We start from the raw sequence: 92169 nt of genomic DNA, 5'->3' as shown, positions 1-92169 counted from the left end.
ACGCCCGGTTACATTCCGAACCCGGAAGCTAAGCCTTTCAGCGCCGATGGTACTGCAGGGGGGACCCTGTGGGAGAGTAGGACACCGCCGAACAAATATTGAGCCTCGGCCCCCAGTTCCAACTGGGGGCCGAGGCTTTTTTGCGTTCTCCCAGCCTTTCGGCTGGGAGCGCTCAGTCCTGCTGGGCTGCCTGCGTCAGCTCGATGTCCAGCGACTCACGGCGAATTCGCTGGTCGATGTAGAGCAGGGTGACCGAGCCGGCGCTGATCGGCAGGGTGAACATCGAACCGATGACCGCACCGATACCGGTGATGATGAGGAACGTCCAACTGGGGTTGCTGTCGGAGTTGTAGAAGGACGAGAAGGACTCGTTCGTGAAGGCCGCTGACAGCAGCGTGAACGGCAACTCGATGATGGCCGACGCGATGTACGTGATGACGACGGTCAGGAGCTCCACCCCGAGGACACGCCACCAGGCGCCGCGAACGAGTTTGGCCGAGCGCTTCATCGCGCCCACGATGCTCTGGTTCTCCAGCATCAGCGCCGGAGGCGCCAGACTCAGCAGAATCCACAGCCAGACCATCAACACCATGCCCGCACAAGCGCCGAGTACGGCCAGTGCCGCGCCGCCGTCCGACGAACCCGCCGCAGCGACAAGGATGCCCGGCAGCACGGTGACGACGAGTACCGCGATGTAGAGGAAGACGAGCAGGAACGAGAGGCCGATGAGCCGGCCCACGCGAGGACGGGCCTCGCGCCAAGCCTCGCCGACCGACACCGTACGGCCGAGCGTCGCGCGGCTGGTGACCATGGTGAGCATGGCCGTGGCGGTGAGCACTCCGAGCGCGGCGATGATCGCGGTGAGTCCCAGTCCGGCGTAAGCGTCGCGTAGCGCGTGCAGGACGTCGTGGGCGCTCGGGTGATCGTTGTTCTCGATCTTCTGGATGCTGCTGTTGTCGGTGAACAGGCCCTCGACAACGACGGCGATGGCTTGCGTGACGAGGGCGACGGCGAAGGTGACGCTGAGGATGGCTCGCCAGTGGCGTCGCAGCGTGGCGATGGAGCCGTTGAGGATCTCACCGACATCCAGAGGACGCAGCGGGATGACGCCGGGTTGAGGAGCGGCCGGCCTGGTCCAGGGGCCCTGCTGCTGCCAGCCGTTGGGCGGGGGAGGGCCGCCCCAGCGTGGTCCGCCCTGTGCGGGAGGCAGCGGAGGGCGGCTGCCCTGCGGTGGTGTCCAGCGGGCCCAACCCGTGGTGTTGGCCGGTGGCTGCTGAGGGGACCAGCCGGGATGCGTATCGGGATGCTGCGGCAGAGCTTGCGGCGGTACAGGTGGTACAGGCCGATCAGCTGTCTGACTCTGCACAGGGCGTTCGGGTGTCGCCGACGGGGCGGGGTCGGGACCGGTGCCGCCGTCCGGCTCGGGGGAGTCGGAGGGTCCGGGCGTCGTAGAGCCCGGAGTGTTGGTCATCGGAGGTTGCCCCTCTTCGTGTTGCTCGGCTGGTTCAAGCCGCCATCGTGCCATGGGCTGACGCCAACACGGTTTGGCAGGGCAGACTGAGAGATATGGGTGATCACATCACGCGACCTGAGAACGGCTTCATTCCCGCGTTGCGATGGGAGGAACCGCCCGAGGGGCCGGTACTGGTACTCCTCGACCAGACCCGACTACCTCAGGAGGAAGTCGAGTTGGCCTGCACGGACGTGCAGGGGCTCGTGGGCGCGATCGGCGCGCTCGTCGTACGGGGAGCCCCCGTGCTGGGGTTGGCCGGAGCGTACGGTGTCGCGCTGGCGGCGGCGCGCGGATACGACGTGGAGGACGCGGCCGAGTCGCTCGCGCAGGCTCGCCCGACAGCGGTCAACCTCGGATACGGAGTGCGTCGGGCGCTTGCCGCCTACCGCAAGGCCGCGCCGGACCAGGCCGCGGCCGCGGCACTGGCGGAGGCGCGGGCGTTGCACGCCGAGGACGCCGCCGCGAGCGACGCGATGGCACGCCATGGCGGGCAGTTGCTGACCGAACTCGTGCCCGGCGGCGGCTACCGGGTTCTGACGCACTGCAACACCGGTGCCTTGGTGTCAGGCGGCCAGGGCACGGCGCTCGGCGTGGTGCTGGCGGCCCACCGGGCCGGGGAACTGCGGCGGTTGTGGGTGGATGAGACCCGGCCGCTGCTCCAGGGGGCGAGGTTGACCGCTTACGAGGCGGCGCGGGCGGGAATGCCGTACACGCTGCTCTCGGACAGCGCCGCGGGCTCGCTGTTCACGGCGGGAGAAGTCGACGCGGTGCTGGTGGGCGCGGACCGGATCGCGGCGGACGGTGCGACGGCGAACAAGGTCGGCACGTATCCCCTTGCGGTGCTGGCGCGCTACCACCACGTGCCGTTCATCGTCGTGGCGCCGACGACGACGGTCGACCTGGATACACCGGACGGAGCGTCGATCGAGGTCGAGCAGCGGTCGAGCAGCGAGGTGACCGACCTGGCGCCTTCCCCGCTGGGCACTCAGGCCTACAATCCCGCTTTCGACGTGACGCCGCCGGAGTTGATCACCGCGATCGTGACGGAGAACGGAGTGGTCTCGCCGGTGACGGCGGAGACGCTGGCAGCCGTGTGCCGGTAAGGTCACCTGGCGGTCGCGGCACAAGTTATCCACAGGCTGTCACAGGGGGACAGCGCAACTGCGTACAACCATGGAGAATGGTTGCGTAGCGTGACCTCGATCACCAAAGGTCACCGGTATCGATATGCAAATGGGATGATGGTCGGTATGAAGGGACGAGTCCTGGTCGTCGACGACGACACCGCGCTGTCAGAGATGCTCGGCATCGTGCTGCGTGGGGAGGGTTTCGAGCCGTCGTTCTGCGCCGACGGCGACAAAGCGCTTGCTGCTTTTCGGGAGGCCAAGCCTGATCTTGTGCTGCTGGACCTGATGCTGCCCGGAAGGGACGGCATCGATGTGTGCCGGCAGATCCGGGCTGAGTCCGGTGTGCCGATCGTGATGCTCACGGCGAAGAGCGACACGGTGGATGTGGTGGTCGGCCTGGAGTCCGGGGCGGACGACTACGTCATCAAGCCGTTCAAGCCCAAGGAGCTGGTGGCGCGGGTGCGGGCGCGGCTGCGGCGTGCCGAGGAGCCGACACCTGAGCAGCTTGCGATCGGGGATCTGCTGATCGATGTCGCCGGGCACTCGGTGAAGCGTGGCGGTCAGCCGATCGCGCTGACTCCGTTGGAGTTCGATCTTCTGGTCGCGCTTGCCCGCAAGCCGTGGCAGGTGTTCACGCGTGAGGTGCTGCTGGAGCAGGTCTGGGGCTATCGCCACGCGGCGGACACACGGCTGGTGAATGTGCACGTGCAGCGGCTGCGGTCGAAGGTGGAGCAGGACCCGGAGCGTCCGGAGATCGTCGTGACCGTTCGCGGTGTCGGCTACAAGGCAGGACCGGGCTGACATGTGCGCGTCGTACGAGCGTGAGCGCTTGGAGAGCCGGCTGGCCGATCCGATGCAGGGGCTGCTGCCGGTGATCCGCTCGTTCGTGCGCTGGGCGCGGCGTCCGCTGCAGCCGGCGGTGCGGCTGTGGCGGCGCAATCTTCAGCTCCGGGTGGTTGCCTTCACGTTGCTGATGTCGGTGGGCGTTGTGCTGCTGCTCGGCTTCGTGGTCATCGGCCAGGTGCAGAACGGGCTGCTCGACGCGAAGGAGAAGGCGGCGACGAACCAGGCGACCGGCGGTTTCTCCATTGCGCAGGACATGGCGGACAAGGGCAGCCAGACCCAGCAGGCGTCCGGCTCCGGTGCTGCGCAGGGCCGGGTCGACTCGGGGACATGGCTGAACAGCCTGGTCCAGCAGTTCGCCAGTGGCGGTAAGGGCGTGTACTGGATCGTCGCGCTCAGCCCTGGGCGGGGCGACGATCCGCCTTTCGCCGGGGGCAACGCGGGCAGCGTGCGCGGACCGCGTGGCTCAGGCAGCGTGCTGCCGGACGAGAGCATCCCGAAGTCGCTGAGCGACGCGGTGCGCAGCCATCCCGGCGCGCTCAAGCAGTACACGATGGTCAAGACCGACGACGGTCACAAGCCGCGGCCGGCGTTGGCGGTGGGTAAGCGGCTGACGGACATCAACGGGAACACCTACCAGCTGTACTACCTGTTCCCGTTCGACCAGGAGGAGAAGACCCTCGGGCTGGTCAAGGGCACGCTGGCCACCGCGGGGATATTCGTGGTGGTGCTGCTCGGCGCGATCGCGTGGCTGGTGACGAGGCAGGTGGTCACGCCGGTGCGGATGGCCGCCGGAATCGCCGAGCGACTGGCGGCCGGGCGGCTCCAGGAGCGGATGCAGGTCACCGGGGAGGACGACATCGCCCGGCTCGGCGAGTCGTTCAACAAGATGGCGCAGAACCTCCAGGTCAAGATTCAGCAGCTGGAGGACCTGTCGCGGATGCAGCGCCGCTTCGTCTCCGATGTGTCGCACGAGCTGCGGACACCGTTGACGACGGTGCGGATGGCGGCCGACGTCATCCACGACGCCCGGACGGACTTCGATCCGGTCACGGCGCGCTCCGCGGAGCTGCTGCAGAACCAGTTGGACCGGTTCGAGTCCCTGCTGTCCGACCTGCTGGAGATCAGCAGGTTCGACGCCGGTGCCGCGGATCTGGCCGCCGAGCCGATAGACCTGCGGGACGTGGTGCGCCAGGTCGTCGATGCCGCCGAGCCTCTCGCGGATCGCAAGGGCACCCGTGTGATCATCCGCGGTGATGCGCAGCCGGTGATCGCGGAGGCCGACGCCCGCCGGGTGGAGCGCGTGCTGCGCAACCTGGTGGTCAACGCGATCGAGCACGGCGAGGGCCGTGACGTGGTGGTCCGGCTGGCGACGGTCGACGGCGCCGTCGCGGTGGCGGTGCGGGATTACGGCGTGGGCTTGAAACCGGGCGAGGCGACTCGGGTGTTCAACCGCTTCTGGCGGGCGGACCCGGCGCGGGCGCGTACCACCGGTGGCACCGGGCTGGGTCTCTCCATCGCGGTGGAGGACGCCCGATTGCACGGCGGGTGGCTGCAGGCGTGGGGTGAGCCGGGTGGCGGTTCGCAGTTCCGTATGACGCTTCCTCGTACCGCGGGGGACAGCCTGCGCGGTTCGCCGATCCCGCTGGAACCGGACGACTCGCGCCGCAACCGGGGGCTGAACTCCTCGGGTCTGCCGGCCAAGGCGGGGACGTCGGTGCCGGTGCCGCGTACGGGCTCGCCGGGTGGTACTTCAGGTGACGGTGTCGTGGTGCGGCAGGCCACTGCGCGTGGACCGCAACTGCCGTCGATGCCGCTGGTGCCCAAGGCGTCGACCCGGCCGCCGGTGGCGGACCCCGCGGCGCTTCCGGGCAGCGGCGCGCGGGTCGTGGAGCGTAGGGAAACCATGCGGGAGGACGACGTCTGATGGGTGTGATGGGGGGCGGCCGGGGGCGGCTGCTGCCGCGAGGGTTGCTGGCGCTGTTCGCGGCGCTGCTGCTGGCTGGCTGCGCCTCGATGCCCAGCAGCGGCGAGGTGCGCAAGGTCAGCGAGGGCCAGCGCGCGGACTCCGACTCGCAGGTGCGGGTCTTCGGCATCGCGCCGAGTCCGGGCGAGAGCGCCTCCGACATCGTCAACGGGTTCCTGGAAGCGACGACCAGCAGCGAGTCGGACTTCGTCACCGCGCAGAAGTACCTCTCCAAGCAGGAGCGGCACCGTTGGAAGCCGAACACGGGGATCACCGTGTTCTCGGGGGAGCTGACCCCTCGCGAGGTGGGCGGCAGCGGTCGCAAGGAGGGATACACCACGGTCACCCTGTCGGCGACGAAGGCGGCCGTGGTGGACACCAAGCACGCCTATCAGCCGGACCACGGCCCGTTCAGCACGTCGTTCCACCTGGTCAAGGAGAACAACCAGTGGAGGATCGACGGCCTTGAGAACGGCCTGGTGCTGTCCGACCTGGACTTCCAGCGGATATACCACTCGGTGAACATGTACTACTTCGCCAAGCTCGGACCGGACGGGCATCCGGCCGGCGGTAGCAGCAACGCGACGCTGGTCGCCGACCCGGTGTACCTGCGTATCCAGAACGACCCGCTGGTGTCGACGGTCTCGGCGCTGCTGGGCGGGCCCACCGACTGGCTGTCGCCTGTCGTCACCACCGCGACACCCGCCGGGACGAAGCTGGAGGACAAGGGCCCGGACCACGGGGTGTCGCTGGACGACTCGCAGCAGCTTCAGGTCCGGCTCGACCACAGCGCTGACGGACTGCGCGGGCAGCGCTGCACCGAGCTGGCCGCGCAGCTCTTCGCCACCGTCCAGGCGCAGGCGTCCGCGCAGTTGGCGTCGGCCGAGGTGGACCACGCGGATGGTTCCACCGCGTGCAAGCTGCCGAGCGGGGAAGCCCTCAGCTACGGCCCCGAGAACCTGGTCGGCGCCAACCCGCGGCCCTACTTCGTCGAAGCCGACAGCCAGCACCGGCTGCTGGAGCTGACCGACGACGGCAAGGGCAGCACACCCAAGGCGACACCGGTGCCCGGCCCGTTCGGCTCCAGCAAGGCGTACCTGGACTCGGTGGCGGTGCGCAGGGACCAGGAGGCGGCCGCAGGGGTGCGCTCCGACGGCCGTGAACTGGTGGTCGCGTCGCTCGTCGCCGGCCAGACCTTCGGCAAACCGGTGGTGACCAGCAAGGTCAAGGACGGGCTGAGCGCACCGAGCTGGGACGGCTTCGACGACTTGTGGGTGGCCGACCGTGATCAGGACGCTCCGAAGCTGATGGTGCTGCCCAACGGCACCGGCGAGCCGATCGAGGTGCCGGTGCCGGACCTCGACGGCCGGATTCAGTCGTTGCGGGTGGCCTCGGACGGGGTGCGGATCGCCCTGGTGGTGCAGCAGGGCAGCGGTACCCGCCTGATGCTCGGCCGGATCGTCCGGGAGGGCACTGCGCAGCACCCGGAGTTCTCGGTCGACAGCCTGCGCTCCCTGACACCCGCAGGAGAACACATGACGTCCGTGTCGTGGGCCGGTGCCAGCAAGCTCGTGGTGCTCGACACCGAGCCCGGCGGAGCCCAGCAGATCGAGTACATCAGCTCGGACGGCTCGGCCGGGTCCCTGCCGCAGGGCGTCAGCGAGGCCACGTCCGTCGCCTCCTCGGAGAACCAGGCGATGCCCCTGCTCGCCTCGTACAACGGCAGGGTCTACGAACTGCCCACCGACTCGAACTGGAAGCAGGTCTCGCCGAAGGGCAGCAATCCCGTCTATCCCGGCTGACCTGTGGGGATCAAGTTATCCACAGCCACGAAAGAGTGACTGGCAGCGGACTTGCCGCAAGGCGCAAAGTTGGGTCATGCGGGGCTGGTGGAGGGAGATCACCGGGTTGGTCCTCCCGGTGGACTGCGCGGGCTGCGGGAGTCCGCGGACGGAGCTGTGCGAGCGGTGCCATGGGCTGCTGGGCGGAGCAGCCACAGCACGGCGCGTACGTCCGTCACCCGAGCCGCCGGGGCTGCCACCGGTCTACGCGGTGGGCCGGTACGGCGACGAGGTGCGGGCTGTCGTCCTCGCGCACAAGGAGCGCGGCGCCCTGGGCCTCGCCCGGCCGCTGGGAGAGGCACTGGCGGGAGCGGTCGTCCGGGCGACCGGTCCCATCGGCGCCTTGCCCGGCCCAGCCGTCCCGCATGCGGTCGGCCACCGCTGGAACCTGCCTGGACGGGCTCCAGCGGCAGCCGACGCCGACCACGGGTCCCGCCTCGGCCTGTGGCCGGTCCTCCACGGCCTGGAGGTGCCTCGCACCGCCCTGCGAGGCACTCCCGGGTCACCGGTACCGGGACCGGCGTCGCAGCGCGGCCCGCTGCTGCTGGTGCCCGTGCCCTCGTCCCGCCGGGCGGTTGCCCAGCGGGGGCACGACGCCACCGCCCGGATCGCCCGGTCGGCGGCCCGCGAGTTGAGGCGGCAGGGCGTGCCGGCCCGGGCGGCGGCTGTGCTGCGGCAGCGGCGACCGGTCGCCGACCAGTCCGAGCTGAGCGCGGACGGGAGGTTGGCGAACCTCTGCGGCGCGGTGGCAGCCGCGGGCAGCGCCGTGCCCCTGCTGTCGGCGGCTCCGGTGGTGCTCGTGGACGACCTCATGACCACCGGGGCGTCACTCGCGGTGGCGGCCGGTGCCGTGGCCGCGGTCGGCGGCTGGGTCGCCGGCGCCGCGGTGATCGCCGGACCGCACGATTCTCGGATCGACTGATTTGCGCATCGATGCAGGTGGCCATGGTGGGGATTCATCCGAACGGAGGTAAGCCTGCGCTGAGGATGCCGAGACGCACACTCCGGGACTATGTTCGGGAGAGAGGGAAGCGAACACCGGGGGTGTTGATCTTCCCTGTGGGGCAGAAGGAGGTGAAAGCCGCAGCTTCGCGGTATCCGGATCAGCCCGGGTGGCGGAGCGGCAGCTAACGCAGCGCCGGCAGGGACTGGCACCCGCGCCGGCCTCATGAAAGGGATTGCCCCTGGTCACGGGGGCGGTCCGGAACGGAGTTCTGCGTGGACATCGTCGTCAAAGGCCGCAAGACCGAGGTGCCCGAGAGGTTCCGGAAGCACGTGGCCGAGAAACTGGACAAGATCCAGAAGCTCGACGGCAAGGTGATCAGCCTCGACGTCGAGGTGTCCAAGGAGCTCAACCCCCGGCAGGCGGACCGCAGCGACCGGGTGGAGATCACGCTGAACACCCGCGGCCCCGTGGTGCGCGCGGAGGCTGCCGCCGCGGACCCGTACGCCGCGCTGGATGTGGCGGTCACGAAGCTGGAAGCCCGGCTGCGGAAGGCCGCGAGCAAGCGGCACACCCGCCGGGGCAACGGCCGTACGCCCGCCGCCGAGGTGGCCGAGAACGTGCCGGGCGCCGCGCGGATCAACGGGGACGGCACGCTCGTCGCCGATCAGTTGGTCGACGGGGAAGTGCCCACGACCCGGTTCGGGCCGCTGGAGGTCCACGGCGAAGGCCCGCTCGTGGTCAGGGAGAAGACCCACGCCGCGGCACCGATGGCGCTGGACCAGGCGCTGTACGAGATGGAGTTGGTCGGGCACGACTTCTACCTGTTCGTCGACAGCGAGACCAAGCAGCCGAGCGTGGTCTACCGACGGCAGGGCTACGACTACGGCGTGATCCATCTCAACGCGGACGAGTCGGGTGCGGCGTCGCCGGCCGGGGCCGGCGACGCGCTGCACCACGGCGTCTGACCTCGCGGGCCTGCGAAGGGCCTGTGGCGAGTAAGGAGCGTCGAATGCCCCCGGGTGCGTCCGGGGGCGTCGGCGCGCCGGGACGTGAAATGCTGGGCCAGTGGTCAACTCTGGTCTGACGGGGAGGAATTGATGCCGGACTTCGAGCACGGGTCGCCCGGCGAACGAGGCCCGGTGCTGTACGGCGAACCGTCTCGTCCGCCCCGTGCGGAGCCGATTCGGGTACTCGTGGTCGACGACCACGCGCTGTTTCGGCGGGGCCTGGAGATCGTGCTCGCGCAGGAGGAGGACATCCAGGTCATCGGCGAGGCCGGAGACGGCGCCGAGGCCGTGGAGAAGGCCGCCGACCTGCTGCCGGACATCGTGCTGATGGACGTCAGGATGCCGCGGCGCGGGGGGATCGAGGCGTGCACCTCGATCAAGGAGGTCGCGCCCAGCGCCAAGATCATCATGCTGACGATAAGCGATGAGGAAGCCGACCTCTACGAGGCGATCAAGGCCGGCGCGACGGGCTACCTGCTGAAGGAGATCTCCACCGACGAGGTGGCGACCGCGATCAGGGCGGTCGCCGACGGGCAGTCGCAGATCAGCCCCTCGATGGCGTCGAAACTGCTCACCGAGTTCAAGTCGATGATCCAGCGCACCGACGAGAAGCGGCTGCTTCCGGCGCCCAAGCTCACCGACCGCGAGTTGGAGGTGCTCAAGCTGGTGGCCACCGGCTTGAACAACCGGGACATCGCCAAGCAGTTGTTCATCAGCGAGAACACCGTGAAGAACCACGTCCGCAACATCCTGGAGAAACTCCAGCTCCACTCCCGCATGGAGGCCGTGGTCTACGCGATGCGGGAGAAGATCCTGGAGATCCGCTAGCCCTGGCCGCGGGCGAGGGCGGCGGTCAGAGGGGCGCGCAGGGACTCGGGCAGGACGCGTTCGGCCCGGGTCCGGATGCAGCCGACCCAGCCGGCGGCCTCGGTGAGGGCGTCCGCAGCGGGCTGGACGGCCTTGGGGCCGTCCAGGGTGACCTGGCGTGCGACCAGGGTCTGTCCCTCCCGGGCAGGGTCCACCCGGCCCACCAGCCGGCCGCCCGCCAGCAGCGGCATCGCGAAGTAGCCGTGCACGCGTTTCGGCTTGGGGGTGTAGGCCTCCAGGCGGTGGGTGAAGCCGAAGATCCGCTCGGTGCGCGGGCGGTCCCAGATCAGGGAGTCGAAGGGCGACAGCAGCGTGGTGCGGTGCCGGCCGCGCGGCGGGGCGGCGAGCGCGGCCGGGTCGGCCCAGGCGGGCTTGCCCCAGCCCTCGACCTCGACCGGGACCAGCCCGGTGGAGTCCAGCACGGCCGCGACCTGCTCGCCCTTGAGGCGGTGGTAGTCCGCAAGATCCGCCCGGGTGGCGACGCCCATGGCCGCACCCGCCTGCGCGACCAGGCGCCGTACGCACTCGGTGTCGTCGATGTCGTCGTGCAGCAGGGTGTCGGGCACGGCACGCTCCGCGAGGTCGTAGACGCGCTTCCAGCCGCGGCGCTGCGTGCAGACCACCTCACCGGTGTCCAGCAGCCACTCCACCGCGATCTTCGTCTCGGACCAGTCCCACCACGGGCCGCCGTTCTTCGCGCCGCCGAGCTCGGTGGAGGTCAGCGGACCGTCGATCTTCAGGCGGTCCAGCACGGCCGCGCAGGAGCGCTCGGCGTCCTCGAGGATGTGCCAGCGGTGGCCGCGGGCGCGGCGGGCCCGGCGGCGGAAGGCGAAGTGCGGCCACTCCTCGATGGGCAGGATGCAGGCGGCGTGCGACCAGTACTCGAAGGCGTGGCCGTCGGACCAGTACGCCTCCTCCACCGCGTCGCGGCCGACCGCGCCCAGGCGCGCGTAGGGGATCAGTTCGTGCGACCTGGCCAGTACCGAGATGGTGTCGAGCTGGACCGCGCCGAGGGACCGCAGCACGCCCCGGGTCCCCGACCGCCGGTCCGGCGCCCCCAGGAGGCCCTGCGCCCGAAGGGCGATCCTGCGGGCTTCGTCGGCGGACAGGGTCAGCTCGGGTGACGGCAGGAGAGTCATGACGGCCAGCGTAGAACCGGCCACTGACAGTCGGCTGTGACCAGCGGATTCACTCGTTCCGGCGACTTCTCCCGCGGCGGTGGGCGGCCGCTACTTCGCGTACGGGAGGTACGGCAGTTGCGACGGGCGGTCCCAGTCCGAAGGGAGCAGGGAACCGCTCCACGCGTCCCGTCGGGTGCCTTCGTGGACGACCCGCGAGCGTACGGTGCCCTCCATGGCGAACCCGAGTCTCAGGGCGACCGCGCGGGAGGCTTCGTTGCCGGCCTCCGCGAACCATTCCAGGCGCTCGACACCCAGGGCGTCGAAGGCCCAGGTGCACACCGCTCGTGCCGCCTCCACCGTGTAGCCCTTGCCGCGCTGGTGCTTCGCCGTCCAGTAGCCCAACTCGCCCTGGCGCTGCGGGGCGGCCAGGTGCTGGAGGCGGACCAGGCCCATCGAGCTGACCAGGGCGCCTTCGTCGCGCGTGAAGACGCCGAAGTTGTACATGGTGTCGTCGCGCCAGCCGTCCGCGCACACGACGTCGATGAAGTGGTCGGCGTGCTCGCGCGAATACGGCGAGGGAACGGATGTCCAGCGCGGAATCTCAGGGTCCTGACAGGCGGCGTACAGGGCGTCGCCGTCACGCGGTTCCAGGGCCCGCAGGAGGAGGCGCTTTGTGGTGAGAACAGATGCTTCCATGGCGGGCGCGCACCTTTCCGGCGGACTTTCCGGCAGGGGTGCCGGGCCCCCGTTGCGGCCGCATATCGGGCGGCGGGAGGACTGCGGCCGAGTATCCCGGACCCCTCGGCGCGGGGGAAAACCGTTTTGCCGCTGCCGGGCCTCCCGGGCCGCTGGTGTCCTCGCTTACGATGGCCGTTGCAGCAGGGCCAGGCAGACAGGACCCGCGCTGTGCCCCGCGCGGGAATTCGCGCCAGGCCCGACCGGCAAGGAGTCAGCCTACGTGTCCGTCATCAGCAAGATCATGCGTGCAGGTGAAGGCAAGATCCTGCGCAAGCTGCACCGCATCGCGGACCAGGTCAATTCCGTCGAAGAGGACTTCGTCGAGCTCACCGACGCCGAGTTGCGGGCACTCACCGACGAATTCAAGCAGCGCTACGAAGACGGGGAGTCGCTGGACGACCTGATGCCCGAGGCGTTCGCCGCGGTCCGCGAGGCGGCCAAGCGCGTCCTCGGCCAGCGCCACTACGACGTGCAGATCATGGGCGGTGCGGCCCTGCACCTCGGCTATGTCGCCGAGATGCGCACCGGCGAGGGCAAGACCCTGGTCGGCACCCTTCCCACGTACCTCAACGCGATCTCCGGCAAGGGCGTTCACCTGATCACGGTCAACGACTACCTCGCCGAGCGCGACTCGGAGTGGATGGGCCGGGTGCACAAGTTCCTCGGCCTGAGCGTCGGCTGCATCCTGGCGAACATGACCCCGGCCGAGCGCCGCGAGCAGTACAACTGCGACATCACCTACGGCACCAACAACGAGTTCGGCTTCGACTACCTGCGCGACAACATGGCGTGGTCGAAGGACGAGTTGGTCCAGCGCGGCCACAACTTCGCGGTGGTCGACGAGGTCGACTCGATCCTGGTGGACGAGGCGCGTACCCCGCTGATCATCTCCGGCCCCGCCGACCAGGCCACGAAGTGGTACAGCGACTTCGCCCGCCTGGTGAAGCGGCTCACCCGCGGCGAGGCGGGCAGCCTCGGCAAGGAGGAGACCGGCGACTACGACGTGGACGAGAAGAAGCGCACCGTCGCCATCCACGAGTCCGGCGTCAGCAAGGTCGAGGACTGGCTGGGCATCGACAACCTCTACGAGTCGGTGAACACCCCGCTCGTCGGTTATCTGAACAACGCCATCAAGGCCAAGGAGCTCTACAAGAACGACAAGGACTACGTCGTCATCGACGGCGAGGTCATGATCGTCGACGAGCACACCGGCCGTATTCTCGCCGGCCGCCGCTACAACGAGGGCATGCACCAGGCGATCGAGGCGAAGGAAGGGGTGGACATCAAGGACGAGAACCAGACGCTCGCCACGATCACCCTGCAGAACTTCTTCCGCCTGTACGACAAGCTCAGCGGGATGACCGGTACGGCGATGACCGAGGCCGCCGAGTTCCACCAGATCTACAAGCTGGGCGTTGTGCCGATCCCGACCAACCGCCCGATGCAGCGGATGGACAAGCCCGACCTGATCTACCGCACGGAGGAGGCGAAGTTCGCCGCCGTCGTGGAGGACATCGTCGAGAAGCACGAGAAGGGCCAGCCGGTCCTGGTCGGCACCGTCTCCGTCGAGAAGTCCGAGTACCTGTCCGCGCAGCTGTCCAAGCGGGGCATCCCGCACGAGGTGCTCAACGCCAAGCAGCACGACCGTGAGGCGACCATCGTCGCCCAGGCCGGGCGCAAGGGCGCGGTCACCGTCGCCACCAACATGGCCGGCCGCGGTACCGACATCAAGCTCGGCGGCAACCCCGACGACCTCGCCGAGGCGGAGCTGCGCCAGCGCGGCCTGGACCCGGTCGAGCACGTCGAGGAGTGGGCCGCGGCCCTGCCCGAGGCGCTGGAGCGCGCCGAGGAGGCGGTCAAGGCCGAGTTCGAGGAGGTCAAGGACCTCGGCGGGCTGTACGTCCTGGGCACCGAGCGGCACGAGTCACGCCGGATCGACAACCAGCTGCGCGGCCGCTCCGGCCGCCAGGGCGACCCGGGTGAGTCCCGCTTCTACCTCTCCCTCGGCGACGACCTGATGCGGCTGTTCAAGGCGCAGATGGTCGAGCGCGTGATGTCCATGGCCAACGTGCCCGACGACGTGCCGATCGAGAACAAGATGGTCACCCGGGCGATCGCGTCCGCCCAGTCGCAGGTCGAGCAGCAGAACTTCGAGATCCGCAAGAACGTCCTGAAGTACGACGAGGTGCTCAACCGCCAGCGCGAGGTGATCTACGGCGAGCGCCGCCGCGTCCTGGAGGGCGAGGACCTCCAGGAGCAGGTGCAGCACTTCATGGACGACACCATCGACGCGTACATCGACGCCGAGACGCGCGAGGGCTTCGCCGAGGACTGGGACCTGGACCGGCTGTGGGGCGCCTTCAAGCAGCTCTACCCGGCGAAGGTCACCGTCGACGAGCTGGAGGAGGCCGCCGGCGACCGCGCGGGCATCACCGCCGAGTTCATCGCCGAGTCGGTCAAGGACGACATCCACGAGCAGTACGCCGAGCGGGAGAAGCAGCTCACCGAGGACATCATGCGCGAGCTGGAGCGGCGCGTGGTGCTGTCGGTGCTCGACCGCAAGTGGCGTGAGCACCTCTACGAGATGGACTACCTCCAGGAGGGCATCGGGCTGCGTGCCATGGCGCAGCGCGACCCGCTGGTGGAATACCAGCGCGAGGGCTTCGACATGTTCACCGCCATGATGGACGGCATCAAGGAGGAGTCCGTCGGCTACCTGTTCAACCTGGAGGTCCAGGTGGAGCAGCAGGTCGAGGAGGTGCCGGTGACGGACGAGGTGCAGGACGCGCCGCCGTCGCTGGTCAAGCAGCCCGAGATCCGCGCGAAGGGCCTGGAAGCGCCCAAGCGGGCGGACCGGCTGCACTTCTCCGCCCCGTCGGTCGACGGTGAGGGCGGCGTCGTGGAGGGCGAGTTCGAGGAGGCGGGCGTCTCCGGGGGCGCTGCCGGCGCCGCCGACGAGGAGGCCGGCACGACCCGCGCGGAGCGCCGCAAGGCCGCCAAGGGCGGTCGCCGCCGCAAGAAGTAGGCAGCGAGGCAAGCAGCGCCGCCGCACGCGGCGGCGTCGTACCACCGGCTCGGGGCCGGGCCGATTCGGCCCGGCCCCGAGCCGTTCGTCCGCGCGGGCCCGCGTCCGCCTGCGTCCGTCCGCTTCCGCACGCGGCGGCGCGGGTGATGCGCAGGTCGATGCGGGTCGGCTCATCGCGCGGCGACGTCGGTGCAGTGCCAGCGGGCACGGCCATAGCCGGGTCCTGAGTCGGCGTTCCCGGGTTCGAGGCGGAAGGCGATCGCCCGGACCACGTCGTCGTCCAGGGCGACCACCGCGGTCACCTCCAGCGCGCCGCCCGCGGTGGGGAAGACCCGGCAGCGGCATACGTACGGGGTACGGCCGCGGGCGCGGCGCCGCCAGTCCGCGCGTTCGGCGTGCAGCTTCCACAGCCGCTGGTAGGCCTCGTCCCTGACCCGGCCGGCGAGGGAGGTCAGTGGCCGGCGGCCGGTGAGGACGTCGAGCAGCCGCTCGGCGAACCACAGGTGCGGCGGTACGGGGCGCGCCGCGGGCCCGGGCCTGGTCGTGGGGCGGCGCGGGTCGGTACGGCGCGGCGGGGCGGTGCCGGCGGCGGGGCGGCGGCCTGGGTGCGGCGGTGCGGGACGCGGCGCCGTGGGATGCGGTGCCGGCGCGGGACGGGCTGCCGGGTGCGGCGCGGTCGGGTGCGGCGCGGTCGGATGGGGCGCCGCGTGAGGTGTCGCGCGGGTGGCCGGGCGGGCCGTGGCGCGGGTGCTCGGTCGGTTCGTGGGCGTCATGCGCATGGCTGTTTCCCCAAAGATCGTTTCCGGTGGTCGATGGGGTGGTTGTAGGCGGCGGCAGGGATCACGGGCAAGCGGCCGGGCGGCCGTCCGGGGGGAATCCGTCGGACGGGAGAGATTCACCTGTGAAGGTGGTGACACCCGTATGCTTCACGCCATGCGCGTCTACATTCCCACCACCCTCGCCGGGCTGGCCGAGGCGTACAAGGCGGGCGAGCTGGGTCCGGCCCCGCTGGACGCCTTCGCGGTCACACCGAGCCTGCGCGAGTGGTACGTCTCCGACGACATCGAGGAACTCGAGTACGCGGCGCTGACCCGAGCCGCTCAGGCGTCGCTGCGGATGCTGGCCGTGCGGCCCGAAGTGCCGCGCAGGCGCGTGGTCGTGGCGGTCGACGTGGCCGACGGCGCGGTGCGTCACGACCCCGACCGCGGCCTCGATCCCGCCGCGCTCGGCGAGGTACGGCTGGCCGGTGCGGTGCGACTCGCCGAGGCGGCCGCGGTGCATGTGGACGCCGACGACGCCGAGTCCGACGTGGCGGCGGCGGCCGACGCGGTGGGCGCGGTGGACGCCGGGGACGAGGACGCACAGTTCACCGTCGACGGTGCCGAGGATCACGAGCTTTTGTGGTATGCGACGCAGGAGATTCCCCACCTGATCGGCTGACCCCGCACGGAAGTTATCCACAGGCCGGAAACGGGCTGTCGCTCTGCGCGAGTAACGTTCCTGGTGTGAACGCGCACCTCGTATGGGACTGGAACGGGACCCTCTTCAACGACATCGAAGCGGTGGTCGGGGCGACCAACGCCTCCTTCGCGGAGCTCGGCCTGCCGCTGATCACCGCCGAGCGGTACCGCGAGCTGTACTGCGTCCCCGTGCCGCTCTTCTACGAGCGGTTGCTCGGCCGGCTGCCCTCGGACGAGGAGTGGGCCGTGCTGGACGCGGGCTTCGAGCGGCATTACCTGCGGCTGGCCGAGCAGTGCGCCCTCGCCGAAGGAGCGGCCGAACTGCTGGCGTCCCGGCAGGCGTCGGGCCTCACCCAGTCGCTGTGCTCGCTCGCCACGCCCCAGCAGCTGCTGCCGTTCGTCACCGCCCACGGCATCAGCGGGCACTTCGTGCGGATCGACGGCCGCAGCGGAGCGGCGATCGAGGGGAAGTCCGGTCAGATGGCCCGGCACCTGGCCGCGCTCGACGGCCTCGACGGCCGCCCCGTCGTGGTCATCGGCGACGCCTTGGACGACGCGGCCGCCGCCGCCCACGTGGGCGCGTTCGCGGTGCTGTACACCGGCGGTTCACACAGCCGTGCGAGCCTGGAGACCGCCGGGGTGCCGATCGCCGACAGCCTCGCCGAGGCCGTCGAGCTGGCCGAGCGAATAGCGAGCTGACCTGGACAGGAGCCCCGGTTTCTGTCCATTCGGGCCAAACGTGTGTGGTGCATTTGTACGAAGACGGCGCATGACAGCCACCCCGGCCGGGACGATAGCCTGGCGGGCGTGATCACTGTTGATCCGTGCTCCGGGGGCATCGCGTGCTGACGGGCACGACGAGCCTCCTTTCCGGCATAGCGTCGTCCCGTAGCGGAAACCCCGCGTCGCGGTACGTCGTGCCATCAACCGACGTCACGCAATGGCGCGCGACAGGAGTCAGAGGACATGCAGACCAAGCTGGACGAAGCCAAGGCGGCGCTTCTCGAACGGGCGGCTCTGGCAGGTGAGAACAGCCCGGCGGGGGGACCCCCCGGCCAGGGGCTCGACGCGCTGGCGCTGACCGCGTTTCTCCAGCGCTACTACCTGCACAGCGCACCCGAGGACCTGATCGACCGCGACCCGGTCGACGTCTACGGTGCCGCGATGTCGCACCACCGCCTGGCGGAGAACCGCCCGCAGGGCACGGCCAACCTCCGGGTGCACACCCCCACGGTGGAGCAGAACGGCTGGCAGTGCAGCCACACCGTGGTCGAGGTCGTCACCGACGACATGCCCTTCCTGGTGGACTCGGTCACCAACGCGCTGACCCAGGCCAACCGGGCGATCCACGTGGTCGTCCACCCGCAGTTCCACGTCCGCCGCGATGTCGCGGGCAAGCTGATCGAGGTCATCGGATACGCCTCGGCGGCCGAGGGCGAGTCGCTGCCGCACGACGTGCTGGTGGAGTCCTGGATTCACGTCGAGATCGACCGGGAGACCGATCGGGACGACATCAAGGAGATCACCGCCGATCTGCGCCGCGTGCTGTCGGATGTGCGCGAGTCCGTCGAGGACTGGACGAAGATGCGGCAGGCCGCGCTCACCATCGCCGACGAACTGGCCGCCTCCCCGCCGCCGCTTCCCGAGCAGGAGACCGGCGAGGCGCGGGAGCTGATGCGCTGGCTCGCCGAGGACCACTTCACCTTCCTCGGCTACCGCGAGTACGAACTCACCACCGACACCGACGGGGCGGGCGACACCGAGGGCGAGGACGTGCTCGTCGCCGTGCCCGGCACCGGCCTGGGCATCCTGCGCTCCGACCCGCAGCACCCGCACAACGACGGCACCCACCCCGGGCACCCCGGCCACCCCACCTCGCCGTCCTTCAGCCGGCTGCCCGCCGACGCCCGCAAGAAGGCCCGCGAGCACCGGCTGCTGATCCTCACCAAGGCCAACAGCCGCTCCACGGTGCACCGCCCGTCGTACCTGGACTACATCGGGGTCAAGAAGTTCGACGCCGAGGGCAATGTGATCGGCGAGCGGCGCTTCCTCGGGCTGTTCTCCTCCAGCGCCTACACCGAGTCCGTGCGCCGGGTGCCCGTGGTGCGCCGCAAGGTCGAGGAGGTCCTCGAAGGCTCCGGATACCAGGCCGGCAGCCACGACGGCCGCGACCTGCTCCAGATCCTGGAGACCTACCCGCGCGACGAGCTGTTCCAGACCGGCGTCGACGAGCTGCGCTCCATCGTCACCAGCGTGCTGTACCTCCAGGAGCGCCGCAAGCTCCGGCTCTACCTGCGCCAGGACGAGTACGGCCGGTACTACTCCGCGCTGGTCTACCTGCCGCGGGACCGCTACACCACCGCGGTGCGGCTGCGCCTGACCCACATCCTCCAGGAGGAACTCGGCGGCCTCAGCGTCGACTTCACCGCCTGGAACACCGAGTCGGTGCTCTCCCGGCTGCACTTCGTGATCCGCGTCAACCCCGGCAGCCGGCTCCCCGAGCTCAACGACTCCGATGTCGAACGGATCGAGAACCGGCTCGCCGCCGCCGCCCGGTCCTGGGCCGACGGCTTCGCCGAGGCGCTCAACGCCGAGTGCGGCGAGGAGCGCGCCGCCGAACTCGGTCGCCGCTACGCGGACGCGTTCCCCGACGGGTACCGCGCCGACTTCGCCCCGCGGGTCGCCGTCGCGGACCTCCAGCACATCGAGAGCCTGGGCGAGGACGACTTCACCCTCTCGCTCTACGAACCGGTCTCCGCCGCCCCCGAGGAGCGCCGTTTCAAGATCTACCGCACCGGCGCCCCGGTGTCGCTGTCCGCGGTGCTCCCGGTGCTGCAGCGGCTCGGCGTCGAGGTGGTCGACGAGCGCCCGTACGAGCTGCGCCGCGTCGACAACTCGCGGGCGTGGGTCTACGACTTCGGGCTGCGCCTCGACCCCGCGCTCGGCGATCTGGGCGACGACGCGCGCGAGCGGTTCCAGGAGGCGTTCGCCGCGACCTGGACCGACCGGGCCGAGAACGACGGCTTCAACTCGCTGGTGCTGCGCGCCGGGCTGGACTGGCGGCAGGCGATGGTGCTGCGCGCCTACGCGAAGTACCTGCGGCAGGCCGGTTCGACCTTCAGCCAGGACTACATGGAGGACACCCTCCGGACGAACGTCCACACCACCCGGCTGCTGGTCAACCTCTTCCAGGCCCGGCTCTCGCCCGACCACCAGAAGGCCGGCAGCGAACTGACCGACGGCATCCTGGAGGAGCTGGAGGGAGCCCTCGACCAGGTCGCCAGCCTCGACGAGGACCGCATCCTGCGTTCCTTCCTCACCCTGATCAAGGCGACGCTGCGCACCAACTACTTCCAGCGCGCGGCGGACGGCAAGCCGCACTCCTACCTGTCGATCAAGTTCGACCCGCAGGCCGTGCCCGACCTGCCCGCGCCGCGCCCCGCCTACGAGATCTGGGTGTACAGCCCGCGGGTCGAGGGCGTGCACCTGCGGTTCGGGAAGGTCGCCCGCGGCGGGCTGCGCTGGTCCGACCGCCGGGAGGACTTCCGCACCGAGGTGCTGGGCCTGGTCAAGGCCCAGATGGTGAAGAACACCGTGATCGTGCCGGTCGGTGCGAAGGGCGGGTTCGTCGGCAAGCGGCTGCCCGACCCGGCGGTCGACCGTGACGCGTGGATGGCGGAGGGCATCGCCTCGTACCGGACGTTCATCTCCGGCCTGCTCGACATCACCGACAACCTGGTCGGCGGCGAGGTGGTGCCGCCGCAGGACGTGGTCCGGCACGACGAGGACGACACGTATCTGGTGGTGGCGGCGGACAAGGGCACCGCGTCCTTCTCCGACATCGCCAACGAGGTCGCCGTCTCCTACGGGTTCTGGCTCGGCGACGCCTTCGCCTCCGGCGGGTCGGTCGGCTACGACCACAAGAAGATGGCCATCACCTCCTCCGGCGCCTGGGAGTCGGTGAAACGGCACTTCCGGGAGACCGGCCACAACACGCAGGAAGAGGACTTCACCGTCGTCGGCATCGGTGACATGTCCGGCGACGTCTTCGGCAACGGCATGCTGCTGTCGGAGCACATCCGGCTGGTGGCCGCCTTCGACCACCGGCACATCTTCCTCGACCCGAACCCGGACGCGGCCACCTCCTACGCCGAGCGGCGCCGGATCTTCGAACTGCCGCGCTCCTCCTGGGCCGACTACGACTCCTCGCTGATCTCGGCCGGCGGCGGCATCTACCCGCGCACGGCCAAGGCGATCCCGGTCAGCGCGGCGGTCCGCGCCGCGCTCGGTATCGAGTCGAAGGCGGCGAAGCTCACCCCCGCCGAGCTGATGAAGGCGATCCTCAAAGCCCCGGTCGACCTGCTGTGGAACGGCGGCATCGGCACCTACGTCAAGGCGTCGACCGAGACGCAGGCGGACGTCGGCGACAAGGCGAACGACGCGATCCGGATCGACGGCACCGACCTGCGGGTCAAGGTGGTCGGTGAGGGCGGCAACCTCGGCTTCACCCAGCTCGGCCGGATCGAGTTCGCCCGTTCCGGCGGCCCCGACGGCACCGGCGGCCGGATCAACACCGACGCGATCGACAACAGCGCCGGCGTGGACGCCTCCGACCACGAGGTCAACATCAAGGTGCTGCTCAACAGCACCGTCGCCGAGGGCGACATGACGGTCAAGCAGCGCAACGCGCTGCTCGCCGAGATGACGCACGACGTCGGCAACCTGGTGCTGCGCAACAACTACGCGCAGAACGTGGCGCTGGCCAACAGCATGGCGCAGGCCGGCAGCCTGCTCCACGCGCACCAGCGGTTCATGCGGCGGCTGGTGCGGGACGGCCGGCTGGACCGGGCGCTGGAGTTCCTGCCCACCGACCGGCAGATCCGGGAGAGGTCCGCGGCCGGTGTGGGCCTGACCCAGCCGGAGATGGCCGTCATCCTCGCCTACGCCAAGATCACCGTGGCCGACGAGCTGATCCAGACCGAGCTGCCCGACGACCCGTATCTGCGGTCCCTGCTGCACGCGTACTTCCCGGTGGCGCTGAGGGAGCGTTTCGCCACGCAGATCGACAACCACGCGCTGCACCGCGAGATCGTCACCACCGTGCTGGTCAACGACACGGTGAACACCGGCGGCACCACCTTCCTGCACCGTTTCCGGGAGGAGATCGGCGCGACCACCGAGGAGATCGTGCGGGCGCACACCGCGGCCCGGGCGATCTTCGACCTCGGCCCGATCTGGGACGCGGTCGAGGCGCTGGACAACACGGTCGCGGCCGATGTGCAGACCCGGATCAGGCTGCACTCGCGGCGGCTGGTGGAGCGCGGCACCCGCTGGCTGCTCAACAACCGGATGCAGCCGCTCCAGATCGCCGAGACCATCGAGTTCTTCGGTGAGGGCGTCACCGCGGTGTGGTCGCGGCTGCCGAAGCTGCTGTGCGGCGCGGATCTGGAGTGGTACGGCACGCTGCACGACGAGTTGACGGCCGCCGGGGTGCCGGACGAGCTGGCGACGCGGGTGGCCGGGTTCTCCTCGGTGTTCCCGGCGCTGGACATCGTGGATGTGGCGCGGCGGGCCGGCAAGGAGCCGCTGGACGTCGCCGAGATCTACTTCGACCTCGCCGACCGGCTGGGGATCACCCAACTGCTGGACCGGATCATCCAGTTGCCGCGGGACGACCGCTGGCAGTCGATGGCGCGGGCGGCGATCCGCGAGGACCTGTTCGCGGCGCACGCGGCGCTCACCGCCGACGTGCTCAGCGCGGGCGAGGCCGGTGCCACCCCGGAGGAGCGCTACCAGGCGTGGGAGGAGCGCAACTCCGGTCTGGTCACCCGGGCCAGGACCACGCTGGAGGAGATCCAGGGTTCGGAGGAGTTCGACCTGGCGAGCCTGTCGGTGGCGATGCGGACCTTCCGTACGCTGCTGCGCACGCACCACTGAGGTCCGACTGAGGTTCGAGGGGGCGGGCACCCGACATCTGGCGCCCGCCCCCGCCTCTGACCCGCCTCCGCCTCTGACCCGCCTCCGCCTCTGACCCGCGCTCGCCCTGCCCCCGCTCCCGCCCCGCGGCCTTACGGGCTCGGCATCTTCCACAAGGTGAGCTTGCCGGTATAGACGGGCGTCTTGTAGTAGTTCTCGCTCGGGGTGGTGCCGGTGATCAGCCACATGGCGAGGTGGCCGGAGGTGGTCACCGTGCAGAGCCGGTCGCCGGTCCTGATCAGCGGGTCGTCGCCGACCAGGTCGCTCGCCTGGACCTGGCCCGGCAGCGGGTTGGCCTCGGCGGCCTCCCGGCAGGCCACGGGGGACGCGCTCGCGGACTTGCCCGTGGGCGTGTCGAAGGTCAGGTAGTCGTCGCCGTAGTTGAGCTCGACCTGGCTGCTGGACAGGCTGTGCTTCGGGTCGACCAGCGGGGTGTCGAGGTCGACGTCGGGGCCGGGGTCGATGGAGTTGGGCGGGCGGACCGTCAGCGAGCGGTCAGCGAAGATCACCTGGTAGCCGCCGTCGCCGGCCGAGCCGCCGCCGGGGGTGGTGGCCGTGTTGGTGGCCGGTGCGGTCGCGGGGCTGCTGGGCGTGCCGGTGGACGGCGAGCCGCCGGAGTGGGTGGCCGGCGCCGAGGTGGCGTGGTCCGGGCCGGCGGAGGAATGGCCGTTGTCGCTGGTGTACCGGGTGATGGCGTAGGTCAGGGTGACCGCGAGGACCAGGGCGAGCGCGCCGCCGCCGATCACCAGCAGCTTGTGGGCACGGCCGCCGGGTGTCGGGACCTGCCGCGTGTCGGGCTCGGGGTCGGTGTTCGGCGGGCCGTAGCCGGCCGGTGGTTGCCCGGCGCCGGGGATGCCCGCACCGGGGGAACCGGGTGCGCCGGCTCCCGGGTGGTTCGGTGGCACGCCCGGGCCCGCTCCGAACCCGGTGGGCGGCGCGAACGGGGGGACCGGGGGCTGTCCGGCTTGGGAGCCGGGCGGTGCGAAGGCCGGCGGGTCCGGCACGGTCGGCCCGGAGACGGGTTCCGGCTGCGGCGGGTTTTTGGCGGCGGCCTCCCGCCGTACGATCTCGGCCGCGACCGGCTGCGGCAGCCAGTCGGTGAAGTCCCGCAGCGAGCGGCCGGCGGCGTGGGCGCACAGTTCGGCCAGTTCGGCGGGGGAGGGCCGCACCGCGGGGTCGGCGGTGAGGCAGCGGGTCAGCACCGGCCGCAGCACGTCGGGGTAACCGGACAGGTCCGGCGGTCGTATGGAGGTGTTGGCGATCTTCGTGGCGAGGGTGATGGCGCCCGCGTCGCCGTAGGGGTGGCGGCCGGTGGCGGCGACGGCGGCGATCAGGCCGAGCGAGAACAGGTCGGCGGCCGGGGTGAGTTCGAGCCCGTTGGCGTGCTCGGGGGACATGTACTGCGGGGTGCCGATGAGACCGCCGCTGCGGGTGAGCTGGGTGGAGTCGGCGGCCCTGGCGATGCCGAAGTCGATCACCCACGGCCCGCCGGCGGCCAGCAGGACGTTGCTGGGCTTGAGGTCGCGGTGGATGATCCCGGCCGCGTGCACGGCGCGCAGCGCCTCCGCGGCGCAGCCGACGAGTTGGAGCACGGTCGGCAGCGGCAGGGCGCCGTACCGGGCCAGCGCCTCGTTGAGCGGCAGCCCCGGCACGAACGTGGTGGCCAGCCATGGCTGGTCGCCGGTGGTGTCGTGGTCGACGACCGGGACCACGTGGTAGCCCTGTACCTGCCGGGCGGCGCGTACCTCCTGCTGGAAGCGGCGGCGGAACTCCTCGTCGCGGGTGTACTCGCGCCGGATCAGCTTCAGCGCGACCGGCTGCCCGCCGCGGGTGTGCGAGAGGTAGACGGTTCCCATGCCGCCCTCGCCGATCCGGGCGACGAGCCGGTAGCCGGCCTGCTCGCGCGGGTCCTGCGGGCCGAGCGGGCGTAACTGGCCGCCCTGGTCCGGGTTTTCCCCGCCGCGCCCGGCCGTACCGCCGCTCGCGCTTGCCCCGCCGTACGCGCCTGCCCCGCCGTACGCGGGTCCGTTGCCGTACATGTGTCCGTCGTCGTGGCCGGCGATGTCGGGCACCCCCCTTGGATAGTCGAAACGGCCTGATGGTACCGAGGGCGCCCTTCCCGCATCGGCCACGTCGTCAACTCGGGTCAGGTTCGGGGCACATCGGTGACGTACGAAGCCGCGGGCGGCGAGGAACGGGAGTCGTGCGGACATGACGGCGCCCGTTCTCCCGCCGGGTGGGCGGGCGAACGGGCGCCGGGTTGGGGCTACTTCACCGCCCCCGCCATCACGCCGGAGACGAACTGCCGCTGGAACGCGAAGAACACGACCAGCGGGACCACCATCGACAGGAAGGCGCCGGGCGCCAGGATGTCGATGTTGTCGCTGAACTGCCGTACCTGTTGCTGGAGGGCGACCGTGATCGGCTGCGAGTCGCTGTTCGCGAAGATCAGCGCGACCAGCATGTCGTTCCACACCCACAGGAACTGGAAGATGCCGAGCGAGGCGATCGCCGGGCCGCCCAGCGGCATGATCACCCGGGCGAACAGCCGGAGTTCGCCGGCGCCGTCCAGCCGGGCGGCCTCCAGCAGTTCGCGCGGGATCTCCGCGAAGAAGTTCCGCAGCAGGAAGATCGCGAACGGCAGCCCGAAGGCGGTGTGGAAGAGCACCACCCCGGAGATGTCGCCGAAGATCCCGATCTTGCCGAAGAGCTTCGCCACCGGGACCAGCGCCACCTGCACCGGCACCACCAGCATCGCCACCACCCCGATGAACCACCAGTCGCGGCCGGGGAACTCCATCCACGCGAAGGCGTAGCCGGCCAGCGACCCGATCACCACGACCAGCAAGGTGGCCGGGACGGTGATCAGCGCGGTGTTCCACAGCGAACTGGTGATCGCGTGGTTGTCCAGCAGGGAACGGTAGTTGGTGACCGTGAGCTGGGTCGGCGAGGTGAAGACCTTCCACCAGCCGGTGGCCGCGATGTCCTGCCGGCTGCGCAGGCTGGACAGCAGCAGCCCGATCGTGGGCATCAGCCAGAACAGCGCCACCACCAGCAGGACCAGCCGGAGCAGCCCGCCACTCGCGGCGCCGGCCAGCCGCGCCCCGATCCCGCGCCGGCCGGCACCCGAAGCCGCCGTGCTCGGAGCCGCCGCGCCCGGAGCGCCCGTCACGGCCGCACCCGTACCCGTACCCGTACCCGCTCCCGCGATCGCGCCCTCATCCGTCGCATCCGCGCTCATCGCCGTCCCTCCCTGCGCAGCCGCCGGATGTTGAAGATCATGACGGGCAGCACCAGCAGCAGCAGGATCACGCCGATCGCGCTGCCCACGCCCAGGTCGTTGCCGCCGCCGAAGGACGACAGATAGAGCTGGAGGGCGAGCACGTTGGCGTTGGACTGGGTGTTGCCGGGCGCGATGATGTAGACGAGGTCGAAGATCTTCAGCACGTTGATCATCAGCGTCACCATCACCACCACCAGCACCGGGGCCAGCAGCGGCACGGTGATCCGGCGGAAGACCTGCCACTCGCCGGCGCCGTCCACCCGGGCCTGCTCCAGCAGTTCGCGTGGCACCCCGGCGAGCCCCGCAGCGATCAGCACCATCGCGAAACCGGCCCACATCCACACATAGGAGCCGATGATCGAGGGGGTGACCAGATCCGGGCCGAGCCAGTTGATGCCGTTGTACTTGCCGGAGAAGTTCGAGGCGGGCAGCCGCAGTTGGGCACCGGCCGCCTTCGCCGGCAGCGCGTAGGTGCCGTCCTTGCCGGACTTGGCCGAGGCGATCACCTTGCCGTCCTTGACCGCCTCCACCTTCACCCCGGACAGCGCCTTCTCGCCCGGGTCGATCACATTGGGCTTGCCGGTGCCGCCGGGCCGGAAGTCCAGCCACACCGTGCCGGTCACCGAACCCGGCTTCGCCGGAGCCGGCTTGGCCTGCTTCGCGTTGGACGGCAGCTCGGTCGGCGGGATGCCGACCAGCGGCAGGTCCGCCGACGTGCCGATGCTCGCGGTCGATGTGGAGGTGAACGACCCGCCGGCGGTCGGCTTCAGGTCGCTGTCCGGCCGCGGACGCGCCCCCGGGTAGGCGGAGTTGCTGGTGAACGTGTCGTGCACGGCCACCACCACGGCGTTCGCCACGCCGCGCGAGGGGTCCTGCTCGTACACCAGCCGGAAGATGATGCCCGCGGCCAGCATCGAGATGGCCATCGGCATGAAGATGATCAGCTTGAAGGCCGTTCCCCAGCGCACCCGTTCGGTGAGCACCGCGAAGACCAGGCCGAGCGCGGTCGCCACGGTGGGCGCCACCACCACCCAGATCGCGTTGTTGCGGACCGCGGTGAGGATGCCGTGGTCGGTGAAGACCGTGCCGAAGTTCTTCAGCCCGACGAACGAGTCGCCGTTGGCGTTGAAGAGGCTGCGGTAGACGGTGTAGCCGATCGGATACGCCACCAGCGCGCCCAGCAGGACCAGCGCGGGCAGCAGGAAGAGCGCGGCGATCCACGGGCGGGTGCCCATGACACTGCGGCGCTTGCCGGGGCGCCGGCCGGAGCCGGGCCCCTCGACGGAGTCCGTGGCGGACCCCCCGACGGGACCCGGACCAGCCGGAACGGGGACGGCACCGGAGATGCCGCCACCCGCTCCGACCGGACCGCCCGCCCCTGGAACAGAGGCGTCAGTCATCCGACCTCAGCTCCCGTACGCCTTGGCCGCGTCGGACTCCAACTTGGCCTGCACGCCGGCCACATCGGACGGCTTGGCGAGGAAGACCTGAAGGTCCTTCCACTCTCCCTGGCCCTTGGTGCCGCCGAAGGCCGCCGGCGCCTGGTCCGACATGTCGAACCGGAAGTCGTCACCGGAGCCGATCAGCGCCTGGGCGATGGTGCGTTCGGTCGCGTCCGGGTACGCCGAGAACGGCAGCGCCTTGTTCGGCGAGAGGTAACCGCCGCTGGACGCCCAGATCTTGGCCGCGTCGGTGGACGCCACATACGTGAGCAGCGCCTGGGCGCCGGCGTTGTCCTTCAGCGCCACACCGACGTCGCCGCCGCTGACCACCGGCGCCTTGCCGTTGCCGACCGCCGGGAACGGGAACACCTTCGCGTCCGTGCCGACCTTCGCCTTGGTGTTGGCGGAGATGAACGACGCGACGAAGTCGGCCTCGTAGACCATGGCGGCCTTCGGCGGGTTGCCGCTGAACACCTGGGTGACCGACTTCGGGAAGTCGTTGGCGAGCGCGGTGGACGTGCCGCCGGCGACCAGGTCCTTGTTCCCGAAGAGCTGGGCGAGCGTGGTCAGCGCGGTCTTCACCGACGGGTCGGTCCACTTGATCTTGTGCGCGGTGAGCGCGTCGTACTTCGCCGGACCGGCCTGCGAGAGGTAGATGTTCTCGAACCAGTCGGTGAGGGTCCAGCCGTCCGCGCCGCCGATCGACACCGCCGGGGTGCCGGACTCGTAGACGGTCTCGGCGGTCTTCAGGAAGTCCGCCCAGGTCTTCGGCACGGTCGCGCCCGCGTTGCTGAAGGCGCTGGAGTTGTACCAGATCAGCGACTTGTTGGCGACCTTGGCGTAGACGCCGTACTGCTTGCCCTTCCAAGCGCCCAGGTCCTGCCAGCCCTTGGAGTAGTTCTTGCTCAACTGCGCCTGCGCGCCCGGGCCGAGCGGTTTGAGCCAGCCCTTGTCGGCGAACTGGTGCAGCACGCCCGGCTGGGCGAGGAACGCGACGTCCGGCGGCTGGCCGCCCTCGATCTTCGTGCCGAGGAAGGTCGACTGGCTGTCACCGGTCGGTACGAAGGTGGACTTCGCGCCGGTGAGCTTGTCGAACTGGTCCAGGACCTTCTGGAACGCCTTCTGTTCGGGGCCGGTCCACACGGCCGCGACTTCGAGCTTCTGGCCGTGCAGGTCGGGCAGTTTCAGTTCGCTTCCGTCGCTCCCGCTCCCCGTGGAGGACGCCGACGACGTGTTCTTGGCATCGTCCTTCTTGCCGCTGCCCCCGCCGCACGCCGCGGTGGTGAGCGCAAGCGCCGACACCGCCACCGCGGCGAGCGCTATGCGCGTAGTGCTCCGTCGTGCGTGCTTGGTGTGTGTGCGCTTTAAGGTACGCATGTCGTCATCCCCTCAGTCCCGTGGCGACTGTCCTACGCCCGTCGCGACAGCGCTCGCAAGGTCTTACGCGGGCTTGCGGGGGTCATTGTGACTATGCCGTGATCTTGGATCAAACCCTTCGGGGGCAGGTACGGACGGACCGTCAGGTCCGGGCGGAAAGCCGTGCGGAACCACTCGGTGAACGTGTCGGCGCGGGCCTCGGCGAACGCCGGAACGGGGCCCTGGCAAGGGATTTGGCCGAAGTTGCGGCGCCGCGCCCGGCCGCGCCGTGTCCGATCCGCACGGCGCCGTGTCCGCGCCGCGCCCCTGCGGCGCTGCCTTCCGCGCCGCGCCGCCTTCCGGGCCCGGCCGCCTCCCCGCCCTAGATCCGCGGCTGGATCAGCGCGGCCGGCGCGGTGGCGGCGGCCGCCTGGCGCGCGCCGCGCGGCGCGGGCTCCTCCGGCGGCGTCTCGGCGGCGCGTTGCAGCGCGCTGGCCAGCAGCGCCAAGTCGGTCGGCCCGTTGCCGAGTTCGCGGACCTGGCGGCGCGCCGGCGGATCACCCATCCGCTCCCACTCCAGCGGCACCACGGTCGGCCGCAGCGTCGCGGTACGCGGGATGCGCGCGCTGACCCGGGCGGCCTGGAACGGCGTCACCGCGCCGCCGGGGCGCCGTAGATAGCCGCGCCCGGGCACGGCGTCGTCCAGCCCGGCCGGGTCCTCGACGTGCACCAGCAGGGCCGCCGACTCCGGGTCCGCGGTCCGCAGCGCTATCCGCAGCCGGGCCCGTTCGTCGGTGTCGGTGCCCGCGGTGCGTTCGGGGCGGCCGGTCGCGGCGAAGAGGTGCACGCCGAGCCGTTCGCCGTCCCGCGCCACCGCTTCCAGCGCCCGTACCACGCTGCCCGCGGACGGCCGTCCGGGACTGCCGAGGCCCGGCGCCACGAGCGCGTCGAAGTCGTCCACGACGACGACCAGGCGCGGGAGTACGGGCACGGGCCGCGCGGCGGCACCCGGCCCGGAGCCGACCGAAGCGGAACCGGCGGAGCCGGCGGAACCAGGAGAACGGGCCGAACCCGCGGCACCGGCCGAACTTGCGGCACCGGCCGAACCGGCGGCCGAACCCCCCGCACCCGTCGCGGAGTCGGCCGAGCCCTGACCTCCCCTGCGCCCGCCCTGATGCGGCACCATCCCCGTCATCGCGCCCCTGCTGTGCCACGCCGCGAAGTCCTCGCCGCCGAGCACCTCGGCCCGCCGCTTCAGCTCCGCGCTCAGCGCCTGCGCGAACTCCCGCATCCGCACCGGGTCCGTGGCCACCAGATGCGTGGAGACGTGCGGCAGGTCGGCGCAGGAGGCCAACCCCTCACCGCGCTCCGCCCCGGCCCCGTCCACCAGTACCAACGCCAGCCGCTCCGGCCGGTCCGCCGCCGCCAGCGCGGCCACCAGCGAACGCAGCAGCTCCGTCTTCCCCGCGCCGGGCGCGCCCCCGACGATCGCGTGCGGCCCCTCGGCCACCAGGTCGACGGCCACCCGGCCGCCCGCCCCCACCCCGATCACCGCGGCCGCACCCCCGGCCGTCCCGGGCGCCTCGCCCCACCGCGCCGCGATCCGGGCGGGCGTCGCGATCGCGAGGTCGAGTTCGTCCAGCAGCCGAACGGTGGCCGGCAGCACATGCCGTGACGGTACGTCCACCGATCCGGCGTCGGCCTCCCGCAGCGGTGCGAGCGCCCGCGCGAAGTGCTCGGCCCACACCGCGGACACCGCGTCCAGCACTATCGTGCCGTCCACCGGCGCCGCCGGGTACGTGCCCGCACCCGCCCCCGCGCCGTACGTCCCCGGGGCCGCCTCCAACCGCAGCGTGGTCGCCACGTCGCCCGACACGTGGGCCACCACGCCGCCCTGGACGGCGGGGCGTTCACCGGTCTCGGCGAGGCACAGCACATGGATGCCGGCCGACGGTCCGGCCGTCGATATGCGGGTCAGGGCGTCGCGCAGGGCCGCGGAACCTGGGTCGCCGTCGAGGACGAGAAGCGTGTACGGGCCGTCGTGGCGGGCCGCGGCGGCGGTGACGGCGGACTCCGGCGCGGTCGCCCACCCGGGCCCGAGCGGGCCGGACTCCAGCCGCCGGACCAGCTCGGAGGTGCGGGCCTCGGCCTGGTCGCGGTCGAAGGCGAGCAGCAGCCGGCAGTCCTGGCCGTGCGCGGGCCGCAGGTGCGGCAGCCAGTTCAGCCAGGACCACTCCTCGGTGCGCTCGTCCGCGCCCCGGGTGCGGTCCGCGCTGACCAGCACCACCTCCAGCACGGCGGGGGAGTGCAGCGCGCACAACTGCGCGAGCACCGCCCTGGCCAGCCCGGCCAGCCGCGGCCGGGGACCGGCCAGGGTCAGCGCCGAGGTGGCGGGGGCCCGCAGGTCCACGGTGTACGGGGCGCCGCGCAGCAGTCCGGTGCCGTCCGGCGCCGGGAGGTCGGCGGTGCCGAGGCGTACGGTCAGCGCGTCCGGGTGGGTGGGAGCGCGCTCCCACAGCCGGCGGCCCGGGCCGAGCGCGGTCAGCAGGACCGCCGCCGGGTCGGGCCAGCGCTCGCGCAGTGCCTCCGCGGCGGCGGGGTCGTCCGCGGCCGTCTCGGGCCCGGCGTCGTCGGGCGCCTGGCGACCGCCGGCCAGCCGCCTGGCCCACGCTCCTATGACCCCGACGACCCCGGCGCGCGGGGGCTCGTCGAGGTCGCGGCGGTTCCGCTCGCCGGTGGCGCGCCGGGAGCTGTCCACGGCGGGTGGCTCGGCGGGCGGCCACGCCGCGCCCCCGAGAGTCTCCGGGCCGCGGTCGTGGGCGCTGTGGCCGCTGTGGTCACTGTGACCGCCAGCGCCGCCGTCACCGGCGAAGCCGCCGTAGCCCCCGTGGCCGTCGCCGTCGGCGCCGCCGGGAACGGCGTCACCGTCCGGCGCCCCCCGGCCGGCACCGGTCGGAGCACCGTGCGGACCGTCGCCGCGGACTTCTTCGTACGGCCCCGGTCCTGCGGTCGGCCGCCCGGCGCGGGCCGAACCCCGGGTCCCCGGCTCCGCGCCGCTCTCCGGCCCGCCGTCCCCGCCGCGCGGCGCCACCCGCAGGTGCCCCTCGCTGTCCACGGCGGTCGACAGCGGCGGGGGAGCGGCCGGGCGGGCCCGGGTGAGGCGGAGCGTGGACTCGCCGATCCGCAGCAGTTCGCCGGGCGGGAACGGCAGCGGGTGGGTGCCGACCGGGCGGCCGGACAGCGTGGTGCCGTTGGTCGAGCCGAGGTCGGCGACGGTGACTGTGCCGTCAGCGCCGACCGCGATCTCGCAGTGCAGCCGTGACACGTCGGGGTCGTCGAGCGGCACGTCCGCGTCGGCGGAGCGGCCGACACCTGCCTGCCCGCCCTGGAGCAAGTGCACGCCGCCCGCGTCGGGACCGCCCACCACATGCAGCGTGGCGAGGTCGGCGGGCGGCCTGCCGTACTGCCCGAAGCGGCCGTACTGGCCGTGGTCGCCTTGTTGCTCGGCAGGGGCGTGCAGGGAGATCAGCGCGCCGTCCACGAGGGGCGGGACGCCGAGGACCGCGGTGGGGGCGAGCCGGCCGGTGCCCGCGTACAGCACCACGGAGCTGCCCGAGGAGCGGCCGCCGGGCTGGGCGGAGCCGGCCGCCGAGGCCAGGGCGCCCGCGACGGTGCTCAGCGCGGTGCCCGCGGGAGCGGTGACGAGCACGTCACAGCCGCGGGCTGCCCGGCCGCTGCCGCGCGGCCCGAGGACGGTCAGCCGGATCTGCATCTCGTCCGCGGTCCCTTCTCCCCGTGGCCCGGGTACGCGCAGGGAAGATGCTCCCCGCCCGCGCCCGCACCTCGACGTACACCTACGCGGTCACGCGCGCAGTGGCTCGACGGACGCGCGTACGCGGTGACTTGACCCCTGCATCCTCCCACCCCTCGGTGACAGTTCGCCCCCGCCCCGACGATCTTGGCTCCCCGGGGTGCGGTTGGTGCGGCCGGGGGCCGCAGGCCCTGCCCCCTGCGGTGGGTGCGCCGGACCATCGGCCGGTGGGTGGCTGGTCGCGCAGTTCCCCGCGCCCCTGGGGGGTGAGCGTTTTCCGCGATGGTGAGCCACAGCGGGGGGCTCGGGGTACGGCGCGGCTTGCTGTGGCGTGCTGGGGCCGCAGGCCCTGCCCCCTGCGGTGGGTGCGCCGGACCATCGGCCGGTGAGTGGCTGGTCGCGCAGTTCTCCCCCAGAGCTTCGCCTGGGAGGTACCCCCACGCGCCCCTGGGGGGTGAGCGTCTTTCGTGGTGGTGAGCCACAGCTGGGGGCGCAACCGTTGGGGCGCGGCGCAGCGTCTACCTGGGAATCCGGCACCCGGCGGCGGCAGGCTCTACGCTGGGCCGGACCGGGAAAGACCATCACGCAGCAGGGAGCGCATGACGTGCGGCCGGTAGGCAGCAAATACCTTCTGGAGGAACCGCTCGGACGCGGCGCCACCGGGACCGTCTGGCGTGCCCGCGTGCGCGAGGACGAGGGCACCCTGGTCGCGGTCAAGGTGCTCAAGGAGGAACTGGCCGGCGACCCGGACGTGGTGATGCGCTTCCTGCGCGAGCGCTCCGCCCTGCTGCGGCTGCGGCACCCGCACATCGTCCGGGTCCGTGACCTCGTGGTCGAGGGCGACCTGCTCGCGCTGGTCATGGACCTGATCGACGGCCCCGACCTGCACCGCTACCTGCGGGAGAACGGCCCGTTCAGCCCGATCGGCACCGCCCTGCTGACCGCGGCCGTCGCGGACGCGCTCGCCGCCAGCCACGCCGACGGCATCGTGCACCGCGACCTCAAGCCCGCCAACGTGCTGCTCGCCACCACCACCGGCGAGGACGGCGCCGAGCGGATGCACCCGATGCTGACCGACTTCGGCATCGCCCGGCTGGCCGACTCCCCGGGGGTGACCCGTACCCAGGAGTTCGTGGGCACCCCGGCCTATGTCGCCCCGGAGTCCGCGCAGGGCCGCCCGCAGACCTCGGCGGTCGACGTGTACGGCGCCGGCGTGCTGATGTACGAGCTGGTCACCGGGCGTGCGCCCTTCCGCGGCGACTCCGCGCTGGAGGTGCTGCACGCCCACATGACCGACCAGGCCGAGCGCCCCGGCAACGTGCCGGAACCGCTGTGGACCGTGATCGAGCGCTGCCTGCGCAAGAACCCCGACCAGCGGCCCAGCGCGGAGAACCTGGCGCGGGGGCTGCGGGTGGTCGCCGCGGGCGTGGGGGTGCACGCCAGCCCGGCGCAGGCCGAGGCGGCACTCGGCGTGGGCGCGCTGCTCGGCCCCGAGGCCGACCCGGCGCTGGTGCCGGGCACCGGTGACCCCGCGGCCGCCGGAGCCTTCGGCGACGCCGAACCCACCCAGGTGCTGCCGGCCGGCAGCTCGGCGTACGACCCGAACGCGACGACCGGAGTGCTCGACGCGGACCGCTACCGCGGGGCCGTGGACGCCGCCGATGCCGCGAACGCCGCTGACGCCGCGGGTGCGGCCGGCGCCGCCGACGGCACCCGTGTCCTGCCCGCCTCCGAGGCGCAGGGTCCGCCGCAGGCCCAGGGCCCGCACCCGTGGGAGTCCCAGCTCAGCGCCGCCCGCCACCGCAACGAGCAGACCGAGGTCCGCCAGGTCCCGCCGGAGATGGACCCGCTCTACCGCCGCCCGGTGCGCAGGGCGCAGCAGCAGCCCCCGCAGCAGTCGCAACCCCCGCAGCAGTACGGCGCCCGGCCGTACCCCCAGCAGGGCAACCCGGGACAGGCCGGCCCGTACGGCTACCCGCAGCAGCAGCCCCAGCAGCAGCGGCCCCAGCCTCAGCAGCAGCGTTACCAGCCGCCGCCGCAGAACTACGAGCCCCAGCGGTACGAACCGCAGCGCCCGCCCGCGCCCGCGGCGCCCGCGCGGGGGCACGAGCCACGCGAGCCGCGGCGCAGCGCGAACCCGATGAAGATCCCGGGCCTGGGCTGCCTGAAGGGCTGCCTGATGGTGATCCTCGTGCTCGTGGTCATCTTCGTCGTGGTCTGGTACACCACGCCGCTGCCCGACTGGGTGAACAGCACCCGCAACCTGTGGGACGCGACGTCGAGTTGGGTCAACACCGCCTGGGACAAGATCTCCGCGATCACCGGCGACTCCGGTGGCGGCTCCGGCAGCAACTGACCGTTCCGGAAGCCCGCCGCACCCCGTCGCGCCGCACCCGTCCCGCCGCACCCCGTCCCGGCTCGGCTCGGCTCGGCCTGACCCGGCCTCACCCTGCCCATCCCGGCCCGACCTTGCCCGTCCCGAGGGTGCCCCGCCGCACCCTCGGGACGGCCCGCATCCACCCGATTCGCCTCCTGGGTTGGGGATTTGTCGACTTCCAGAGGGTGATTTCTCCGGCAGAACACCTCCTCACCGGCCGGGGGCGTCCCGAACAGCCGTCGAGCCGCGTAGCTTTGTCGCCAACACGAGCCATCACGCGGTGCCCCACGGCGTCCCGGTCCCACCCGACGCCCCCGACACTCGGCAACGCGGCGGACCGTCGGAGGAGTCGGAGCAGCCTTGGCCAGGAAGATCGGCAGCCGGTACACCGCCCACCAGGTGCTGGGGCGCGGTTCGGCGGGCACCGTGTGGCTCGGCGAGGGACCCGAAGGCCCGGTCGCCATCAAGCTGCTGCGCGAGGACCTCGCCTCCGACCAGGACCTGGTGGGCCGGTTCGTGCAGGAGCGCACCGCGCTGCTGTCGCTGGACGACCCGCACATCGTCGGCATCCGCGACCTCGTGGTCGACGGCACCGACCTCGCCCTGGTGATGGAACTGGTGCGCGGCACCGATCTGCGCTCCCGGCTGGAGCGCGAGCGCCGCCTGCTGCCCGAGGCGGCCGTCGCGATCGCCTCCGACGTCGCCGACGGCCTGGCCGCCGCCCACGCGGGCGGTGTCGTGCACCGGGACGTCAAGCCCGAGAACGTGCTGCTCGACTCGGCCGCGATCCCCGGCCCCGGCGGCGCGCCGCCCGCGCTGCTCACCGACTTCGGCATCGCCCGCCTCGTGGACACCCCGCGCCGCACCCGCGCGACCCGGATCATCGGCACCCCCGACTACCTCGCCCCCGAGATCATCGAGGGCCTGCCGCCGCGCGCGTCCGTCGACATCTACGCCCTGGCCACCGTGCTCTACGAACTGCTGGCCGGCTTCACGCCGTTCGGCGGCGGCCACCCCGGCGCCGTACTGCGCCGGCACGTCACCGAGACCGTGCAGCCGCTGCCCGGAGTGCCCGAGGAGCTGTGGCAGATCCTCGCGCAGTGCCTGGCCAAGGCGCCCGCGTCCCGGCTGAAGGCGAGCGAACTGGGCGCGCGGCTGCGGGAGTTGCTGCCGGACCTGGCCGGGCTGCCGGCGCTGGACGTGGCCGCGCCCGGCGCGGAGGGCGAGCCGGAGCGGGCCGGCGGGGTGTACGACGACGCGGACGAGCCGGTGGGCAGTGCCGGCTTCGGCGCCGACCCCGACCAGGGCCTGGGCCGGCCCGGCGACGACCCCGGGGGCCGCCCGGCGCGGGACCGCAGGCGCGGCGCCGTGCCGCTGGTGCGCGGGGCCGCCCCGGACTCCAGCCGCGACACCCACACCAGCATCAAGCTGCCCACCGCCGAGGAGCTGGCGGGCTTCGGGGCCGAGGCCGCACGCTCCGGGCGCCCGGGCCGGGCCGGCCAGGCCGACGGCGCGGGCGCCGCGACGGGTCCGGCCGGCAGCGCGGGAGGCGGCGGCGGGAGCGGCGCGGGACGCGGTCGCGCCTCCGCGGCCGACCGCCCGGCCAGCCCCCGGCACCGCTCGGTCTCCGACGCCGTGCGCCAGCGGCGGATCAAGCTCGCGGCAGCCGCCGCGGCCGCGCTCGCCGTCGCCGGGCTCGGCGGCTGGGGCATCGCCTCGGCCGGCTCCCCCGACCACGGCGGCCACCCGGGCCCAGGCGGCACCTCCCGCGACGACAAGGGCCCCTCGACCGACTCAGGCTCCGGCTCCGACACGGCCCACGGCGCCAACGCCGGCCACGGCACCCCGGCCGCCCCCACCGGGGGCGCCGACTCCCCGCAGGGCCGCACCGGCGCCCCGGTCGACCTGCCGAAGTGGTCCGCCTTCCGCGACGCGCCCGCCGCCGGGGTGCGGCTCACCGGCGGCCCGCGCACGCTCGTCGTCGGCGGCGACACGTACGTCTTCGCCCGCGGCACCGACAAGAACGTCTGGTACGTGGTCCGGGACGGCTCGGGCTACGGCGCCTGGCACAGGCTCACCGGTATAAGCGTCGACGCCGACCCGGCCGTGGTGTCCGCCGGGCCCGGGTCGATCGACCTGTTCGCCCTCGGCACCGACGGCCTGCTCTACCGCCGGACCCTGACCGGCGGCTACTGGAAGCCCTGGCTCCAGGTCGACGAGCGCACCCACTTCGACGCGGCGCCCGCGGCCGCCTCCTCCGCGCCCGGCCGGATCGACCTGGTCGGGCGGGTCGGCGGCGACCTCGTCACCGCCTCCCTGGTCGACGGCCGCTGGAACGCCTGGGCGCTGGTCCCGACGGCCGGCCGGATCACGTACGCGCCCGCGCTGGTCTCCTCCGCCCGCGGCACCCTGGACGCGTTCGTCGTACGCAAGGCGGACGGCGCGGTGCTCCGGCTGTCGTTCTCCGACGGCGCGTGGCGGCCCGCCAAGGTGCTCGCCCACCTCACGGGCGACGTGCGCCCGGACGCGCTGGCCACCGGCGGCCACCTCTACGTGTTCGCCGCCGCCGCCATGATCGACGCGGCGAACGCCGCGAGCGCGAGCGGCGCCGAGCCGGCCGGTGATCTGCTGCTGCCGCACGGCGCCTCCGGACCGATCGGCGCGAGCGCCTCCGCCCACACGCTCGACCTCTACGTGGTGACCGCCCAGGGCCGGCTGTCCCGCGCGACGGCCGCCGCATGACCGCCCCGCGACCGAAAACCGCCCATCACCCGACCAGCCGGTAGGCTGGACCCCGTGGCGATCGTCGACGTTTCCGAAGAACTGAAGTCTCTCTCCTCCACCATGGGGTCGATCGAGGCCGTGCTCGACCTCGACCGGATGCGGGGGGACATCGCCGCGCTCGAGGAGCAGGCCGCGGTGCCCTCGCTCTGGGACGACCCGGAGAACGCGCAGAAGGTCACCAGCCGGCTCTCGCACCTCCAGGCGGAGCTGCGCAAGGTCGAGACATTGCGCGGCCGGATCGACGACCTCGCGGTGCTCTTCGAACTCGCCGAGGCCGAGGACGACGCCGACACCCGCACCGAGGCCGAGTCCGAGATGGAGCAGGTCCGCAAGGCGCTGGACGAGATGGAGGTCCGCACCCTGCTCTCCGGCGAGTACGACGCCCGTGAGGCGCTGGTCAACATCCGCGCCGAGGCCGGCGGTGTCGACGCGGCCGACTTCGCCGAGCAGCTCCAGCGGATGTACCTGCGCTGGGCCGAGCGGCACGGCTACCCCACCGAGGTCTACGAGACGTCGTACGCGGAGGAGGCCGGCATCAAGTCGACCACCTTCACCGTCAAGGTCCCCTACGCCTACGGCACCCTCTCCGTCGAGCAGGGCACCCACCGCATGGTCCGCATCTCGCCCTTCGACAACCAGGGCCGCCGGCAGACCTCCTTCGCCGGCGTCGAGGTGCTGCCCGTCGTCGAGCAGTCCGACCACGTCGAGATCGACGAGTCCGAACTGCGCGTCGACGTCTACCGCGCGTCCGGCCCCGGCGGCCAGGGCGTCAACACCACGGACTCCGCGGTCCGCATCACCCACCTGCCGACCGGCATCGTGGTCTCCTGCCAGAACGAGCGCTCGCAGATCCAGAACAAGGCGAGCGCGATGAACGTCCTCCAGGCCAAGCTGCTCGAACGGCGCCGCCAGGAGGAGCAGGCCCTGATGGACTCGCTCGGCAAGAGCGACGGCGGCAACTCCTGGGGCAACCAGATGCGTTCGTACGTCCTGCACCCGTACCAGATGGTGAAGGACCTGCGCACCGAGCACGAGGTCGGCAACCCGCAGGGCGTTCTCGACGGCGACATCGACGGGTTCATCGAGGCGGGCATCCGCTGGCGCAAGTCCCGCGAGAAGGCCGACGCGTAACGGCTTGCGGGCAACGGCAGTTGCGTCTCCCGTGTCACAGTGCTGTACGGAACTGACGGGCACAGGCGGGCAATTCGCCCAAGGTGTGCGTAACGACCTTGACGGTGCTGGGCAAAGTCGCAAGGGTGTTGCGCGGCATGCGCATGTTTATGAGGTGTGAGCGTTTGGGGGCGGGCGCATCCGGGCCCCAGTGGCACCGCACTCCGCATGGCTGCGCATCCCTAAGCAGACATCTGATGGGGGTACTTGAGACATGACCAAGCGCAACACACGGCTGCGCGTCACTCGCATAGCCGCAGCGGCCGTGATCGCGGCCGGCGCCTCCCTGACGGCCGTGGGCGCGGCCCAGGCGGCCTCCCAGCCCAGCAGCACCCCGAGCGTGAAGCCGGCCAGCTCGCTGGATCTCATCGGTGGCATCACCAGCGGCGTGACCAACGGTGGCATCACCAGTGGGGTGACCAACGGTGGCACCACCGGTGGTGACACGACCACTTCGGGTGGCGACACCACGTCCGGTGGCGACACCACCTCGGGTGGGGACACCACGTCCGGCGGCGACACCACGTCGGGTGGGGACACCACCTCGGGCGGCGACACGACCACGATCGGGGGTGACACCACCTCGGGCGGGGACACCACGTCCGGTGGCGACACCACCTCCGGTGGGGACACCACCTCGGGCGGCGACACGACCACGTCCGGTGGTGACACGACCACTTCGGGTGGCGACACCACGTCCGGTGGCGACACCACGTCCGGTGGGGACACCACGACCGGCGGCGACACCACCACCTCGGGCGGCAACACCGGTGGCAACGCCGGCGGTACCGGCTCGACCGGTGGCGGCAACTCCGGTGGCTCCTCCAGCACCGGGGGCAGCTCCAGCAGCGGCGGTTCGTCCACCTCCGGCGGTGGCTCGTCCACCTCGGGCGGCAACGACAACACCTGCACCCTGACCGGCGACAGCGTCGACTGCGGCAACAACGCCAGCACCGACAACCAGCAGGTCCAGCAGGGCAAGACCACCTCGCAGCTCGCCGAGACCGGCTCCAGCGGCACCACCTTCATGATCATCGGTGCCGCGACCCTGATCGCGGGCGGTGTCGGCTTCCGGCTGACCCCGCGCCTGATCAACCGCGGCGGCGGCGACGGCGCCGCGGCCTGACGGTCGCAGCAGCACGAACAGGCGGGCCCGGGGCGCTCAGCGCCCCGGGCCCGCCGGTGTCTGTCTGTCCGTATCCGTGTGCCCGCCGTGCGGGCGCGTGTCACGCGGTGGCGTGCTCCACGACGATCACCACTGCCAGAAGCGCCACCAGGAGTGCTATCAAGGTGGCGGGGGATATCGTCGACCAGCCGCCCTGCTGTTCCATGCGCGCGCGGTTCGCGCGGCAGACCGGACAGCGGCCCTCGCTCACGGGGCCGGCGCAGTTGGCACACACCAGTCGGTCGAACGTCATCGCGCTCTCCTTTTCCGTCCGGTGAACGCCCCCGGTCATGAAATCGTTCCCTGGGCTCGACGCGTCTACTCCGTGCCCGCCCCGTGGCTTCCATTTGTGCCGCGGTGTCCTGACAACGTGCACACTCTCTACTGTGCCAGGTTCCGCCCGGAAGGGCGCCCCGAGGGCGTCATCGCGGGCCCGGAAACGGCGGCCCGCGGAAGGGTCGCGCGGCGGCGGGATCGCGGTGCGGAAGGGGGCGATGACGGGTTTGTCCGAGTGTGCCCTGTGGTCCGGGCCACCAACCGCTCACCGCGACTGCGCGCGCCTCGCCGGGTCGCGTAGTGTCGCCCCCACATCCCCTATCCGGCCCTACCCCAAACCCCGATCCCGCAACCCCTGGTGCCAACGTGATCCGTTTCGACAGCGTCACCAAGACCTACCCCAAGCAGAACCGTCCCGCACTTCGGGATGTCTCGCTGGAGATCGAGAAAGGGGAGTTCGTCTTCCTGGTGGGCTCGTCCGGCTCAGGGAAGTCGACCTTCCTGCGACTCATCCTCCGCGAAGAGCGCACGGACACCGGCATGGTGCACGTCCTGGGCAAGGACCTCAACCGGCTGTCGAACTGGAAGGTCCCGCAGATGCGGCGCCAACTCGGCACCGTCTTCCAGGACTTCCGGCTGCTGCCGAACAAGACCGTGGCCGAGAACGTGGCGTTCGCGCTCGAAGTGATCGGCAAGCCGCGCGGCACCATCCGCAAGACAGTGCCCGAAGTGCTCGACCTGGTGGGTCTGGCCGGCAAGGACGACCGGATGCCCGGCGAGCTGTCCGGCGGTGAGCAGCAGCGGGTGGCGATCGCCCGCGCCTTCGTCAACCGCCCGATGCTGCTGATCGCCGACGAGCCGACCGGAAACCTCGACCCGCAGACGTCGGTGGGCATCATGCGCCTGCTGGACCGGATCAACCGGACCGGCACCACCGTGGTGATGGCCACCCACGACCAGAACATCGTCGACCAGATGCGCAAGCGCGTCATCGAACTCGAGAAGGGGCGACTGGTCCGCGACCAGTCGCGCGGTGTGTACGGCTACCAGCACTGACTGGGCCGGCCCGCTCGCACCAACCCTCCGGAAGGAACCCCGACCCCCATGCGTGTCCAGTTCGTTCTGTCGGAGATCGGCGTCGGTCTCCGCCGGAACCTCACGATGACCCTTGCCGTCGTCATCTCCGTGGCGCTCTCCCTCGCCCTCACCGGCGGTGCCCTGCTCGTGAACAAGCAGGTCGACGCGATGAAGGGCTACTGGTACGACAAGGTCGAGGTCAGCGTCTACCTCTGCAACAAGAACGACGCGGCCACCACGCCCAACTGCGCCGCCGGTCCGGTGACCGACGACCAGAAGGCCCAGATCCTCGCCGACCTGAAGAAGCTGCCGGTCGTCAAGAAGATCTACTACGAGACGGCCGAGGGCGCGTACAAGCACTACAAGGAGCAGTTCAAGTCCAACAAGCAGCTCGCCGACTCCATCACGCCGGACCAGATGGAACAGAGCTACCAGGTCAAGCTGAAGGACCCGACGAAGTTCGAGGTGGTGGCGAGCGCCTTCAACGGGCGCAAGGGCGTGCAGTCGGTGGAGGACCAGCGCAAGGTGCTGCAGAACCTCTTCGACCTGCTCAACGGCATGACCCGGGTCGCGTACGTGGTGCTGGCGTTCATGCTCACCGTGGCGATGCTGCTGATCATCAACACCGTACGGGTGTCCGCGTTCTCCCGGCGCCGGGAGACCGGGATCATGCGGCTGGTGGGCGCGTCGAGCTTCTACATCCAGATGCCGTTCATCATGGAGGCCGCCTTCGCGGGGCTGGTCGGCGCGGGACTCGCGTGCGTGATGCTGCTCGGCGGACGGTACTTCCTGATCGACGCCGGCCTCAGACTCCAGGACAAGATCCCCTTGGTGTCCTTCCTCGGCTGGGGGCCGGTGGTGCAGGTGCTCCCGCTGGTGCTGCTGATCGGCGTGGTGATGCCGGCGTTCGCGGCGTTCATCGCACTGCGTCGCTATCTGAAGGTCTGAGCAACTGAGGGGCTGACGCTCCGGGCGGCCGACGCCCGGAGGTTCGTACGGCGGGGCGTCGGCGCCCCGGGGCCGGGTCCGTTCGCGGGCCCGCGGTCCCGGGGCGCCGCCGTTCGCGGTTGCGGCGGCCCCCGGTCGGGTGTAGCCGCAACTTGCCGTGTGCGTACGGTTTCTGCCCTAGACTTCCGGCCATGTCCGGCCCGTCGTTGTTCGGGACGCCCCGCCGCTGGCGCCGCGGGGCCACCTTGACATTGGTGTGCGGCGCGATGCTGGCCACCGGCGCGGCGGCGAGCAGCCTCACCGGTGTGGACGCACAGGGCCGCAGGAACGGCCACGAGGTCGCCTCGGCCCCGGCCGGCGCCGCACGGACCGCCGGCGGCGCGCCCTCGGGCGGCGCCACGGGCAAGGGTTTCGGTTCCCCCGGCAGCGGCGTGACGGGCAGCGGAGGCACCGACGACGGGCGCGACGGCGGCGGCGTCCCGGCGGCCACGGCGGGCGCGGGCAAGGACCCGGCGGCGGATACCGGCCGCATCAGCCGGGAACCCGAATCCGGCGCCCCGGGCCCCGACGCCGCGCAGCAGCTGGTCAGCCGCAGCGGCGACCGCTGGTCGTCGTTCTACACCGCCCAGGAGTACGCGGGCTTCCAGCAGGCGCTGAACGGGCAGTACGTCGGGACCGGCGTCTCCGTGCGCCGGATCGACGGCGGCCGCATCCAGGTCGCCAAGGTCCAGGCCGGCAGCCCCGCCGACCGGGCCGGGCTGCGCGGCGGCGACGTGCTGGCCGCCATCGGCGACACCCGATGTACCGGCCTGCCCGTCACCGAGGTCGTCGCGGACCTGCGCGGCGACAACGTGCCGGGCAGCCCCGTCACCCTCGACGTGGAACGCGGCGCGCGCGACTGGACGGTCGCGGTGCACCGCGCGACCCTCGCCACCGAGGCGGTCACCGTCACCCGGCAGCAGGACGGCCCGACCGTGATCAAGGTCGACGCCTTCACCAAGGGGGTCGGCGAGCAGGTCGCGGCGGCGGTCAAGGACTCCGACCACGGCGTCCTGCTCGACCTGCGCGGCAACTCCGGCGGCCTGGTCACCGAGGCGGTCGCCACCGCGTCGGCCTTCCTCGACGGCGGCCTGGTCGCCACGTACGACGTGCACGGACAGCAGCAGGCGCTCTACGCGGCGGCCGGCGGCGACACCGCGGTGCCGCTGGTGGTGCTGGTCGACGGCGGCACCATGAGCGCGGCCGAGATGCTCTCCGGCGCGCTCCAGGACCGGGGCCGGGCGGTCGTGATCGGCTCGCGCACCTTCGGCAAGGGCTCGGTGCAGATGCCCACCACCCTCGCGGACGGCTCGGTCGCCGAGCTGACCGTCGGGCACTACCGGCTGCCGGACGGCCGTACCGTCGACGGCAAGGGCATCACCCCTGACGTGGTCGTCTCCGGCGGGCAGGACCCGGTCGCCGCGAGCCGCGAGGTATTCGCTGGCCTCGGTGCCCCCTCCTAGTGGGAGAATGGCCCCGCTATGGCTAAAGAGACGGGTCGCAAGATCATCGCGCAGAACAAGAAGGCGCGGCACGACTACCTCATCCTCGACACCTACGAGGCGGGGCTGGTCCTCACCGGCACCGAGGTGAAGTCGCTGCGGATGGGCCGCGCGTCACTGGTGGACGGCTTCGCCCAGCTGGAGGGCGGCGAGGCGTACCTCTACAACGTGCACATCCCCGAGTACACGCAGGGGACCTGGACGAACCACTCGGCACGCCGCAAGCGGAAGATGCTGCTGCACCGCGCGGAGATCGACAAGCTCGACCAGAAGTCCCAGGAGAGCGGGCACACCGTGATCCCGCTGGCGCTGTACTTCAAGGACGGCCGGGTGAAGGTCGAGATCGCCCTCGCCAAGGGCAAGAAGGAGTACGACAAGCGGCAGACGCTGCGGGAGAAGCAGGACCGGCGCGAGACGGACCGTGCGGTCTCCGCGGCACGGCGCAGGCAGCGCGCCTGATCCGTGGGAATGCGCTGGCCCCGTGGCGCGTTCTGCCACTACACTGGTGAACGCGGGGCCAGCGGAAGCTGGACCGGCACCGAACCGCCGGGTGACCGGCGGTGCACCTTGAAAACACCACATGGGGATGATCGGTTTCGACTGGGGATGTCGAAGCAGGGGAAGCGAGCCGAGGAAGCGGCAATGATCTCGTTAACCATATGCCGAAACCAATAATCGCCAATTCCAAGCGCGATTCCTCCGCCTTCGCTCTCGCTGCCTAATTAGCAGCTAGCGAAGACTCTGCGGAGTGTCAGCCCGGGGGTGTTCCCGACCCGGACCCTGGCATCATTAAGGGGACTCAACCGCCGAGCCCGGCCACGGGGCACGGCGGGAAATCTCACAGTGGCTGGGCCCGTCGGTAGCTTGTCCGCGTGACTGCCGGGGCCGAGAAAAGCACAGCGGACTGCGCTCGGAGAAGCCCTGGTTCCGCACCACAGGACGCGGGTTCGATTCCCGCCATCTCCACGAAGGCGATAGGTGAGGTATGCCCGCGGAATGCGCGGGCCGCCTCGCCTTCGTCGTTTTCCGCGCGGCTTCGCCGCGCCCGCGGGGGCTGTGCCACCCGCACCCCCGAAGGCGGCAGGTGAGGTATCCCGCGGGATGCGTGGGCCGCCTCGCCTTCGTTGTTTTCTGCGCGGCTTCGCCGCGCCTGCGGGGGCTGTGCCACCCGCACCCCCGAAGGCGGCAGGTGAGGTATGCCCGCGGAGTGCGTGGGCCGCCTCGCCTTCGTTGTTTTCTGCGCGGCTTCGCCGCGCCTGCGGGGGCTGTGCCACCCGCACCCCCCAGTACTGCGCGACGAAGCGACGTCGCCCGCGAAGCGGGCCGCGTCGCTTTTTCGTTTTCGGGCCGCCCGGGTCGTATACCGGTGGCGGCCGGACGCGGTGCGCGGGGGAGCGGGTGCGGGGTGGGCGGCGACGGGCGTAACACCCGGGAAATCCGGGCGAACCGCATGCGTCACCCTGGATGGGGAGGATGGTCCTCCCGGGGACAGCAGCGAGGTGGGACAGCGATGGACGCGGACTCCGAACCGAACGGGGCGGCCGGCGGGGTGCCGCCGCTCGCCGGGTTCACCGTCGGGGTGACCGCCGCCCGTCGTGCGGACGAACTGGCCACGCTGCTGGAGCGGCGGGGCGCGGTGGTGCTGCGGGCGCCGAGCCTGCGGATCATGCCGCTCGCCGACGACACGGAACTGCTGGCGACCACCAAGCGGCTGCTGGACGACGCGCCGGACGTCGTGGTCGCCACCACCGCGATCGGCTTCCGCGGCTGGCTGGAGGCGGCCGACGGGTGGGGGCTCGGCGAGGCGCTGCTGCGGCGGCTCGCCGAGGCCCGGGTGTTCACCCGCGGGCCGAAGGTGCGCGGCGCGGTCCGCGCGGCCGGGCTCGCCGAGGCGTGGTCCCCGGCCTCCGAGTCGATGGCCGAGGTGCTGGAGCAGTTGCTGGCCGAGGGCGTCGAAGGGCGGTGCGTCGCCGTCCAGTTGCACGGCGAACCGACGGCCGGGTTCGACGAGGCGCTGCGCTCGGCCGGGGCGCGGGTGGTGGCGGTGCCGGTCTACCGGTGGATGCCGCCGGAGGACCTGGGGCCGGTCGACCGGCTGCTCGACGCGGTGTTCGCGGGCGGGGTCGACGCGGTGAGCTTCACCTCCGCGCCCGCGGTCGCCTCGCTGCTGAAGCGGGCGGAGCAGCGCGGGCGGCTCGACGATCTGCTGCGGGCGTTCCGGGGGGAGGTACTGGCCGCGTGCGTGGGGCCGGTGACGGCCCTTCCGCTCCACGAGCGGGACGTTCCGACTCTGCGGCCCGAGCGGTTCCGGCTCCTGCCGCTCGTGCAGGTGCTCGCGCGTGAACTGCCCGCGCGGGTCCACCCGTTGCCGGTGGCCGGGCACCGCGTCGAGGTGCGCGGGCACGCGGTCCTCGTCGACGGCCTGCTTCGGCCGGTGCCCCCGGCCGGGATGGCGCTGCTGCGGGCGCTGGCCCGCCGGCCGGGGTGGGTGGTCGGCCGCGGTGAGCTGCTGCGGGTGCTGCCCGGGGCCGGGCGCGACGAACACGCCGTCGAGACGGCGGTGGCGCGGCTCCGTACCGCCCTCGGGGAGCCGCGGTTGGTGCAGACCGTGGTGAAGCGGGGGTATCGGTTGGCGCTGGACCCCCCGGGCTGATGCCTCCCGCCGCTCCCGGGACCACCCCCCGGTGGTGGGTACGGCGTCCCCCCGTCACGGTTCTGCCACGTCCCCGACCGCAGCCCAGCGCCCCTTGGGGGTGAGCCTCCTTCCGCGGAGCGGGCCGCACAAACCCAGGGGCGCGGGGAACCGCCGACCGGCCCACCACCGGGGAAGGCCGGTACGAGACGGAACCGTGGCGGCGGGACGGGTAGCGGCTCCACCCCCGGAGGGGCACCCTGGGGTGGGAGGTGCGGGTGGATGCGGTTTGACGGGGGCCGGGTGTGTCTGGATCTGGCGGCCACGAAGGAGCACGGGCAGGCGGAGACCGCGGACGAACTGCGGGACACCGCGCAGCTGAGCCGGTGGCTGTACGGCGCGGGCCTGGTCCCCGCGGCCACCGCGATACCGGTGGAGAGCGGGTGGCTGCCCCACTTCCACGAGCTGCGCGCACTGCTGCGGCGGCTGGTGGCGTGCGAGGTGGACGGCGACGCGCCGACCCCGGACGACATCGCCGCGCTCAACCAGTTCGCGCGCCCCGCGCCCCCCGCACCCGCGGCCGTACCGGAGCCGCGTACCGAGCCCCGTACGGCGACGAACACGGCGACGAACGCGGCGACGAACGCGGCGACGCGGAAGCCGCCGCAGAAGGAGACGGAGCCGGCCGTCGCGCTGTCGAGGCGGCTCGCCGCACCTCCCACCTGGGAATCCCTCGCCTCCGTCGTGGCCCGGGACGCCGTGGACCTGCTCACCGACCCGGCCGCGCGGGACCGGCTGCGCCGCTGCGAGGGCGAGCGCTGCCACCGCGTCTACCTCGACACCTCGCGCGGCCGGCGCCGCCGATGGTGCAGCAGTGAGGTGTGCGGGAACCGGGAGCGGGTCGCCCGGCACCGCCGCCGCACCACCCTCGCCGGCACCCAAGGCTGACCCGGCCGTCGGGGCCGGCCGGCGGGCCCGGCGCGCGTCGGGTCCGCCGCGGGCGCGCGCCCGGGTGGGCACGGGCGCGCAGGTCGCGTACGGTTGCAGGCTGCCCCACGCACGGACGCGCACGGGGCGTCGCACAGCAGAAGGGGGTCCTGCGTGGCCGCGCAGACCGCAGCACCGGGGGTCCGGGACCAGGAGATCGCCGCGGAGCAGGCGCACCTGGACCGGGTGTACAGCCGCTTGGAGGAGAAGATCCACGAGGCGGAGTTCCTGATGAGCGACGCCGCCAAGCGCGGGCAGGTCGGCACGCCCGGCGCGCTGGCCGAACGCGACGCGCAGGTCTTCCGCGCGGGCATCCACCTCAACCGCCTCAACAGCGAGTTCGAGGACTTCCTCTTCGGCCGGATCGACCTGCTGCCCGGCAAGGACGGCAAGAAGGGCGCGGACGGGGCGTACACCTCGATCGAGCCCGCCGACGACGCGATCCGCGCCGACGGTGCCGCGGACATCGCCGAGACCCTGCACATCGGCCGGATCGGCGTGCTCGACGCGGAGTACGCCCCGCTGGTGATCGACTGGCGGGCGCCGGCCGCCGCGCCCTTCTACCGGTCCACGCCGGTCGCGCCCGGCCGGGTGGTGCGCCGCCGGGTGATCCGCTCCAAGGGCCGCCGGGTGCTCGGCGTCGAGGACGACCTGCTGCGCCCGGAGCTGACCACCGGGCTGCCGGTGGTCGGCGACGGCGCGCTGATGGCGGCGCTCGGCCAGGCGCGTACGCACAGCATGCGGGACATCGTCTCCAGCATCCAGGCCGAGCAGGACCTGGTGATCCGGGCCCCCGCCGCGTCCGTGACCGAGGTGTCCGGCGGCCCCGGCACCGGCAAGACCGCGGTGGCCCTGCACCGGGCCGCGTACCTGCTCTACCAGGACCGCCGCCGCTACTCCGGCGGCATCCTGTGCGTGAGCCCCACCCCGCTGCTGGTCGCGTACACCGAGGGCGTCCTGCCCTCGCTCGGCGAGGAGGGCCAGGTCGCGATCCGCGCGGTCGGCTCGCTGGTCGACGGCGTGACGGCGGAGCTGTACGACGACCCGGCGGTGGCCCGGATCAAGGGTTCGCTGCGGATGCTGAAGGTGCTGCGCAACGCGGCCCGCGGCTGCCTGGAGCTGCCGCCGGACCCCACTGCGGGCGGTGGCGCGAGCCCGCAGGGCGGGCGGCTGCGGGTGGTCGCCTTCGGCCGCCGGGTGGAGCTGGAGGCGAACGAGCTGAACGCGGTGCGCCAGCAGGTGCTGGGCGGCACCACCCCGGTCAACCTGCTGCGCCCGCGCGCCAGGCGGCTGCTGCTGGACGCGCTGTGGCGCAAGACCGGCCGCCGGTTCGACGACCCGGACCTCGCCGCGCAGGAGCGCGCGGGCTTCGACGAGGACATCAGCACCGAGCCGGACTTCACGGAGTTCCTGGACGCCTGGTGGCCGGTGCTGGAACCGGTCCGGGTGCTGGCCGCGCTCGCCGACGACAAGCGGCTGTCCCGCTGGGCCCGCCGGGTGCTCAGCCCGCCGGAGGTGCGCCGGGTGGCCAGGTCGCTGCGGCGGGCCGGCACCTCGGTGCACGACGTGGCGCTGCTGGACGAGCTGGACACGCTGCTGGGCTCGCCGCCCCGGGAGAAGCGCCGCGAGGTCGATCCGCTCGACCAGCTCACCGGGCTGGAGGAGTTGATGCCGCAGGCGAGCGCCGAGACCCGCAGGGAGCGGGCGGAGCGGCTGGCGCGGGAGCGTACCGAGTACGCGCACGTGATCGTGGACGAGGCGCAGGACCTCACGCCGATGCAGTGGCGGATGGTCGGCCGGCGCGGCCGCACCGCCACCTGGACGATCGTCGGTGACCCGGCGCAGAGTTCGTGGACGGACGTCGACGAGGCGGCCCGGGCGCGTGACGAGGCGCTGGGCACCCGTCCGCGCCGCCGGTTCACCCTCACCGTCAACTACCGCAACCCCGCGGAGATCGCCGAAGTCGCCTCCACCGTGCTGGCGTTGGCGATGCCCGGCAGCCCGTCGCCGCGCGCGGTCCGCTCCACCGGGATCGCGCCGCGCTACGACGTGGCCGGCGAGGATCTGGGCGCCGACGTGCGGGCCGCCGCACAGCGGCTGCTCGGCGAGGTGGACGGCACCATCGGGGTCGTGGTGGCGATGAACCGCCGCGCGCAGGCCCGGCGTTGGCTGGAAGGGCTCGGCGACCGGGTGGTCGCGCTGGGCAGCCTGGAGGCCAAGGGGCTGGAGTACGACGCGACGGTCGTGGTCGGGCCAGCGGAGATCGCGGAGGAGTCCCCGGCGGGGCTGCGCACCTTGTACGTCGCCCTGACGCGGGCCACGCAGCGGCTCACGGTGCTGGCGGTGCCCGCGGACCTGCCCGACGCGGCAGGCGTGCCGGACCTGTTGCGGGCGGACTGAGCCCGGCCGCGGCGCGCCTCGGGCGGACCGGAACCCGGCCGGGCGGCGCGCGGACCGGGCGGCGCCGGCCCGGACGCACATCGGGCGCCCCCTTCGCCGAAGGGGGCGCCCGAATGACGCTTGCGACACCGACCCGCCATGCTCGCCTCGCGGCAAGTGGGCGCTCGAAGCGCCTAAGGTTGGGCCCGGGGGCTTGGATCGAGCCGGTGCCGTATCCAGGCTAACAAACCCTCCTGCGAACCTCTTCCCGCAGGCCGGAATTGGTCGTCCGTCACCCGCCCGCCACGTGTTCTTCCGCCGCTGTGCACCCCGCACGTGGCCCGCTCCCGTATCGCGGAAGTACGATTCCACTGCTGTGGGCGGGTTTACGCGTACCCGCCGGTAGGTGCGACCATCACGAGAATCCCTCAGGCAGGAACCGGAAGAAGGCAGTCATGGCAACGGCGCCAAGCGTCTCGTACTCGATCACGGTACGGCTGGAGGTCCCCGCCAGCGGGGGCGCGGTCGGCCGGCTCACCACCGCGGTCGAGTCCTCCGGCGGGTCGGTCACGGGCCTGGACGTGACCGCGTCGGGCCACGAGAAGCTGCGCATCGACGTCACCATCGCGGCCAGTTCCACCGACCACGCCGCCGAGATCGTCAGCAAGCTGCGCTCGATCGACGGCGTGACCATCGGCAAGGTCTCCGACCGTACGTTCCTGATGCACCTCGGCGGCAAGATCGAGATGCAGTCCAAGCACCCCATCCGCAACCGTGACGACCTGTCGATGGTCTACACGCCCGGCGTGGCGCGGGTCTGCATGGCCATCGCCGAGAACCCCGAGGACGCCCGCCGGCTGACCATCAAGCGCAACTCGGTCGCCGTGGTCACCGACGGCTCCGCGGTGCTGGGGCTGGGCAACATCGGGCCGAAGGCGGCCTTGCCGGTGATGGAGGGCAAGGCGGCGCTGTTCAAGCGGTTCGCCGGGATCGACGCGTGGCCGCTGTGCCTGGACACCCAGGACACCGACGAGATCGTCGCGATCGTCAAAGCCATCGCGCCGGGCTTCGCGGGCATCAACCTGGAGGACATCTCCGCGCCGCGCTGCTTCGAGATCGAGGCGCGGCTGCGCGAGGCGCTGGACATCCCGGTCTTCCACGACGACCAGCACGGCACCGCGATCGTGGTGCTCGCCGCGCTGACCAACGCGCTGCGCTGCGTCGGCAAGCAGATCGGCGACCTGCGGGTGGTCATGTCGGGCGCGGGCGCGGCCGGCACCGCGATCCTCAAGCTGCTGCTGGCGGCCGGGGTGAAGCACGCGGTGGTCGCCGACATCCACGGCGTGGTGCACGCCGAGCGGGACGACCTGAAGGACGCCGGCCCCGAGACCGCGCTGCGCTGGATCGCCGAGAACACCAACCCCGAGGGCGCCACCGGCACCCTCAAGGACGCCGTGGTGGGCGCCGACGTGTTCATCGGGGTCTCCGCGCCGAACCTGCTGCAAGGCGCGGACATCGCCCGGATGGCCGAGGGCGCCATCGTTTTCGCGCTGGCCAACCCCGACCCCGAGGTGGACCCGGCCGAGGCGCGCGAGACGGCCGCCGTGGTGGCCACCGGCCGCAGCGACTTCCCGAACCAGATCAACAACGTGCTGGTCTTCCCGGGCGTCTTCCGCGGCCTGCTGGACGCGCAGTCCCGCACCGTCAACACCGAGATGATGCTGGCCGCCGCACGTGCGCTGGCCTCGGTCGTCGGCGACGACGAGCTGAACCCGAACTACATCGTGCCCAGCGTCTTCAACGACAAGGTGGCCGGCGCGGTCGCGGACGCGGTCAGGAACGCGGCCAAGGCGGTCACCCCGGAGCGCGGAAACGGATTCCCAGCGTCGACCGTCTGACGACAGCGCGTGATGCTCTCGCCCCAGGGTGCCGCCGCCTGGCCTCTCCCAGCGCTTTTTCCGCGACTCGCGCGGGCAGGCGATTGGCTTTCCCCCCATATATGGGGGCAGGATGCACACCTGGGCGGTGAGGCACACAGCAAAAGCTTCGGCTCGCGCCCCCATGGCAGCAAGAACACGGGAGTACAGATATGAACCGCAGTGAGCTGGTGGCCGCGCTGGCCGACCGCGCCGAGGTGACCCGCAAGGACGCCGACGCCGTGCTGGCCGCGTTCGCCGAGACCGTCGGTGAGATCGTGGCCAAGGGTGACGAGAAGGTCACCATCCCCGGCTTCCTGACCTTCGAGCGCACCCACCGCAGTGCCCGCACCGCCCGCAACCCGCAGACCGGTGAGCCGATCGAGATCCCGGCGGGCTACAGCGTGAAGGTGTCCGCGGGTTCCAAGCTGAAGGAAGCCGCCAAGGGCAAGTGAGCCCGGTGGTGCAGTAGCACCGAAACGCCGAGGGCGGCCGCCTCCCGAGGGAGACGGCCGCCCTCGGCGTCTGCCGGGCCGGCAGGGGCCCGCAGGCGCCGTACCGGCCGGGCCGGGCTCCGTACCGGCGGCATACGGCTCGTACGGCCCGTACGGGGGCGCTGCGGGCCGTACGAAGGCTCGGGTCGGGGCTCCAGCGGCGGGACCGGGGCCCACGGCTCCGGCCACGGCTCGGGTCGTGGCTCTCAGGCCACCTCAGCGGCCCCGCTGTCCGGCAGCGGCGGAAGCTCGATGTCGGCGCCCAGCCCCTGGAGCTTCGCCAGGAAGTTCTCGTAGCCGCGGTTGATCAGGCTGATCCCGTGCACCCGCGAGGTGCCCTGCGCGGCCAGCGCCGCGATCAGGTACGAGAAGCCGCCGCGCAGGTCGGGGATGACCAGGTCGGCGCCCTGGAGCTTGGTCGGCCCCGACACCACCGCGGAGTGCAGGAAGTTGCGCTGCCCGAACCGGCAGGCGCTGCCGCCCAGGCACTCGCGGTAGAGCTGGATGTGCCCGCCCATCTGGTTGAGCGCCTCGGTGAAGCCCAGCCGGGACTCGTAGACCGTCTCGTGCACGATCGACAGCCCCGACGCCTGGGTGAGGGCCACCACCAGCGGCTGCTGCCAGTCGGTCTGGAAGCCCGGGTGCACGTCGGTCTCCAGCGCGATGGCCTTCAGCGGGCCGCCCGGGTGCCAGAAGCGGATGCCCTCGTCGTCGATCTCGAAGGCGCCGCCGACCCGGCGGAAGGTGTTCAGGAAGGTCATCATCGAGCGCTGCTGCGCGCCGCGCACGTAGATGTCGCCCTCGGTGGCCAGCGCCGCGCTCGCCCAGGAGGCGGCCTCCAGCCGGTCCGGGATGGCCCGGTGGACGTAGCCGCCCAGGGAGTCCACGCCGGTGATCCGGATGGTGCGGTCGGTGTCCACCGAGATGATCGCGCCCATCTTCTGCAGCACGCAGATCAGGTCCTCGATCTCCGGCTCCACGGCGGCGTTGGTGAGTTCGGTCACCCCCTCGGCGAGCACCGCGGTCAGCAGCACCTGCTCGGTGGAGCCCACCGACGGGTACGGCAGCCTGATCCGGCAGCCGCGCAGCCGCTGCGGCGCCTCCAGGTACTGGCCGTCGGCGCGCTTCTCGATCGTGGCGCCGAACTTGCGCAGCACGTCGAAGTGGAAGTCGATCGGCCGGCCGCCGATGTCGCAGCCGCCCAGGCCCGGGATGAACGCGTGCCCGAGCCGGTGCAGCAGCGGGCCGCAGAACAGGATCGGGATGCGCGAGGAGCCGGCGTGCGCGTCGATGTCGGCCACGTTGGCGCTCTCCACCCGGCGCGGGTCCAGCACCAGCTCACCGGGCGCGTCGCCGCTCTCCACGGTGACGCCGTGCAACTGGAGCAGGCCGCGCACCACCCGCACGTCGCGGATCTCGGGCACGCCCAGCAGCCGGCTCGGTTCGCTGCCCAGCAGGGCGGCCACCATGGCCTTCGGCACGAGGTTCTTCGCACCTCTGACCTTGATCTCGCCCTCCAGGGGGGTCCCACCATGGACAAGCAGCACATCGGCGATGTCGGTCATGGATCTCGCGATCTTCTTCAGAAGTCGTACGGGCTTCGGCGTGCACGGCCGCGGGTCTTTCGCCGCCGCGCGGGAACCAGAAGAGATGGTAATGCGCTTGACGGGTCCGCCTACCCCGCCGTTGACCCTCCGAACGGGCATCGGTTGGGGGATCATGTGCACCATGACCGAGGTGTCCTCGCTCACCGGACGACTGCTGGTGGCCACGCCGAAGCTCGCGGACCCCAACTTCGACCGGGCGGTGGTGCTCCTCCTCGACCATGACGCGGAGGGGTCGCTCGGCGTCGTCCTGAACCGGCCGACGCCGGTCGGCGTGGGCGACGTCCTGGAGTCGTGGGCGGCGCTCACCGTCGCCCCGCCGGTGATCTTCCAGGGCGGCCCGGTCTCGCTGGATTCCGCGCTCGGCCTGGCCGTCGTCCCCGGCGAGCCCGGTGCGGACGGCGACGAGGCGATCCTGGGCTGGCGCCGGGTGCACGGCGCGATCGGCCTGATCGACCTGGAGGCGCCGCCCGAGCTGCTCGCCGCGGAGCTGGGCTCGCTGCGGATCTTCGCCGGGTACGCGGGCTGGGGACCGGGCCAGCTGGAGAAGGAACTGGCCGACGGCGCCTGGTACGTCGTCGAGTCCGAGCCGGGTGACGTGTCCGCGCCGGACCCGGAGAGGATGTGGCGGGCGGTACTGCGCCGGCAGCGCGGCAAGCTCGCGATGGTGGCCACGTATCCCGACGATCCCTCTCTCAATTAGGCTTGACGGTTATGAGCACTCTTGAGCCCGAGCGCGGGGCGGGCACCGGCACACTGGTCGAGCCGACTCCGCAGCTCTCCCACGGTGACGGCGACCACGAGCGCTACGCGCACTACGTCCAGAAGGACAAGATCATGGCGAGCGCGCTGGAAGGCACGCCCGTCGTCGCGCTCTGCGGCAAGGTCTGGGTCCCCGGCCGGGACCCGAAGAAGTACCCGGTCTGCCCGATGTGCAAGGAGATCTACGAGGGCATGCCGGCCGGTGGCGGCGGCAACGACAAGTCCGGCTCCGGCAAGTCCGGAAGGGGCGGCAACGGCTGACAGCGGCGCGTTCGGTGCGGCGGACGCGCCGGACGACGACGCGAGCAGCGGTGAGCGCGTGCACTCCCTGGTGGGCCAGGGCCGGTTCGCCGAGGCGCACGCGCTGATCAGTGACGCCTTCGTGGAGCGCAACGGCAGCGCGGGGTACCTGCTGCGCGCCTGGGTGCTCGCGCAGGAGCAGCGGCCCGCGGAGGCCCGCGACGCCGTCGACTGGGCGCTGGCGATCGCCTCGCCCGCCGAGGCCGGCGACGTCTTCGTGCTCGCCGGGGTGGTGCTGCTGTCGCTGGACGAGGCGCACGCCGCGCTCACCGTGGCGCTGCGGGCGACCGGGGCGGACCCCGACGGCTGGGAGCCGTCGGTGCTGCTCTCCGACGTCTACCGGCGGCTCGGCCGTATCCCCGACGCGATCGCGGCCGCCCGCCGCGCGGTCACGCTCGCCCCGCGCGAGGCGGAGGCGCAGATCGCGCTGGCCCGCTCGCTGTCCGCGGGGCGCGGCGTGTTCGGGCGGATACCGCGCCGCAACCGCGCGGAGCACCGTGCGGCGGCCGAGCGGGCACTCACGCTCGGCGCGGCACCCGGGCAGCTCGTGGTGCCGCGCGGAGGCGCGGTGCTCGGCGGCGTGGGGCTGGCGGTCTTCCTCGGGGTGCAGCTCTACCGGATCGAGACCGGCGGGACCTGGGAGCTGGTGGCCGCCGGGATCGTCTTCGGGGTCACCTTCGGGTTGATCGGGGTGCTGGCCGCCATGGGGTCCAGGCGGTCCGGGGTGAGCGCGCGCACCCGGTTGCGCGGGGTCCGCGCCACCACCCGTACCGAGATGGTCGGCGACGAATGGCTGTGGCGGATCGCCGCGGTGCACGTCGCGACGGTCCTGCCGCTGCCCGCGCTGCTCACGACCGGGCTCGTCGCCGACCGGGCGTGGCGCGGCGCGCCCTGGCCGCTGTGGTCCGTGGCCCTGCTCTCCGTGGCCGGGCTCGCCGCGGTCTGCGCGGTCCTGCTGAGCGTGCCCTGGTGGTACGGCGAGATGTTCGCCCGCCGCATCCTTCGCTACGCCGGACTGGTCCGGCTCCAACTCACGGCCACGGGGCTCCTGATCGGAGGCACCCTCGCGCTCGCGGTGCGCGGGCGGACCTCCACGGAGGCGTGGGCGCCGGTCGCCCTCGGGCACCTGTTCTGGACGGTCGGAGGGTGGCTGGCCGCGAGCGTCTTCTCCGCCCGCCTGCACGTGTTGCGGCGCCGCGCGCTCTAGCCGTCCCCGGAGAAGTCGCACGTACGAAGGGCGCGGGGCGGCGTATTGGTCTATGCCAATCGGTGGGGCGTATTGCAGGATGGGCCCATGGATCTCATCCCCATGCCGAGCGACGCCACGACGTACTCCGCCGACGACGAAGTCTTCACGCTGCGGCCGGAGACGGTGATCGCGGCCGGGCCGGGTACGGAGGCGGCCGCGCGGTGGCTGCGGGGCACCGTGGGCGCGGCGACGGGGTTGCCGCTTTCCGCGGGGGAGGCGTCGGGCGGGGGAGCCGTGCGGCTGGCGGTGGACGAGACGGTGCCGGGCGGGCCGGAGGGGTACCGCCTGACCGTCGACCCGGTGGGCGGCGTACGGATCACCGGCGCGGGCCCGGCCGGCGTCTTCTGGGGCGCCCAGACGTTCCGCCAACTCCTCGGCCCCGACGCCTTCCGCCGTGCCCCGCTGGCCGAACGCACCTGGACCGTACCGGCCTGCCACCTCGCCGACGCCCCCCGCTTCGGCTGGCGCGGCTTCATGCTGGACGTGGCCCGCCACTTCATGCCGAAGGACGTGGTCTTCCGCTACCTCGACCTGATGGCCGCGCACAAGCTCAACGTGCTGCACCTGCACCTCACCGACGACCAGGGCTGGCGGGTGGAGATCCGCCGCCACCCCCGCCTCACCGAGGTCGGCGCCTGGCGCGAGCGCACCAAGGTCGGCCTGCGCGAGTCCCCGCTGTGGGAGGAGCGCCCGCACGGCGGCTACTACACGCAGGACGACATCCGCGAGATCGTCGGATACGCCGCCGCCCGGCACATCACCGTCGTCCCCGAGGTGGACATCCCCGGCCACTCCCAGGCCGCCATCTCCGCCTACCCCGAACTCGGCAACACCGACGTGCTCGACACCAGCGCCCTGCCGGTGCTCACCAGTTGGGGCGTGAACCCCAACGTGCTCGCCCCGACCGAGGCCGTCCTGCGCTTCTACGAGGAGGTGTTCACCGAACTCCTGGAGCTGTTCCCCGGCACGTTCTTCCACATCGGCGGCGACGAGTGCCCCAAGGAGCAGTGGACCGCCTCGCTCACCGCGAAGGACCGCATCGTCGAACTCGGCCTGCGCGATGAGGACGAACTCCAGAGCCGGCTGATCAGCCACTTCGACCGCTGGCTCGCCGAGCGCGGCCGGCGGCTGATCGGGTGGGACGAGATCATGGAGGGCGGCCTGCCGGAGGGCGCCACGGTCTCCTCCTGGCGCGGGTACCGCGGCGGAATCACCGCCGCCCGGGCCGGACACGACGTAGTGATGTGCCCGGAGAGCCATGTCTATCTCGACTGGCGACAGTCCGACTCGCCCGACGAGCCGGTGCCCATCGGGTACGTCCGCACCCTGGAGGACGTCTACCGGTTCGAGCCGGTCCCGCCGGAGTTGACGCCGCAGGAGGCCGCCCACGTCATCGGCACCCAGGCCAACGTCTGGACCGAGGTGCTCGATTCGGTCCGCGCGGTCGACTACATGGTCTTCCCCCGGCTGGCCGCCTTCGCCGAGGTCGCCTGGTCCGCTCTCGGCGCCCCCGCCGACCGGGACTGGCCGGACTTCCAGGCCCGGATGCGCACCCACTACGCCCGGCTCGACGCTCTCGGCGTCGAATACCGCCCGCCCGGCGGCCCGAAGCCCTGGCAGCGCCGCCCCGGCGTCCTCGGCCGCCCGAAGCCCGGTTCGCCCCCGATCGTGTGACCGAACCGGGAACCCGCCGCCGCGCCGCGCGCCGCGGCGGCACCCTGGACCCGTACCGTCCCAACTGCCTTGAAGGGTGGCAATGCAGACACAGCACCCGATCCGTGTCCAGTCGTACGATCAACCCTGTGAGGGGCGGATCGGTACTTCGTGGACCCTCGCGTCGGGCGCCCCGGAACATGTGCCAGAGTTGCCACGTCCGGGCTGTCAGCACGTACGGTACGGCTACCGCGTGACGTAGGTAGGCCGGGAAGGGGCAGCGTCGTGAGCACGTATGCACGGCAGGAGGCGGCGAACGTCACGCTGCCCTCCTCGCTCGACGAGGCGGTGGCGGCACTGGCCGACATGCCCAGTGCCGTGCCCGTCGCCGGGGGCACCGACCTGATGGCGTCGGTCAACTCCGGCCTGCTGCGCCCGGCCGCGCTCGTCGGCCTCGGCCGGATCAGCGAGATCCGCGGCTGGCAGTACGCCGACGGGGCCGCCCTGCTCGGCGCGGGCCTGACCCACGCCCGCATGGGGCGCCCCGACTTCGCCGCGCTGATCCCCGCGCTGGCCGCCGCCGCCCGCTCCGCGGGCCCCCCGCAGATCCGCAACGCCGGCACCCTCGGCGGCAACATCGCCAGCGCCGCGCCCACCGGCGACGCCCTGCCGGTGCTGGCCGCCCTGGAGGCGAGCGTGATCCTCGCCGGGCCGGACGGCGACCGCGAACTGCCGGTCAGCCACCTGCTCACCGGCATGGACCCGCTGCGCCCCGGCGAGTTGCTCGCCTTCGTCCGTATCCCGCTGCTGCACGCCCCGCAGACGTTCCTCAAGGCCACCGGGCGCACCGGCCCCGGCCGGGCGGTCGCCTCGGTCGCCCTCGTGGTCGACCCCGCCCGGCGCCAGGTGCGCTGCTCGGTCGGCGCCGTCGCGCCCGTGCCGCTGCGGCCGCTGGAGGCCGAGCAGTGGGTGGCGGGCCTGATCGACTGGGACGGCGAGCGCAGCCTCGCCCCGGAGGCGTGCACCGCCTTCGGGGAGTACGTGGCCGCCGCCTGCATCCCCGACCAGCCAGGTGTCGAACTGCCACCCGCCGCCGTCCAGTTGCGCCGTACCGTGGCCGCACTGTCCCGCCGAGCGCTCGGGAGGGCCCTGGCATGACCGACCAGCAGCCGAACGAGCGGGACCAGCGGGACCAGCAGGGCCGGCACGGTCCCGGCACCGCCGGCGCCTGGCAGCCGGTGCCCGGTGGCGGGGACTACGACCCCGACCAGACCATGCACGTCTCCTTCGCCGCCCAACTCCCGCCCGAGCCGCGCCCCGGCGAGGACCCGCTCGGCGCGCACGGCCCGGCCGGCCCCGGCTGGTCCGGCCACCCCGACGAGGAAGCCGGCTACCTGGAGAACGGCGGCTACCAGGTCGGTCAGCCGCTGTACGGGCCCGGCCCGGACGGCGGCTCGGCGTACGACTACCGGCCGCAGGAGCAACCCGGCCCGCACGGCGGGCACTCCGGCCGGCTGCCCGGCAACCCCGAGCGGCCCTACGAGCACGGGGGGCACGGGGGATACGGCGGCGGGCAGGACGTCCCGGCCGGTGCTCCCGGTGGTGCTTCCGGCGGCGGGCACGGCGGCGGGCACGGCGACGGGGGTCCGGCCGACGGCGGTTCGGGCACCGGTGGCTTCGGCGCGGGCGGAACCGGTGGCGCGGGTGGCGTCGGCGGTGCGGGCGGCGACCACGACCCGGTCACCGCCTGGTCGATCCCGGTCATAAGGGAGGAGTCCGAGGCCGAGTCCGGCGAGTACTCCCTCGGTGCCTTCTCACCCTCCTGGGACCAGACGCCCTCACCGGCGCCCACCCAGTCCTTCCCCGCGGGCATGTTCGGCCAGGGTGCCGCTGCCGCCGCCCAGGCGGCGCGGGAGCGGGCCGCGGCCGAGCGGGAGCGCGGCGGCGCCGAGGCGCCGTCGGACCCCGGCAGCAGCCACTGGGAGATGCCGTTCACCGGCCCCGAGGGCGGCGACGCGGTGCCGTGGCTGCCCGCGCACGCCCCGGCGGCGGACGCGGCCTGGTCGGGCATCGTGGACGACCCCGAGGGCCCGCCTCCCGCGCCCCACGCGCCTCACGTCCCTTCCACGGCCGACGGCATCGACACCGGGCAGGACCGGCCCGCGGGCCACGACGTCGCCGCGGGCGGCGAGATCCCCTACGCCGTACCGTCCTTCGACCAGCCCGCCTCCGTCGACCATCCCGCCGCCGTCGACGAGCCGGCCGCCGTCGACGAGCCGGCCGGGTACGGCGAGGAAGTCGGATCGGCCCGGCATGACGGCCCCGACGGCCACGGCGACCTCGCGGACCTCGCCGACCTCGCGGGCCCGGACGACGTGCGGGAGCCCGCGGCAGCACCCGGCGCGGACGGCCCGGATGACGCCGAGGCCACCGAAGTCGCCGAGGCCGTCTCCGAAGCGTCCGGCACCGACGACGCGTCCCCGCACGACGGCCCCGAACTCGGCTCCGACGTCGACCCCGACTTCGGCGCCGGACCCGGCCAGGACGGCCAGGACGGCGCGGACGGCACCCCGCACGGCGACGCCGCGTCCGACGGCGACACCGGCGCCGCCCCGGACGCCGCGGCGGACTTCGGTACCGCGGACGCCGGTTCGGCCGATCCGGACCCGGCGGAGCCCTTCGAATCCCCCGAGCCGACCCGCAGCGAGCACCCGCTCGCCTCCTACATGCTCCGGGTCAACGGCACCGACCGGCCCGTCACCGACGCCTGGCTCGGCGAGTCCCTGCTGTACGTCCTGCGCGAGCGGCTGGGCCTGGCCGGCGCCAAGGACGGCTGCGAGCAGGGCGAGTGCGGCGCCTGCTCCGTCCAGGTCGACGGGCGGCTGGTGGCGTCCTGCCTGGTGCCCGCGGCGACCGCGGCCGGCAGCGAGGTGCGCACCGTCGAGGGCCTGACCGTCGACGGCCGGCCCTCCGACGTCCAGTGCGCGCTGGCCGACAGCGGCGCGGTGCAGTGCGGCTTCTGCATCCCCGGCATGGCGATGACCGTCCACGACCTGCTCGAAGGCAACCACAAGCCCACCGACCTGGACGTCCGCCAGGCGCTCAGCGGCAACCTCTGCCGCTGCTCGGGCTACCGCGGCGTCCTCGACGCCGTCCGCTCGGTCGTCGCCGCGCGCGACACCGGCCGCGACCCCGACGACCCCGCGGCCGCGGGACCCGACGACCCCGCCCGCGTCCCCCACCAGGGCGGCTCCGCGGGCTCGGGAGGTGCCCAGTGAGCAGCAGCATCGTCGAGGGCCCCGGAGCGGTGGCCGAGACGCTGGCCGGCCAGGGCGGCGAACCGCACGGCATCGGCGCGCCGGTGCCCTCCGCCGAGGCGCTGCCGAAGGCGCAGGGCACCTACCCGTACGCCGCCGACCTGTGGGCCGAGGGGCTGCTGTGGGCGGCGGTGCTGCGCTCGCCGTACCCGCACGCGCGGATCACCCGGATCGACACCTCCGACGCGGTCGCGATGCCCGGCGTACGCGCCGTCGTCACCCACGAGGACGTGCCCGGCGACGCCATGCACGGCCGCAAGGTCGCCGACCGGCCGGTCTTCGCCCACGACGTCGTACGCCACCACGGCGAGCCCATCGCCGCGGTCGCCGCCGACCACCCCGACACCGCCCGGCTCGCCGCCGCCGCGATCCTCGTCGAGTACGACGTGCTGGAGCCGGTCACCGACCCGGAGAAGGCGTTCGCGGCGGAACCGCTGCACCCCGACGGCAACCTGATCCGGCACATCCCGCTGCGCTTCGGTGACCCGGAGGCGGTCGGCGAGGTCGTGGTGGAGGGCCTGTACCGGGTCGGCCGCCAGGACCCCGCGCCGATCGGCGCCGAGGCCGGCCTGGCCGTCCCGCGCCCCGACGGCGGCGTGGAGCTCTACGTCGCCTCCACCGACCCGCACGCCGACCGGGACATCGCCGCCGCCTGCTTCGGGCTCGAAGCCGACCGGGTCAAGGTCGTCGTCACCGGGGTGCCCGGCGCGATGGGCGACCGCGAGGACTCCGGCATCCAGCTCCCGCTGGGCCTGCTGGCGCTGCGCACCGGCTGCCCGGTGAAGTTCGTGGCCACCCGCGAGGAGTCCTTCCTCGGCCACGCCCACCGCCACCCGACCCTGCTGCGCTACCGCCACCACGCCGACGCCGAGGGCCGCCTGGTCAAGGTCGAGGCGCAGGTGCTGCTCGACGCGGGCGCCTACGCCGACGCGTCCTCCGACGCGCTCGCCGCCGCGGTCGCCTTCGCGGCCGGCCCCTACGTGGTGCCGCACGTCTTCGTCGAGGGCTGGGTGGTGCGCACCAACAACCCGCCGTCCGGGCACGTACGCGGCGAGGGCGCCCTCCAGGTCTGCGCGGCCTACGAGGGCCAGATGGACAAGCTCGCCGCCAAACTCGGCCTGGACCCGGCCGAGATCCGGATGCGGAACGTCCTGGCCACCGGCGACCTGCTGCCCACCGGCCAGACCGTCACCTGCCCGGCGCCGGTCGGCGAACTCCTCAAGGCCGTGCGCGACGCCGACCTGCCGCCGCTGCCCGACGGCGACGACGAGTCCCAGTGGCTGCTGCCCGGCGGTGTCTCCGGCGCCGGCGAGCCCGGGGCGGTGCGCCGCGGGGTCGGCTACGCGCTCGGCATGGTGCACCTGCTGGGCGCCGAGGGCACCGACGAGGTGTCCACCGCGACCGTACGCATCCACGACGGCCGCGCCACCGTCATCTGCGCCGCCGTCGAGACCGGGCAGGGGTTCACCACGCTGGCCCGGCAGATCGTGCAGGAGGTGCTGGGCGTCGACGACGTGCGGGTGCTGCCGTCCGACACCGACCAGCCGCCCGCCGGGCCCGCCGCCCGCGGGCGGCACACCTGGGTGTCGGGCGGGGCGGTGGAGCGCGCCGCGAAGATGGTCCGCACCCAGCTGCTCCAGCCGCTCGCCGCGAAGTTCGGCATGTCCGTGGAGCTGCTGTCCATCGCCGACGGCAAGATCACGTCCTACGACGGGGTGCTGTCCACGACGGTCGCCGAGACGCTCGACGGCAAGGAGCTGTGGGCGACCGCGCAGTGCCGCCCGCACCCCACCGACCGGCTCGACGACAACGGCCAGGGCGACGCCTTCGTCGGGCTCACCTTCTGCGCGATCCGCGCGGTGGTCGACGTCGACATCGAGCTGGGCGCGGTGCGGGTGGTCGAGCTCGCCGTCGCCCAGGACGTCGGGCGCGTGCTCAACCCGCGCCAGCTCGCCGCCCGGATCGAGGCCGGCGTCACCCAGGGGCTGGGGCTCGCCCTCATGGAGGACCTGCGGGCGCCGCGCGGCATCGTCAAGCGGCCCAACCTCACCGGGTACCCGCTGCCGACCGCCCTCGACGCGCCCGACGTCCGTATCGTCAAGCTCGTCGAGGAACGTGACGTCGTCGCGCCCTTCGGGGCCAAGGCCGTCTCCGCGGTGCCCGTCGTCACCTCACCGGCCGCCGTCGCCGCGGCGGTCCGCGCGGCCACCGGCCGCCCCGTCAACCGCCTCCCCATCCGCCCCCAAGCAGCCGTCGTCAAACCCCCCACCCCGTAGGAACCCGCGGGCGCCGCGCCGCCACGGTTCCGCCCTTGCCCCCGGGCTCCCGCCGGTGGCGGGTTGCGCGCGCCGTTCCCCGCGCCCCTGTCGGTGCACGTCTTCCGCACGGTCGAACACCGCCCGTGGCGTGGGCGCCCGCGGGCAGAAGCGGCGATCAGCCACGTACGAGGAGCGCGGGGAACTCCCCCGAGGGAGTACCCGCGGCGACGAGCCACCCCGGGCCGTCAGGTCCGGGTACTCCCGGGACGGGGCAGCCCGGGCGGACCGGCTCAGCCCCGCAACGCCTCCGCGGTGACGCGGAGATCGTCCATCGCCTGGTGCTGCATGCCTCCCCCGAAGGTCACCCGGGTGGCGCCGAACACCCCGAGTTCACGGGGCGCCGGCCCGCCCGGCTTGCACAGCGCGTTGACGGGGAGCCCGACCCCCTCGGCGATCAGGCCGAGCGCCTGCGGAGCGGCGAGGATCGGGTAGATCACGTCCGCCCCGGCCTCGGCGTACCGCCGCCCGCGGGCGATCGCGGCCGCGGGCGTACGGTCGGCCCCCGCCAGATAGGTGTCGACGCGCGCGTTGAGGACGAGCGCGTCGCCCGCCGCGGCCCGCACCTGGGCGAGGAACTCGGCCTGGGCGTCCGGGTCGCGCAGCGCACCCGTCGCCGGGTCGGAGTCCTCCAGGTTGCACCCGACGGCCCCCGCTTCGAGCAGCCGCTCCACCAACTCCGCGGCGGGCAGCCCGTATCCGGCCTCGACGTCCGCGCTGACCGGCACGTCCACGGCCCGGGTGATCCGGCGGATCGCGGCGAACATCTCGGCCGGGGGAGTGCCCTGCCCGTCGGGGTAGCCGAGCGACGCCGAGACCCCGGAGCTCGGCGTGGCCAGCGCGGGGAAGCCGGCGTCCGCGAACACCTTCGCGCTCGCGGCGTCCCACGGTCCGGGCAGCACCAGCGGATCGTCGGCCGCCCGGTCGTGGTGCAGGGCGCGCAGGACGGCGGCCTTGCCGCCGATGGCCGTGCCGCTCATGCCTGGCTCCCGGGGGCCGTGCGGAACGTCACGTTGAAGCGGTTCCACGCGTTGATCGCCACGATCGCGCTGACCAGCCGGGTCAGTTCGGCCTCGTCGAAGTGCGCCGCGGCCCGCGCGTACACATCGTCCGGCACGAACCCCTCGGTGAGCACCGTGACCGCCTCGGTCAGCGCCAGTGCCGCCCGCTCCTTGTCGGTGTAGAGCCCGTCGACCTCCTCCCACGCCGCCAGCAGGTCGATCCGCTCGTCGCTCTCGCCCGCCTTCCGCGCGTCCTTCACGTGCATGTCCAGGCAGAACGCGCACCGGTTGATCTGCGAGGCCCTGATCTTCACCAGTTCCCCGATCACCGGGTCGAGCCCCTTCACGGCCGCCTGACTGAACGCCAGCATCGTCCTGAACACGTCCGGCGCCTGCTGTGCGTAACTCCCTCGTCGCGTCATACCCCTGACGCTACGTCCCCCCGCCCCTCCACCCCTGGGCCACTACGACCCCCGATCTCCGGGCCAATCCCGGCGGCGGCCGGACGCCCCCACTGCGGGGGCGGTGGAACCGGGGATTCGGGAGCGGACGTCATGAGGGGTGGCGGTGGGGGTGGTTGCTAGAGTGCCCGGGTTCGGGCGTGCTCGGACGCTTGGTCGGTCAATGGGGCGGGCAGTGCGCGCGAAGCGCGGGATGGGGGACGGGCGTGGGTCTGTTCGACGCGATCCGGGGCGAGTTCATCGACATCGTGGAGTGGACCGACGACAGTCGGGACACCATCGTGTGGCGCTTCCCCCGGCACGACAACGAGATCAAGATGGGCGCCAAGCTCGTCGTGCGCGAGTCCCAGACCGCGGTGTTCGTCAACGAGGGCCAGATCGCCGACGTCTACACGCCTGGCACCTACACCCTCCAGACCCAGAACATGCCGATCCTGTCCACGCTGAAGGGCTGGAAGTACGGCTTCGACTCGCCGTTCAAGGCCGAGGTGTACTTCGTCACGACCCGCCAGTTCACCGACATGAAGTGGGGGACAGCGAACCCGGTGATCGTGCGGGACGCCGAGTTCGGGATGGTACGGCTGCGGGCGTTCGGCTCGTTCGCCGCGAAGGTGGTGGACCCGCCCGCGCTGCTGCGCGAACTGGCCGGCACCGACCCGCAGTTCCGCACCGAGGAGGTGCAGGAGTACCTGCGGCAGCTCATCGTCGGGCGGCTGTCCAACGCACTGGCCACCTCGGGCGTGCCGATGCTGGACCTGGCCACGCAGCAGGACGCGATCGGTGCCCGGCTGGCCGTGGTGCTCAGCCAGGAGCTGGCGTCGGTCGGCATCTCGGTGCCGAAGTTCGTGATCGAGAACATCTCGCTGCCGCCGGAGGTCGAGCAGGCCATCGACACCCGCTCGCGGATGGGCATCGCGGGCAACCTCGACCAGTTCACGCAGTTCCAGGCGGCGAACGCGATCGGGGAGGCGGCCCGCAACCCGGGCGGCGCGGGCGAGGGCGTCGGCCTGGGCATCGGCATGGCGATGGGCCAGCGGATCGCCGCGGGGCTCACCCCGCAGGCCCCGGCGGCTCCCGCGACCGCGGCCCCGGCCGCCGCCGCCCCGGCCGCACCCGCCGCACCAGCTCCCGCCGCGGCCACCCCGCCGCCGCTGCCCCAGCCCGCCCAGTGGTTCGTCGGGATCGGCGGCGCCCAGCAGGGCCCGTACGACGCCGCCGCGCTGTCCGGCCTGGTCGGCGCGGGCACCCTCACCCGCGAGACGCTGGTCTGGAAGGACGGCATGGCCGGATGGCTGCCGGCCGCCCAGGTCCCCGAGGTCGGCGGGCTGTTCGGGGCCGTACCGCCGCCGCTGCCGCCGCAGGCGTGAGGACGCCCGGCGCCCGGGCGGCGGGGCACGGCGCACCCGTGTAGCCGGCCGGACCCGTCGCGACGTACACAGGTACGCAGGTACGGACGCACGCAGGCACGTCGAGGCACGGACGGACGACCCAAGGAGTGGGGGAGAGCACTGCCATGAGCACGGAAGAGCGCGGGCCGGAGGGCGTGGTGGCCGGCACCGGTTCCACCCAGGCGGGGCCGGGACCGGAGGCAGCTACGGCGGCGGCCGGGGCGGGCGGCGTGCAGTCGACCCCCTGCGAGGCGTGCGGAGCCACCGTCGAGTTCTCGCCGGGCGCGGGCGCGCTCAAGTGCCCGTACTGCGGCCACGAGCGGGCGTTGGCGGAGCTGCCGCGCCAGGTCCGCGAGCACCCCATCGCGGAGCTCGCGACGCTGCGGGACAAGCCGCGCGCCGCGGTGCTGGGCGAGGCGCGGGCGTTCGTCTGCCCGGGGTGCGGCGCCCGTACCGAGACCGACGACCTGTCGGCGCGCTGCCAGTTCTGCGCGACCCCCCTGGTCGCCGACGCCGAACTGACCGAGCGGGTGGTGCCCGAGGCGGTCGTCCCGTTCGGCCTGGACCGCAGGGCCGCCCGGGACCGGCTGAGCACCTGGACGTCCTCGCGCTGGTTCGCGCCGAGCAGCCTGAAGAAGGTCACCGAGGCGGAGACGTTCAAGGGCAGCTACCTGCCGCACTGGACGTACGACGCGGCGACCACCTCGCACTACCAGGGCCAGCGCGGCGAGCACTACTACACCACCGAGACCTACACCACGACGGAGAACGGGGAGCAGGTCACCCGCACCCGCCAGGTCCAGCACACCCGCTGGCACCACGCCTCCGGCACCGTGGCCCGCGCCTTCGACGACATCCTGGTGGCCGGCACCAGCCATGTGAAGTCCAAGCAGCTGGACAAGCTCACCCCGTGGCCGCTGGAGGAGGCGCGCCCCTACCAGCCGGAGTACCTGGCCGGCTTCCAGACGGTGCGCTACGACGTCGAGCCCGAACAGGGCCTGGAGACGGCGAAGCAGCGGATGGCGGGCGTGATCGAGGGGGACTGCCGCGCCGACATCGGCGGCGACGAGCAGCGGGTCACCTCGGTGAACACCCGGTACGACGACGTGACGTTCAAGCTGATGCTGCTGCCGGTGTGGTTCCTGACGTACCTGCACGCGGGCAAGAGCTGGCAGGTCATGGTGAACGCCCGCACCGGCGAGGTGATCGGCGAACGCCCGTACAGCGCCGCGAAGATCACGGCGGCGATCGCGGCACTGGCGGTGGTGATCGCGGTGATCGTGGCGGTGGTGATGGCCAAGTGAGGCCGCCGGGACGGGGGTTGCGGGGTTGCGGGGGTTGACCCGCCAGGGGCCCGGCATCCGGCCGCGTACGGACGCGTGAACGCAGGACCGGCCCGGGCCCGTGTGACGGGCGCCGGGCCGGACGTGGAGGCCGCGACCGGATTCGAACCGGTGTAGCTCGCTTTGCAGACGAGTCCCTGACCACTCGGGCACGCGGCCGCGTGCTCTCGCTGCTATGACCATGCCGGTCCGCGGTACGCGCGGTCAACGGTCCGGCCCACCCCGCAACACGACTGCCACACGGCGTTCACGGCCGGCCGCGCGCCCCACCCGCCGCGCGCCCGGCGCCCGCCGCACGTTCCGGCGCGCGGCCTAGGTCCATCGGCTGATCCGATTAACGCCTACGGGTAGGGGCGCGCACTGCCCGGCGACCCTTACCCTGGCCGGATGGCACCGACACGACCGACCACGCGCACCCGCCACGGACGGCGCGGTGCCACCGCGGGGAAAGCCGCTGCGGGCACGACCGTTCAGGCCGGCGCCGCGCCGGACGGCATCGCTCCGGGCAGCGCGCACGGCGCGGGGACCCTTCCGGACCAGGCCGCCGCACGGGACCTGGCGCAGATGCCGGCGACCGACGGCGGCGTGCTGTCCCGCCCGTACCGCGCGCTCACCTTCGGCATCGTCTCCGTGGTGCTGATGATCGCCTTCGAGGCGACCGCCGTGAGCACCGCGATGCCGGTCGCCGCCCGGGAACTGCACGGCGTCGGGCTGTACGCGTTCGCGTTCTCCGGCTACTTCACCACCTCGCTGCTCGCCATGGTGGTGAGCGGCCAGTGGTGCGACCGCGGCGGCCCGCTGGCGCCGCTGGCCACCGGCATCGCCGGGTTCGGCGCCGGCCTGGTGGTCAGCGGCACCGCCCAGTCGATGGGCGTGTTCGTGCTGGGCCGGGCGGTGCAGGGGCTCGGCGGCGGCCTGGTGATCGTGGCGCTGTACGTGGTGGTGGGTCGGGCCTATCCGGAGCGGCTGCGGCCCGCGGTGATGGCCGCGTTCTCCGCGTCCTGGGTGGTGCCCTCGATCGTCGGGCCGCTGGTGTCCGGCACCGTCACCCAGCACCTCGGCTGGCGCTGGGTGTTCCTGGCGATCCCGGTGCTGGTGGTGCTGCCGCTGGCCGTGATGCTGCCGGCGCTGCGCCGGGCCACCCGGGAGGCCGCGGCGGCGCAGCGCGGGCAGAGTTCCGCCGCGCGGCCGGCGGGCCGGCGGATCTGGTGGGCGGGGGCGCTCGCGTGCGGCGCCGCGCTGCTCCAGTACGCCGGGCAGGACCTGCGGCCGCTGTCCGTGCTGCCGGCGGTGGCCGGCGCGGGGCTGCTGGTGCCGGCCGCGCTGCGGCTGCTGCCGCGGGGCACGTTCCGGGCCGTACGGGGGCTGCCGACGGTGGTGCTGATGCGCGGCATCGCGGCGGGATCGTTCTTCGCCGCGGAGAGCTTCGTGCCGCTGATGCTGGTCACCCAGCGCGGCCTGTCCCCGACGCTGGCCGGCCTCTCGCTGTCGGGCGGCGGGCTGACCTGGGCGCTCGGCTCCTACCTTCAGTCCAGGCCGCGGCTGGAGCCGTTCCGGGAGCGGCTGGCGCAGGCCGGCATGGCGCTGACCGCGGCCGCCATCGGCACGCTGCCGTTCGTGCTGATCCACTCGGTGCCGCCGTGGATCGTGGCGGTGGCCTGGTGCGCGGGCGGCCTCGGCATGGGGCTGACCATCTCCGTGCTGAGCGTGCTGATGCTGCGGCTGTCCCCGCCGGCCGAGGCGGGCACCAACTCCGCGGCCCTCCAGGTCGCCGACTCGCTCTCCAACGTGCTGATCGTGGGCGGCGCCGGCACCGTCTTCACCGCGCTCGGCGGCGGCTCGGTCGGCGCGGCCACCGGTGCCGCGGTCGCGGGCGCCACCACCGGGCACCCGGCCGCGTTCGCCGCGGTGTTCGTGCCGACGGCGGCGATCGCGCTGGCCGGCACGCTGGTCGCGGCGCGGCTGCGCACCAGGCCGGCCCGCGACTGAACCCAGGGAGGGCCGCGGGCGCGCGAGCGGGGTCCCGGGCTGGAACTCCCGGGTCCGCACAACGGGGCCCGAACTTCCGGCTTCCGGGTTCCGGGTTCCGGGCCTCGGGTCCGGGCCTTGGGTTCCGGGCCTCGGGTTCCGGCTAGGAGACGGCCACTTCGAGCGTGTAGTGCACCATCCCGTCCAGTGCGAGCCGTCCGTCGCGGTAGGCCATGCCGGCCGGCAGGGAGCAGGGCAGTTCGAGGGCGCTCACCGCGTGCGGCAGCGTGCAGTCGAGCACGTGCGCGGCGGTGTGGCTGTGCCCGACGACCCGGGCCGTGCCGTCGTGGAGGTGGACGATGTAGTCGTTCAGGCCACCGGTGGACCCGCTCCCGCCGCTCCCGCCGACCGCGTCGACGTAGACCCCGTCGGCGCCGTCCCCGGCCAGTGACTGCACGGTGAGCCGGTCGGGGTCGCCGGGCAGGCCGGCAATCCTCTTCGGGATCGGGACCGGCGCGGACGCGCCGGACGGGGTGACCCGGGTGATGCGGTGGGAGAGGCCGGCGACGTGGTCGGCCGCGGCCACGAAGTACACGTCACCCGCGGCGTCGGCGGTGGGCCGTACGGCGTCGGTGTCGGTGTCGGTGTTGAGGTAGGCACTGGCGACGGGGGTGTCCAGCACCTTGGTCGCGGTGCCGTCCTTGACGGCGTAGACGGCGGTGAAGTCCTGGACGAGCAGGGCGCCGTCCGGCCGCGTGCCCAGCGGCCGGGCCACGCCGACGAACGCGGTGGAGCCGGCGGGGAGGGTCGAGCCCGTCGCGTCGGTCGACCCGGCGGGGCCCGCGGCGCCCGTCGCGCCGGAGTCCCCGCCGGTGCCGCCGGTGCCGCTCGTACCGCCCGTGCCGGCGCCGTCGTCGCCCTTCCCGCCCTTCCCCTTCTTCTTCCCGGGCGCCGGGTCCGGGCTGCCCGCCAGCGTCGACGCCTTGCCGTGCGTGTCGATCCGCAGCACCCCGCCCCGCACGCCGACCGCGACGGTGCCGTCGCGGAGCACCGCGAGCCCGCCGGTGGCGTACGCGCCGGCCCGCCACACCCGGGACACCTTGCGGTCGGGCGAGACCCTGAACAGGTCGGTGCGCAGCACGTAGAGGGAGCCGTCGGGAGCGAAGGCCATGCCGTCGTCGGCGCGGATCGTGTTGAGGTCGAGACCGGAGCCGGCCTGGTCGGCGGTGAGCAGGATCGACGCCTGGCCGGCGCGCGGCGGCACGTACGGGGTGCCCTTGTCGCGCCGCTCGTACTTGACCAGCGCCACCACCCCCGCCAGCACCAGCAGCACCGCCAGCGCCACCACGCCGGCCCGCGCCCGCCCGCCGCGTCCGGTCATGCCGATTCCCATCCCGCCCCCCGGGTTCGCCGCCGTCCCCTCGCGGCCCCACACCGCGCTGTCAGGCAGTCTGCCGCACCGGAGACGCAACCCGCGCCGTCCTTTCGCCGCACTGTGAGGTGGGTCGCACCGGGGCGGCGCGCTCGCGCCGCCGCGGGATGGCCGCCGTGCCGCCCGGTAGGCTGAGGCGGTTTTCGTACCGAACCGACCCGCGCGCGGCCGCCCGCGCCGACAACCCCCTTACGGAGACCGTGACTACCGCCGCCTCGCACCCCCATTCCCACCACCTGTCGCCCGCCTTCCCCGGGAGGGCCCCCTGGGGCACGGCGAACAAGCTGCGGGCCTGGCAGCAGGGCGCCATCGACGCCTACGTGGCGGCGCAGCCGCGGGACTTCCTCGCGGTGGCGACGCCCGGCGCCGGGAAGACCACCTTCGCGCTCAGCCTGGCGTCGTACCTGCTCCACAACCACATGGTGCAGCAGATCACCGTGGTCGCCCCGACCGAGCACCTCAAGACGCAGTGGGCGGACGCCGCGGCGCGGATAGGGATCAAGCTCGACCCCGACTACAGCGCGGGCCCGGTCGGACGCGAGTTCCACGGCGTCGCGGTGACGTACGCGGGCGTCGGGGTGCGGCCGATGCTGCACCGCAACCGCTGCGAGCAGCGCAAGACCCTGGTGATCCTCGACGAGATCCACCACGCCGGCGACAGCAAGTCCTGGGGCGAGGCGTGCCTGGAGGCGTTCGAGCCGGCCACCCGCCGCCTCGCGCTGACCGGCACCCCGTTCCGCTCCGACACCAACCCGATCCCGTTCGTGGTCTACGAGGAGGGCAACGACGGCATCCGCCGCTCCTCCGCCGACTACACCTACGGGTACGGCAACGCGCTCGCCGACGGCGTGGTCCGCCCGGTGATCTTCCTCAGCTACTCCGGCACGATGCGCTGGCGCACCCGGGCCGGCGACGAGCTGTCCGCGCGGCTGGGCGAGCCGATGACCAAGGACGCCACCGGCCAGGCGTGGCGTACCGCGCTCGCGCCCACCGGCGAGTGGATTCCCAACGTGCTCAAGAGCGCCGACCAGCGCCTGACCGAGGTCCGCAAGGGCATCCCGGACGCGGGCGGCCTGGTGATCGCCACCGACCAGGACTCGGCCCGTGCCTACGCCAAGCTGCTCAAGGAGCTGACCGGGCACAAGCCGACCGTGGTGCTCTCCGACGACACCGGCGCCTCCAAGCGGATCGAGGAGTTCGCCGCGTCCGAGGACCGCTGGATGGTCGCGGTGCGGATGGTCTCCGAGGGCGTCGACGTGCCCCGCCTGGCGGTCGGCGTCTACGCCACCACCATCTCCACCCCGCTGTTCTTCGCGCAGGCGGTGGGCCGCTTCGTACGGTCCCGGCGGCGCGGCGAGACGGCGTCGGTGTTCGTGCCGACCATCCCGATGCTGCTGGAGTTCGCCAACGAGATGGAGGTCGAGCGCGACCACGTGCTCGACAAGCCGAAGAAGGGCGGCGAGGAGGACCCGTTCGCCGAGGAGGACCAGCTGCTCGCCGACGCCGAGAAGGCCGACGACGAGGCGACCGACGACGACCTGCTGCCGTTCGAGGCGCTGGAGTCCGACGCGGTCTTCGACCGGGTGCTCTACGACGGCGCCGAGTTCGGCATGCAGGCGCACCCGGGCAGCGAGGAGGAGCAGGACTACCTCGGCATCCCCGGGCTGCTGGAGCCGGACCAGGTGCAGATACTGCTCCAACGGCGGCAGGCCCGGCAGATCTCGCACAGCCGGAAGAAACCGGACGAAGAGGCCGATCTGCTCGAACTGCCCGCCGAGCGGCGGCCGATCGTCACCCATCGCCAGCTTCTCGAACTGCGCAAACAGCTCAACACCCTGGTGGGTGCGTATCACCACCAGAGCGGCAAACCGCACGGCGTCGTGCACAACGAGTTGCGCCGGGTTTGCGGTGGTCCGCCCAGTGCCGAGGCGAGCGCCGGGCAGCTCGCCGAGCGCATCAAAAAGGTGCAGGAGTGGGCGACCCGAATGCGGTGATCTCCGCCGGATTGTAGGTGATCGGCACCGGGATGAACCCCAAAGTCCGGTCAAGGGAGCGCCCGGATTGTGGACGACCCCTTCCGCTGAGCGGTACTCGCTCGCTACGGTGCCGGTCACGCACGCGCCGTGGCAGTGCAGCCGCGGAGCGCAGCCGGGTAACGAACCGACCGGCGGCCTCTCCGCGCACTGCCGCGGGACCGGCAGTGCGCACCCCGATGGCGGGGGTGGTGAGATGCGCCGCCGATTTCACGAGGAGGGGGCGTCGTGACCGCGGAGACGTCTCAAACGCTCGACCGGGGCCTACGGGTTCTCAAACTGCTCGCCGACACCGACCACGGTCTGACCGTGACGGAACTGGCCGCCAAACTCGGCGTGAACCGCACGGTGGTGTACCGCCTGCTGGCCACGCTGGAGCAGCACTCGCTGGTCCGCAGGGACCTCGGTGGGCGGGCCAGAGTGGGGCTCGGGGTGCTGGGTCTCGCCCATCAGGTGCATCCGCTGCTGCGGGAGGCCGCGCTGCCCGCGCTGCGGGCGCTGGCGGAGGACATCGGGGCGACCGCTCATCTGACCCTCGTCGACGGCACGGAGGCGCTCGCCGTCGCCGTGGTCGAGCCCACCTGGACCGACTACCACGTGGCCTATCGGACCGGCTTCCGGCACCCGTTGGACCGCGGCGCCGCCGGGCGGGCGATCCTCGCCGGCCGCGGGATGCAGCCCACCGCGGACGGGGGTGGCTGGGAGCGGGCCGAGAGCGAGGAGTTCGCGGGGTTCGCGGCGAGGTCGGTCGGCGCGGTGGATCATCCGGTCGACGGGACCGACCGCGTCATCGGGGTCGGCGGGGCGTTCGGGCAGGCCCGCTACGTCATCACCTCCGGCGAGTTGGAGGCCGGTGCCGCCGGCGCCGCCGCCCCCCTTCTCGGGGTGCCCGGTATCGAGGGCAGCGTCGGTGTTGTCATGCTCGCGGAATCCGTCCCGGAACGGGTGGGTATGCGCGTGGTCGAGGCCGCGACGGAAGTGTCCGAGGCTTTGCGCTGACCCTGCGGGGTGCCTGGCCCGGCTGGGGAGACCCCCGCGCCCTTGGGGGTTGCGGTCCTTCCGCGGAAGGAGCCGCACATACGCAGGGGCGCGGGGAACCGCGCGAGCAACCACCGTGCACCGCAAGGTGAAGGCGCCACCGCAAGGGGCACCCACCAAGGGGCGCGGGGAACCGCGCGACCAGCCACCCGCGCACCGCAAGGTCCGGGCACATCCGCAGGCGGGCGGCCCGGGCGGACCCGTTAAGCTCGGCGCATGCCTGCCGTATCCCGCCGCACCCTGACCCTCGCCGTGTGCGGCGCGATCGTGGTCGCGCTGCTGGCCGTCGCCGCCCTCGCCCCCCTCCCCATGTCCATCGTGGTGCCCGGGCTGACGGCGAACGTGCTGGGCGCCGACAAGGGCACCCCGGTGATCACGGTGAGCGGAGCGAAAACGCGGCCGACCAGCGGCCAGCTCCGCCTGGTGACCGTGGCGGCCACGGCCCCGAACGCCTCGGTGCACTTCTCGGACGTCGCGAAGGCGTGGTTCAGCTCGGACAAGGCCGCGATGCCGCGCGACTCGGTCTACCCCAGCGGCAACTCGGTCGCGGAGATCCAGAAGGCCAACGAGAAGGAGATGACCGACTCCCAGCAGGACGCCACCACCGCCGCCCTGAAGCACCTGGGCCTGTCACCGTCGAAGGTGAAGGTCACGCTGCGCCTGGCCGACGTGGGCGGCCCGAGCGCCGGTCTGCTCTTCACCCTCGGCATCATCGACAAGGTCGACGGCGACGGCCACGGCGGCGACCTGACCGGCGGCCGGGTGATCGCCGGCACCGGCACCATCGACGGCTCCGGCAAGGTCGGCGCGGTCGGCGGCGTGCCGTTGAAGGAGAAGGCCGCCGTCCGGGACGGCGCCACCGTCTTCATCGTGCCGCGCGGCGAGTGCTCCGACGCCAAGGCCGCGCTGCCCGGCGGCCTCAAGCTGATCCCCGTCACGACCCTGGACAACGCGCTGTCCGCGCTGTCCGCCCTGCGCGCCGGCCAGAAGACCCCCACCTGCTGACAGCGGGCCCGCCCGGGCCGGTACGGCTCCGGACGGGCCCGCGGCCCCGGACGAGCGGGACGAGTGCCCCCTACGCCTTCCTGACGTCTCCCTACGCCCCCGCGCCGACCGGCTGCCGCGCTTCCTCGGTGGCCAGGTCCCCGGCCGTGTCCCAGGCCCGGAAGGCGGGCAGGACGAACGGGCTCAGCGTGGTCACCAGGTAGATCGCGCTGACCGTCACCATCCCGGTGCGCAGCCCGGCGTACTGCACGATGTACCCGCCGAGCAGGCCGCCCAGCGGCACCGCGACCAGCACGCCCGAGGTCACCGCGCCGAAGACCCGGCTGCGCAGCCGCTCGGGGATCAGCCGCACCATCTCGGTGCCGATGATCGGGTTGAGCACCCCGGCGCCCAGCCCGCACACCGCGGAGACGATCAGCAGCGGCGTCAGTCCGGGGAGGAACGCGGCCACCGCCGTGCGCGGGAAGCCGCAGACCAGGAAGCCGCCGATGAACAGGGCGCGTTGCGAGAACCGGTGCCCGATCGCCCCGAACAGCAGCGACCCGGTGAGCGCGGTCGCGGCGAAGACGCCGGAGACCATCCCGATGCCGACCGATCCGCCCAGGTGCTCGCGCGCCTCCACCGGCAGCAGCACCGACGACCACGCCTGGTCCAGCGCGTTGGTCACCATCACCATCGCCACCACCGAGAACAGCAGCCGGGCACGGACCAGGTAGCGGTACCCCTCGGCGAGTTCGGCCCGGTACGCGGCGAGCGCCGACCCCTTGCCGCCCTTGTCGGCCTTGGCGGGCTTCGGCGCCGCGGTCCGCTCCGACCGCCGGGTCCGCTCGTGCACGCCCAGGCCGATCAGCAGCGCGGACACCGCGAAGGTGCCGGCGTCCAGCACCAGGACGTTCGCCGCGCCTATTCCCGCGATCAGCACACCCGCCAGCGGCGCGCCCAGCATCCGCGCCCCGCGCGAGGCGCCCTCGTATCCGCTCGACGCCCGCGCCACCGTGGTGCCCGCGCGTTCGGCCAGCCGCGGCATCAGCACCTCGCGGGCGGTCTCGCCGGGGGAGTGGAACAGGCCGCTGACGGCTACCAGGACCAGCAGCAGGCCGTACGTCAGGTGCCCGGTCGCGTGCAGCACGGGTACCGCGACCACCGCCAGCGCGCACACCCCGTCGGAGACGACGCTGGTCACGGTGTAGCCGAGCCGGTCGATCAGCGGGCCGCCCAGCAGCGCCGCCAGGATCACCGGCACCGTCGAGGCGAAGGCGACCAGTCCGGCGCGGGCCGGGCTGCCGGTGGTGGAGAGCACGAACCACGGGATGGCGACCAGCGTGAGCATGTTGCCCGCGACGGAGACGACGTTGGCGGTGAGCAGCAGCAGGAGCGGGCGGCGGTCCCTGGGACGAACCGGCGTCCCGGGAGCGGTCGGCGAGCCGGAAGCGGGCATGGCTGATGAACTCATGGCGGGTCCCCCCGTGAGTGCGATGAGCGGTATGGGCGTTGCGGTGCGGGTGGCGCCGGTTCTACGGTGCCCGGTCGGTCAGGAGATCGGGTGGTGCGGCCTGCTCAGTCGACGCGGCGCGGGAAAGCATGAAAGTGGATGCGGACGCTCGCCGAGCCGTCGGCCGCGGGGCTGCGCGGGTGCTCGTCCTCGGGCGGCTCCGGCACCCGGTCGCGGTAGGACCCGATCAGCTCCTCCACCCGCTGGCTCAGCTCCGTGGCCAGTTCATGGGTCAGCCGCAGGGTGAAGCTGCTCAGGTTCCCCGACTCCCGCCAGGGCTCGGGCCATTCGTCCGAGGTGCCGAGCCAGCCGGTGAGCTGCTCCGCGTGCTCCACGGCGATCTGGTGCATGAACGAGCGCATCGCGCCGCGCACTTCGGGGTCCGGGTGGGCGAGGAAGTCCTCGGTGCTGTCGAACCGGGTGCCCCGGTGCACCGCCTTCCACCACCGCTCGCGGCCGGTGCCGCGCTTCGGGTCGTCCTCCACGAAGCCGTGCGCGGCGAGTTGCCGCAGGTGGTAGCTGGTGGCCCCGCTGGACTCGCCGAGCCGGTCGCCGAGCCCGGAGGCGGTGGCGGGACCGTACTCGCGCAGCGCGGCCATGATCCGCATCCGCAGCGGGTGGGCGAGGGCGCGCAGGGCGCGCGGGTCCATGACGCGGACCTCGTCGGCGGGGGCTTGGTGGCGGATCTCGTCCGCGGGCTTCTTGGGCACGTCCCTACCGTAGGGGAGTGCAAAGAACCTTTGCAAGACTCTTTTGCAAAAATTCTTTGCATCCTCGGCCGGGCCCGGCCGGCCCGTGCCGTCCCGCCCCGGTTCACCCCTCCTTGATGAAGCCCTCCTTGACCAGCCAGTCCTTCGCCACGTCGTGCGGGTCCTGGCCGTCCACGTCCACCTTCGCGTTGAGCTGCTGCGCGACCGCGGTGTCGAGCTTGGCGCTGACCGGGTCGAGCAGCTTCGCGATCACCGGGTGCTTGCGGAACGCCTTGGAGTAGATCACCGGCGCCGCGTTGTAGTTGGGGAAGAAGTTCCGGTCGTCCTTCATCACCGTCAGGTTCATGGACTTGATCCGGCCGTCGGTGGTGTACACCTCGCCCAGCAGGCAGGAGTTGCTCTTGTTGATCTGGGTGTAGATGATCCCGGCATCCATCTTCTGGATGTTCCCCGACGGCAGGTTCATGCCGTACGCCTTCTCCATGCCCACCAGCCCGTCCTGCCGGGAGGCGAACTCGTTCTCCACGCAGAGCGTGACGGCCTTGGGGTCCTTGCGGGCCAGCACGGCCACCTCGGAGAGCGTCCTGAGGTGGTACTTCGCCTCGTTCTTCGCGCTGATCGCCAGCGAGTAGGTGTTGTCGAGGGTGGACGGCGGCAGCCAGGTCAGGCCGTTCTTCAGGTCCTCGTCGTGCACCGCCTGCCACTGCGCGTGCGGGTTCTTGATCGGGGTGGTGTGCCCGAGGTACGTGATCCAGGCGGTGCCGGTGTACTCGTACATCGCGTCGGCCTGGCCGGACTTGACCGCCTCGCGGGCGCCGATCGACCCGGTGATGTTGGTGCGGTCCAGCACGGAGGCGCCGGCCGCCTTGAAGACCAGGCCGATCATCTCGCCGAGGATGATGTTCTCGCTGAAGTTCTTCGACGTGACGGTGAGCGAGGCGCCCTTGAGCGGTTTGCCGCGGCCGAGCGTGCCCGGCTGCACGTTGTCCACCAGCGGGCTGCCACTGGTCAGGCCGCACGAGGAGAGCACGGCGAGCGCGGCCAGCGCGGTGAGGGCCGCGGTCCCGGCGAGCAGCGTCCGCCGGCCCGGCGCCGTCCGCCGGCTCGCCGTACGTCCGCCGCGCCGCCCGGCGGTCGCGGTCCGGCCCGTGCCCCCGGCCCCTCGCCCGCCCCCGGCCCCTCGCCCGCCGCCGGCCCGCCTCACGCCTCCGCCCCCAGCCCGCGCGGCCGCAGCAGCGCCTCCGCGATCGCGGCGAGCCAGTCCACGAACAGCGCCAGCGCCACCGTCAGGATCGAGCCGAGGATCAGCACCGGCATGCGCTGGTTGACGATCCCCGACGTGATCAGGTCCCCGAGCCCGCCGCCGCCCCCGAAGGTGGCCAGCGTCGCGGTGCCGACGTTGAGCACCAGCGCGGTGCGCACCCCGGCCAGGATCAGCGGTACCGCCAGCGGCAGTTCGACCCGGGCCAGCACCCCCGGCGCCGACATCCCGATGCCGCGGGCGGCCTCCACCATCGTCGGGTCGATCGCCCGCAGCCCGGCGACCGTGTTCGACAGCACCGGCAGCACCGCGTAGGCGACGATGCCGATGATCGCGGTCCGCGCGCCGATGCCCAGCCAGATCACCAGCAGCGCCAGCAGCCCGATCGCCGGGGTGGCCTGGCCGATGTTGGCCAGCGCGGTGAACACCGGTGCGACCGGCCGCAGCCGGCGCCGGGTCAGCGCGATGCCCAGCGGGATCGCGATCAGCAGGACCCAGAAGGTGGAGATCGCGGTGAGCCGGATGTGCTGCCACAGCCGCAGTTGCACGTTGCCGTTGTCGAGCGAGTTGTGCTCGATCGCGTCCAGGTGGATGTTGGTGATCCACAGGTAGGTGGCGACCAGCGCGATCACCAGGACGGCCGGGCGGAACACCAGCATCCGCCAGGTCACCTTGCGGGCGGGCCGGCGCGACCGCCCGCCCCCGCCGCCGTCCGCGCCCTCCCCGCCGTCGCCCCCGGCTCCGTCGATACCGGCGTCCGCGTCCGTGCCGCGCGGCCCGGGCCCGGCGGCCCCGCGCGCCTCGTCCCAACGGCTCGACCCGCCGCGCCCGCCGCGCCCGCCGCTCCCGACGCCCCCGCTCTGCTCGCCGGGGCGGACCCCGGTCATGACGGCGGCTCCGCGTCCGGGCCCGGCGACTGGCCGCCCTGCTCCTGCCGCGCCCTGACCTCCTCCAGGTCGTGCCGGTGCTCCATCGCGGTCAGCCGGTCCGCCTCCAGCATCTCGTGCACCGAGTTCATCAGGGTCTCCATGTCCACCACCCCGATGTACTCGCCGCGCCGCCCCGTCACCGCGACCCGCCCGCCGCTGTCGGTGAGCACCGCCTCCAGCGCGTCCCGCAGCGTCGCGTCCCGGGTCACCGTGTGCGTCACCAGCGTGCCGGAGCGGGCCAGCGAGCCCCGGGCGCGCATCAGGTCGCCGCGCCGCAGCCACTTGTACGGCCGCCGGCGGTGGTCCAGCAGCAGCAGTTCGTTGTGCTGGCTGGTGCGCAGCCGGTCGAAGATGGACTGCAACGGCTCGTCCACGGTCACCGCGGCGAAGTCGGCGATCTCCACGTCCCGCACCCGGGTCAGGTTCAGCCGCTTCAGCGCCGCGCCCGCGCCCACGAAGCCGGAGACGAACTCGTCGGCCGGGTTGGTGAGGATCGCCTCCGGGGTGTCGAACTGCGCGATGTGCGAGCGCTCGCGCAGCACCGCGATCCGGTCGCCCAGCTTGATCGCCTCGTCGAAGTCGTGCGTGACGAAGACGATGGTCTTGTGCAGCTCGTGCTGGAGCCGGATCAGCTCGTCCTGGAGGTGGTCGCGGGTGATCGGGTCCACCGCGCCGAACGGCTCGTCCATCAGCAGCACCGGCGGGTCGGCGGCCAGCGCCCGCGCCACGCCGACCCGTTGCTGCTGGCCGCCGGACAGCTGCCGCGGGTAGCGGCCGTGGAACTCCCGCGGGTCCAGGCCGACCAGGTCGAGCATCTCCTCCACCCGGTCCCGCACCCGGCTCTTGCCCCACCCGACCATCTTCGGCACCAGCGCGATGTTCTCGGCGACCGTCATGTGCGGGAAGAGCCCGGAGGACTGGATCGCGTAGCCGACCTTGCGGCGCAGCTTCACCGGGTCGATCCCGGTGACGTCCTCGTCGCCGATCCTGATCCGCCCGGACGACGGCTCGATCAGCCGGTTGATCATCTTCAGCGTGGTGGACTTGCCGCAGCCGGACGGCCCGACCAGGATCACCGTCTCGCCGGCCTTGATCTCCATGCTCACGCTCTCCACGGCGGGCCGCGGGTTGCCCGGATAGCGCTTGGTCAGGTTCTCCAGCACGATCGGGGCGCCCGACGCCAGTCCGCCGCCGGGTGCCTGTCCGCCGCCGAGCGCCCCGGCGCCCTCCAGGGCCCCGCCGCCGTCCTTCGCCCGTGCCGGCTCCGCTGCCTCAGCCACGAATCCCCCTCGGGATGGTCAGCCGGCCGATCAGGACGTAGACCGCGTCGAAGGCCAGCGCCAGCACGATGATGCCGAGGGTGCCCGCCAGCACCTCGTTGAGCGCGTTGGCGCTGCCCAGCGACGCGATGCCGGTGAAGATCTCGTTGCCCAGGCCCGGCCCCGAGGCGTACGCGGCGATCGCGGCGATGCCCATCAGCATCTGCGTGGAGACCCGGATACCGGTGAGGATCGGCGGCCAGGCCAGCGGCAGTTCCACTCGTACCAGCCGCGCCAGCCGGGACATGCCGATGCCGCGGGCGGCCTCCACCAGCGAGGCGTCCACCCCGCGCAGGCCCACGATCGAGTTGCGCACGATCGGCAGCAGCCCGTACAGCACCAGGGACGTCACCGTCGGCGGGACGCCCAGGCCGAGGATCGGGATCAGCAGACCGATCAGCGCCAGGGAGGGGACGGTGAGGATCGCCGCGGTCGTGGTGATCGCGAGGTTGCCGGCCCACTCGGTGCGGTAGGTGAGCACCCCGATCAGCACGCCGATCACGGTGGCGATCACCATGCACTGGAAGACCGCGCTGGCGTGCTGGTAGGCGTCGACGAGGAGCTGCTGGTGCCGGCTGGACAGGAACTGCCAGAAGCTCACCGCCGGCCTCCTCCCGTCGCCTCGCGTCCCGCGCCTCGCGCGGCTCGTCAGGTGTCCCGCGCGGCCTGCTCCACCAGCGGGATGATCCGCAGCGGCACCGGGTTCTCCATGACGATCGCCGTGGCGGCCCGGACGATGCCATCAAAGCCGACAACCCGATCGATCACCCGCTGGAGATCGGCGTTCGACCGGGCCACCAGCCGGCAGAGCATGTCGCCCTCGCCGGTCGTGGTGTGCAGCTCCAGCACTTCCGGCACCCCGGCCAAATGCGCGCGCACGTCCGCGCCTTGGCCCTGCCGGATCTCCAACGTGGCGAACGCCGTCACCGGGTAGCCGAGCGCCGCCGGGTCCACCTGAGGTCCGAAGCCGCGGATCACTCCGTTGGCCCGCAGCCGGTCGAGCCTCGCCTGCACGGTGCCGCGCGCCACCCCCAGCCGCCGCGACGCCTCCAGCACGCCGATCCGCGGCTCCCGGTCCAGCAGTGTGATCAGCCGCCCGTCCAGCGCGTCGATCCCCATCCCCGCCCGCCTTCCATGGTCATCCTGTACAGATTGACGATACGAGCCTCACCACCGCTGAACACTCTGTCCAGCGAAAACCGGAACTATTGCGCACTCTGAAGGGCGGCGGGACGCTTTTCCCATGACTGCACTCACTGGGACCCCGGATGCTTTCCCCGTCAAGGGCATGGACGCCGTCGTCTTCGCGGTGGGCAACGCGAAGCAGGCCGCGCACTACTACTCCACCGCGTTCGGCATGCGCAAGGTGGCCTACGCCGGCCCCGAGAACGGCAGCCGCGAGACCGCCTCGTACGTCCTGGAGTCGGGTGGCGCCCGCTTCGTCCTCACCTCGGTGATCAAGCCGGTCAGCGAGCACGGCCGCTTCCTCGCCGACCACGTGGCCGCGCACGGCGACGGCGTGTTCGACCTCGCCATCGAGGTGCCCGACGCCCGCGCCGCGTACGCCTACGCGGTCGCGCACGGCGCCACCGGCCTCACCGAGCCGTACGAGCTGAAGGACGACCACGGCACCGTCGTGCTCGCCACCATCGCCACCTACGGCGAGACCCGGCACACCCTGGTCGACCGCACCGGCTACGACGGCCCCTACCTGCCCGGGTACCAGGCCACCGAGCCCATCGTCGAGCCGCCCACCCGCCGCTTCTTCCAGGCCGTCGACCACTGCGTCGGCAACGTCGAACTCGGCCGGATGAACGAGTGGGTCGCCTTCTACAACAACGTCATGGGCTTCACCAACATGAAGGAGTTCGTCGGCGACGACATCGCCACCGAGTACTCCGCCCTGATGTCCAAGGTGGTCGCCGACGGCTCCCGCAAGGTCAAGTTCCCGCTCAACGAGCCGGCCGCGGGCAAGAAGAAGTCCCAGATCGACGAGTACCTGGAGTTCTACGGCGGGCCGGGCGTCCAGCACATCGCGCTGGCCACCAACGACATCGTCGCGTCCGTCCGGGCCATGCGCGCCGCGGGCGTCGAGTTCCTCGACACCCCCGACTCCTACTACGACACCCTCGGGGAGTGGGTCGGCGAGACCCGCGTCCCGCTCGACGAGCTGCGCGAACTGAAGCTGCTCGCCGACCGCGACGAGGACGGCTACCTGCTGCAGATCTTCACGAAGCCGGTACAGGACCGGCCGACCGTCTTCTTCGAGATGATCGAGCGGCACGGCTCCATGGGATTCGGCAAGGGCAACTTCAAGGCGCTCTTCGAAGCGATCGAGCGCGAGCAGGAACGACGCGGCAACCTGTAGCGGACCCTCCAGGGCGGGTGGTTCCGTCGGTTCCGGGACCACCCGCCGGTGGGCGGTTGCTCGCGAGGTACCCCGCGCCCCTTGGGGGTGACCCCGCTTTCGGGGAGTGGACCGCACTCCACAACGGCGGAGCCGTATGACACGCTGACGGCATGCGCGACGACGTAAAAGCCGAGCTGGCGGCGGGGCTGCCCGCGGAAGCGATACTCACAGATCCGGACGTGGTGGCGTCGTACGCCCACGACATGGCGAGCTTCTCGGACGTGGGTACCCCGGACTTCGTGGTGCGCCCCAGGTCCGTGGAAGAGGTCCAGCACGTGATGCGGACGGCCACGAGGTTCCGCGTCCCGGTGGTACCGCAAGGCGCCCGCACGGGCCTGTCCGGCGGCGCCAACGCCGTGGACGGCTGCATCGTGCTGTCGCTGACCGCGATGGACCGCATCCTGGAGATCGACCCGGTCGAGCGGATCGCCGTCGTGGAACCCGGCGTCGTCAACGCGGTGCTGTCCCGCGCGGTCGCGGAGCAGGGCCTGTCCTACCCGCCGGACCCGTCGAGTTGGGAACAGTGCACGATCGGCGGCAACATCGGCACCGGCGCCGGCGGCCTGTGCTGCGTGAAGTACGGCGTGACCGCGGAGTACGTCCTCGGCCTCGACGTCGTGCTCGCCGACGGGCGGCTGCTGAGCACCGGCCGGCGCACCGCGAAGGGCGTCGCCGGCTACGACCTGACCCGGCTCTTCGTCGGCTCCGAGGGCACCCTCGGCGTGGTGGTCAAGGCGGTGCTCGCGCTGAAGCCCGCCCCGCGCCCGCAGCTCACCCTGGTCGCGGAGTTCCCGTCGGCCGCGGCGGCCGGCGCCGCGGTGTGCGCGGTCATGGAGAGTGGCCACGCCCCCTCGCTGCTGGAACTGATGGACGCCACCACCATCCGCGCGGTCAACGACATGGCGCGGATGGGCCTGCCGGAGAGCACCGAGGCGCTCCTGCTCGCCGGGTACGACTCCGCCGACCCGGCCGCGGACCTCGCCGCGCTCGCCGAACTGTGCACGGCGGCGGGCGCCACCGAGGTGGTGCCGGCCGACGACCCCGCCGAGTCGGAGATGCTGCTGGAGGCCCGCCGGCTGGCGCTGCCCGCGCTGGAGCGGATCTCCACCGCCTCGATGATCGACGACGTGTGCGTGCCGCGTGCGAAGCTCGCCGACATGCTCGACGGAGTGGCCGCGATCGCCGCGAAGTTCGAGCTGACCATCGGGGTGTGCGCGCACGCCGGCGACGGCAACACCCACCCCATCGTCTGCTTCGACGCGCAGGACCCCGACCAGACCCGCCGGGCGCACGAGTCCTTCGAGGCGATCATGGCCCTCGGCCTCTCGCTGGGCGGCACCATCACCGGCGAGCACGGCGTGGGCCTGCTGAAGAAGGACTGGCTCGCCCGCGAACTGGGCCCGGTGGGGGCGGAGTTGCAGCGCGGCGTCAAGGCGGTCTTCGACCCGCTCGGGCTGCTCAACCCCGGCAAGGTGCTCTGACCGCGCCCTGCCACGGCACTAGGCACTGGCGTCCGGGGTGTCGTCGGAGTCCGACCACGGGTCGCGCAGCCACAGCTCGTCCCCGGCCGCGGGGGCGAGCAGCCGGCTCAACCCGTCGTCCATGCCGAGCTGTTCGTGCTCGCTGCCCGGCGGGACCACCCGCAGGGTGCGCTCCAGCCAGGCGGCCACCGGCGACGACGGCGCCTCCAGCAGCGCGTCGCCGTCGGGCGAGCTGAGCGCCATGCACAGCACGCTGCGTCCGTTGACCTTGGTCGGCCAGATCCGCACATCGCCGTGCCCGCAGGGCCGGAACACCCCCTCCACGATCAGCTCGCGCGCGAACGTCCAGTTGACGGGCGCGTCGGAGCCGACGTGGAAGGTGATGTGCACCGCGTACGGGTCGTCCGTACGGTAGGCGAGCCGGGCCGGCACCGGAATGCTTCGTTCCGGTGAGAGTACGAGCTGCATCTCGAGTTCGCGTTCCACCACGTTCTGCATGAGTCCGACGTCCTTTCCTTGGCGCGGTGGCCCCGGGGGCGGGTGTCGCAACGGGGCCCGCACCTGGAAGAGAGCGCGTGCCTCCTCAACCATTACGCGGGTTTCCCCGATTCGGTTCAGATTTCCTGAACCCGGAGCGCACGACGGCGCATCGGGGTAATGACGTGTCCACGAGACGTCAGCGAGCGGAGTGCGCGGCACGGTGGACACGCCGGGTCGGCCATTCTGGTAGATGTGGACGTCACACCACCCCGCGGCCGAGCAGATACGGAACTGTGACCATGAGCGCACCCACTTCTGGCTCCTCAGGTTCGTCGGCGTCCTCCCAGCCGTCCGCTTCCGCGGGTGGGTCCGGCGCCCCGGTGCCGGGGTACTACCCGGACCCCTCGATCCCGCACTACATCCGCTACTGGAACGGCTCCGCGTGGGTGCCGGGCACCAGCCGTCCCGCGCCGGTGGACGAGGCCCCTCCCGGCCGCGTCGAGCCGGTGGACGAGGCCCCTCCCGGCCGCGCCGCGGCGAGCGGTGCGCCCGCGCTCGACGAGTCCGGCCCGATGTTCCTCGACGAGGACCCCGCCGCGCCCACCGCCGACCACTGGCCCACCGCCAGCCAGGAGCAGGTGCCGGCACCGCCGCCCGAGCAGTGGCGGCCGGCGCCCGACCCGCGGGCGCACCTCGCCCAGGACCCGGCGCCGTCCTGGCCCGTGCCGCAGGCCCGGCCGGAACCGCAACTGCCCCCGATCTCCTGGGGCGCCCCGGCTCAGCCCCAGACCCCGGCCCAGCCCCAGCCGCAGTCCCCGGCGCCGTCTCCGGCTCCCGCGCCCGGCCCCGCCCCGGCCGCCGAACGCGCGCCGCAGCCCGCGCTGCCGCGGCCGCAGGAGCGCCAGTCGCTGCCCGCCGCCGGTTCCGCCCCGGCCGGTCAGCAGCCGCCGCTCCAGGCTCAGCCCCCGCTGCACCCTCGGCCCGCGCCGCAGCCGTCGCCCCTGGTGCCGGCGCCCGCGCCCGCGCCCGAGGCCGCCGCGCAGGCGTCCCCGCCGTGGGCCGCGCAGGTGCAGGACCTGGCCCGCGGCGAGGGCGGGGTCGTGCCGTGGCGACCGCCGGCCAGCGACCCGTTCGGCGTCTCGCAGGGCCAGGACCGGCCCGGCGGCCTGGTCCGCCGGTTCCTGGCGCGGCTGGTGGACGCGGTGGTGCTGGCCGCGGTGACCGGGGTCGCCGCGGTGCCGCTGGGCACCGCGGCCTACCACCACGCCAAGGACAAGGTGGACCAGGCCCGGCTGACCGGGGAGACGGTCAAGGTCTGGCTGATCGACGGCACCACCGGGGTCCAACTCGGCGTCGTACTGGCCACGTTCCTCGTCGCCGGGGTGCTGCTCGAAGTGCTGCCCACCGCCAGGTGGGGACGGACCCTCGGCAAGCGGCTGGTCGGCCTGAGGGTGCTGGACATCGAGGCGCAACTCCCGCCCGGCTTCGGCGCGAGCGTGCGCCGCTGGCTGCTGCGGACCGTGCTGAACCTGCTGGTGGTCGGCGTGGTCGGGGTGGCCTGGTGCCTGTTCGACCGGCCGTGGAAGCAGTGCTGGCACGACAAGGCGGCCCGCACGTTCGTGGCCCGCGGGTAACCGTCCCGGGCCGCCCGCCCGGGGCCGTGCGCCCGCCCGGCGCCGTACTCCGATCGGCTGCCGCCCACGGGCGGTGACGCACCGTGCGGGTTTGACTCGGGACATGAGTAGCGATCAGCCCGGCGGCGGCTCACCCTACGACAAACCGTCAGGCGGCCAGCCCCCGCCGAACCAGCCCCCGCCCGGCAGCCCGTACGGCGGCGGTCCGTACGGTGCCCCGCCGCCCGGCGGCCCCCCGCCGCCCCCCGGCGGCCCGGGAGGTCAGGGCGGCTTCGGCCAGAACCCGTACGAGCAGAACCCCTACGGCCAGAACCCGTACTCGGGCGGTCCGGGTGGCCCCGACCCGCTCGCCGGGATGCCGCCGCTCGCCGAGGCCGGCAAGCGGGTGCTGGCGCGGATCATCGACATCATCATCGTGCTCATCCCCGCGTTCCTGCTGGACTGGGCGGCCGTCGGGGTCCAGGACAGCCACTTCAGCACGGGCCGCTCCGCGGTCGGCGGGATCTTCACCGCCGGATTCGGTTTCGTCTACGAGTTCCTGATGACCCGTGCGAGCGGGCAGACCGTCGGCAAGAAGATGATGCGGCTGCGGACCGCCATGCTCGAGAACGGCAGCGTGCCCACCTCCAACGCCGCCGCGGTCCGCGCGGCCATCCTGTGGGTGCCCGCGTTCTGCTGCTCCTGCGTGTGGTTCCTCGTCATCGGCGCGACCGTCCTCGTCGACCGCCCCTACAAGCAGGGCATCCACGACAAGGCGGCGAAGACGGTGGTCGTCCAGACGGCACCCTGACGCTCCGTCCCGCGGAAGGAGCCGCACCTCCTCAGGGGCGAGCAACCACCCACCGGCAGGTGGTTCCCGAAGGGGCAGAACCCGTCAACCCGGGGGGTGTGCCGTCACCCGAACGGCTGGTTTACTCAGGGTCATGACGGCAGAACACCCCGAGGGCATGGCACCGCTGGCCACCTTGGGTCAGCGCTTCCTCGCACGGTTGATCGACACGGTGATCCTCCTCGCCGTGGTGGTCCTGGTCTCCTTGGCCGCGATGGGCGACGACATCCGGCACGGCACCGACGGGGCGCTCGGCAAGCGCGCGCTGGTCGCGCTCGTCGCCTACCTGCTGTACTTCGTGATCGAGGGCGCGATGACCGCCGCCCGCGGCCAGACCGTCGGCAAGATGGCGCTGCGCATCCGCGCGGCCCGGCTGGTCGACGGCGGGGTGCCCGGCCCGGCCGGCTGGCTGCGCGCCGCGGTCTACGTCCTGCCCGCGGTGCTGAGCGTGATCCTGATCGGCCCGTTCTTCTGGTTCGTCAACTCGCTGTGGTGCACCTGGGACCGGCCCTTCCGGCAGTGCCTGCACGACAAGGCGGCCAAGACCGTGGTCGTGGCCGCCTTGTGACGTGACGTGCGTCCCGGGCGTGCCTGGTGCCCCGGGACGTCGGAGCGACAGCGCCTACTGGAGTGAGTGCTCGCCCACCCGCGCCTCGGCGCTCTGCACCGAACCGCTCACCCGGGCCCGCGGCACCGCCGCCGGCACCGCGGGCGCGGCCATGGCGGCGGACCTGCGTCCGCCCGGGCCCAGCGCGGCGCCGACCAGCAGGCCGAGCAGCAGCCCGAGCGCGGCGACGGCGACCACCGCGCCGGCGGAGCGCACGTCCGCCAGCAGGAGGACCGCGAGGGTGAACAGGACGACGGTCGTGGAACCGTAGGCGACTTGCGCGTTCGTAGGACGTGGCATGAGGGGAACCGTCCTCGGAGTACGTCGATGCGGGGGCATGCTGACGGGGGGTGACTCTACGGTTCGGAATGCCCAGGCCCGCCCCCGGGTAAGCATTACCTTACCGACGGTGCGGAGCACAGGGGGGCGCACGGGGTCGCACGTGTGACCGATGCCTCAACGCATGTGCACCGGGGGGCAGTTGGTGCGGTGACGTCCGGTCAGCGGATGGTGGACACCGGGAATCGGCCAACCTAACCGGCCGTCATGCTCAAGTCAAGATCTGTCTTTTCCTCCGCCGCTCCGGTGCAATGGCCTTTCCCAAGGGGAGGTCAAGGATCTTGAAAAGACAGCACTGGATCAGCCAAAGCGCCGCCCTGGCAGTCGCGATAGCCGTGCTCGGTGTCCCCGCGGTCGCCACCGGGGCGGCCGCGGCGACCCCGGGCCACAGCAGCAGCCCCGCGACTCCGGCGGCCGGCCACGACCCCGCGCAGAGCGAACCACACGACCTGCCGGGCCCGTTCAGCAAGCAGCAGGCGGCCGAGCACTCCGCCGCCCTCCAGCAGGTCGTCTCCGGCGACGCCACCGTCCAGCAGCGCGACGGCTCGCAGGTGGTCCAACTCGGCCACGGCAAGGGCAAGCAGAGCAAGTACGTCGAGCTGGGCCGGGAGAAGACCGACAAGATCTTCACCATCCTGGTGGACTTCGGCGACCAGGTGGACGACACCACCACCTACGACCCGGACGGCCCGGACGGACCCGAGCCGCCCACCACCAAGTACGGCGGCGACCCCGGGCCGGCGCACAACACCATCGCCCAGCCGGACCGTTCGCAGGACAACAGCACCGCCTGGCAGGCGGACTACAACCAGCAGCACTTCCAGGACCTGTACTTCTCGCACGACAAGGACAAGGAGTCGCTGGCGAAGTACTACGAGAAGCAGTCCTCCGGCCGCTACTCGGTCGACGGCGAGGTCACCGACTGGGTCAAGGTCCCCTACAACGAGGCCCGTTACGGCTCCGACTGGTGCGGCTCCACGATCTGCTCCAACGCCTGGGACCTGATCCGCGACGCCACCACCGCCTACGTCGCCGACCAGAAGGCGCAGGGCCGTACCGACGCGCAGATCAAGGCCGACCTGGCGGCGTACGACCAGTGGGACCGCTACGACTACGACGGCGACGGGAACTTCAACGAGCCGGACGGCTACATCGACCACTTCCAGATCGTGCACGCCGGCGAGGACCAGTCGGCCGGCGGCGGCGTGCAGGGCACCGACGCGCTGTGGGCGCACCGCTGGTACGCCTACGGCAGCGACGCCGGGAAGTCCGGGCCCACCGGGAACAAGGCCGGCGGCACCGAGATCGGCGACACCGGCATCTGGGTCGGCGACTACACCCTCCAGCCGGAGAACGGCGGGCTGGGCGTCTTCGCCCACGAGTACGGCCACGACCTCGGCCTGCCCGACGAGTACGACACGTCGTACGTCGGCGAGAACAACACCGCGTTCTGGACGCTGATGTCCTCCGGGTCCTGGATGGGCACCGGGAAGGACGCGATCGGGGACCTGCCCGACGACATGAGCGCCTGGGACAAGCTGCAGCTCGGCTGGCTGAACTACGGCACCGCCAAGGCCGCCACCCGCTCCACCACCAAGCTGGGCGTCGCCGAGTACAACACCAAGGACAAGCAGGCGCTGGTGGTCCAGCTCCCCGACAAGTCCGTCACCACCACCATCACCACGCCCGCGGAGGGCGACAAGCAGTGGTGGAGCGGCATGGGCGACGACCTGTCCAACACCCTGACCCGCACCGTCGACCTCACCGGCGCGTCCAGCGCCTCGCTCGGCCTCAAGGGCTGGTGGGACATCGAGCAGAACTACGACTTCCTCTACACCGAGGTCTCCACCGACGGCGGCGCGAACTGGACCGCGCTCGACGGCACCGCGAACGGCAAGGCCGTCCCGCGCGACGGCAGCGACCGGCCGGCCCTGACCGGCACCTCCGGCGCGTACGAGGACCTGTCCTTCCCGCTCGACGCCTACGCGGGCAAGCAGATCCAGCTCCGGTTCCGCTACGCCACCGACGGCGGCGTCGCCCAGCAGGGCTTCGCGGCCGACGCGATCACCGTCACCGCCGACAGCAAGACGCTGCTCACCGACGGCGCCGAGACCGACGACAACGGCTGGAGCGCCGACGGGTTCTCCCGGATCGGCGCGTCCTTCAGCAAGGACTACCCGGAGTACTACGTCGCCGAGAACCGGCAGTACACCTCGTACGACACCACGCTGAAGACCGGCCCGTACAACTTCGGCTGGACCAGCACCCGGCCCGACTGGGTCGAGCACTACCCGTACCAGACCGGCCTGCTGGTGTGGCTGTGGGACACCTCGCAGCCCGACAACAACGTGGGCGCGCACCCCGGCAGCGGTGAGATCCTGCCGGTCGACGCGCACGCCAAGCCGGAGACGTTCACCGACGGCACGGTCATCCGCAACCGGGTCCAGGCGTACGACTCGGCGTTCAGCTGGTACCCGTCCGCCGGGTTCACCCTGCACAACGACGGCGTCGCCAAGCGCATCCCGGCGAAGCTCGGCAGCCCGGCCTTCGACGACCACTACGGAACGTACTGGTACGCGAACAACCCGTACGGCAGCGTCAAGGTCCCCGACACCAACACCCGGCTGACCATCCTCAGCCAGGCGCTCGACGGGAGCACCATGACGGTCCAGGTCGGCCCGTCACACCGGTAACATGCGTCACATTCGCCGGTCTGACCTGCACTGATGCGACGTTCGGCCGCCGTCCCCTGGTGGGCGGCGGCCGATGCGCACAAGATGTGCACATGGCGGTCGGAGGTTTCATCAAGCTCCCGGGCGGCACGGTCGTGGTGGCGCTCGGCCTGCCGCACCCGGCGTGTCCCGAGCTGACCGTGCGGGTGGTCGTGCACGCCCTGAACCGCCAGCGCGCCCTGACCCGCCTCAGCAACCTGGGCTTTCGCGGTGCGCGGCTGTCCGGCAACGCCGAGCCGCCCACCCCCGACGAGGTCTCCGCGGTGCTCCACCACCCGGACGGCCTGGTCTGGCGCGAGTACCGGGCCCGGGGCGGCGACCCCTGGCACCCCATCTCCGCGCTGAACCGGGTCACGCCCCGCCCGTAGCCGCCGGCTCGCCACGCAGCTCCACGCCGGCCTCCCGCAGCCGGACGAGCGCCTGCCGGGTGGTGTCCGCGGCCACCCCCGCGGTCAGGTCCAGCAGCACCCGCGTCCTGAAGCCCTCGCGGGCCGAGTCCAGCGCGGTGGCCCGTACGCAGTGGTCGGTGGCGATCCCCACCACGTCCACCTCGGTGACCTCCCGCTCGCGCAGCCACTCGGCCAGGGCGGCGCCGTTCTCGTTCTCGCCCTCGAAGCCGCTGTACGCCGCCGCGTAGGAGCCCTTGTCGAACACGGCGTCCACCGCGCCCGACGCCACCGCCGGCGCGAAGTTCGGGTGGAACCCGACACCCTCGGTGCCCGCGACGCAGTGCGGCGGCCACGACGTCACGAAGTCCGGGTGGTCCGAGAAGTGGCCGCCCGGGTCCACATGGTGGTCCCTGGTCGCCACGATGTGCCGGTACGTCCCGGCGGACTGGCCGATCAGGTCCGTGACCGCCGCGGCCACGTCCGCGCCTCCCTCCACCGCGAGGCTGCCGCCCTCGCAGAAGTCGTTCTGCACGTCGACGACGATCAGTGCGCGGTGCATGGTCTCTCCGAGGGTTCACCGTTCCGGACTACCGAGCGTATTGCGGAAGCCCCGCGCCAAC

General features: G+C 72.5%; 67 protein-coding genes, 1 tRNA gene, 1 rRNA gene, 1 other RNA gene and 1 pseudogene. 46 read left to right on the top strand and 25 right to left on the bottom strand.

Translation table 11 applies throughout. The features are described 5' to 3' along the window. Window positions 1-93: ribosomal RNA gene (gene rrf / locus ACIPAE_RS06720) — 5S ribosomal RNA — on the top strand; the annotation flags it as partial. Window positions 94-172: 79 nt separating this feature from the next. On the opposite strand, the gene ACIPAE_RS06715 is transcribed toward rrf, so the two are convergent. Beyond that, a complete protein-coding gene (locus tag ACIPAE_RS06715) occupies window positions 173-1471 on the bottom strand; it encodes a hypothetical protein (RefSeq protein ID WP_402443285.1) in 1299 nt (432 codons plus the stop codon). A gap of 95 nt (window positions 1472-1566) precedes the next feature. On the opposite strand from ACIPAE_RS06715, the gene mtnA reads away from it, so the two are divergent. The 7 genes from mtnA to ACIPAE_RS06680 all read left to right on the top strand — a co-directional run bounded on the left by mtnA (window position 1567) and on the right by ACIPAE_RS06680 (window position 10071). Further along, on the top strand, window positions 1567-2616 hold the full coding sequence (mtnA, locus tag ACIPAE_RS06710) for an S-methyl-5-thioribose-1-phosphate isomerase (RefSeq protein WP_329369005.1): 1050 nt from the start codon (window positions 1567-1569) through the stop codon (window positions 2614-2616). Between the two features lie 135 nt (window positions 2617-2751). Then, the gene (mtrA, locus tag ACIPAE_RS06705) at window positions 2752-3441 is read left to right on the top strand and encodes an MtrAB system response regulator MtrA (protein WP_202233941.1); all 690 of its coding nucleotides are present in this window, start codon (window positions 2752-2754) and stop codon (window positions 3439-3441) included. A gap of 1 nt (window position 3442) precedes the next feature. Further along, on the top strand, window positions 3443-5410 hold the full coding sequence (mtrB, locus tag ACIPAE_RS06700) for an MtrAB system histidine kinase MtrB (RefSeq protein ID WP_402443283.1): 1968 nt from the start codon (window positions 3443-3445) through the stop codon (window positions 5408-5410). Then, window positions 5410-7251 carry an LpqB family beta-propeller domain-containing protein gene (locus ACIPAE_RS06695; protein WP_329369007.1) on the top strand — a complete coding sequence of 614 codons (1842 nt, stop codon included), beginning with the start codon at window positions 5410-5412 and terminating at the stop codon, window positions 7249-7251. The genes mtrB and ACIPAE_RS06695 overlap by 1 nt, the downstream gene beginning before the upstream one ends. Before the next feature lie 76 nt (window positions 7252-7327). Next, window positions 7328-8212, top strand: coding sequence for a ComF family protein (locus ACIPAE_RS06690; protein ID WP_402443281.1), 885 nt, complete (start codon window positions 7328-7330; stop codon window positions 8210-8212). A gap of 296 nt (window positions 8213-8508) precedes the next feature. Further along, window positions 8509-9201 (top strand): ribosome hibernation-promoting factor, HPF/YfiA family, encoded by a 693-nt coding sequence (hpf, locus tag ACIPAE_RS06685; RefSeq protein ID WP_328464658.1) that lies wholly within the window; start codon window positions 8509-8511, stop codon window positions 9199-9201. A 132-nt stretch (window positions 9202-9333) separates the two neighbouring features. After that, on the top strand, window positions 9334-10071 hold the full coding sequence (locus ACIPAE_RS06680) for a response regulator (RefSeq protein WP_402443279.1): 738 nt from the start codon (window positions 9334-9336) through the stop codon (window positions 10069-10071). Here ACIPAE_RS06680 and ACIPAE_RS06675 read toward each other — a convergent pair. Together ACIPAE_RS06675 and ACIPAE_RS06670 are read right to left on the bottom strand one after the other, a co-directional pair. Continuing rightward, window positions 10068-11249: a winged helix-turn-helix domain-containing protein gene (locus tag ACIPAE_RS06675; protein ID WP_402443277.1), complete on the bottom strand. Its 1182-nt coding sequence runs from the start codon at window positions 11247-11249 to the stop codon at window positions 10068-10070. The two genes, ACIPAE_RS06680 and ACIPAE_RS06675, sit on opposite strands and share 4 nt — an antisense overlap. A gap of 90 nt (window positions 11250-11339) precedes the next feature. Then, on the bottom strand, window positions 11340-11927 hold the full coding sequence (locus tag ACIPAE_RS06670; RefSeq protein WP_402443275.1) for a GNAT family N-acetyltransferase: 588 nt from the start codon (window positions 11925-11927) through the stop codon (window positions 11340-11342). Between the two features lie 262 nt (window positions 11928-12189). On the opposite strand from ACIPAE_RS06670, the gene secA reads away from it, so the two are divergent. After that, on the top strand, window positions 12190-14994 hold the full coding sequence (gene secA, locus ACIPAE_RS06665; protein ID WP_329369018.1) for a preprotein translocase subunit SecA: 2805 nt from the start codon (window positions 12190-12192) through the stop codon (window positions 14992-14994). Window positions 14995-15164: 170 nt separating this feature from the next. Here secA and ACIPAE_RS06660 read toward each other — a convergent pair whose 3' ends face one another. After that, on the bottom strand, window positions 15165-15767 hold the full coding sequence (locus ACIPAE_RS06660) for an Rv3235 family protein (protein ID WP_328464648.1): 603 nt from the start codon (window positions 15765-15767) through the stop codon (window positions 15165-15167). Between the two features lie 160 nt (window positions 15768-15927). Here ACIPAE_RS06660 and ACIPAE_RS06655 point away from each other — a divergent pair, with 160 nt between their 5' ends. From ACIPAE_RS06655 to ACIPAE_RS06645, 3 genes are all read left to right on the top strand, one after another. After that, window positions 15928-16434: a DUF6912 family protein gene (locus ACIPAE_RS06655; protein ID WP_329369022.1), complete on the top strand. Its 507-nt coding sequence runs from the start codon at window positions 15928-15930 to the stop codon at window positions 16432-16434. Window positions 16435-16499: 65 nt separating this feature from the next. Then, window positions 16500-17153, top strand: coding sequence for an HAD family hydrolase (locus tag ACIPAE_RS06650; protein WP_402443272.1), 654 nt, complete (start codon window positions 16500-16502; stop codon window positions 17151-17153). A gap of 267 nt (window positions 17154-17420) precedes the next feature. Beyond that, window positions 17421-22391 (top strand): NAD-glutamate dehydrogenase, encoded by a 4971-nt coding sequence (locus ACIPAE_RS06645; protein ID WP_329369025.1) that lies wholly within the window; start codon window positions 17421-17423, stop codon window positions 22389-22391. A gap of 131 nt (window positions 22392-22522) precedes the next feature. On the opposite strand, the gene ACIPAE_RS06640 is transcribed toward ACIPAE_RS06645, so the two are convergent. The 5 genes from ACIPAE_RS06640 to ACIPAE_RS06620 all read right to left on the bottom strand — a co-directional run bounded on the left by ACIPAE_RS06640 (window position 22523) and on the right by ACIPAE_RS06620 (window position 32283). Beyond that, the gene (locus ACIPAE_RS06640; RefSeq protein ID WP_402443270.1) at window positions 22523-24502 is read right to left on the bottom strand and encodes a protein kinase; all 1980 of its coding nucleotides are present in this window, start codon (window positions 24500-24502) and stop codon (window positions 22523-22525) included. Window positions 24503-24696: 194 nt separating this feature from the next. Next, complete coding sequence (locus tag ACIPAE_RS06635) at window positions 24697-25671, bottom strand: carbohydrate ABC transporter permease (protein WP_402443268.1); 975 nt, start codon at window positions 25669-25671, stop codon at window positions 24697-24699. Beyond that, window positions 25668-26948 carry a sugar ABC transporter permease gene (locus ACIPAE_RS06630; protein ID WP_329369032.1) on the bottom strand — a complete coding sequence of 427 codons (1281 nt, stop codon included), beginning with the start codon at window positions 26946-26948 and terminating at the stop codon, window positions 25668-25670. The genes ACIPAE_RS06635 and ACIPAE_RS06630 overlap by 4 nt, the downstream gene beginning before the upstream one ends. Window positions 26949-27119: 171 nt before the next feature. Next, a complete protein-coding gene (locus ACIPAE_RS06625) occupies window positions 27120-28532 on the bottom strand; it encodes an ABC transporter substrate-binding protein (RefSeq protein WP_402443266.1) in 1413 nt (470 codons plus the stop codon). 361 nt (window positions 28533-28893) lie between these two features. Then, complete coding sequence (locus ACIPAE_RS06620; RefSeq protein ID WP_402443264.1) at window positions 28894-32283, bottom strand: FtsK/SpoIIIE domain-containing protein; 3390 nt, start codon at window positions 32281-32283, stop codon at window positions 28894-28896. A 643-nt stretch (window positions 32284-32926) separates the two neighbouring features. Here ACIPAE_RS06620 and ACIPAE_RS06615 point away from each other — a divergent pair. The 4 genes and pseudogenes from ACIPAE_RS06615 (at window position 32927) to ACIPAE_RS06600 (ending at window position 39779) form a co-directional block, all read left to right on the top strand. Beyond that, window positions 32927-34678 carry a serine/threonine-protein kinase gene (locus tag ACIPAE_RS06615; protein ID WP_402443262.1) on the top strand — a complete coding sequence of 584 codons (1752 nt, stop codon included), beginning with the start codon at window positions 32927-32929 and terminating at the stop codon, window positions 34676-34678. A gap of 381 nt (window positions 34679-35059) precedes the next feature. Beyond that, window positions 35060-36385 (top strand): annotated as a pseudogene (locus tag ACIPAE_RS06610) (serine/threonine-protein kinase); the annotation flags it as partial. A gap of 1110 nt (window positions 36386-37495) precedes the next feature. Then, window positions 37496-38614 (top strand): peptide chain release factor 2, encoded by a 1119-nt coding sequence (prfB, locus tag ACIPAE_RS06605; RefSeq protein WP_329369039.1) that lies wholly within the window; start codon window positions 37496-37498, stop codon window positions 38612-38614. Between the two features lie 253 nt (window positions 38615-38867). Next, complete coding sequence (locus ACIPAE_RS06600) at window positions 38868-39779, top strand: hypothetical protein (RefSeq protein WP_402443261.1); 912 nt, start codon at window positions 38868-38870, stop codon at window positions 39777-39779. Between the two features lie 100 nt (window positions 39780-39879). On the opposite strand, the gene ACIPAE_RS06595 is transcribed toward ACIPAE_RS06600, so the two are convergent. Beyond that, a complete protein-coding gene (locus ACIPAE_RS06595) occupies window positions 39880-40071 on the bottom strand; it encodes a hypothetical protein (RefSeq protein WP_328464624.1) in 192 nt (63 codons plus the stop codon). 389 nt (window positions 40072-40460) lie between these two features. Between ACIPAE_RS06595 and ftsE the strand changes: the two genes are divergently transcribed. The 10 genes from ftsE to ACIPAE_RS06545 all read left to right on the top strand — a co-directional run bounded on the left by ftsE (window position 40461) and on the right by ACIPAE_RS06545 (window position 52029). Then, window positions 40461-41150, top strand: coding sequence for a cell division ATP-binding protein FtsE (gene ftsE / locus ACIPAE_RS06590; RefSeq protein WP_037907191.1), 690 nt, complete (start codon window positions 40461-40463; stop codon window positions 41148-41150). A 48-nt stretch (window positions 41151-41198) separates the two neighbouring features. After that, window positions 41199-42119: a permease-like cell division protein FtsX gene (gene ftsX, locus ACIPAE_RS06585; protein ID WP_328464620.1), complete on the top strand. Its 921-nt coding sequence runs from the start codon at window positions 41199-41201 to the stop codon at window positions 42117-42119. Between the two features lie 191 nt (window positions 42120-42310). After that, window positions 42311-43621: a S41 family peptidase gene (locus ACIPAE_RS06580; protein ID WP_402443258.1), complete on the top strand. Its 1311-nt coding sequence runs from the start codon at window positions 42311-42313 to the stop codon at window positions 43619-43621. Window positions 43622-43639: 18 nt separating this feature from the next. Beyond that, entirely contained in the window at window positions 43640-44119 is a 480-nt protein-coding gene (smpB, locus tag ACIPAE_RS06575; protein ID WP_329369049.1) for an SsrA-binding protein SmpB, read from the top strand. A 123-nt stretch (window positions 44120-44242) separates the two neighbouring features. Further along, window positions 44243-44629, top strand: a transfer-messenger RNA (tmRNA) gene (gene ssrA / locus ACIPAE_RS06570). A gap of 541 nt (window positions 44630-45170) precedes the next feature. Beyond that, window positions 45171-46313: a uroporphyrinogen-III synthase gene (locus tag ACIPAE_RS06565; protein ID WP_329369051.1), complete on the top strand. Its 1143-nt coding sequence runs from the start codon at window positions 45171-45173 to the stop codon at window positions 46311-46313. A gap of 261 nt (window positions 46314-46574) precedes the next feature. Continuing rightward, a complete protein-coding gene (locus tag ACIPAE_RS06560) occupies window positions 46575-47240 on the top strand; it encodes a CGNR zinc finger domain-containing protein (protein ID WP_402443256.1) in 666 nt (221 codons plus the stop codon). Window positions 47241-47393: 153 nt separating this feature from the next. Next, entirely contained in the window at window positions 47394-49679 is a 2286-nt protein-coding gene (locus tag ACIPAE_RS06555; protein ID WP_402443254.1) for a HelD family protein, read from the top strand. A 434-nt stretch (window positions 49680-50113) separates the two neighbouring features. Beyond that, window positions 50114-51556: an NAD-dependent malic enzyme gene (locus ACIPAE_RS06550; protein WP_402443252.1), complete on the top strand. Its 1443-nt coding sequence runs from the start codon at window positions 50114-50116 to the stop codon at window positions 51554-51556. Between the two features lie 191 nt (window positions 51557-51747). Beyond that, on the top strand, window positions 51748-52029 hold the full coding sequence (locus tag ACIPAE_RS06545) for an HU family DNA-binding protein (protein ID WP_103888102.1): 282 nt from the start codon (window positions 51748-51750) through the stop codon (window positions 52027-52029). Between the two features lie 245 nt (window positions 52030-52274). Here the strand turns inward: ACIPAE_RS06545 and murA are convergent, their stop codons facing one another. Next, window positions 52275-53633 (bottom strand): UDP-N-acetylglucosamine 1-carboxyvinyltransferase, encoded by a 1359-nt coding sequence (murA, locus tag ACIPAE_RS06540; RefSeq protein WP_328464601.1) that lies wholly within the window; start codon window positions 53631-53633, stop codon window positions 52275-52277. 154 nt (window positions 53634-53787) lie between these two features. On the opposite strand from murA, the gene ACIPAE_RS06535 reads away from it, so the two are divergent. The 7 genes from ACIPAE_RS06535 to ACIPAE_RS06505 all read left to right on the top strand — a co-directional run bounded on the left by ACIPAE_RS06535 (window position 53788) and on the right by ACIPAE_RS06505 (window position 63229). After that, a complete protein-coding gene (locus ACIPAE_RS06535; RefSeq protein WP_329369058.1) occupies window positions 53788-54375 on the top strand; it encodes a YqgE/AlgH family protein in 588 nt (195 codons plus the stop codon). Between the two features lie 11 nt (window positions 54376-54386). Beyond that, entirely contained in the window at window positions 54387-54695 is a 309-nt protein-coding gene (locus ACIPAE_RS06530; protein WP_329369059.1) for a DUF3039 domain-containing protein, read from the top strand. A gap of 58 nt (window positions 54696-54753) precedes the next feature. Then, entirely contained in the window at window positions 54754-55941 is a 1188-nt protein-coding gene (locus tag ACIPAE_RS06525; protein WP_366412943.1) for a tetratricopeptide repeat protein, read from the top strand. An 87-nt stretch (window positions 55942-56028) separates the two neighbouring features. Next, on the top strand, window positions 56029-57657 hold the full coding sequence (locus ACIPAE_RS06520) for a beta-N-acetylhexosaminidase (RefSeq protein WP_329369063.1): 1629 nt from the start codon (window positions 56029-56031) through the stop codon (window positions 57655-57657). A gap of 264 nt (window positions 57658-57921) precedes the next feature. After that, window positions 57922-58794 carry an FAD binding domain-containing protein gene (locus ACIPAE_RS06515; RefSeq protein ID WP_328464591.1) on the top strand — a complete coding sequence of 291 codons (873 nt, stop codon included), beginning with the start codon at window positions 57922-57924 and terminating at the stop codon, window positions 58792-58794. Further along, complete coding sequence (locus tag ACIPAE_RS06510; RefSeq protein WP_402443249.1) at window positions 58791-60914, top strand: 2Fe-2S iron-sulfur cluster-binding protein; 2124 nt, start codon at window positions 58791-58793, stop codon at window positions 60912-60914. The genes ACIPAE_RS06515 and ACIPAE_RS06510 overlap by 4 nt, the downstream gene beginning before the upstream one ends. 41 nt (window positions 60915-60955) lie before the next feature. Beyond that, complete coding sequence (locus tag ACIPAE_RS06505) at window positions 60956-63229, top strand: xanthine dehydrogenase family protein molybdopterin-binding subunit (RefSeq protein WP_402443337.1); 2274 nt, start codon at window positions 60956-60958, stop codon at window positions 63227-63229. Between the two features lie 272 nt (window positions 63230-63501). Here ACIPAE_RS06505 and ACIPAE_RS06500 read toward each other — a convergent pair whose 3' ends face one another. Next, on the bottom strand, window positions 63502-64248 hold the full coding sequence (locus ACIPAE_RS06500; RefSeq protein WP_402443247.1) for an isocitrate lyase/phosphoenolpyruvate mutase family protein: 747 nt from the start codon (window positions 64246-64248) through the stop codon (window positions 63502-63504). After that, window positions 64245-64691: a carboxymuconolactone decarboxylase family protein gene (locus ACIPAE_RS06495; protein ID WP_402443245.1), complete on the bottom strand. Its 447-nt coding sequence runs from the start codon at window positions 64689-64691 to the stop codon at window positions 64245-64247. The genes ACIPAE_RS06500 and ACIPAE_RS06495 overlap by 4 nt, the downstream gene beginning before the upstream one ends. 245 nt (window positions 64692-64936) lie before the next feature. On the opposite strand from ACIPAE_RS06495, the gene ACIPAE_RS06490 reads away from it, so the two are divergent. Both ACIPAE_RS06490 and ACIPAE_RS06485 read left to right on the top strand, forming a co-directional pair. After that, window positions 64937-66097, top strand: a complete 1161-nt coding sequence (locus tag ACIPAE_RS06490; RefSeq protein ID WP_402443243.1) for an SPFH domain-containing protein — start codon at window positions 64937-64939, stop codon at window positions 66095-66097. A gap of 146 nt (window positions 66098-66243) precedes the next feature. Next, window positions 66244-67422: a hypothetical protein gene (locus ACIPAE_RS06485; RefSeq protein ID WP_402443241.1), complete on the top strand. Its 1179-nt coding sequence runs from the start codon at window positions 66244-66246 to the stop codon at window positions 67420-67422. A gap of 124 nt (window positions 67423-67546) precedes the next feature. Here the strand turns inward: ACIPAE_RS06485 and ACIPAE_RS06480 are convergent. Next, window positions 67547-67620, bottom strand: a tRNA-Cys gene (locus tag ACIPAE_RS06480). Window positions 67621-68025: 405 nt separating this feature from the next. On the opposite strand from ACIPAE_RS06480, the gene ACIPAE_RS06475 reads away from it, so the two are divergent. Continuing rightward, window positions 68026-69450: an MFS transporter gene (locus ACIPAE_RS06475; RefSeq protein ID WP_329374261.1), complete on the top strand. Its 1425-nt coding sequence runs from the start codon at window positions 68026-68028 to the stop codon at window positions 69448-69450. A 142-nt stretch (window positions 69451-69592) separates the two neighbouring features. Here the strand turns inward: ACIPAE_RS06475 and ACIPAE_RS06470 are convergent, their stop codons facing one another. Next, the gene (locus tag ACIPAE_RS06470; protein ID WP_366412948.1) at window positions 69593-70810 is read right to left on the bottom strand and encodes a hypothetical protein; all 1218 of its coding nucleotides are present in this window, start codon (window positions 70808-70810) and stop codon (window positions 69593-69595) included. A 251-nt stretch (window positions 70811-71061) separates the two neighbouring features. Between ACIPAE_RS06470 and ACIPAE_RS06465 the strand changes: the two genes are divergently transcribed. The 3 genes from ACIPAE_RS06465 (at window position 71062) to ACIPAE_RS06455 (ending at window position 74937) form a co-directional block, all read left to right on the top strand. Beyond that, the gene (locus ACIPAE_RS06465; protein WP_328464577.1) at window positions 71062-72855 is read left to right on the top strand and encodes a DEAD/DEAH box helicase; all 1794 of its coding nucleotides are present in this window, start codon (window positions 71062-71064) and stop codon (window positions 72853-72855) included. Between the two features lie 267 nt (window positions 72856-73122). Beyond that, window positions 73123-73893 (top strand): helix-turn-helix domain-containing protein, encoded by a 771-nt coding sequence (locus ACIPAE_RS06460; protein WP_328464575.1) that lies wholly within the window; start codon window positions 73123-73125, stop codon window positions 73891-73893. A 255-nt stretch (window positions 73894-74148) separates the two neighbouring features. After that, the gene (locus tag ACIPAE_RS06455; RefSeq protein ID WP_402443239.1) at window positions 74149-74937 is read left to right on the top strand and encodes a hypothetical protein; all 789 of its coding nucleotides are present in this window, start codon (window positions 74149-74151) and stop codon (window positions 74935-74937) included. A gap of 91 nt (window positions 74938-75028) precedes the next feature. Here the strand turns inward: ACIPAE_RS06455 and ACIPAE_RS06450 are convergent, their stop codons facing one another. The 7 genes from ACIPAE_RS06450 to ACIPAE_RS06420 all read right to left on the bottom strand — a co-directional run bounded on the left by ACIPAE_RS06450 (window position 75029) and on the right by ACIPAE_RS06420 (window position 81767). Beyond that, window positions 75029-76390: an MFS transporter gene (locus ACIPAE_RS06450; protein ID WP_402443237.1), complete on the bottom strand. Its 1362-nt coding sequence runs from the start codon at window positions 76388-76390 to the stop codon at window positions 75029-75031. 104 nt (window positions 76391-76494) lie between these two features. Next, window positions 76495-77079, bottom strand: a complete 585-nt coding sequence (locus ACIPAE_RS06445; RefSeq protein WP_329374263.1) for a helix-turn-helix domain-containing protein — start codon at window positions 77077-77079, stop codon at window positions 76495-76497. 163 nt (window positions 77080-77242) lie between these two features. Then, window positions 77243-78214 (bottom strand): glycine betaine ABC transporter substrate-binding protein, encoded by a 972-nt coding sequence (locus tag ACIPAE_RS06440; protein ID WP_402443334.1) that lies wholly within the window; start codon window positions 78212-78214, stop codon window positions 77243-77245. 125 nt (window positions 78215-78339) lie between these two features. Then, on the bottom strand, window positions 78340-79287 hold the full coding sequence (locus ACIPAE_RS06435; RefSeq protein WP_402443235.1) for an ABC transporter permease: 948 nt from the start codon (window positions 79285-79287) through the stop codon (window positions 78340-78342). Next, window positions 79284-80561, bottom strand: a complete 1278-nt coding sequence (locus ACIPAE_RS06430; protein ID WP_329374266.1) for a betaine/proline/choline family ABC transporter ATP-binding protein — start codon at window positions 80559-80561, stop codon at window positions 79284-79286. The genes ACIPAE_RS06435 and ACIPAE_RS06430 overlap by 4 nt, the downstream gene beginning before the upstream one ends. 40 nt (window positions 80562-80601) lie before the next feature. Further along, window positions 80602-81249, bottom strand: a complete 648-nt coding sequence (locus tag ACIPAE_RS06425) for an ABC transporter permease (protein WP_329369081.1) — start codon at window positions 81247-81249, stop codon at window positions 80602-80604. Between the two features lie 47 nt (window positions 81250-81296). Next, window positions 81297-81767: an Lrp/AsnC family transcriptional regulator gene (locus ACIPAE_RS06420; protein WP_328464563.1), complete on the bottom strand. Its 471-nt coding sequence runs from the start codon at window positions 81765-81767 to the stop codon at window positions 81297-81299. Window positions 81768-81891: 124 nt separating this feature from the next. Between ACIPAE_RS06420 and hppD the strand changes: the two genes are divergently transcribed. Both hppD and ACIPAE_RS06410 read left to right on the top strand, forming a co-directional pair. Next, window positions 81892-83016, top strand: a complete 1125-nt coding sequence (gene hppD, locus ACIPAE_RS06415; protein ID WP_329369083.1) for a 4-hydroxyphenylpyruvate dioxygenase — start codon at window positions 81892-81894, stop codon at window positions 83014-83016. A 152-nt stretch (window positions 83017-83168) separates the two neighbouring features. Beyond that, the gene (locus tag ACIPAE_RS06410; RefSeq protein ID WP_402443232.1) at window positions 83169-84539 is read left to right on the top strand and encodes an FAD-binding oxidoreductase; all 1371 of its coding nucleotides are present in this window, start codon (window positions 83169-83171) and stop codon (window positions 84537-84539) included. An 18-nt stretch (window positions 84540-84557) separates the two neighbouring features. Here ACIPAE_RS06410 and ACIPAE_RS06405 read toward each other — a convergent pair whose 3' ends face one another. Beyond that, window positions 84558-85037, bottom strand: a complete 480-nt coding sequence (locus ACIPAE_RS06405) for an SsgA family sporulation/cell division regulator (RefSeq protein ID WP_328464557.1) — start codon at window positions 85035-85037, stop codon at window positions 84558-84560. Window positions 85038-85318: 281 nt separating this feature from the next. Here ACIPAE_RS06405 and ACIPAE_RS06400 point away from each other — a divergent pair, with 281 nt between their 5' ends. The 3 genes from ACIPAE_RS06400 (at window position 85319) to ACIPAE_RS06390 (ending at window position 88050) form a co-directional block, all read left to right on the top strand. After that, window positions 85319-86653, top strand: a complete 1335-nt coding sequence (locus ACIPAE_RS06400) for an RDD family protein (RefSeq protein ID WP_402443230.1) — start codon at window positions 85319-85321, stop codon at window positions 86651-86653. Between the two features lie 103 nt (window positions 86654-86756). Next, the gene (locus tag ACIPAE_RS06395) at window positions 86757-87443 is read left to right on the top strand and encodes an RDD family protein (RefSeq protein WP_402443229.1); all 687 of its coding nucleotides are present in this window, start codon (window positions 86757-86759) and stop codon (window positions 87441-87443) included. 133 nt (window positions 87444-87576) lie between these two features. Beyond that, window positions 87577-88050, top strand: a complete 474-nt coding sequence (locus tag ACIPAE_RS06390; RefSeq protein ID WP_402443227.1) for an RDD family protein — start codon at window positions 87577-87579, stop codon at window positions 88048-88050. A 54-nt stretch (window positions 88051-88104) separates the two neighbouring features. On the opposite strand, the gene ACIPAE_RS06385 is transcribed toward ACIPAE_RS06390, so the two are convergent. After that, entirely contained in the window at window positions 88105-88389 is a 285-nt protein-coding gene (locus tag ACIPAE_RS06385) for a hypothetical protein (protein ID WP_402443226.1), read from the bottom strand. Window positions 88390-88679: 290 nt separating this feature from the next. On the opposite strand from ACIPAE_RS06385, the gene ACIPAE_RS06380 reads away from it, so the two are divergent. After that, entirely contained in the window at window positions 88680-91121 is a 2442-nt protein-coding gene (locus tag ACIPAE_RS06380; protein ID WP_402443224.1) for an immune inhibitor A domain-containing protein, read from the top strand. A gap of 92 nt (window positions 91122-91213) precedes the next feature. Beyond that, entirely contained in the window at window positions 91214-91528 is a 315-nt protein-coding gene (locus ACIPAE_RS06375) for a hypothetical protein (RefSeq protein ID WP_328464545.1), read from the top strand. On the opposite strand, the gene ACIPAE_RS06370 is transcribed toward ACIPAE_RS06375, so the two are convergent. After that, window positions 91512-92108, bottom strand: a complete 597-nt coding sequence (locus ACIPAE_RS06370; protein WP_402443222.1) for an isochorismatase family protein — start codon at window positions 92106-92108, stop codon at window positions 91512-91514. The genes ACIPAE_RS06375 and ACIPAE_RS06370 overlap by 17 nt on opposite strands. Window positions 92109-92169: the final 61 nt, after the last annotated feature.

This window comes from Streptomyces sp. NPDC087270 (assembly GCF_044744625.1).
Lineage (GTDB): Bacteria > Actinomycetota > Actinomycetes > Streptomycetales > Streptomycetaceae > Actinacidiphila.
This window is presented reverse-complemented; position numbering and strand designations above follow the sequence as displayed.

Bases quoted from the DNA above. Each gene is read 5' to 3' on its own strand.
- ACIPAE_RS06715 (WP_402443285.1), bottom strand. From the start codon at position 1,471: ATGACCAACACTCCGGGCTCTACGACGCCCGGACCCTCCGACTCCCCC.
- mtnA (WP_329369005.1), top strand. From the start codon at position 1,567: ATGGGTGATCACATCACGCGACCTGAGAACGGCTTCATTCCCGCGTTG.
- mtrA (WP_202233941.1), top strand. From the start codon at position 2,752: ATGATGGTCGGTATGAAGGGACGAGTCCTGGTCGTCGACGACGACACC.
- mtrB (WP_402443283.1), top strand. From the start codon at position 3,443: ATGTGCGCGTCGTACGAGCGTGAGCGCTTGGAGAGCCGGCTGGCCGAT.
- ACIPAE_RS06695 (WP_329369007.1), top strand. From the start codon at position 5,410: ATGGGTGTGATGGGGGGCGGCCGGGGGCGGCTGCTGCCGCGAGGGTTG.
- ACIPAE_RS06690 (WP_402443281.1), top strand. From the start codon at position 7,328: ATGCGGGGCTGGTGGAGGGAGATCACCGGGTTGGTCCTCCCGGTGGAC.
- ACIPAE_RS06680 (WP_402443279.1), top strand. From the start codon at position 9,334: ATGCCGGACTTCGAGCACGGGTCGCCCGGCGAACGAGGCCCGGTGCTG.
- ACIPAE_RS06675 (WP_402443277.1), bottom strand. From the start codon at position 11,249: ATGACTCTCCTGCCGTCACCCGAGCTGACCCTGTCCGCCGACGAAGCC.
- ACIPAE_RS06670 (WP_402443275.1), bottom strand. From the start codon at position 11,927: ATGGAAGCATCTGTTCTCACCACAAAGCGCCTCCTCCTGCGGGCCCTG.
- ACIPAE_RS06660 (WP_328464648.1), bottom strand. From the start codon at position 15,767: ATGACGCCCACGAACCGACCGAGCACCCGCGCCACGGCCCGCCCGGCC.
- ACIPAE_RS06655 (WP_329369022.1), top strand. From the start codon at position 15,928: ATGCGCGTCTACATTCCCACCACCCTCGCCGGGCTGGCCGAGGCGTAC.
- ACIPAE_RS06645 (WP_329369025.1), top strand. From the start codon at position 17,421: ATGCAGACCAAGCTGGACGAAGCCAAGGCGGCGCTTCTCGAACGGGCG.
- ACIPAE_RS06635 (WP_402443268.1), bottom strand. From the start codon at position 25,671: ATGAGCGCGGATGCGACGGATGAGGGCGCGATCGCGGGAGCGGGTACG.
- ACIPAE_RS06630 (WP_329369032.1), bottom strand. From the start codon at position 26,948: ATGGGCACCCGCCCGTGGATCGCCGCGCTCTTCCTGCTGCCCGCGCTG.
- ACIPAE_RS06625 (WP_402443266.1), bottom strand. From the start codon at position 28,532: ATGCGTACCTTAAAGCGCACACACACCAAGCACGCACGACGGAGCACT.
- ACIPAE_RS06620 (WP_402443264.1), bottom strand. From the start codon at position 32,283: ATGCAGATCCGGCTGACCGTCCTCGGGCCGCGCGGCAGCGGCCGGGCA.
- ACIPAE_RS06600 (WP_402443261.1), top strand. From the start codon at position 38,868: ATGACCAAGCGCAACACACGGCTGCGCGTCACTCGCATAGCCGCAGCG.
- ACIPAE_RS06595 (WP_328464624.1), bottom strand. From the start codon at position 40,071: ATGACGTTCGACCGACTGGTGTGTGCCAACTGCGCCGGCCCCGTGAGC.
- ftsX (WP_328464620.1), top strand. From the start codon at position 41,199: ATGCGTGTCCAGTTCGTTCTGTCGGAGATCGGCGTCGGTCTCCGCCGG.
- ACIPAE_RS06580 (WP_402443258.1), top strand. From the start codon at position 42,311: ATGTCCGGCCCGTCGTTGTTCGGGACGCCCCGCCGCTGGCGCCGCGGG.
- smpB (WP_329369049.1), top strand. From the start codon at position 43,640: ATGGCTAAAGAGACGGGTCGCAAGATCATCGCGCAGAACAAGAAGGCG.
- ACIPAE_RS06565 (WP_329369051.1), top strand. From the start codon at position 45,171: ATGGACGCGGACTCCGAACCGAACGGGGCGGCCGGCGGGGTGCCGCCG.
- ACIPAE_RS06560 (WP_402443256.1), top strand. From the start codon at position 46,575: ATGCGGTTTGACGGGGGCCGGGTGTGTCTGGATCTGGCGGCCACGAAG.
- ACIPAE_RS06550 (WP_402443252.1), top strand. From the start codon at position 50,114: ATGGCAACGGCGCCAAGCGTCTCGTACTCGATCACGGTACGGCTGGAG.
- ACIPAE_RS06545 (WP_103888102.1), top strand. From the start codon at position 51,748: ATGAACCGCAGTGAGCTGGTGGCCGCGCTGGCCGACCGCGCCGAGGTG.
- murA (WP_328464601.1), bottom strand. From the start codon at position 53,633: ATGACCGACATCGCCGATGTGCTGCTTGTCCATGGTGGGACCCCCCTG.
- ACIPAE_RS06535 (WP_329369058.1), top strand. From the start codon at position 53,788: ATGTGCACCATGACCGAGGTGTCCTCGCTCACCGGACGACTGCTGGTG.
- ACIPAE_RS06530 (WP_329369059.1), top strand. From the start codon at position 54,387: ATGAGCACTCTTGAGCCCGAGCGCGGGGCGGGCACCGGCACACTGGTC.
- ACIPAE_RS06520 (WP_329369063.1), top strand. From the start codon at position 56,029: ATGGATCTCATCCCCATGCCGAGCGACGCCACGACGTACTCCGCCGAC.
- ACIPAE_RS06510 (WP_402443249.1), top strand. From the start codon at position 58,791: ATGACCGACCAGCAGCCGAACGAGCGGGACCAGCGGGACCAGCAGGGC.
- ACIPAE_RS06500 (WP_402443247.1), bottom strand. From the start codon at position 64,248: ATGAGCGGCACGGCCATCGGCGGCAAGGCCGCCGTCCTGCGCGCCCTG.
- ACIPAE_RS06495 (WP_402443245.1), bottom strand. From the start codon at position 64,691: ATGACGCGACGAGGGAGTTACGCACAGCAGGCGCCGGACGTGTTCAGG.
- ACIPAE_RS06485 (WP_402443241.1), top strand. From the start codon at position 66,244: ATGAGCACGGAAGAGCGCGGGCCGGAGGGCGTGGTGGCCGGCACCGGT.
- ACIPAE_RS06475 (WP_329374261.1), top strand. From the start codon at position 68,026: ATGCCGGCGACCGACGGCGGCGTGCTGTCCCGCCCGTACCGCGCGCTC.
- ACIPAE_RS06470 (WP_366412948.1), bottom strand. From the start codon at position 70,810: ATGACCGGACGCGGCGGGCGGGCGCGGGCCGGCGTGGTGGCGCTGGCG.
- ACIPAE_RS06455 (WP_402443239.1), top strand. From the start codon at position 74,149: ATGCCTGCCGTATCCCGCCGCACCCTGACCCTCGCCGTGTGCGGCGCG.
- ACIPAE_RS06450 (WP_402443237.1), bottom strand. From the start codon at position 76,390: ATGAGTTCATCAGCCATGCCCGCTTCCGGCTCGCCGACCGCTCCCGGG.
- ACIPAE_RS06445 (WP_329374263.1), bottom strand. From the start codon at position 77,079: ATGGACCCGCGCGCCCTGCGCGCCCTCGCCCACCCGCTGCGGATGCGG.
- ACIPAE_RS06435 (WP_402443235.1), bottom strand. From the start codon at position 79,287: ATGACCGGGGTCCGCCCCGGCGAGCAGAGCGGGGGCGTCGGGAGCGGC.
- ACIPAE_RS06420 (WP_328464563.1), bottom strand. From the start codon at position 81,767: ATGGGGATCGACGCGCTGGACGGGCGGCTGATCACACTGCTGGACCGG.
- hppD (WP_329369083.1), top strand. From the start codon at position 81,892: ATGACTGCACTCACTGGGACCCCGGATGCTTTCCCCGTCAAGGGCATG.
- ACIPAE_RS06410 (WP_402443232.1), top strand. From the start codon at position 83,169: ATGCGCGACGACGTAAAAGCCGAGCTGGCGGCGGGGCTGCCCGCGGAA.
- ACIPAE_RS06405 (WP_328464557.1), bottom strand. From the start codon at position 85,037: ATGCAGAACGTGGTGGAACGCGAACTCGAGATGCAGCTCGTACTCTCA.
- ACIPAE_RS06400 (WP_402443230.1), top strand. From the start codon at position 85,319: ATGAGCGCACCCACTTCTGGCTCCTCAGGTTCGTCGGCGTCCTCCCAG.
- ACIPAE_RS06395 (WP_402443229.1), top strand. From the start codon at position 86,757: ATGAGTAGCGATCAGCCCGGCGGCGGCTCACCCTACGACAAACCGTCA.
- ACIPAE_RS06390 (WP_402443227.1), top strand. From the start codon at position 87,577: ATGACGGCAGAACACCCCGAGGGCATGGCACCGCTGGCCACCTTGGGT.
- ACIPAE_RS06385 (WP_402443226.1), bottom strand. From the start codon at position 88,389: ATGCCACGTCCTACGAACGCGCAAGTCGCCTACGGTTCCACGACCGTC.
- ACIPAE_RS06380 (WP_402443224.1), top strand. From the start codon at position 88,680: ATGGCCTTTCCCAAGGGGAGGTCAAGGATCTTGAAAAGACAGCACTGG.
- ACIPAE_RS06375 (WP_328464545.1), top strand. From the start codon at position 91,214: ATGGCGGTCGGAGGTTTCATCAAGCTCCCGGGCGGCACGGTCGTGGTG.
- ACIPAE_RS06370 (WP_402443222.1), bottom strand. From the start codon at position 92,108: ATGCACCGCGCACTGATCGTCGTCGACGTGCAGAACGACTTCTGCGAG.